This window comes from Ensifer adhaerens, from assembly GCF_028993555.1.
In the GTDB taxonomy this organism is placed as follows: domain Bacteria; phylum Pseudomonadota; class Alphaproteobacteria; order Rhizobiales; family Rhizobiaceae; genus Ensifer; species Ensifer adhaerens_I.
In genome coordinates this window covers 2155961-2270718 of record NZ_CP118611.1, presented here as the reverse complement: position 1 = coordinate 2270718, position 114758 = coordinate 2155961, and the positions used below count along the sequence as shown (strand labels likewise).

The following is a 114758-nucleotide window of genomic DNA, read 5'->3' as shown; positions in this document are numbered from 1 at the left end:
CGGCGGAACCGCCGCAGCGATTGGAGATCCCATGAAAATCGTCATCATCGGCGGAACGGGCCTGATCGGCTCCAAGACGGTCGAACGCCTGCGCAAGCAGGGCCATGACGTGGTCGCCGCCTCTCCCAATACCGGCGTGAACACCATCACCGGCGAAGGGCTCGCCGAGGCACTTTCCGGTTGCGAGGTCGTTATCGACCTCGCCAACTCGCCCTCCTTCGAGGACAAGGCGGTGCTCGAGTTCTTCGAGGTCTCCGGCCGCAACCTGCTTGCGGCGGAAAAGGCTGCCGGCGTCGGACATCATATTGCTCTCTCGGTGGTCGGGACCGAACGACTGCAGGAAAGCGGTTACTTCCGCGGCAAGCTCGCGCAGGAAAAGCTGATCAAGGCCGGCGGCATTCCCTATACGATCGTGCATTCGACCCAGTTCATGGAGTTCCTGGGCGGCATCGCCCAGTCCGGGACTGTTGGTGACACCGTGCACCTCTCGCCGGCCTATGTGCAGCCGATTGCGTCCGATGACGTCGCCGACGCCATGGCCGTGGTCGCCCTTGCCGCTCCGGTCAACGGCACGATCGAGATTGCAGGTCCGGAGCGCTCGCGCCTCAGTGACCTCGTCGCCCGCTATCTCAAGGCCAGCGGTGACAATCGCAAGGTCGAACCCGATCGGGAGGCGCGCTACTTCGGCGCCCTCCTGGAGGATGGGTCGCTCGTCTCCGACAACAACCCGCGTCTCGGCCGGATCACGTTCGAGCAGTGGTTCGCCACGGCTCCTCGCAAGTGAACAGCGATGCACATGCATCGCCCAGCTCTCGAAAGGATTACAGCAATGATCAAGCCCACACTGTCTGCGCTTGCGGTAGCAGCAACTCTGTTCGGTACGGCTGCAGCCGGCGAAACCTCCAAGGTCACGCTCGTCTACCAGCACGAACTGCCGAATGTTCCCGGCAAGAGCATCAAGGGCGTACTGGTGGAATACGGACCGGGCGGCTCCTCGGAAGCCCACACGCATCCAAGCACGGCGTTCATCTACGCAACGGTGCTCGAAGGCTCGATCCTCAGCCAGGTCAATGATGGTCCAGTGAAGGAATACAAGGCCGGCGAGAATTTCTCCGAGATGCCAGGCGACCGACACGGTGTCAGTGCGAACGGCAGCAAGACGAAACCTGCCAAGCTGCTGGCGGTCTTTGTCGTCGACACCGCCCAAAAGGAACTGACTTATCCCATGAAGTAGTTGCCGAGACAGGACCGGGTGCCTGCGCGCACCCGGTCCTGTTGCCAGGCCCACTGTTGGAGCCTGCGATGATCGCCGACCAGCTGCCGCTGCCCTTCGTTCTGGCCAATCTACTCGGGATCACGGGCATCGTGATCTCGTAGCAGGGTCGCGATCGTCCGGCAGAGAGGACACCCGCCCGTAACGAGATGATTGCACGCGTCCACGACCAAGGTCGGGACGATGGCCTTTCGCTTGCATTGCCGCCGCGGGCATACCTTGCACGCCGCCCACCGATGCAGAGGTCAGGCTCCGCTCATCCGGCGCGTTCTAGCACCCAGCCGACCGTACGCTTCATCAGGTCTGCGGGAATTTCCTTTGCCAGAATCTCGATCAGGTCGGACAAGCGGACGCTGCGCAGCTTTTCGCGCCAGGCCTCGTCGGCCTCCCACATGATCCGCGCCACCGCGCAGGGCGAGCTTTCGCAATAGCCCGGTGCGCGACAGGGATTGTTGGCCCTGATGTTGGTGCAGACGAAGGTCCTCGATTTGCCTTCGACCGCTTCGACGATATCGAGAAACGTCAGCTCGGCCGGCGCCTTTGCCAGCCGGTATCCGCCAGATGGACCGAGGGTCGTGTGGACGAGCCCTGCCTGCGAAAGGCTCTGCAGCGCCTTCGACAGATACTCCTTGGGAAGCCCATGGAACTCCGCCAGCGCCTTGGTTGAGAGGTACCGGCCTTCAGGCAGGCCGGCGAGTATGGCACAACAGTGCAACGCCCATTCGACTTGGCTTTTGAGGATCATGTCTTCGCCCGGCGGATGCCACTGTGCATCTATTAAGGATAAAAAATATCCCTATTTTTTCGCTGTGTAAACAGTGTCGAACCGCGCCGGCCGGTCTCGTCCTTATGTGCGGTTACCGACGACGCTGAAAATCAGGAGGCGTTCGGCGACCTTGGCGCAGAGCCACCCCTTGAGGATTTCAGCGAAAACAGCGCCGCTGCTGGCATGTCGCCGCCGGTAGTCCCGGCGGCGAACCGAGGTGCACCGGTTGTCTCTATCGACCACACGGCGTTTCGGCCGGCTGTTTTCGCCGCATAGAGCGCTGCATCGGCCGCCGAAATGAGCGCGTGTGAATCCTCATAGCCATCGATGAAAGCGACGCCGATGCTGACGGTCGCAGACAGCACGCCCTTGGCCGTGCCAAGCCGGCGCCCTTCGAGCGAGGCGCGGATAGTTTCGGCGATGGCGATCGCGCTTGGACGGTCCGCGTGCGGCAGGCAGGCAGAGAATTCCTCTCCGCCGATCCGTGCGACGAAAGCGCCAGCGGGCACAGCCCTGGAGACGATCTCGGCAAACTCGACCAGCACCTGGTCTCCGGCCGCATGCCCAAAGCGATCGTTGATGGCCTTGAAGTGGTCGATGTCGAGATAGAGCAGCGCCCCTGTCACCGAACCCGCGGCGAGATGGGCGTCAAGCCGCGTGAGGAATGCGCGACGGTTCGGAACGCCCGTCAACGCATCAGTTTCGGAGGCGAGCTTGTAGCGCTGTTGCGTCCGCTCCTTCACCAGGGCGAAGAAGGCGAAACCGCCGGCGAGGCTGTGAAGAAACAGCTCGAAGGTCAGGAACTGATACCAGAGCGGCTGTGCCGTTCCCGCCGCCGTATTGCCGGCGAGCGGCCATAGCACGATCAGCGGAATGCGGGCGAGGTAAAGCACGCCATGCGTGGCAAAAACGAAGGCGACGATGTAGGAACTCGGCAGCCTGCGGAAATTCTCCGATCGGAAGATCTCAAGCGCAATCAAGGCCGAGTAGGCGAAGATCAGGACCGAGTAGAGAACGATCCTGCTGGTGACGCTTTCGCGGACGAAATCCGAGAAGTAAGTCACAGCGATCCAGAGGATCGGGCCGAGGAGGGCAGAGACGATCTTCAGCGGCTGGTTGTCGAAGGCGCGCAGGCCGAGCCAGATCATCGCGAGGGCCAGCACCGCGAGCGCGTTGCCGAGCGAAATGGTGACGAAGTCGTAGCCGTCGCCGCGCAGCGTCAGCAGGACGAAGCCCATCGCGCCGACGGAAAAGGCCAAGGACCACAGAAGCAGTTCGAGACTCTTGCGCTCCTGCCGCCAGGCGAGGCCGAAGAAAACGGCGAAGATCACCAGCGTCGCGAACGAACTGAGCATGATCGTCGGAGTATGCAGGATGTCCACCGTCGTCTCCTGATGTTCGGGCGGACCTTGCCCGACAACCGTAAAGCTTTCGCAAATGGCTGCGCATCCCGAAGATGCGCCCGTACCGACCTATCCCTGTAACCAAGCAGCGGCCAAGGGGCAGGAAACGGGTTGAATTTGGAGCTCTCCGGCACGATTTTGATGGCAGGGACGCAGGGAGGCTGGACAGATGGGCCAGGCAGGACATCGCTATTTCATCTTCGAGACCGCGGCCGGGTTTTGCGGCATCGCCTGGAACGATGTTGGCATCACGCGCTTCCAACTGCCGACCCGCGCGGCTGAGGCAACCGAGCGGCTCTTGCTGAAGCGTCTGCCGTCTGCCGATCCTTGCCACGCGACGACCGAAATTCGCGAAGCGGTGCAAGCCGTCCAATGCTACTTCGATGGCAAGGAGGTTGATTTCACTGGATTTGCGGTCGATCTGGACGGGCAGGACGAGCTTTTCCGGCGCATCTATGCCGCGACCCGCCAGTTGCGCTGGGGGCAGACGACGACATATGGCGCGCTGGCAAAGGAACTGGGTGCAGGCCCGGAAGCCGCGCGCGACGTCGGCCAGGCGATGGCCAAGAACCCGGTGTCCCTGATCATCCCCTGTCACCGGGTACTTGCCGCCGGCGGCAAGATCGGTGGGTTCTCGGCGCCTGGCGGTTCCACCACCAAGACCCGCATGCTGGAACTGGAAGGTGTGCATCTGGGGCTACCGCCCGAACCCAAGCAACAGTCCTTCGGTTTCTAATCACATCGGCAAGCGCCAGGTTAACTGGGCACTCAAACCGCCTTCGCTGAGGCAATTGGTACGCTGAACGCGTGTGGTGTGGCGCTCCCGCCGACCGATGATTGCGTCTTGCCACCCTCTTTCCGAGAGGTTCTCAGGCTCGCTACTCAATATATGTTACAGCCTGCACTGGTGTTTTGAGAAATATATAGCTTTTTCAATAATATACTGATGCTGCCCGATCGGATTAATTCTGATTTTCTCATGACAGACTATCAGAACGGCAATATTTTAGGCGCCGCTAACTTGTTGCAAACGAATCCTGGGGGTGACGCATGTCCATCAGTTCAGGAACGCCGTGCCGCAAGGACCGTACGCCGACCGGGATCGTGATAGAACACCAGACGCTGGTGCGCAGCGTCATCGTTGCCGTTCTCGAATACGAACTCTCCGGTTGGAATTTTATCGATATGGTCTCGACCGACAGCCTGGACCAGGCACTCGGCTACGACGTGCGTTTAATCGTGCTGGACCTGAGCGCTCGAAACGACGGCGGGTGCATTTTGCATGCCGAGCTCGCGGAAATCCGCAAGCGCTTTCCGGACGTGCCGGTTGCCGTGCTCTCGGACACGGACGACAGGACGACCGCTGCCGATGTCCTCAAGCTTGGGGTTCGTGGCTTCTTCACGACCTCCTTGCGGATCGAGCTGGCGCTTGCCGGTCTGCGGCTGGTCCTTGCCGGTGGTGTCTTCTGTCCCGACCCGCTTGCCGCGCTCACCGATTGTGCCGCCGCCGCCCGTCATAGCGAAAGGGTGCAGATCAGCGCCTATCGAAGCGAGTTTGCGCTCGCCGACTTCACGCCGCGCGAAGCGGATGTGCTCGCAGAATTGCGCTGCGGCTCTTCGAACAAGGTGATCGCCGGAAAGCTCAATCTTTCCGACCATACGGTGAAAATGCATCTGCAGCACATCATGCGCAAATTGCAGGTGCAGAACCGCACCGAGGTCGTCGCCTTGCTTGCTGACCGGGGAACCGCGGGCAATGGTCAGGGCGCCGCCACCAACGGCAGCAGCGTCGTCAGCGTGATGTCTTTTCGAGCATCTCGCTGAGGGTGGCCGCCGTCAGCATGGCCTCGGCCAGCAGCCTCTTCAGCTTCTGATTTTCCACTTCCAGCGCCTTTACGCGCTCGGCATCGAAGTTGGGGCCCCTGCTTTGCAGTGATTGCCAGCGATAGAAAGTCGGCTGGCTGATGCCATGCCGATGGCAGACATCGGCGACGGTCGCACCGTACTGATGCTCCTTCAGAATCTCCAGGACTTCATCATCATTGAACTTGCGTTTGCCCATCGCGGCTTTCCTTCGGGGAACCGACTGGCACATGTGATCGCGAGGCCGGAAACCAGAGCCCAAATGGTGCGCCGACGGCGTTCCGCGTGGCATGCCTCAGTTCTCGCGAAATGCGGTGTTGAAACTGTCAATCAATGGGCGCAACGCGTAAAGCGCCACGCTGCTCGTACCGGTCTCTATCATGGCCCTCACGGGCATGCCCGGCACCATCTCCACGCCCGGCATCTGGCCCAGTCGCTCGTCGGTAACGCGGATCGTCGCCGCGTAGTAGGTGTGGCCGGTTAGCCGGTCGACCAGATGATCGGCGGACACATAGGCGACCGTGCCCTTCAACAGCGGAACCCGTCGCTGGTTGTAAGGAATGAGATGAACCTGAGCCTCGAGACCGGCATGGACCTGGGCGATGTCTTCCGGCTTCACCCGCGCTGCCACAACCAGTGCGCCGGCGTCCGGCACGAGTTCGGCCAGAGGTTCGCCGGCGCCGATGACGCCGCCTGTCGTATGGACACGCAGGTCCATGATCACCCCGTCGTCGGGCGCCCGGATCTCGGTTCTCGCCAATTGATCATCGATGGCGTTCAAACGCTCACGCAGTTGCGCCAGCTGGTTTTCTGTGTCCCGCAGCGTGAGCGCCACTTCGTTCAGACGGTCGCTGCGCAGCTTCACGATGTAGGACTGCGATTCGCTGATGACCTGGTGGGCGCGGGATATGCGTGCGGAGACTTCACCGATCTGACCGCGGATGTCTGCCTTTTCGCGTGCCAGGATGAGAGCCCGGCTCTTCCGTTCGAGACCCTTCTCGGTGAGCGCGGAAACCGTCTCGAGCTCCTGGCGTGAGATCGCGCTCCTCTCGATCAGCGACGCCTTCTGGGCGCTGAGCCCGGCAACTTCCTCCAGCACTTCCTTGATCTTCTGCTGCGTGATCACGATTTCGGACTGCATCACCTGGCGCCGTGCATCGAATATGTTCTGCTGGCCGTCGAGAATGTCATGAATTACGCGGTAGTTGCCGGCTTGCTCGACGAGATCCGCGGGAAAGGCGACGTGGCCCGCCCCTTCCTGTTCGGCGGTGAGCCGCGCCTGTCGTGCCTCGGCATCCCAGAGTTGCCCGCGCAGGCTGTCCCGTTCCGAACGCGGCTTCGTATCGTCGAGCTTGATCAGTACCTGGCCGGCGGACACGGCATCGCCGTTGCGCACGAGGATCCGCCTCACTATTCCGCCTTCGAGATGCTGGATCGTCTTGCGGTTCGCCTCGGTCTCGACGACGCCGGACGCAATCGCGGCGCTACTGAGCGGGGCGAGAACCGACCAGATCCCCAAACCAACGACGAAGACGCCGATCAGCAGGTTTCCGGTCCAGGCCACATGCCGCAGCCGCGACATCGGCGAGGCTTCGGCAAGGGTCACCGGAAAGCGGTTGGTGACCGACGTGGATGGCTGGGTGCCGGCCAAGCCCTTGGCGTCGCAGGCATAGCCTTCGATTTCAGGTCCGCGGCGGGCCGGGTCGGATTTGATGAGCTCCATCTTCCTCGCGCCTCCCTCCTCACGTGCCCGCTCGGGCCGGTGGCTGCAGATAGGTGTCGAAGACCCAGTCGCTGTCGCCGAAGGCTTCGATCGTGCCATTGCGCATGATCGCGATCTTGTTGGTCGCCGGCAGAATACCCATGCGGTGCGTGATGATGATGATCATCATCCCCATGGCCCGCATGCGGGCGATTGCTGCAAACAATCGGCGTTCGCCTTCATAATCCAGACTGGAGTTGGGATCGTCGAGCACGACGAGTGCGGGATTGCCATAAACGGCGCGCGCCAGGCCCACCTGTTGGCGTTGAGCCCGAAGCAGGGTCGCGCCGCCATCGCCGATATCCGTCTCGTAGCCCTGCGGCAGCTGCATGATCGCATCGTGCAGCCCGACAAGCTTTGCCGCTTCGATCACCTTGCCGACGTCGGTTCCTTCCAGCCGTCCGACGACGTCCTTCACCGCGCCACCGAAAAGCTCGATGTCCTGCGGGAGGTAACCGATATGATGCGTGCCGCCGCCGAGCCGAAGGGCGGAGATATCGACGCCACCGAGAAGGGCGCTGCCGACAGTCGTCGGCTGTATGCCCGCAACGATGCGGCCAAGCGTCGACTTTCCGGAACCGGATGGGCCGATCAGCGCAAGACAGTCGCCCGGCGCCAGCCGCAGGGTAACGGCATTCAGTATCTGACGGTTGCCCGAAGGAAGCATGTAGCCGACGTGGTCGAGCACCAGGCCGCCCGCTTCGGGCATCGGTATCGTGCGCGCGCTGTCCTGCGACGCGATCGAGATCAGCATCTTGTTGATGCGATTGAACGCGGCATAGGCGAAGGCAACGGCGCGCCAGGCGCCGATCGCGCCTTCGAGCGGCGCAAGTCCGCGACCAAGAAGCAGGCTGGAGACGAAGATGATGCCGGGGTTTCCGCTTTCCTCCAGGACGAGCCAGGCTGCGGACCCCATCATCAGGATCTGCGCCAGCATGCGCACGGATTTCGAGAGCCCGAGAATGGTCTCGGTGCGTCTCATCGCATCGTCTTGCGCTTGCCGTGCGGTCTCCGCGTCGCGATAGACGAGCTGGGCGGCGCCGTTCTGCATGTTCATCGCGCGGATGACCTGGATGTAGCGCAACGCCGTCGCGAAACGCATGTGGCTGCGGGAGAGCGCCAGGTTCGCATTCATCAACGGCTGCCGGGTCGAGAATTCCGTCACGATGGCGAGCAGCAGCAAGGCGAGCGCGGTGAATAGCCCGATGGTTCCGAGCAACGGATGGACCAGGAACAGCAGCAGAAGGAAGATCGGCGCCCACGGAATGTCGAAAAGCAGCGAGCTGGCCGGGGCGTCGAGGAACTGGCGCAGGATCGACAGGTCCCGATAGCAGTCGTTGGCGAGGCCCGTTTCCGCGCGGGCGCCGTACTCGAAGCATGCCGTCAGCACCACCGGCCGCAAGCGGTGATCGAGCCAACTGCCGATCCGCGACAACGCGGCGCGCCGGACGATATCCAGGATCGAGCCGACCAACACCGCCGCCGCGATGATGAGTGTCAGCATGAGCAGCGTGTCGGCGCTGCGGCTCGACAGGACGCGATCGTAAATCTGCAGCAGGTAGATGGAGGGAGCGAGCAGGAACAGGTTGTAGGCGCAGCTGTAGAGAAAGACCAGCAGGAACGCCCCCGTGCAGGCCTTGAGTGCCAGGACCAGGTGGGTTGGAGAATGCTGCGCCCCTGCCGGATTCGTCGTCATTATCGGATCTCGATCGGGTCGGCATGATCGATGCTGATGCGGTCGGCTTGGTTGTTTCAGGCTTCCTTCGCTCGGGCTCGATCCGTGGCCAAATGCAACTCAACAGTTGCGGAGCGTCTATTATGCGCCGCGACACAGGTGAAAGGAGGATCGCCGGCCAGGCCGGCGATCCTTGTCGAGCGACTCAGATACCGATGTCGCTGATGTTGCCGCCGAAGCTGTTGTCGAAATTGTCGAGAACAGTCGAGACCGCCGTGGTGGTGGTCGTCGTGGTGGTTTCCGCGACCGGGTTCGAATGAACCAGCGCGGCGGAAATATCGCCACCGAGGGCCGCATTGCCGCTGCCGCCAGCTCCGCCCATGCCCGCGATGATCGTCGCACCTTGGTCGGCGAGCAACGTTGTCGTCTGCGTACCAGTGGTGCTCGCGTCTACGCCTGCGGTGTTGCCGCCGCTCGTGCTGGTTTGATCGCCACTGGAGGTCGGATTGCCGCCGGCGCCGCCAGCACCGCTGTTGGTAAGCGAAGCAAGGACGGCAATCGGTACCTGGATGAGGCCGCCGCCGTCAGCGCTGCCGGTTCCCCAGGCCGCACCCTGACCGACGTCATCGCCGTTGTCGACAGTGGGGATTGACCCGATGACGGTCTGCGTCGGCGCTACGGTGACAGTGGGATTGAAGTTGATATCGCCGTTGTTGGTGCCGTCGCCACCGTTACCTGCATTCGCGTCGCCCGCAATGGGATTGGTCAGGTTAATCGTGTCTGATGTCGCGAAGGTAATAGGCATAGCGTCGCTCCTCTACTTGTTGCCCCGTAGTCTTGGACGGTTCGATGCCACAGCATACCGCCGCAGCGGGGGGTCAGCGCAAAGCTAATGGTGCGCGTGATCACCGGGGCGAACCAGCCGGACATTCGGAGACGTTCCTTTGGGTAGGGTCTGCCAGCGCGTCAGGCTTCGGCCGGCGGCAGGCGCTCCGGCGGAGCGCGGTTTCAATGGATTGTTGATCGTGGGTGATGGGTGCGCAACGTCACGTCTCCGCGGCGTCAGGGCATTTGCCGGGTTCGATCCGGAACGCTGCGGGTCAGCCGTGCAGGATGTCGTCGATCAGCGCGGCATTGGTCTCGGCGATGTTGCCTTCGCCGCCAGCTCCCCCGATGCCGCCGATCTGCAGCGTATGCTGGTCGACGAGCAGGTGGTTGAGTTGGTCCGCCTCGGCGGTGCCGCCTGCGGGCACGGCGATGTTGATCGGGTGGAAGTAGCCGATATTGACGTCGACGGCGCTGCCGTTCGAATAGCCGTCACCGCCGCCGCCGGCGACCCCGCTTCCGGTGAAGATCGTGTCCGAGGAGAGGTTGAAGCCGCCACCCTTGCCGCCGACGCCGGCGATCTGCACGCCGCCCTGGTCGAAGATCACGTTATTCGTCTGCGCGGCGTGGGCATCGCCGCCGGCGGCGCCGACAGCAATGTTGATCGGTGAGAACACGGCGACGTTGACGTCGACCATGCTGCCGATGAAGGTGCCGTCACCACCATGGCCCGCATAGGCATCGCCATTGAAAATGAACGTCGCGCCCTGCTGCTGGGCCGGCGCGGTATTGCCGGCAACGTTATGATCCCCGCCGGAGCCGCCAACACCGCCGATCTGGGTGGCACCCTGAAGGAAGGCGGCATTGTTTGTTTGTCCGGCCGTGGAGGTCGAGCCCGGACCCGCCGCGACAGCCAGGTTCAAAGGCGCAAACACCGCGGTGTCGGTGCTGACGAGGCCGCCGAAAAAGGTGCCATCGCCGCCACCGCCGGACACGCTGCCGCCGCCATGGCCACCGGCAACATTACCATTCCCGCCTTCACCGCCGATGCCCGCCATCTCGGTGACGTGCTGGTTCATCAGAGCGGTGTTGCCCTGGTGCGCATCGGCATCCGTATGCGAGCCGGCGATTGCGGTGTTCGATGGCATGAACATCGCCAGCGTGTTGCTGCCGATCGTACCCAGGCTTGTTCCATCCCCGCCGCTTCCGGCGGAATTCTGCGCCGGCGCTATGTCGAGTGGAAGCCACGTCGGGACCAGCGCGAGATGTCCGCCGGCAACCGTGCTCTGATTGGAGTTCGCGTTCGGTGCCTCTTCCGACAAAAGACGAGTTTCCGCCATCGCCATCACTCCCATGGGCTCGATCCCTCGCAGCACGATCATGCGACGTGTGCGAGCGCGCATCGCGAACTATTTTGAAGGCGGTTGCGGCAAAAGGTGAGCCTGCAATTCGGCTACGTCCGTTCGGGGAGGTCACTAGCCGATCGGCTATCGTGGCCGGGCCCCCCGAGTGTCAAGCAAGTCTCACTTCGAGAGTGTCGCGCGCATCTGGCGCGGCGACTGGCCGAAGGTCTTGGCGAATGTCCTGGAAAAATGCCCCGCGCTTTCGAAGCCGACTTCGAGGGCGATTTCGATGAGCGAGGCATCGGTCTGGGTAAGAAGGTGCTTGGCGCGCTCCAGCCGGAATTTCCTGTAGACGTGCGCGGGCGACATCTTCGCTTTTTCCATGAACAGGCGCTCGAGTTGCCTGCGCGACAGACCGACGGAGGCTGCCAGTTCAGGGATCGAGATCGTGTTCTCGGTATTCTGCTCCATGATGATCAGGGCAGCATTGAGACGAGGGTCGTTGCTCTCGATCGCGAGCGGCTTTCTCGGCTGGACATGAAGATGCGAGCGGGCCTTGTCGATCTGCAAAACCTCCAGCGCATTGCGCTCCGCCTCTCTGCTGATGTGGAGACGCACGATATGGGCCGCCATATCGGCGGCACTGCTGCCGCCTGCACAGGAGCCGCGCGTGCGGTCGAGGTTGAAGAGCCGGTCCGAGCGAACTTTCAGATCCGGGAAGCGTTCACGGAACGCCTGATAGTGGAGCCAACTGACACAGACGACGTGCCCCGCCATGAGCCCCGCTTCCGCCAGGATGAAGGTCCCGGTGCACAGGCCGATCAATGGCACTTTCTTTGCGGCTGCCTTCTTCAGGAAAGCGACCGTCTCGTCGTCGATCGGGTGTTCGTTCTTGAGAAGGCCGCCAACCATCACGATGTAGTCGAACTGGCCGGGATCGACGAGGTCCGAGGTCGGCGCTACCTGAACCCCGCAGCTGGATGCGATCAGATGGCGTGTATTGCCAAGCACCTGCCAATCGGCCCGCACGCGGCCCGATTTGTCGAGCTCGTCGCTTGCCAGCCGAAGCGTGTCGATGAAGAGAGCGAAGGCCGAGAGTGTGAACGATCGGGCGAGCACGAAGCCGATCTTGAGGCGATTGGCTGCAGCATCGTTTGATTTCGTGTTCATCGTCATTGCGAACCCACTTCAAGTTCGACATGCCAACTGGTTGGCGCATCCAGGTCAAGGCCGCAGCCGAGGCACCTGGCTGGCGAGGGCAACATCGCAAGAGCACCGACAAAGAAACCGCAAGCCTCGCGTCTCACCGACCGTGATCCCGATCCGTATCCTATCCGAAATCTGCGTGCCAGGGGATCATAATCATCCACGAAGACCAGGCGGGGCCTGATGCGCCCCACCTTTGAGAGCTCGTGCCGGCTGTTGCTCATTTCGGGATGAAACGGATCTGCTGCGCGAAACGTGAAGCATGATGGCTGCCAGTGGCCGAGAAGTGCCATTATTTGTAATTAAAATTCAAAAAATCTTGACATTTCAATAGAAAGAATAGTTATAAAGATAACAACAAATATTCTGGATCTTTTAGATGCTCGCCATTGTCGCTGATGACCTGACCGGCGCACTGGATGCTGCGGCCCCGTTTGCTGCGAGGGGTCTCTATGTTGAAGTCGCGTTAGCGATCGAAGCAATTGATGATGCTCTGAGGGTGGGCCCCGACGTGCTCTCGATCAACCTCGGCTCGCGCGAACTGAGCGCCGAAAGTGCCAGGCAGCGTTCCGCCGCCGCTCTCGCCGCGCTGCCTTCCGGTTCGCGGATCTTCAAGAAGGTCGACTCGCGTCTGAAGGGCAACATTGTCGCCGAACTCGATGTGATGTCCTTTCATTCTGCGCTGGTAGCGCCGGCCATTCCGGCCTTTGGCCGGGTGGTGACGTCCGGCCGTGTTCAAGGCTTTGGAGTAGACACGCCCATTCCCGTTGGCGAGAGGCTCGGTCGTCATGCGGCAAAAGCCTTGATCCCGGATGCATCCACCGAAGCTGAGATGCGCGCCGTGCTCGAGGATGCGGAACGGAACGGCACGGATCTGCTGATCGGCGCGCGGGGCCTTGCCGAAGCGCTCGCCGGTCGCATGTGTGCGGGAGCGCAGGCGCGGGCCGCCGCGGTGTCCGCCGGCCCGGCCTTGTTCGTCATCGGGTCCCGCGATCCGATTACCCTTGCCCAGATCGACGTCCTTCGCAGTGCCCTCGCTCTATGTTATTTGCCGGCGCCGAATGGGCGGCTTGTGGGGGCAGCCGACGCTGGCGGCGCGATTACCCTCGTTCAGGCGGTGCCGGGCGAAGGAGAGGTGACGCCGGAGGCGGTTTCCGAGGCGCTTGCCGACGGCGTTTGTCCGAGCCTTGTCGAAGCGGCAGGAACACTGCTTCTGTCCGGTGGAGCAACCGCAGAGGCGGTCTTGAAGAGAATGGCCATTCGGCGTTTTCGGCTGCTTGGCGAATGCTTGCCGGGCCTGGGCTTGGCTGAGGTCGATGGACGTTGCATCATCGCGAAGTCCGGCGGATTCGGCGCGCCGGGCACGCTTAAGGAAATCGCGGAGGCTGTCCTCCGCAAGATGGGATGACGGATGGGACTGGAGAACGGAACAGCACGCAAGAGCCTCGGCGATCTCGTCTTTGAGCGCATGCACCGTGCGATCAAATCCGGCGCCTACAAGCCGGATGAGCGTTTGCCCACCGAGCACGACCTGGCAAGCGAGTTCGAGGTTTCCCGTCCCATCATCCGCGAAGCGCTGCGCCGGCTGCGCGAGCAGGGTTTCATCTATTCGCGTCGTGGCGCCGGTAGTTTCGTTCGTGCCGTCGGCATGCGTGAGCCGCTTGGCTTCGGGCAACTGGAAAACGTTGCTGATCTCCTGAACTGCTACGAGTTCCGTCTGACGGTCGAGCCGGCGGCGGCTGCTGCTGCGGCCGAACGGCACGACGCCGCCACCTTGGCCGCCATCCGCCAGGCACTGGAACTGATGCGCGACGCCACCAACCGGCAATCGCACCGGGAGGATGCGGACTTCCAGTTCCATCTCGCGATCGCGCGCGCCGCCCAGAACAGCTATTTCTTCACGGCGATGGAAGCGCTGAAGGACCACATCGCCGTCGGCATGCGGTTTCACGGCGCTTCGGTCAAGCGAGAGACCGCCGGGCTGACGCGTGTCTTTGCGGAGCACGAGGCGATCGCCGAGGCCATTGCCGCGCGTGAAAGCGCCAAGGCGAAACAACTCATGCAGGACCATCTCGCCGGATCCCGTGAGCGCCTGTTCCAGGCAACCAAGTAGTCACCTCAAATGCGAAAACCCCGGCAGGCGCCGGGGTTTTGATTTGCAGTGGTCGATGGATCAGAAGGCTGCCCGGTAAACGGCGAGCACATCCTCCACGCTCATGTCGATCGGGTTGTTGTCCATCAGCCGACGGTTGGCGTGGGCTTCGCTAGCGTAGAGCTGCAAGTCGTCGGCATTTGCGCCGTGGGCAGCGAGCGACATTTCGATGCCGAGATTGCGGCAGAAGCCGCGGGCAGCGTCCAGAAGTTCTCGCGTGGAAAGCCTTTCACCAAGACCCAAGGCCTCGGCAACTTCCGCGGTCTTGCTCGCAGCAACCGACTGGTTGAAGGCAAGCACATGCGGAAAGATGATGGCGTTTGCCAGGCCATGGGGCAGGCGAAGCCGCGTGCCGAGCGGATAGGCGATGGCATGGCCAGCGGCCGTGTTGACCGGGCCAAGGCAGATGCCGCCGTAATAGGAGGCAAGCATCATCCCTTCGCGGGCTTCGGTATCGGTACCATCCTTGACGGCGCGTGCGAGATACTTGCCGACGAGCCTGAAGCCCATGCGGGCGAAGCCGTCGATCATCGGATGGGCGCGGCGATTGGTGAAGGCTTCCACGCAATGGGCCATGGCGTCGACGCCCGTGGCCGCGGTGACCGCCGACGGCACCGAATAGGTGAGTTCCGGATCGAGAACGGCGAAGTCCGCAATCATGTGCGGGCTTTCGACCGCGATCTTGTTGCCCTTGGCCGGATCGGTGATCAGCGAACGGATACCAGCCTCCGAGCCGGTGCCGGCGGTCGTGGCGATCTGGGCAAGGCGCGTGTTGCGGCCCAGAACCCGGTTTGGTCCGGCGACATCGGCAAGCGTCTGCTCCGAGTCCCACAGCACGGCAACCAGCTTGGCGACGTCGAGGACCGACCCGCCGCCAAGGCCGACGATGAGGTCCGGCTTGCTTTGACGCGCGGCGTCGAGCGCGGCGTCGAGGGTATCGACATCGGGCTCCCCCGGGATGGCGTCAAACACCGTGACGCGGCCGGACAGCTTCAGGCGATCGACGAAGCCTGCGGTAATCGGCGTTGCGATGACGAGGGTCGAGGTCGCGTCTGCCGCCCAGGCGCCGACGTCCGCGATCGTTCCGGCGCCGACGGTGAGGCGCCGCGGCTGATGAAGGGTAATCGGAGCGATGGTCATCGGGTCATCCTCGCTTGGCGTCGCCCGCCACGAGCTTGCGGGCATAGGCGATGGCGGAATTCATGTTGCCGTGGTTGGCGATGCCCTTGCCGGCAATGTCGAAGGCCGTGCCGTGATCGACCGAGGTGCGGTCGATCGGCAAGTCCACCGAGACGTTCACGGCGGTGTCGAAGGCGACGAGCTTCACCGGGATGTGCCCCTGGTCGTGATACTGCGCGACCACGAGATCGAAGGCGCCGGAATAGGCGCGGTGGAACACGGTGTCGGCAGAGATCGGGCCATAGGCATCGATGCCTTCCGCCTGCGCGGCCTTGACGGCAGGCGCGATCTGGTCGTCATCCTCGGTGCCGAAGAGACCGTTCTCGCCGCAATGGGGATTGATGCCGGCGACCGCGATTTTGGGTGCTGCGTAGCCGATGCGTTTCAGGTGGGCGTCACCGGCACGAATGGTGGCGAGAACCCGCTCGGTCGTCGATCGCCGGATCGCTTCCTGCAGCGCCACATGCGTCGAAACGTGGATGACCTTGAGTCGCTCGGAGGCAAGCAGCATATAGGCTGCCTTCGAGCCCGTGAGGCTGCGCAGCATCCCAGTGTGCCCGTCATAGTGATGACCGGCAAGGTTGAGGGCTTCCTTGTTGATCGGCGCGGTCACGATGCAGCCGATGACGCCGGCCTCGGCGTCGCGTACCGCCTTTTCGATGAAGCGGAAGGCAGCGTCGCCGGCGACCGGGCTCAACTGTCCCCAGGGAAGCGGTGCGCCTTCGATCGGCAGGTCGACGACATGCGCCGTGAGATCAATCTCGAGACCGAGGGCCGCACGGGCCGCTTCGAGCGTGGCGAGATTGCCGTAGATCCGGATGGTGTCGCGCTCTTGCTGCGCCATGTCGGCGAGGGCGCGCACCGAAATCTCGGGGCCGACACCGCACGGGTCGCCCATGGTTATGCCGATGATGTTGCTCATGAAGGTCTCCGTTGGTCGGCGTGGTCCCAGCCAGGGGCCAGGCGAACATATTTGATGGCGCGCCGGTGGTAGGTGTAGGCGAGGTGCATGGCGCCGTCCGGCCCTTCAAGCAGCCAGGGATAGGACATCTCCCTGTTGCGGCCGTCGGTCGAGTCGTTGGAAAGGCACGTGCCGGGACCGTCTTCGATCAGCAGCCGGACGGGAAAGGTCTTGCCGCCATCCTCGGAAAGGCAGAGTGCGACCGGTGCGCGACGAACGCCCCAGATCGGAACGCAGCCGCCCGCAGGGTCTGCGTCGGGCCGGCTGTCGTCCTCGCCGAGCTCGTCATAGAGCGAGGCGCGCCGCTCGGCCGTGTCGGCCGCGCTGACCGGATTGCAGATCATCGCGATCCGACCGTCGGCAAGGCGCAGGGCGGCGATCGAGGAGTTGTTGTTCGGCACGTCGCTTGCCGCCGGCGTTGACCAGGTTCGGCCCTCATCGAGGCTCTCGGTCCTATAGACCCAGTCGGCCTGCCGTCGGCGAAAGAGGGCGGCAAGGCGGCCGTCACCGAGCGACACCGGCGACATGTGCACGCAGCCAATGGACTGAGCCAATTCTTCCAATTGCCATGTCACGCCGTGGTCGAGCGAGATGCCGACGGCTGCCGTATCGTGGCTTCCGTTCCACTTCTGGCCAGGGCGCTGAACGCAGCGGAAGATCGGCAACAGCCATGCGCCATCGCCGCGGACCACGAGCGGCGCGCGGATGAAACAGCCGCGGGGGAGTTCGAGATAGCGGCCCTCGGTCGTTGTCAGCGCCAGCGGGTCGGATGCATCGCGGCGGACTTCGGCCATCCGGATCCGGCACTCATCCTGATTGCCAGAGGGCTGGGAGGTGTGGAAGAGCCACAGCCTGCCGTCGGGCGCGGTGAAGAGCACCGGGTTCTGCTCCGAATGCGCGGCGTCGAAACTCAGGCGCTGCGGTGGACCCCATTGTGTCGCGTCCTTCGGCAGGACGGAAGCAAAGATCGAGATATCCGACTTGCCCTCGAGCGTGCCGCCGAACCAGGCACAGGCCAGTGCGCCATCTGAAAGCAGATGCAGGAAGGCAGCATGGTTCTGGATCATCGGCGAAGGCAAAAGCGCTTCCATACGCCCGGGTGAGGCGGTTTGAAGCAGGCCATTCATGCCGTGGGCGATTTCTTCAGGGTCCATGAGCTCCTCCTGTGTGCTTCGAAAATCGCAAAATTTTCAAAGTTGTCAAGTTTGATAAAGTTACAAAATAGCGCCAGTCTTTTCGATGTAACAATTAAAATACTGATTTTACATCATTATTTGTTATGTAGAAGTCATGTTGAATTTTACATCACGAATTAATTTGACAAACTTGAGTGAAAGGTGGATGGTCTGAGCAAGCCGGCGAGAGGATGCCGGGAGGAGGGTCTCATGCCGGAAGCCAGCCCCCATAGGGCTAAGATGGCAGTCATGTTTGCGGTTGGTGCCGCGATCCTGGCGGCAGTCGACGCGGTGATCGTGCGCGCACTGAACGGTGCCGTGCATCCCTTCGTCATAGGCTTCTTCCGCGCCTTCTTCGGTGCGGTCATCCTTTTGCCCTTCGTTGTCCTGCGTCCGTCCGTGCTCCGGTCCAGCCACCCTTTGCGTCAACACGCGGTCCGTGCCGGATTCAAATTGCTCGCCATGGTCGCATTCTTCGCCGCTTTCAGCTGGGGTCCGCTTGCCGACGTGACGGCCATCGCCTTCACGTCGCCGATCTTCCTGTTGCTGGGCGCCGCGCTGGCGTTGGGCGAAAAGCCCGGCCCGGCGATGATCGGCGCGGCGGCGCTTGGCTTCGCAGGTGCAATGCTGATTATCGGCCCCTCCGGAACCGGCTTCAGTGCTGCCATCCTTCTTGCGCTTACGGGCGCTGTGCTCCAGTCGACCATTCAACTGATCCTGAAGTCGATGTCGAAGGGCGACTCGACCTCGACGCTTGTCGTCTGGAACCTTCTGTTGACCGTTCCGATCGCGCTTCTCTTCGCCCTGCCGTTCTGGACCATGCCCGGGGCAAGGGAGATGACGCTTCTGGCGCTGCAAGGCGTCGTCGGAACCGCCTGCATGGGGATGATGACTCATGCCTTTTCGCTGGCGCCCGCCACGATTGTCGCGCCGGTGGATTTCCTGCGCCTGCCGCTCGTGGCTCTCGGCGGCTTCGCGCTGTTTGGTGAACACATTGCCCTCACCACCCTTTGCGGCGGCGGGCTCATCGGTTTTGCGGCGCTGATCGCCGCGCGATCCGGAAAAGCAACATCCGGCTGAACGAATTTCACTAGGGAGGAAATGCCGTGAAGAAACTATTTGTCTTGAGTGCACTCATGCTGAGTTCTGCCCTGTCGCCCGCTCTTGCCGGATCAGGCCCGATCAAGATCGTGCTTGCGGAAGAAGCTGACCTGCTCGAGCCGTGCATGGCCACGCGCTCGAACATCGGCCGCGTCATCATGCAGAACGTCAGCGAAACACTGACCGAGCTCGATGTTCGTGACAAAAAGGGCGTCATGCCGCGGCTTGCCGAGAAATGGGAACAGAATGAGGACGGCAGCTGGCGCTTTCATCTGCGCCAGGGTGTCAAGTTCTCCGATGGCACGACTTTCGACGCCAAGGATGTCAAGCACAGCTTCGATCGCATCATGAGCGACAAGAACACCTGCGAGTCGCGCCGCTATTTCGGCGGCATCACGGTGACCCCCACCGTAGTCGACGACTACACGATCGACTTCAGCGCCGATCCGATCCAGCCGATCCTGCCGCTTCTGATGTCTCTCGTCACGATCGTGCCCGAGGAAACGCCGCTTGAGTTCATCCGCGAGCCCGTCGGCACCGGTCCCTACAAGCTCACCAACTGGACGCCGGGGCAGCAGATCGTGCTGACGAGCCGCGACGACTATTGGGGCACGAAGCCCGAGGTCACGGAAGCCACTTATCTCTTCCGCGCCGATCCTTCGGTGCGCGCGGCCATGGTACAGACCGGCGAAGCCGACCTTTCGCCGTCGATCTCGCAGCTGGACGCCACCAATCCGGCAACGGATTTCTCCTATCTCGACAGCGAGACCGTCTATCTGCGCATCGACCACAATATCGAGCCGCTGAACGATGTCCGCGTTCGCCGGGCATTGAACATTGCGATCGATCGCCAGGCGTTCCTCGGCACGCTGGTTCCCGATAGTGCGCTGCTCGCCACCGCGATTGTGCCGCCGCCGACACTTGGCTGGAACCCGAACGTGAAGGTCTTCCCCTATGACCCGGAAGGCGCGAAGAAGCTGCTAGAGGAAGCCAAGGCGGATGGCGTGAAGGTCGAGACGCCGATCACCATCATCGCCCGTTCGGCAAACTTCCCGAACGTAACCGAAATCATGGAAGCCATTCAGGCGCAGCTTCAGGAAGTCGGCTTCAAGGTCGAGCTGAAGTTCGTCGAGGTCGCCGAGCACGAGCAGTACTACTCGAAGCCCTTCAAGGAAGGCCGTGGTCCGCAGATCGTCGCTGCCATGCACGACAATTCCAAGGGCGATCCGTCGTTCTCGATGTTCTTCAAGTATGCGACCGACGGCACGCAGTCCGGCTTTTCCGACCCCAAGGTCGATGACCTGATCAAGCGGGCATCTGCTGCCGTGGGCGAGGAACGTGCCAAGCTCTGGTCCGAACTGATCGCCTATCTGCACGACGATGTCGTCGCCGACGTCCTGCTCTTCCACATGGTCGGCTTCTCGCGTGTTTCCGAGCGGCTTGATTTCAAGCCGACAATGGCGACCAACGGGACGCTGCAGCTCTCGGAGATCAAGATCAAGTAATCTGCCCTGGCGAACGACAGGTTCGCCAGTCACAACAGCAATCAAGGCGGTGGGATGATCCTGCCGCCGGATTCCTTCGAGGGCGCCATGCTGAAATTCGTTCGAAAACGCGCCGTGGCCAGTCTGATCTCGCTCGTCGGGCTGCTCGTCATGGTCTTCTTCCTGTCGCGGTTGACGGGTGATCCGGCCGCCTTGTTCCTGCCGGTCGAAGCCTCCGCGGAGATGAAGGCGCAGTTCCGCGAACTGCACGGCTTGAACGATCCCATGCTGGTGCAGTTCGTCCGTTACGTCGGCGACGTCGTGACTGGCGATTTTGGCGAATCCCTGCGCAAGGCGCGTCCTGCCCTGGATGTCGTGCTGGAAGCATTCACCTGGACGCTCTGGCTTGCCGTCATCACCATGACGCTCGTTGCCGGTGCTGCGATCGTCGTCGGCTCGCTTGCAGCGTTCCGCGCCGGCGGCTTCTTCGACCGGCTATCCTCGCTGATCTCGCTGGTCGGCGCCTCCGTTCCCGATTTCTGGATCGCCATCGTCGCGATCGTCGTCTTTTCGGTAAACCTTGCCTGGTTGCCGACGTCGGGCACGGGGTCTCTGCTTCATTGGATCCTGCCGATCTCGGTCCTGTTCATCCGGCCCTTCGGCATCATCGTCCAGGTGGTGCGCGGTTCGATGATCGGGGCATTGTCCTCGGCCTATGTGAAGACGGCGCGCGCCAAGGGCGTCAAATCCGGACCGATCATCTTCGTGCATGCACTGCGCAACGCCATGCTGCCGGTCATCACCGTCATTGGCGATCAGGCGGCGAGCCTTCTGAACGGCGCGGTGATCGTCGAAACCATCTTCGGGTTTCCAGGCGTCGGCAAGCTGATGATCGATTCCATCCTGCAGCGCGATTTCAACGTCGTACTTGCCGCCATCCTCGTCACGGCGCTGGCGATCTTCCTCATGAACCTGCTGATCGACCTGGCCTATGCGCTGCTCGATCCGCGCATCCGGTATTGAGGGGGCGACCATGACCTTGCAGACCGCCGATACCGTCCTCGCCGATGAACCCCGCTTCGCGACACGCATGTTCCGCATGCTGCTTGCAGACAAGTTCGCACTTTGCGCTGCGATCTTCCTGATTTTCGTACTGATCCTCGCGATCGTCGGGCCGAGCTGGCTCGGCGACCTCGCGACCAAGCAGAACCTCAGGGGGCGCAACGCCGCGCCTTTCGACTGGGAGCGCGGATGGGTCTGGTGGATGGGGGCGGACGCGCTCGGCCGGCCGCTGCTTGCCCGTATCATCGTTGCCACCCAGAACACGCTGATGGTCGCCGCGGGTGCCGTCGCGCTCTCGGCGACGATCGGCACCTTCCTCGGCCTTGTCGCCGGCTTCTCGTCGCCGCGGGTCAATCAGGTCATCATGCGGCTCGCGGACGTCATCATGTCCTTCCCGTCGCTGCTGATCGCCGTCATCGTGCTTTATATTCTCGGCTCGTCGATCCTCAACCTGATGCTGGTGCTGGCGATCACGCGCATCCCGGTCTATCTCAGGACGACGCGCGCAGAAGTGCTGGAAATCCGCGAGCGCATGTTCGTGCAGGCAGCGCGCGTGATGGGCGCATCGAAGAAGCGTATCCTCTTCCGCCACATCCTGCCGGTGGTGCTGCCGACGCTGACAACGCTTGCCACACTGGATTTCGCCTATGTGATGCTGGCCGAAAGCGCGCTTTCCTTCCTCGGTATCGGCATCCAGCCGCCCGAGATCACCTGGGGCCTGATGATCTCTCAGGGACGCCAGTACCTCACCAACGCATGGTGGCTTTCCTTCTGGCCCGGCCTTGCGATCATCCTCACCACCATGTCGCTGAACCTCTTGTCGAACTGGCTGCGCATCGCGCTCGATCCGGTGCAGCGCTGGCGCCTCGAAATGAAAGGTCGCAAGAATGGCTGACCATCTTCTGGAAGTCCGCGACCTTTCGGTCGAGTTCCACACCGCTGTCGGCGTCGTGAAGGCAGTCCGTAACATCTCCTACCATCTCGACCGGGGCGAGACGCTGGCGATCCTCGGCGAGAGCGGGTCCGGCAAGTCGGTCTCCTCCTCGGCGATCATGAACCTGATCGACATGCCGCCGGGACGCATCAGTTCGGGAGAGATCCTGCTCGACGGCGTCGACCTGCTGACGATGCCGGCGCATGAAAGACGCAAGGTCAACGGGCGCCGTATCGCCATGATCTTCCAGGATCCACTCAGCCACCTCAACCCGGTCTATACCGTCGGATGGCAGATCCGCGAGGCGCTCACCACCCACGGGACCGATGCCGCAAAGGCCGCCTCGGAGGCGTTGCGACTTCTGACGCGGGTCGGCATCCCCGACCCGGAGCGTTCGCTGGACAAGTATCCGCACGAATTCTCGGGCGGCCAGCGTCAGCGCGTCATGATCGCCATGGCGCTGGCGCTCCGCCCGGACCTCTTGATTGCCGATGAGCCGACGACGGCGCTCGACGTCACCGTTCAGGCCGAAGTGCTGGCACTGCTCGAGGAATTGCAGCACGAGACCGGCATGGCCGTACTCATCATCACGCACGACCTCGGCGTCGTCGCCGAGATCGCCGACCGCGTCGTGGTGATGGAGAAAGGCGTTCTGGTCGAGGCCGGCACGGTGCGCGAAGTCTATAAGAACCCGCAGCATCCCTATACCAAGAAGCTCATTGCCGCCGCCCCGGGCAAGGGCGAAATGCACGCGCCCGCGGGTCGCGCCGCGCCTGTCCTCTCGGTCCGCGACGTGCGCAAGCGTTATGGCGCCTTCGAGGCCCTGAAGGGTCTGTCCTTCGATCTCATGCCCGGCGAGACCATGGCCGTCGTCGGCGAGAGCGGCTCGGGCAAGTCGACACTGGCGCGCATCCTGCTGCGCCTCGACGAACCGGACGGCGGCAGCGCCCTCTGGAAGGGCCGCGACCTCTTCACCATGTCGCCCGCCGAACTCTACAAGCTGCGCCGCGACCTGCAGATGGTGTTCCAGGATCCGACGCAGTCGCTCAATCCGCGCATGACGGTCTATCAGCTGATTTCCGAGGCCTGGGTCATCCATCCGGATATCCTGCCCAAGGCGAGATGGCGCGAGCGCGTGGCTGAGCTTCTGGTGCAGGTCGGTCTCGGTCCGGAGCACATGGGCCGCTACCCGCATCAGTTCTCCGGCGGCCAGCGCCAGCGAATCGCGATCGCCCGCGCACTTGCGCTCGAACCGCAGCTCATCATCTGTGACGAGGCGGTCTCGGCGCTTGACGTCTCGGTCCAGGCCCAGGTGATCGCGCTGCTCGACAGGCTGCGCAAGGAAATGGGCATCGCCTTCATCTTCATCGCCCATGACCTGCCGGTCGTGCGCGATTTTGCCGACCACGTCATGGTCATGCAGAAAGGCAACATCGTGGAGCTTGGAACGGTGCGCGACGTGTTCGAGACGCCGCAGCAAGACTACACGCGTGCACTGCTCGCCGCTGGCCTCGACCCGGATCCCGACGTCCAGGCCGCGCATCGTGCCGCCCGCTTGCAGCGCGCCTCCTGAGACGCAGCTTACTCAAAGGAACATGGAATGACCAAGCAAGCCTATGTCGCCCTCGTGACGTGCTTCAACGAGGACGAGACCATCAACTACCAGGCGACGCGCGCCCAGGTCCGCCGCCAGGTCGCGGCCGGCAACAACATCATGTGCGCCGGAACCAATGGCGACTTCTCCGCGCTCACGTTTGAGGAGAAGGTGCGCCTCACCGAGGAAGTCGTCGACGAGGTCGGCGGTCGCGTCAAGGTGATCGTCAATGCCGGCATGCCGGCAACCTTCGAGACGGTGAAGCTCGCCCGCGAATTCGACCGCATCGGCGTCGACGGGATCGCCGTCATCACGCCTTTCTTCATCGCCTGCACGCAGGATGGCCTTGTCCGCCATTTCTCGACCGTCGCCGATGCCGTGAAGACGCCCGTCTACCTCTACGACATTCCGGCCCGCACGCAGAACCATATTGAGCCCGACACCGCGCGGACGCTCGCCGGCCACGGCAACATCGCCGGGATCAAGGATTCCGGCGGTGCAAAGGAGACGCTGGAAGCCTATCTGCAAGTTGCCAAGGAGGTCGCCGGTTTCGAGGTCTATTCCGGCCCCGACCATCTCGTACTCTGGGCGCTGCAGAACGGTGCGGCCGGCTGCATTTCGGGCCTCGGCAACGCCATGCCGCATGTGCTTGCGGGCATCCTGAAGGCTTTCAATGCGGGTGAGATCGGCGAGGCCGAAAAGCAGCAGGCGATTTTCGCCGCTTTTCGCACCGACCTCTACGCGCTGGGTTTCGCTCCGGCCATGGTCAAGCGCGCGCTCTTCCTGCAGGACGCCTCCGTCGGCGCCAGCCGCCAGCCGGCGCTGCTTCCGAACGGAGAGCAGGACGAGCAGATCGCGACAATCCTTCGGAAATACGAACTTCTGGCATGATGCCTCTCGGCGGGCCTAACGGTCGCCGGATCGATGAAGCGAAGGCGCTCTACGTGCGGATCACTGCAGAAGCTGGTTGAACAGCTTTCCCAAGGTGCCGCTTTCCTCGGCAGGCTGCTCCGCCTCGGCGGCCGGTTGCTGGCCGGGCTGCGGCCCCTCCGGCGCCGGTTGTTCGGTGGTAACGTCGGGTGTCACGACTTGCTCCTCAGCCGGGGGCGCGGGCGGCGTTTCGCTGCCCTCGGTCGCGTTGCCGCCGATGATCTCTTCGATCGAGAGCTGATCTCCTCCCTCTTTGGGAGGCTCGCCGATGGCGCCGCCAATGATGTCGCGGATCGTTCCCGCCTTCCCGCCGCCGGAGAGAAGCTCGTCGAGTTTCAATTTTCCAGTCGGCAATCCCAGCTTCTTCAAAGCCGAGAGCGCGGCGTCCGGGTTCTTCAGCAGGCCTGAGAGATCGGGATAGATGCGCGGGGCTGCAAAGGAACCCTCGATTATCACAGGCACGCCGATGCCTTCGGTGGCGATATCGGCGCCTTGTCCCTCCAGTGAGGCGACGACGCGCGGATCCAGGCGGAAGTTCAGCTGGTCGTCCGGAAGGTTTGCCGCACCGCTGCCGCTCATACGCACCAAAGGGCCGATGAGCTTGATATCGTCGGTGCGTGCGACGCCGTTCTCGATGGCAAAGGATGCCCCGAGCTCGGTAAAGCCGGTCGCCTTGTTTTCGTTCTGCTTGAAGCCCGACGACATCAGGCCGACGAGGTTGTTGTAGACATCGGCGACGTCGATGCCGCGGATCGCGCCGTCGGAAAAGCGTACGTTCGCCGACCCCTCGAGCGCGCGCTTGAGCGCTCCAGTCGTGGTGCCCGCGCCCGTGATGTCGAACTGGGCCTGCAATGCGCCTTCGAGATGCTTGAAATTTGCAAGGTCGATCAGAAGCGGGGCGGCCGAGGCCCCGGCGATCGAGGCTTTCAGGGCGATCGACGCCTCTTCTCCCGTGCCATCAGCGCTAAGGTTCGCGGCCATCCGACCGCCGTAGAAAGGGCTTTCGGGAAGGTCGAGCCGGGCCACCCCCTCGGAGATGACTAAGGTCGTTGCCACCGGTCCGGCAAAGACGCGGCCGTAGCCGAGCTTCTCCGCATCGACCTTGATGGATGCATCGATCGTGCGAAGCGACGACAGATCCAGCGGTGAGTCTGGAGCAGGGCTAGTTGCTTTGCCCTTCGTTTGCGGCGATGCGGGACGTGCGCCGGCAAGCCGCGCCAGGTCCAGTTCGGCGAAATGGAGCGCACTGGATATCTTGAGCGGCGTGCCCAGCTCCACGGAACCGTTGCCGGTTCCTTCGACACCATTGACCGACAACGTGGCCTTTTGAAACGCAACGCCGGAGGCGCTTGCGTTGGCGTCGCCCTTGAAGGCGAATTGCGCGATGCTGTCGCCACCGCCCTGGCCGATCCAGGCAAGAAGCCCACGCAGATCAGCTGAAGCGAAGTTCACCTTGCCGGAATAGCTGCCCGCAAGCGCCGCCTTGCCGTCAAGGGAGAGTGTCGCTTCCGGCATGCGCAGGTCAAGCTTCAGCGGCAATTCACCCGGAACAGAGCCCGATAGCAGGTCTCGGACCGGCAGCCGCAAATCGGCATCGACCGCTTTTCCGCGCCAGACCAGGTTGCCGGCAAGGAGCACAGGCTTGGTAAGATCGTCGATCTTGACCGCCAGCTTCTTGATCTTCACCTCGCTCATCGATGGGTCGGTGACGCCGGGTGCTACGAAGGTGGCGTCACGCAGGCTCGCATTGCCGCTCACGTTGACGGTCTTGCGGAATGCATCTCCGCCGAGACCGCGGAACGCAAACCCGGTATCCATCGCAAGCGTTCCGGACAGTGAAACCGTCTGGCCGGCAAGGCTTGCGAGCTTGGAGACGTCGAGCCCCTTGCTCGCGACACGGCCCTTGAACGTCGGCTCGCTTTTGCGGACGTCGGCGGTGATGTCGGCCGAAATGCCGCCGGCGTCCATGCTGAGATGCTCGAGCCGGGTCGTCAGCAGCCCATCCTTCAGCGTTGCCGTCAATGCCACATCGGAGGCGGAAACATCGTTGACCGTAATGGCGCCCACAGTGACGCTGACATCGGCATCGAAGCCGGCGAGTGCCTGCAGGCCCACCGATGCCAACTGTTTTTCAGATTGCCCTGCCGGTTGCGACGACCCCGCGGCGCCGCTTTCGACAAACCGGCTGAAATCCAGCTGATCGGCGCTGAGGTCGGCCAGAAACCGCGGCCGCTCACCGGGTACAAACAGCGCGTCGAGATTGAGCTCCTCTTCTCCGACAAGCAGCTTGCCGCCACGGATCTGATAGCTGCCGTTGCTGTTGAGCGCCACTTGTCCGCTGGCCTTGAGCGCGGTCAGACCCGGCGCAAGCAGGGGGTCGGCTTCCACCGAGAGGCTGAGGTCGGCCGGCTTGCGTTCAAGGAGAGGACGAAGCGGGGAGACGGAGAGAGAGAGCTGGTAACGCTGGTCTTCAAGCCGGGCACCGGCCGAAAGCGAAAGCTCGCCGTCGATGTCAGGGGCCTGGAGTGTCAGGTCGAGATCGCTGGCGACCTCATCCGTCCCGGCGGCGTTCTCCTGTCTCAGCGTGCCCTCGGTGATCGAAATCGTATCGATGGCGCTTCGTTCGAGGAAGGCGACCAGGGCCGCGAGCGGGTCGTTCTGCTTGGCCTCGGCGTTGCCGCCGCTGCCGTCTTCCGCTGACGATGCGTTTTCCGATTTCTGCCGCATCACCACGACCGGCCGGGTGAGCTTGACCTCCTTGACGTGCAGGCGATCCGACCAAAGCGAGGAGAGCGTCACGGAGCCCGCGACTTCGCCGATCTCGGCCGTCACGCCATCGCTTTGCGCATCGAGCGAGACGTCCTCGGCGACCACGGCCAAATGGGGGATGACGGAGAGCCGGACCGGACCCTTGAGCGCGATCGAACTGCCCGTCGCGCTCGAGAGCTGGCGGCTGAGCTCGGCGCGCATCCAGTCGCTGGAAACGAAGCTCGGCAGGACAATGAGAGAGACGACTGCGAGAACGCCGAGCGCCAGCAGGCCGAGAAAGAAACGCCGCATGTGTCTCTCCGTTGCGATAGCGATTGATTCGGTATCGTTTTCCACGGAGGCGTGTTTTGCAACTCTCGCGGTGTGCTCACCCGGAAGCAGCGGGACTTCCTACGGCCGCCGCAACGTCTGCGGTCGATGCGCCTTCCGTTGTCACCACGTATGTTCGCGGCCGATGGACGAGCGTGACCAGCACGAAGGACAGGATCATCAGCAGGTACCAGGCGCCGAGCTTCTGGAGCGATACTGGGATCCACCCGTCATGCTGCGAGGGATAGATCCAGGCGCGCGACCAGGTGCCGATATTCTCGGCAAACCAGATGAACAGGGCGACCAGCAGAAATCCGAAAAGCAACGGCATGCGGTGCCGAAACCGGAAGACGCGATAGTGTACCGTCGTGCGCAGAAACAGGGCCGCCGTGATCGCAAACAGCGCGTAGCGCAGGTCGATGATGAAATGGTGCGTAAAGAAATTGGCATAGATCGCCAAGGCGAGCAGCATCGTCGCCCAAAGCGGCGGATAGCCGGTGTAGCGCATGTCGAGGATTCGGGTCACGCGGGCGAGATAGGAGCCGACGGCGGCATACATGAAGCCCGAGAACAGCGGGACGCCGCCGATGCGGAAGATGCTTGGCTCCGGGTAGATCCAGGATCCGACCGACGTCTTGAAGATCTCCATCACCGTGCCGACGATGTGGAAGATCAGGATGACCTTGGCTTCGGCAATCGTCTCAAGCTTGAAGACGAGCAGAGAGATCTGGATGGCAAGTGCTGCGAGAAAAAGAAAATCATAGCGGGCAAGGCCCAAGTGCTCCGGCCAGAACAACTTCGTCGCGAGGATGAGGGCAAGCATGGCACCGCCGAAGAGGCAGGCGAAGGCCTGCTTGATGCCGAACACCAGGAATTCCGTCAGGCCGCCGAGAAGGCCGGTCGCCGGAAGCCGATCGAGCAGGCGATGCGCCGCGGCGTCGATGCGCGCTTCGCGGCTCGTGAAACGCCCATCGTCCGCCATTCGAGCCATCCGTCCGCCTCCGCTTCACCGTCAGTGACGCGATGCCGGGACAATACGGTTGAATTAAGGATGGACGACAACTGCCGGGCGGGAAAACCCGCCTCCGTCTCACTTTGTGACACGGGGACGTTCTAGTGTTTCAGGTAACCCTTGCGGGGTAGTCGCGCCTCACCGTGGGAAGGAGTAGCGCTCGACGATCGACCAGATCTCCCTGTTGACCTCCTGGAGCTGCTCGATGACTTCATTGATCCGGGAGATCTCTGCATCGTTGATCTGCTCGATCTTGCCATACTTAATAGTGTCTTTGCTGTCGAAGATCGCCATCAGCTGGGTGCTGGCCTGATCCCCGTTCTCGTCGAAGGAATAGATGCAGTGACTGTATTTGTTTCGAAGCTTCGCTTGCCGGGCCAGCTGCTGGGTCAGCGCGAGGATTTCCTGCCGCTGGTTCAGTGGTGTCTTGTTTACTTTGGCCAATCGCTCGACCAGCTCGATGCGAGCCCGCGTCGTGTTCAGCGTCAGGAAGATGACGATCGCAGTTTCCTTGTCCACGCGCGCAAGACCGGCGATCAGATAGATGAGCAGGCTTTCCGTGTTGGTCCAGGTGTAGTTGAGCTGTCCGATAAGGAGAAGGATGTCGTGAAATCTCGCCATGGGGACCTGCCGAGCTTGCTGTTACCATTCTGTTCCAGAATAGCGCATTCCCGCCATCAGTAAATTCTCTCAATACAGCTATGCAGCGCACGCATTCGGTGCCGGTTCGGCCACGCACTAGGAATCCGTTTAAAAGCTGTTTCTAATAGATAATACATTGGGCGGAGAGGCGGAAAAGTCGGCGCTACCCCGGCAAGGCTAGCCCGAAGTGGCAGCTTACAACGCATGTCTGTTTGCGACAGACTTGCCTCCGCAATCGGCGAGCAGAACGTGTTCAGGCCTTAAAGGGCTAGTACTGCAGCGAATGGGAGAATGCCCTTTTTAGAACCTGAATCCGCTGCTCTCCGCCAAGTGGAGGGAGAGGCAGCCCAATATTAAAGTGATTGCATATTAGAGCATATAGGCGCGAAGCGCCTCGGAGGATTCAACTTTCATCAAATCCAACCGCAGCCCGCCTATGGCCCAAATCCGCGTAAGAGAAGAATGCGGTTCGGCTATGGCGGCCTCAACTTGAGGTGATCGTTATGAGCAAGGACAAGAATATTCTATTCCCATGGGACCCGAGCCAGGATCAAAGCCAAGACCAGGATCAGGGTCAGGGCCAGGGTCAAGGGCAGGCGGAGTTGCAGGCTCAGCTTGAGCTTCAGGGCCAGGGCCAAGGACAAGGCCAGGGTCAGGGCCAGGGACAAGATCAGGGCCAGGGACAAGGACAGGATCAGGGCCAAGGTCAGGGCCAAGATCAGTCTCAGACAAGTGAATCGTTCAACCACAACGGTAACGGCAACCTGAACGGTAACGGCAACGGCAACCTGAACGGTAACGGCAACCTGAACGGTAACGGCAACTTCAATGGCAATGGCAACCTGAATGCCAACGGCAACCTGAACGCCAACTTCAACGAGAGCAAGACCAATGTCGACGTCGACAGCAAGACCCACGTCGACGTTAAGGTCGATCTCGACCTAGACGGCTACAAGCCGTCTGATGACGACTTCAACGACATCGATCACTCCAAGATCGACGGCATGGCGAGCACGAGCTTCAAGGACATCTTGAATGAGTCGCTCAACGGCAACAACAACGTTGCCAACGTCTTCAGCCAGAACGCCATCATGTCGGATGATGACAAGGCCGAAAACATTCACAACAGCGGAACGCTGAACCAGAACGGCAGCGCCTGGGGCGGTATCGCCAAGTCGGGTGACGGCATTCAATCCGGAGCAGACGGTGGCGAGGGCGGAAGCAAGGCCTATGCCAACGGTGGTGACGGCGGAGACGGCGGTCACACGGTCGGCGGCTTTGCGGCTGGCGGCAAGGGTGAGGGCGGTGATTCCGACAATGACGGCGACGCAACCGGCGGGCATGGCCTTGGCGGTATCGCAGCCAGCGTTGGCGTCGGCGCTGATGGCACCAGCGGTGATGCCAATGGCGGTGCAGCTTCCGGTGGTGCCGGTGGCGCCGGTGCTGCTGGTCTCGGCGTTGGCCTGGGCCTGGGTGTTGGCCTCGGTGTCGGCGCAGCAGGCGGCGGCGATGGTGGCGACAGCACGGCAGGGGCCGGCGGCCAGTCCGGCAACGTCCAAAGCGGCAACGGTGACGGCGGCGACGGCGGTGACGCTGGTGACGGCGGCGATGCTGGCGGCTTTATCTTGCCGATCCTGAACTTCGCCGGTGACGGCGGCGACGGCGGTGCTGGCGGCGACGGCAACAGTGTTGCGCTCGGCAAGACCGGCAGCGCTGACGGTGGCGAATCGGGCGATGCCGGCGATGGCGGCAATGCTCTCGGCGCGGGCTTCGGGGCCGGTGGCGGCTACGGCGCAGGCGTTGGCTACGGTGGCGACGGCGGTGCCGGCGGCGGTGCCAGCGCAAATGGCGGAGCCACGGGCGATGCCTATGGCGGCGACGGGACCGGTGGCGCGGCGACCGGTGGTCATGGCCTCGGCGGTCTTGCTCTCACGGGCTCGTGGGCCAGTGGCGGTGAGGGCGGTGCTGCCTACGGCGGCGACGCCTGGGGCGGCGACGGTGGTGCCGGCGGCAACGGCGGTTTCGCGACCAATGGCGATGGTGGTGCAGGCGGAAATGCCGGCACTTGGGGCTCCTACAATGGTGGCGACTCTGTGGTCGAGGGGCTTTCCCAGGCGACGGCAGATGCCACGATCGACACCAACGCCTTCAACCAGCAGATCGTGCTCGGCGCGAACCTGCAAGGCAATACGATCGACATGACGGTCGTCGGTGGCGACTACCATGCCGACGTGATCGGTCACGACGACAACAGCTGATTGTGAGATGACGCGGCCGGTTCGACGGTTCGCAATCGGCTTCGAACAGGGCTGCGCGGGTTACCGCGCAGCCCGTCATGACCCGATACGCTAAGGGCACTACCGGCTACTAAAAGGAGGCCCTGACCATGTACTCCGCCAAAATCTCCGAAACCATCGCCCATTTCATCGGTCTCTTCCAACTCTCGACCGAAGACGCCCGCATGCGCGAGGCGCACGAGAAATTCGATCCGGCACGCGACGTTCACAAGGACCTAAAGGTTATCGAGACCGCGCCCGTCAAGGTGCAGGCTCCCTACGATCTCGACGACTTCAATCCCGACGTTCCCTACCGCCCGCTTGACATGGACATCTATGGGCCTGTTCCGAGTGGCTATGCAGGCTTGCCTCTCCCGGAGTACCCGCTCACGGAAGGCGTGATGGGCGGCAACGGCCCCGAAGGTGGGATACAGGCATGGTCCTCCAAGGCGTCCTATGCCGGCACCACGCACGTCATCAATCCCCCGGGATCGGTGGTGGTCTACAGCCAACAGACCGTCGAACTCTCGGACAATGATTTCGTCGATATGGGTGGGCATGGATTGAAATCCGGCCTGCATATCGACGACAGCGCGACGATGGCCCAACTCATCGACGCCGCGCAGCAGGTCTCACCGCTCGGCCCCGTGGACGTTGCCGGTTCCGGCGCCACGATCGCCAGCCTGGTTACGACGACCGCCGCGACGCTTGACGCCTATTCTTCTGACGACACGGGACAAGTGAACGGGCTGGCCGCCAGCCAATTCGTCGCCAAGGGTGACACGCTTGAAGGCATCTATGTGAACGGCGAGCTCGTTGATAAGGCGCCGGTTCTCAAGGATCATCTGCCGAACCCAGACGAGTCGTCGAACACATCGGATGAGCCTGAACTGACGAATAGCCCGAAGGAAGCCAGCGGTGCTGTCGCGCATGGCGAGGGTGCTGTTCCGATTGCAGCTTCGGTTGAACTGGATGCCGGCAGCAACACGCTGGTCAACGAGGTCGTCATTACAAGCAACTGGCTGCAAGCGAACGTGCTTGCGGTTGCCGGCGACCACGTCCAGCTCAACGCCATCATCCAGACCAACGTCTACTCCGACAACGATGCCGTGGGTGCGGCACTCACCGGCGGGGACCTGGCGGCGCAAAAGGTGACCGAGGCGTTCAATATCGCGTCGTTCAAGCATGTCGAGTCGACGCAGACCGCCCAAAACGAGACGAATGTCTTTCCCAAGGCTTGGGCCATCACCGAAATCAAGGGCGACCTGATGATGGTGAATTGGCACCAGCAATTTACCTTCATGTCTGACAACGACACGGCTATCCTGGCAGCTTCCGGTTCCAAACTCTCGATCATCGCCGGCGACAACACGGCCGCCAACCAGCTCTCGCTGTTGGAATTGGGGTATCGCTTCGACCTTATCTTCGTGGGCGGAAACGTCTTTGACGCCAACATCATCCAGCAGACCAACATCCTGCTCGACAACGATTTCATCGGGGCCGTTGGCGGCTTCCAGATGAGCGGCCATGGGTCTGTAACGACGGGCGGCAACCTGCTTTGGAACTATGCCAGCATCGTTGAAGCCGGGGGCGCCGGTCCGGTGAATCCGATGCCTGAAAGCTACCTGTCGGCCCTGCAGGATCTGTCCGAAGGCAAGAATCCGTCGTCGAAGGACTTCATGCACGACGCCGCCTTTGCCGGATTGTTGGGTCTGAGAGTCCTTTATATTTCCGGCGATTTGCTCAGTCTCAACTACATCCAGCAGACCAATATTCTGGGCGACAATGACCAGGTGACACTGGCCATGAACGCGCTGACGGAACGTCCGGATGCGGACTGGACCATCTCGACGGGCAAGAATGCCCTGATGAACTACGCCGGCATCGTCGACGTGGATACCGGCAAGACCATCTATGCCGGTGGCGGGATCTATTCCGACGAAGTGCTCGTGCAGGCCGAACTGATCAAGAACGAGCCTTTCCTTGGAGGCCAGGATCCAAATGCGCTGGCGAGCGAGGCGGTCGTGTTCCTTGGCGATGGCATGCTGAGCCCGGATACCGGCCATCAGACACAGGACCATGCATCGCCGAATCCGGCCATGCACACGATAGACACGGCTAGCGTCGATCCCATGCACAGCATGGTCGCCTGAACGGAGCGCGGGAGGACACCATGACCGACCGCACCGATCCGTCGCGGCAAGACGTTACCGAAGTTGGAAATGCGCCTTCTACGGATGCCGATGAAACGCCACGGCAGGCCGGATGGTCGGATGCGCAGGCCGCTCAGCAGCGGTTCATTCGCAGACTTGACCGTCAGGAAGACATTCTGGACCGGGCTGTTAAGGAGATCGACGGGGTGGCAGATCAACTACGCAGAGCGGTGGCCAACGGTGCCAGCGAAATCGAGAATTCGGCAAACCCCGGCGCGGCATCCGCTCCAAGCCCCAGCCCGAAGGCTGCAAGCCCGACACCTGCGACCGACACAACCCCACCGCCGGCGAACATCGCGTCCCGGCCAATCAACCCCGTGCCGACGACGACAAACGCCGCGCCTCCGGCAGCCAGTGCCACACAGACGGAACACGTCGTACAGCGCGCGTGGCCCCCGAGAATCGAGAGCCCGGCCAAGGTGGAATCGCTCTCGGCGTTGCGCGATCGGATGTCGGCGGAACAGCGGTCAGCACAGGAGCAGCGCAAGTCCGAACCCCGTGTCGAGAAGCCGGTTATCTGGCCGACGGCCGAAATGAAAGACAGGAGTTCCCCGCCGGGAATGGTGGTGATCGATGGTGATCGGGGGCCGATCAAGGCGGAGCCGCGACCATCCGGCAAGGACGGTGGTTCGTCGAATGGCAATGGCGGTGGTGGTGGCGGCGGTGGTGGCGGACCGAACGTCTTTCACAAACGCCTGGGAGCAGTGGATTTCACCGCGAGCCTCAAGGCCGGCCTCAAGGCGATCAGACAGAACCTGATGATCGTGATGGTATTCACGATCGCCACCAACGTGCTCGTGCTCGCGATCCCGGTCTATCTGTTCCAGATTTCGGACCGGGTGCTGACCAGCCGCTCGATCGACACGCTGGTGATGCTGACGGCCCTGATCGTCGGCGCGGTGGTGTTGCAGACGATTTTCGATGGCATCCGTCGCATGATCCTGATGCGCACGGCGGTGGAGGTTGCAGCCCAGCTTGGCGCGCCGATCCTCAGCGCCGCGGCCCGAGCGGCCCTTCACAGCAACGGGCGTGAATATCAGACGCTCGGCGACCTGCAGCAGCTTCGCGCCTTCCTGGTATCGGGAACGCTGCTTTCCTTTCTCGATGCGCCGATCGCGCCGTTCTTCGTGCTCGCGGTATTCCTCATCCATCCCCATCTCGGCGCGATCGTGATTACGTCGGCTTTCCTTCTGCTGATCGTGACGCTCCTGAACCAGCGGGCGACCGCCGGGGGCTTCGGGGAGGCGACCAACTACCAGACCAAGGCGAACCTTCATCTCGATTCGATGTCGCGCAATTCACAAATCATCAACGCGCTGGCGATGATCCCTGAAGCTGTCCACATCTGGGGCAAGGACATGGCCGGCTCGCTCAAGGCCCAGGTCCTGGCGCAGGACCGCAACATCGCCTTTGCCTCGCTCTCCAAGGCGGTGCGGCTGCTTACCCAGGTGACGATGCTTGGCTGGGGCGCGAATCTGGCACTGCATGGCCACCTGACCGGCGGCATGGTGATCTCGGCTTCCATCATCGCCGGCCGTGCGCTTGGCCCGATCGAAGCGGCAATCGAAGGCTGGCACCAGGTGATACAGGCGCGTGCCGCCTATGGCCGCATCTCCGCGCTGCTGCATACATCGCCGCTCAATTTCGAACGGTTGAAGCTGCCGCGTCCCGAAGGACGGCTCGATGTCGAGCGCCTGCTCTTCGTCCCGCAGGGCACCAAACGCGTCGTGCTCAACGGCATCACCTTCTCGCTCGAGCCGGGCGACTCGCTTGCCGTGATCGGCAGTTCCGGCGCCGGCAAGACGACGCTCGGAAAGATGCTGGTCGGCTCGATCCTGCCGACATCAGGCAATGTCCGCCTCGACCTCATGGACCTGAGGAACTGGGACCAGCGTCAGTTCGGCGAGAGCATCGGCTACCTGCCGCAGGACGTGCAGCTTTTCCCGGGCACAATCAAGGCCAACATCGCCCGCATGCGGGAGGACGCCACGGATGCGGAGATTTATGCCGCTGCCAAGCTCGCCGACGTTCATGACATGATCGCCATGCTGCCGCACGGGTATGAGACGGTCGTCGCAGCCGATGGTTCGCCCCTGTCTGGCGGCCAGAAGCAGCGGGTCGCGCTTGCCCGTGCCTTCTTCGGCAATCCGCGCATGGTGGTGCTCGACGAGCCGAACTCAAATCTGGATACATCAGGTGAAACGGCGCTGACCCGTGCGCTGACCCATGCAAAGCGTGAGAAGATCACGGTCATCACCATCACGCAGCGTCCTGCGCTTCTCAACAGCGTCGACAAGGTCCTGCTGCTGGTGAACGGCACGGTGGCCCTCTTCGGCCATCGACAGGATGTTCTCAAGGCACTCGCTTCGCGCGGGGTGAACACCGAAGGCAACCCGCTCGACCAACCTCAGCTTCCGTAGGCGACCATGGCAGACGCAGCCAAAGCACAGGACTTGACATGGTACGCGGAGGTTCCGCGCTCCATCTGGCAACACACGCTGATCGGCTTCGTGCTGATCGGCGTCACATTCGGCGGCTTTGGTGCCTGGGCCGTCACCGCACCGTTGGCGGCGGCCATCATCGCCCAGGGAAGCTTCGTCGCAACCGGCCAGAACAAGGTGATCCAGCATTTCGAAGGCGGGATCATCAAGGAAATTCTGGTCAGCGAGGGCGACCACGTCACCATCGACCAGCCGTTGGTGCGACTGGACGAGACAGCGGCGCAGGCAAACGAGCGCCAGTTCTTTCTGCGGCGGGCACGACTTGAGGCGATTGTCGCTCGACTGAGTGCACAGGCCCACGGTCTCAAGGAAATCACTTTGCCGGAGGCGATCACGCAGCATCTGAAGGATGACCCTGAGATCCGCCCGATCGTGCAAAGCCAGCAGCTCAATTTCCAGACCTGGAGAAGCAAGCTTGATAGCGATATCGGCCTGTTGAAACGCAACATCGAGAGCCTGGAATTCCGGTCCGAAGGCTTTCAGGAGCAGTTGAAGGCAGTTCGCGAGCAGCGCGCCCTTCTCGACGAGGAATATGCCGGCAAGAAAGTGCTCTTGGCGAAAGACCTGATCCGCAAGACGGAGATCAAGACCATCCAGCGGGCGATCGCCGATGCCGAGGGTCAGATCGGCCGGCTCATGTCCGAAGTCTCCGAAACCGGTGCACAGATCCTGAAGCAGGAGCAACAGGTGAACCAGACGGAAGAGAGCTACAAAGAGGCGGCGCTCGACGAGTTGCAGAAGGCTGAAGCCGAACTGGATACAGTGCGCGAGCAATTGCGCGGTGCTACCAACGTGTTGCGTCGCGCCACGATCAACGCGCCGGTAACTGGCACGGTTATCAGGATGCACTACCACACATCAGGCGGCGTCATCGAAAGCGGCAAGCCGATCATGGAAATCCTGCCGGCCGATGTGCCTCTCATCATCGAAGCGCAGGTTCTGCGCACCGAGATCGACAATATCAAGGTCGGTGAGAAGGCAACCGTGCGACTGACGGCGCTCAACCAGCGCACGACGCCGGTTCTCAACGGCCAGGTCTTCTATCTGTCTGCCGACGCTTTGCCCGTCCAGACGCAGGACGGTACGCGTGAGGTCTACCTGGCCCGTGTGAGCCTGCCCGCAAGTGAACTCGCAAGGGTCCATAACTTTGCCGTGACGCCGGGCATGCCCGCCGAAATCCTTATCCAGACGGCCGAGCGGACCTTCTTCGACTATCTCACGAAGCCGATCCGCGACAGCATGGCCCGCGCCTTCATGGAGAACTGATTGAGGCCTTCGATGCCTGTTCTAAGGCCGACCCTTTCGCCGATCGGCATCTGCTGCATGTTTCCTTCGATCGCTCTGGTGAGGGACAAAAACATGCAGCAATTCAGAGGCTACAGCCCAGCGTGTCTGATAAGGCGCGCGGCGCTGCAAGGAGGAAGAAGGCGATATCCGTTTCTTCCCGCAAGTGTTCAATTTGCGGCGAAGCAATAGAAGAGGCCCTCGCCGCCCGTACCCTTGAAGGCTTCGATGGTGCAGCCTCCCCGCGTCGTGTGTGACGAATTCCAGGATTTGGCCTCAGCGGAATCGTTCAGGCCCGTGCGGTCGCTGTGACCGACGATCGCCGCGCCGTCGGCGCCGCCCATCGTCCAGTTGCCGCAGGTATCCGGCGCCGCAGTACCGTCGGCCTTAGAGCCGGTCAGGATATCATGACGGTTGGGTGTGTCGCCACGCCCGTTGATGACCTCGCCTTTCTCATTGAGCGCGGTCTGTTTGGTCAGATTGTTCTTGTCACCATGGAGGGAGGCGACGTCGTCTGCGATCTTCTCGCCCTTGGCGTTGTACCATGGCCCCTTGCCGATCCGGTCCTTGGCATTTTCGCTGTCGGTGGACAGATAGGCTTTCCATGTCTTGCCGGTAGACCCTGTAGCCTTTGCCAAGGTGTCGCAATAGGCGTCAGCGCCCGCGAGCCCGCCAAGATCTCCGCCCTTTCCGGGATTAACGCTGGTGACGAAGAAACTCATGCTGGTGTCCTGAGCATGGGCCGCTCCGGTGAAGGCCAGGACGAATGCGAGAGCTGCAAATCCGCTTCTCATTGATCTCTCTCCCATCAGGTTTCGGGGAAGCCTAATGGCTGCGTCTGGCTGAGTAAAATCGAAATGGCGTGATGAACGAGGGGAACCGTCCGTCGGAGACGCGAGGCCTGGGCATCGTGTCGCGCGCGGGACGCATGGCTGGCTTGCGAAATCCCATCTACGATTTCGGCGGGATCGCTGTATATTCAAATCATCGAAGCGATGCACCTCCTCCCGCAGAGCTTCGACCGGCGAACGACCTTACTCCTCCTCCCAAAGGTCGTTTGCGAGATCAGCGCCACTCCTCCTCCCAAGGTTGCTGATCGGCTTTCCAAGAGCCTGCCGCTCCTCCCGCGGCGGGCTCTTTTGTTTTCGCCCGACCGGAAGGCCAGCTACCGCACGTGCCCTGCGGAACAAAGTGCCGACTAGACAGTTGAAGCCGAAGGAGGGTCCAATGTCCATCCGGCACTTGAAGTCCAACGTGGCGCCGAAATCACCGCGGTGGGCGTTCCACCATAGAGCGGGACGTCTGCGCCGGGCGGAAAGTGACGGTGCACGCAGCCGACCCGAGGCAGATGGACGGGGCGCCCACATCGTCGACGCGGGCGACGGCGGCCTGGTCGCGCCGGACCTGGCGGCCACCGCTGTCCCCGATCTGAGCCGCCAGCCGCCTCCACGCGACTATAGCCGTCCGGCGACGAAGATCGGCAAGCTGCTTTCCACTCGCGATATGCGCGATGACGAAGGCGTCGGCGGGCCGGTTTGGACGGCCGTGCTCGGCGACAATACCAGCGAGGCAGTCCGACAGTTCATGGGACTGGTGCTCGCGTTCATCTTCCTGTCCGCGGTCATTTTCTGGCTCCTTGCGTAGGGCGCTGAGACGAGCGGGTGTGACTGGAAATCACCCGATCTCGGCGACGCCAATGTGGTTGACGACTGAAGGCCGAACCCTAGATTACCGGCGACATCCCGCCTCTTCCAACGCCAGCGAGCGCATCATGCACTACAGAACCTTCGGCCGCAGCGGCCTTCGCGTTTCCGAAATCGGTTATGGTGCCTGGGGCATCGGCAAGAGTCATTGGCGGGGAGCGAGCGACGACGAGTCCGCCCGCGCCCTCAATCGCGCCGTCGATCTCGGTCTCAACTTCATCGATACGGCGCTTGGCTACGGCCAGGGCCACAGCGAGAAGCTGATCGGGGCTTTGCTGCGCGAGCGGTCGGAAACGATCCATGTCGCCACCAAGATCCCGCCGAAGAACATGCAATGGCCAGCCCAAGCCGGCACGCCGGCCGAGCAGACCTTTCCGGCCGATCATGTGATTGCCTGTACCGAGACGAGCCTGCGCAATCTCGGCGTCGAGACGATCGACGTGCAGCAGTTCCATGTCTGGTCGGATGAGTGGGTCGGCCGTGGCGACTGGCTGGAGGCGGTCGAGCGACTGAAGCGCGACGGCAAGATCCGGTTTTTCGGCGTCTCGATCAATGACTACGAACCCGACAACGCGCTGAGGTTGATCGAGACCGGAGTGGTCGACAGCGTGCAGGTGATCTACAACATCTTCGAACAGGCGCCAGAGGAAAAGCTCTTGCCCGCCTGCCTGAAGCACAATGTCGGCGTCATCGTCCGCGTGGCGCTGGACGAAGGCGGGCTGACCGGCCAGATCCGTGCCGATACCGTCTTCCCCGAAGGGGACTTTCGCGAGACTTATTTCCGCGGCGAGCGCAAGCGCGAGGTCGAGGAGCGCACGCAGAAGATCGTCGAAGACCTGGAGATCAAACCCGATGCGCTTGCCGAAACGGCGCTGCGCTTCGTGCTTAGCCACCCGGCCGTATCGACCGTCATTCCCGGCATGCGCTCGGTTCGCAACGTCGAGCGCAACTGCGCCATCGGCGACGGCCTTGGCTTGCCGGATGCTCAACGGGCGAAGCTGAGCGCTCACCGCTGGCGCCGCAACTTCTACCGCGATTGAGTTGCCCGGCTATCAACTCACCCCCAGAGATCATTGCCGCCAGGCGATGGCTCTTTCGGTGCCCCGCGCGTCCGGATGTGCTATCCATATGGATGCAGGAGCCTGGGGGCGCCGATGGAACAAAAGCTCTCGGTCATCATGGCCGCGGACGTGGCGGGCTATAGCCGGCTGATGGAGCTCGATGAGAAGGGCACGCTTGCGGCCCTCATGGCTCATCGACAGGAGCTTTGGGACGTCGAGGTCGCCGCGCATCACGGGCGCATCGTCAAGCTCATCGGCGACGGTATGCTGGTGGAGTTCCGCGCCGTGGAAGACGCAATTCTCTGCGCGGTCGAGATCCAGCGGGGAATGCGGAACAGAAACGCAGGCATACGTCCGGATCGCCGGATGGAATTTCGCATCGGGATCAATATCGGCGACATCCTGGTTGAAGACGGCGACGTCTATGGCGACGGCGTCAATGTGGCGGCGCGCATCGAGAGCCTCGCCAAACCGGGTGGGGTATCGGTCTCCTCCTCGGTTCACGACACCTTGGGCGGTCGCCTGGGCATCCGCTTCGAAGATAGGGGCGAGCAGGTATTGAAGAACATCGGCCGCCCCGTCCACGTCTACAATGTCTTCATCGACGACGCCGGGTCCGGGCTCGGCGCGCTCATGGCGCCACCGTCACAAGAGGTGCGAGAAAACCCTCCGGTCAAGTCGGGCCGAACGCTCCTCCATGTGTCGCGCTTCGAAAATCTGAGCGGCAATCCCGACCAGGAATATTTCGCTGCCGGCATAACGCAGGATGTCGTCGCAGCATTGTCGCGTTTCTCCGGGTTGAACGTGATTGTTCGGGTGCCGCACGTCGAACCGCAACACCACGCACCAGCCGCCTACTACACGCTTGAAGGCAGCGTCAGGCGCGTTGCCGATCGTGTCAGGGTCAATGCCAACCTGACGAACGCCACTGGCGAACACATCTGGGCGGAGAAATACGACTTCGACCTCATCGACATGTTTGACGTCCAGGACGAGTTGTCCCGCTCCATTCCGGCGGCGTTGAATGTCAAGATCGAAGAAGCCGAACGATACAGGGTTCTCGCCGAGCCGCTCAAAGGGTCGAGCGCCTACGATTTCTATCTGCGTGGTCGACACGTTGAAAAGAGCCTGAAACCGGATGACGTCAGGTTGGCGAAGGAGATGTTCCTGGCAGCGATTGACGCTGATCCGGCTTACGCGCGCGGCTATCTCGGGCTGGCCTGGCTGGAGATACGAAAGCTGAAGTGGAACGAGCGCGTTGATATGGAAACCACGCTCGCCAATGCCTTCGCCTGGGCAAACAAGGCGCTGGAGCGCAGCCCCCGCGACGCCGACGTGCACTGGGCGCTCGGCGTCGTGCATCTGTGGAGGCGAGAGGCGGAGCGGGCAATCGGTTGCTACGAGCGTGGCCGCGAACTGGCGCCCAACAATTGCGATCTGCTTGCGGAGTATTGCGATGCCCTGGGCTACCTCGGTCTGCTTCAGGACGCGATCAGGATCGGAGAGCTGGCCTTGCGGCTGAACCCCAGTCGCCCCGACTGGTATTTCTGGAACGTCGCTGCCGCGAAATATCTCTCGGGCCAATACGCAGAGGCGTTGGCGCTCCTGGAAAAGATGGCCGATCTTGGTTCGGCCTATCGACTGCTCGCCGCGACCTACGCGCAACTCGGTCGCCTGGAGGAAGCACGTCGTGCCGCCGACGAGCTCCTGAAGCTCAATCCGGAATTCTCGATCGAACGATACGGTTCTCGCGCACCCTATCGGGATGAGGCCTTGCTTGCGCGTTATGTTGAAGGCCTGCGGCTTGCGGGGTTGCCGGAATGAGGCGTGGCGGCGCCGCGGCAGTCGTGCTCGGTTGGAGGAAAGGCAATGTCGGAAACGGTCAACGTCCGTTACATGGTCGACGACGTGCAGGCGGCGGTCGCCTGGTACACGACCCATCTCGGTTTTTCTGTTCTGTCGAGTTTCGCGCCGGCCTTCGCGGATGTTCAGCGCGGAGCGCTGCGGCTGCTGCTCAGCGGGCCGACGAGCTCGGCCGGCAGGCCGATGCCGGATGGCGAGAAGCCCGGGCCTGGCGGTTGGAACCGCATCCATCTGATTGTCGATGATCTCAACGCCGAAGTGGAGCGGCTGCGCCGCGCTGGCGTCACCTTTCGCAACGATATCGTTACGGGTCCCGGAGGGGCGCAGATCCTGTTGATCGACCCCTCCGGAAATGTCGTCGAACTGTTTCAGCCGGCGCGCCGATAGCCATCACGCCCTGAACACGTTCGTCGGTGCTGCTCGTGCCGCTTAAATGCGAGAGGCGGCGCAGGTTTCAGCCGGCGCTGGTGTCGATCACCTCGAAGTCGTGCGTGATCGTCGCGGTCTTGGCGAGCATGGCCGAGGCCGAGCAGTATTTTTCGATCGAAAGCGAAACGGCGCGCTCGACCTTGTTGACCGCGAGCCCGCGGCCTTTGACGATGAAGTGCATATGGATGCGGGTGAAGACGCGCGGTTCCGTCTCGGCGCGGTCCGCATCGAGTTCCACGACGCAATCCTCGACCGGCTCGCGGCCCTTTTCCAGGATGTGCACGACATCATAGGCCGAGCAACCGCCGGTGCCGATCAGCACCAGTTCCATCGGGCTCGGACCCGGCGTGCGCCCTTCCTCCCCGAAGGCGGTTCCCAATACGACCTTGTGGCCGCTTCCGGACTCTCCGACGAAGGTCCGGTCTTCCACCCATTTAACACGTGCTTTCATGTGTATCGTCCTGTTGCAGCAATGTCCGGATCATGGTCCTGCACGGCCGATGATCTCCAGTTCACATAGCGTCTCGAAGGATTTTCGCAAATGGCCCGCTTCCGCTAAAATGGAAAGCCTGCGCGACACCGTGCGTGGCCGGAAACAGGCAAGGATAATCGGATGGGTGAGACGACAGGAAGTTCTCCTGACAGGTCCGGTGCGGTGGTGCATCCGCCGATCGCCTGGGCGCTGGCGGTAGGCGGCGGCCTAGTGCTCGATCGGCTCTATCCACTGCCGTTCGTGCCCGACGCGGTACCCGGCACCGTCGTCGGGGGCATCGTTTTTCTCGCCGGTCTGGCATTGCTGATCTGGTCGGCGATGACCTTCGGTCGCGCTGGAACCGAGATCCAGATCGACCGGCCGACCACCACGATCGTCGAAGCGGGTCCCTACCGCTTCACGCGCAACCCCATCTATACCGGCATGTTCCTCGGCCTGATCGGCTTTTCCATCGTCTTCGACAGCCTGTGGCTGCTGATCCTGATAGTGCCTTTCTACCTCGTCATCCGCTACGGCGTGGTGGCGCGCGAGGAGGCCTATCTCGAGCGCAAGTTCGGTGACGTCTATCGGGCCTACAAGACGCGCGTCAGGCGGTGGCTCTAGCGGCGTAGACCAGGGGCGGAGCGCATGAGACCACCCGGAGGGCTTCGGCCAGCCGCTCGATGTCGCGCGGCAGCAGTCCGGCGATGTTGATGCGACCGTTCGCCGTTCCGTAGACGCCGAAGTCCTCGCGAAGACGGCTCATCTGGCGTTGGTCCAGCGGCAGCAGCGAGAACATGCCTTTTTGCCGGCGCAGCGCCTGGAATTTCTCCGGAGCGCTGCACCTGACGAGCGCTTCGGCGAGGCCGTGGCGGATTTCGGCGACGCGCCGGCGGCTGGTCTCAAGCTCGGAAAGCCACATCTCGGGGCTTTCGAAGAGGTGCGCAGCAATCGCGGCACCGTGCTCCGGCGGCATGGAGTAGTTGGCTCGGGTGATCCGTTCCAGCGTGGCGCGAATGTTGGCGAGCATGTCCCGGTCGGGCGCAATTACCATCGCCGCGCCGGTGCGTTCGCAATAGAGGCCCATGTTCTTGGAGCAGCTTGCCGCGACAAGCACCGTATCGATTTGCCCAGCGAAATGGCGCAGGCCCGCGGCATCCGCTTCGGTCCCGTCACCGAAACCCTGATAGGCCATGTCGATCAGCGGTATCAGCCCCTTGTCCTTGCAAAGCATGGCAAGCCGGCGCCACTGCTCGGGCGCCGGATCGATGCCGGTCGGATTGTGGCAGCAGCCGTGGAGGAGAACCACGTCACCCGCGCGGGCTTCGCGCAAATCCGCGACGACGGCGTCGAGATCGAGGCCAGCCTCGTTCTCCTGCCAGCGGAACGTCCGCACATTGAGGCCGGCAGCGGTCATGATCGGGCGGTGGTTCACATAGCCGGGATTGGTGTTCCAGATCGTTGCCTGCGGAGAGGCGAACGCGATGAAATCGGCAAGGATCCGGAGTGCCCCGGTGCCGCCAACCGTCTGGATCGTGCACTGACGGTCGAGCGCCTCTGCGCCTTCGCCGAGGAGAAGTCTGGACATACCGTCGTTGAATGCCAGGTTCCCGGACAGCGCCCTGTAGGACTTGGACACGGCGGCGGAAGCGAGATTCGCTTCCGCTTCCTGCACCGCCTGCATCACCGGTGTTTGACCTGAAGCATCGCGATAGACGCCGACGACGAGGTCGATCTTGTCGGCGCGACGATCCTGGCGGAATGCGTTGATGAGCGCCCACAACGGATCGGGTTCGGCGACTGGCAGAGCAGCGAGCATTTGGTTTTGTCCCTGAATTAGTGGCGGTTTGCCAGGATTACGCCCGTGGTGATGACGAGAATGCCGATGGCGGTTGCCACGGCGAGCGCCTCGCCAAGGATCGGAATGGCCATCAGGCTTGCGAGTGCCGGCGCCAGAGAGCCGATCGTCGCGCTCCTGGCTGCGCCGAGCCGCGAGATCGCGAAGGCATAGCCGACGGTCGAGACGAGGCCGACGCCGAGACCCTGGACCAGAATGAAGGGCAGGGCCTGATGCCAGGAAAATTGCCCGATATGGGTGGTGACCGCGCCGGTCAGGAGCAGGGGCGCAAGGATCACGAGCGAGCCGATGGAGAGCAGCAGGCCGTTGCTGATCGCATCCACTCCGGTGCGGCGCAGGCCGATCGTATAGGCGCCCCAGATGAGACTCGCGATCAAAAGCAGGCCGACGCCGCGGAGAGTCCCAGTCGTTACCGCATGCTGCTGCCCGGCGACGATGCCGATGACGCCGGCGAGGATCAGGGCGAGCGGTAGCCAGCGCTTTCTCGGCACGCCCTTTCGCTCAAGCAGGAAAGCGAGCAGGGCAACGGACAGCGGCGTCGTGCCCGCAACGAGTGCGCCAACATAGGCCGCGGAGGTTGCTTTGGCACCTTCCGAGACGATGAAGAAGAATGGCACGCCGCCGAGCAGGACGAAGGCTGCATCCCGTGGCTTGATCCTGCGAAGCGCGGAGAGCCGCTGGGGTATCGCCGGCAGCAAGGCGACGATCGGGACTGCGAAGCGAATGAGGGCGACGTCGGCGGTCGCGAGCGGTGAGGCTCCGATCGCCCGCATGGTCAACGCGAAACCCGCCCAGACCAGCACGACGATCGAGAGCACAATGTAGCCGACCGTCGTCGGTGCCAGCCACCCACTCCTCGATTGCTGGAAATCTGACGTCACGTCTGTCATGTGGTGCCTCATTGCTTCGATGGCTCACATGATATGCTTCTCGGGCAGCCGGTTTCTTGCTAATTCACTCGCCAGTTGCATGGAGTTTGGCAGAATCTGCCAGCGAGGAGGAATAAATGGACGAAAAGGACATGCAGATCATCTGGGCGCTGCAGAAGGATGGCCGTCTTTCCAATCAGGACCTTTCCGAGAAGGTCGCGCTATCGCCGTCTCCGTGCCTCAGGCGGCTGCGCCTGCTCGAGGAGGCCAAGGTCATCAAGGGCTATACGGCGATCGTCGACGAGGAGGCCTATGGCCTGCCGATCACGGCTTTCGTGCGCATCCGACTCGAGCGCCATTCCGAGGCTTCCGTCGCCGCCTTCGAACGCAAGGTGAGAACGATCGACAGCATCCAGGATTGCTATGTCATGACCGGCGAAGCGGACTATCTGCTGCGCGTTCTGGTGACGAGCCTCAAGGACTATGAGCAGTTCGTCCGCACCCAGCTCCACAACATCGAGGGCATAGCGGCGATCGACACGAGTTTCGCCTACGGAACGGTCAAGCGTGCGACCGTCTTTCCGCGTCTGTGAGGTGCGTGAATGCCCCGCATCGTCACGCCGCCCAACGTCGGAAGATCAGGCTGGCATTGACGCCACCGAAACCGAAGCCGTTGGAGATGGCATAGTCGAGCGGCATCTTTCGTGCCGCGCCGCAGACGATGTCGATGCCGTCTGCAGCCGGATCCGGCGTCTCGAGATTGAGTGTCGGCGGCACCATCTGGTCGCGCAGCGCAAGCACGGTAAAGATCGCCTCCAAACCGCCTGCTGCACCCAGCAAATGCCCGGTCGCGGATTTCGTGGCGCTGACGGCAATGTCGCCTTTGCGGCCGAAGACGGATTTGATCGCCTCGATTTCCCCCCTGTCGCCGACGGGCGTCGAGGTGGCATGGGCATTGAGGTGACGAATATCGCCTGGCCGAATGCCGGCCTGCGCGATGGCGATTTCCATCGCCCGCCGGGCGCCTGCACCGTCCTCCGGACCTGAGGTGATGTGGTGGGCATCGGCCGTCGTGCCATAGCCGACGAGTTCGGCGATCGGTGTGGCGCCGCGCGCCAATGCGTGCTCGAGCGTCTCGATCACGACGATGCCCGCGCCTTCGCCCATCACGAAACCGTCACGATCGACATCGAAGGGCCGTGAAGCGCGGTCGGGTGTCTCGTTGAAACTGGTCGACAGGGTGCGGGCGGCGGCGAAACCACCGAGGCTGATGGTGTTGATGCACGCTTCCGCCCCGCCGCAGATCGCAATATCCGCCTCATGCGCCCGGATCAGCCGGGCAGCATCGCCGATCGCCTGGACGCCCGCGGCGCAGGCGGTCACCGGCGCACCAATCGGCCCCTTGAAACCGTGGCGGATCGAAACCTGACCGGCGGCGAGGTTTACGAGAAACGATGGCACCGTGAAGGGCGAGAGCCGCCGTACCCCGCGCTGATCGACCGTGCGGACCGCCTCCGAGATCGCCGGGAAGCCGCCGATGCCGGATGCGATCACCGTGGCGGTGCGCTGCTGTTCGGTCGCGGTTGCGGGCCTCCAGCCTGATTGTTCGATTGCCTCTTCCGCAGCCGCCAGCGCCAACAGGATGAAGCGGTCCATCTTGCGCTGGTCCTTCGGCGGGATGATCCGATCGGGATCGAAGCCAGCCTCTGTGTCGTCGGCAGGCGTAGGCACCGTCCCGGCGACCTTGCTGCCCAGGTCAGCGACGACTTCCTCCGGCAGACGACGAAGCCCCGAGTTGCCGGCAAGAAGCCGCGACCAGCTCGCCTCTACGCCCGCTGCCAAGGGGCTGATCGCCCCCATTCCTGTTACGACGATGCGACGCATCGGTTCTCCTGACCTGGGTTGTGCAAAGCGAACGGAAAACCATTCGCGTTGTTGCGAAATCGCTTCGGATTGCGGGCCGCGACGGGCGGCCAGCAGCCGGATGTCCTTTTGATGTTCAGTGCTCTCAGCGCGGGCGCTCGATGGCAATGGCGGTGGCCTCACCGCCGCCGATGCAAAGGGCCGCCACACCCCTCGAAAGGCCCCGCCGTGCCAGGGCGTGGAGCAGGGTGACGATCAACCGCGCGCCGGTCGCGCCGATCGGATGGCCGAGCGCGCAGGCGCCGCCATTGACGTTCAGCCGGTCGTTGGCGATGCCAAGATCCTTGGCAGCTGCCATCGCCACCACGGCGAAGGCTTCGTTGATTTCGAAGAGATCGACGTCATCGACGCTCCAGCCGGTCTTTTCCAGGAGCTTGCGGATCGCAGGAATGGGTGCTGTCGTGTACCAGGCCGGTTCCTGGCTGTGCGTCGCATGGGCCTTGATTTCGGCGAGGATCGGCATGCCTTCGCGCTCGGCGATCGAACGGCGGGTCAGGACGAGCGCGGCTGCTCCATCGGCATTGGCCGACGCGCTGGCGGCCGTGATCGTGCCATTGGCGCGAAAGGCGGGCTTCAGATTCGGGATCTTTTCGGGCGACACCTTCTGCGGATGCTCGTCGGCATCGATGACCTTGTCTCCGCCCTTGGCCGCGACGGTGATCGGTGCGATCTCGTCGGCAAAAGCTCCGGTTTCGATCGCCGTGCGGGCGCGTGTCAGCGTCTCCACCGCATAGGCATCCTGGTTGGCGCGGGTGAACCCATAGGCTTCGGCCGCAGCCTCGCCGAAATCGCCCATCGGCCGACCGGGCTCATAGGCATCTTCCAAGCCGTCGAGCATCATATGGTCGAGGATCCGATCATGCCCGGCGCGATAGCCGGCCCGCGCGTTGGCAAGCAGATAGGGCGCGTTCGACATCGACTCCATGCCGCCGGCGACGACGACATTCGCCGATCCGGCTAGAAGGAGATCATGCGCCAGCATGGTCGCCTTCATGCCGGAACCGCAGACCTTGTTGATCGTGGTGGCGCCGACGGCATCCGGCAGACCGGCGCCGCGGGCGGCCTGCCGGGCCGGTGCCTGTCCCTGGCCAGCGGGAAGCACGCAGCCCATCAGCACCTCGTCCGGGCGATCGGGCGAGAGGCGGGCCCTTTCCAGAGCTGCGCGAATGACATGGGCGCCGAGAGCGCTCGCCCGCACCGGCGCCAGATCTCCAAGGAAGCGGCCAAGCGGGGTGCGAACGGCAGATACGATTACGATCGGATCCGATGGATTGGACATGCGAAATCCCTTCCTCAGGAGGAAAATTGTCGGAGGTTTCTTGCGGGCAGTGCCTGCTCTCTAGTGCGGCGCCGGCGATTCTGACTCATCGGCGAGCAAACTTTCAGCCGCCGCTTGCAGGAACCGGTTTGAGAGTTGCTCGTCGTCGACCGCGCGCGAAAGCACCAGCGCCCCGACCATCGTCGAGAGTGCGGCGATAGACCGGTCGCGCGTATTGCCGCCCGGGTCGGCTGGGACCAGTTCGTCGAGAAGGTCGAGATGCCTGTTTATGCCGGCCTCGAATGCCTGGCGGAGAGCGGGGCTGCGGCGGGAGGCCTCCGGCGCGAGAGCGGCAAGCGCGCATCCAATGCTTGTTTCCTGACGATGCTGTCTGGAAAGGTAGAAGTGAACGAGGGCACGAAACGGCTTCCGGGCCGCTTTGCCCACCACCCCGGACCAATTCGCCATGCCCTTTTCGAGCGCTTTGGCGGAGGCCTCGACGATGAGATCGTCCTTGGATTCGAACTGCTTGTAGAAGCCGCCCTGCGTCAGGCCGGCGCCCTTCATCAATTCGTTCAGGCCGATGCCGTCGAAACCTCGCTCCCGGAAAAGGCGGCTTGAGACGTCTATGACCGTTCGGCGGTTTTCTTCGGCCTGTATGCGGCTCACTCTCATGCTCTGCTCCTGCCCGATCCAGGTGTAATATATGGCGGTCACCATCTAACTGTCAATGTTAGATGGTGACTGCCATCTTATTCGGGAGGAATATGACCTTGCAGGGGTGGCCAAATCAGGCGCTCAGGCGCACGCCGCTCATCTCTTCGCTGACGGCCCAAAGCCGTTCGGCGGCATCCCGGTCGACGGCATAGGCCTCTACGCCGGAGACGCGGGCGGATGTGGTGTGGCGTGCGATCGACCAGGGTGTATCCGGGGGAAGCAGCGGCGCAATATCACTGTCCAGGCAGAAGACCCCGCCCTTGCCGTCGAGCTGCGGGCTGGTCGCGCACCAGACCTGAGTGGCCGCGCCCTGTGCTGGACTCTTCAGGTCGCGCGACGGGTCGAGGATCGGTTCGCCCTTGTCGTCCAGCACCCCGTGCGCTTCAAGGGCCCCGGCCGGGAGATGTCGGGCGAGGCCGGTCGCGACGATGCCGCCCGGATGCAGCGAAAAGGCCCTGATGCCGTCGCCCTTGCCGCGCGCGTCGAGCGCCGTTGCAAAGAGCACGTTCGCTGTCTTCGACTGGCCATAGGCCAGCCATGGATCGTAGGCGCGGCGCTCGAAATTGATGTCGTCGAACACCACGGGCGAAAAGCGGTGCCCGGCCGAAGACACGGAAATGACGCGGGCGTCCTGTGCCCGCTTCAGCGCCGGCCACAGCCGCGCGACCAGCCGGAAATGGCCGAGATGGTTGGTGGAGAATTGCATCTCGTTGCCAAAGGCGTCGCGCTTCAACTCTTCGACGGCCATGATGCCGGCGTTGTTGACGAGGATATGGAGCGGCAGTCCGCAGGCAAGAAAATCCACAGCGAAAGCATCGATCGAAGCCGGATCGACAAGGTCCATCGGCCGGACTTCGACGCCGGTGGCGACTTCGGCGATGGTCTTGCGGGCGCGCTCGACATCGCGGGCAGGCACGATCACCTTGGCGCCGGCTTCCGCAAAGGTTCGGACGGTTTCAAGCCCCAGGCCGGAATAGCCGCCGGTGACGATGGCGATCTTGTCCGTAAGGTCGATGCCGCCAATGACATCCGATGTGGTCGAGGCGGCGGTGAAGCCGGAGTTGATGGGCTGTTGTGGAGTGGACATGGTGCGTCTCCAGTTGATGCCCCCTCGAGATATTCATCGACCGGCGAATTATGAATGCTTGAAAGTCCATAGTTCTTTCGCCATAGTTCAGAAATGGACCAAGATCCGCTTTCCTCCATCCTATCGCTGATCGAAGCCCGCGCCGTTTATGCCGGCGGCTTCAGCGCCGGCGGCGTCTGGGCAATCCGTTTTCCGCCGCCGGAGAAGATCAAGTTTTTTGCCGTTGCCCACGGTTCCTGCCTCGTCACGGTTGACGGGTTGCCGTGTCCATTCCAGCTCGGCTCCGGCGATGTTCTGCTCCTCTCGGCACCGGTACCGTTCACCGTCGGCAGTGCAGCAGGGGTGCCGCCGGTCGACGCGCGCGAGGCCTTTGCCAGCGGTAACCGGATGGCAGGGGTTGGTGAAGGAGCCGATTTTCAGCTGCTGGGAGGTCATATCGATCTGGGGTCGGCAAGCAGCCGCCTGCTTGTCGACAATCTGCCGCCCGCCATCCATCTGCGCAGCGATGATAGAGGGGCAGGCCAGCTGCAGTGGCTCGTCCGCGAACTCGTGCACGAGTGCACGAACGCTACACCCGGTGCGGATGCCGCCGCCATGGGCCTCGCCCACCTGATATTTCTGCAAATCCTCAGGGGCTATCTGTCACGGGAGCGTGGTGCCGACATCGGCTGGCTGCGCGCCGCCTGCGATCCGAAGCTGGCGCCGGCGCTTTCACTGATGCATGGCGACCCGACGCGCAATTGGCATCTGCCGGAACTGGCGCGTGCCGCGGCAATGTCGCGCACGGCCTTTGCCACCTACTTCAAGGCGGTCGCGGGCATTGCTCCGCTCAGTTATCTCGCTGAATGGCGCATGCGGCTGGCGGAGCGAAGGCTGCAGGAGGATGGCCAGTCGGTGGCGATGGTCGCGCAATCCGTCGGCTACGCCTCCGAAGCCGCTTTCAGCACTGCGTTCAAGCGCATCATGGGCCGCTCTCCGAGGCAGCGCGCAAGCGCAGGTCGGACGACCCAGGCGGATCAGCTTGTGACGGCCATACCCTGACCCTGGCGGGGAGCAGTTAGGCGTCCGGCAGAGTGAAAACGGCGCAAGGAGCTGCGATCCCGCGCAGCGCATGGTCGCCGAGCGGCAGGAGCGGCGTCGTCGTGGCATTGGCAACGGCGCCCGAGATCAACACGGACCGGCCAAGCGGCCGACACAGGCCTTCGAGGCGGCTGACGAGGTTCACTGCCGGACCGATGGCGGTAAAATCGAGCCGGTCGGCGGCGCCGATATTGCCCCAGAGAATATCGCCGAGGTGGAGCGCTACGCCGAACGAGAGCTGTGGCAGACCCTCGGCTCGCCGTGTCGCATCGAGATGCGCCATCCCGGCGCGAGCGGCCGTTACCGCGCGCAAAGCCGCATCGCAGGCCTCGGTCGGCGACCCGCTCACCGGAAAGATTGCCAGGACGCCGTCACCGATGAATTTCAGCACCTCGCCGCCGAAGGCGTGGATCGCACCGGCCACTCGATCGAACCATGCATCGAGTGCCGCGATCACCAAAGCTGGTTCCGTCGTTTCGGATAGAACCGTGAAACTGCGGAGATCGGCGTAAAACAATGCTGCGCGTATGGTCTCCCCGGTTCCGCGGGTGAGGGCGCCTGCCCGGACGCGGGCAGCACTCCGACGGCCGAGATAGGCTTCGAGCAGGGCAGCGAGTGCCGCCCGCTCTGCAAGTGCGGCCAGGGGCGCGGCGGCAAAACGCGCGACCTGACCAAGCTGTTCCGCCTCATCGGAGCCGAAAGGACGGGTTCCGGCCCAGCCGAGCGCCGCTCGCTCCATTCCCGAACCGCCCGATTGTTCCAGCACCGGCCCCAGACTGGCCAGCCAGTCATATCCTGCCCGATCGGAGGCAGCGCCCGCAAAGCCCAGACTCTCGATCACCACTTCGGTCTCGGCCCGCCATAGCCAGGTGCGGCGGGCGAGGATCGGATGCGGCACGGCCAGGGTGAGTGCGCCGCCGGCAAGCGGCAAGCCGTCGGCGACGAGCAGACGTCCAAGCTCGGACAGGAGCCGGTCCGGCTCAAGCGAGGCGCTCGCTTCATCCACGAGCCAGGCGAGGGGTGCGGACAAATCCATGGCGAAGAGGATAGAGCCGGGGCTCGTTGCGGCAAGGGTCTGGCCTGTATGGTGGCGCCAAAGGGCACGCGGGTCTAAGATCGCGGCAGCCCGGGTTCCGTGCGTCATCTCTCCGGATCCGGCGGGCAGGCCAAACAGCAAAGGGAAGACCGATGCAGGAAGCCCTCGTCGTCCGCCGCGAAACGCATGTTCAGGCGCCTCCGGCCGCCGTCTTCGCCCTTTTGACCGATCCGGAAAAGATCCTCCGCTGGATGGGGACGGAGGCCGACACGAAGGCAGAACCGGGTGGCCTCTATCTCGTCAACGTGACCGGAGCGCGTTTCGCCCGCGGGTCCTTCCGCGAAGTGGTGCCGGTGCATCGGCTCGCCTACAGCTTTGGCTGGGAGGGCAGTGACATCGTTCCGCCGGGCTCCAGCCTGATCGAAATCGACCTGATCGAACAGCCGGATGGAACGCTGCTGCGTCTCACCCAGACGGGATTGCCCAATTCCGAACAATGCGCCGGCCATGCGGAAGGCTGGGCGCATTATCTGGAGCGGCTGCAACAGGTTGCCTCCGGCCGTGATCCGGGCCCGGATCCCTGGCTCGGTCGAGACGGCCGCAGCAGCTGACGACCTCTCCCGATTGCTCAGATCGGCAGTAGGGCGTCCGGTTTGACGTCGCCCACCGAGGCGTAGGTGTGCGTCTCTCTGACACCGGGAAGCGGCAATATCACCCGTTCGAGAAAGTCCTGAAACAGCGACATGTCGGCAATCCGTGCCTTCACCAGGTAGTCGAAGCCGCCGATCACCATGTGGCATTCAAGGACTTCCGGCGCCTTTGCGACCGCCTCGGAGAACCGCTCGAAAATATGCGGTGCCGTGTGATCGAGGCGCACCTGGATGAAGACGACGGTGCCACGACCGATCTTCTTCGGATCGAGGATTGCTCGCACCGCCTTCACGTAGCCCTCGCGGAAAAGGCGCTTGACGCGCTGGCTGGTGCCGGTCGGCGAGAGGCCGACACGGTCTGCCAGTTCCAGCGTAGTGCGCCGGCCGTCTTCCTGAAGCAACCTCAGCAAGGTTCGGTCGATCGTGTCGAGGCCCGCGATTTCAGTCTTCACGCTAAATGATCCTCAGAAAAGTGAATCTCACTCGAATTCTCTCCAATCAATATATTCAGGCACGCTGGATCGAACAATAGCATGTGCTTGTCGCAGGCGAAGAATGAGAGGTGATCGCGATGGCTGCAAGCGCGTTTGGTATGGCGTTCGAAGACAGTGCCAGCCGCCGTCGGCTCGCTATCCTGGCGGGAATGGCGGTCGTCGCGATCACTACGGTTCAGTTTGTCGCCGCAAGGTTCAGTCTGCGCGAGCATCTGACAGCGGCCGACATCGTCAGCCTGCGGTTCTCCGGCGCCGCCCTTGCTTTCCTGCCGGTGTTCTGGAGAAACGGCGTACCAAGGCTGAAGCAGCTCGGCTGGCGGAAGGCCGCTGTGCTGGCGCTGTTGACGGGATTGCCTTACCCGATGATCATCAATCAGGGGCTGGCGCTGGCGCCTGCGGCCCATGCCGCCGCGCTCTCTCCCGCCGTGATCGTCTTTTTCTCGTTCCTGCTCTCGCGCATCGTCTTCAAGGACAAGGTCTCCGGCGTGCGCCTCGCCGGGATCGCCACGGTCATTGCCGGCCTTCTGCTGTTCGTCATCCAGTCGGGCGTTGGTGACGGCGAGACCTTGCACGGCGACCTGTTGTTCGCCGTATCGGGGGTCATGTTCGCGACCTATGCGCTGCTGGTACGGCTATGGTCCGTCGACGCCGTGACGGCGACGATCGCGGTCGTCTTCTTCTCCTGCCCGCCGTTGCCCTTGCTGCACATCCTGGCGCCGAGCGGGTTTGCAGCCGCCTCTTTCGCCGAGATTGCCACGCAATTCGTCATCCAGGGTTTTCTCGCCGGAGCGCTCGCGAGCGTTCTCTACACCTATGTCATTCGCCAATTGGGTCCGCAGCCTGCGTCGCTGTTCATGCCGTGCGTTCCGGTCACGACGGCCGCGGCAGGCATCGTCGTTCTCGGCGAGGTCCCGACGCCGCTTCAGGTGGTTGCCATCGCCGTCATAACGTTCGGCATGATCTTCCCGATCCTGAAGCGGTCGTAGCTCCGGGGGCGTTTGGCTATTTCTGCGCCTGCTCGGCGGGCATCGGTTTCACCGGGGCGCCGGGGAAGATCTTCTGCAGGTTTCCCGCGATCACCTGATCGCCTTCCGAAACGCCTGACGTCAGGCCGATGAGGTCACCGCTTGTCGGGCCGAGGGTGACTAGCCGCTGTTCGACGGTTTCGCCCTTGCCGACGACATAGATGTATTTGCCGAGCTGGCTCGAGCCGAGTGCTGTTTCAGGCACCATCAGCACGTTCGGTTCGTCACGCACTTTCAGCCGCACACGGACATATTGGCCGGGCAACAGGGTCAGGTCGGTATTGTCGATCGTCACGCGCGCGACGACCGTTCCAGTATTGCCCTCGACCGTATTGTTGATGAAGCTGAGATCACCGCGGTAGTGCGGCTCCTTGTCGCCGGGAAGAAGCACTTCCGCTTCCACCTTGCCCTTTGCCCGCGCCTTCTGGATGTCGGCGAGTTCCGTTTCACTCGGATTGAACGAAACATAGATCGGTGACAGCTGCACGAGGTTGTTGAGGGGCGTACCTGCGGTGTTGCTGACGAGCGTTCCCTCGGGGGCCTGGTTGCGGCCAAGCCGGCCGGCGAAGGGCGCGCGGATTTCGGTGTAGTCGACGTTGATCTCGGCGGTGCGCACCGCGGCCCGTGACATGGCAAGGGCGGCTTCGGCCTGATGCACGGCGCTCTGGCGCTGATCGAAACTGTCCTTGTCCAGGTACCCTGTGGTCGCGAGTTCGTTGCCGCGGTTAAGATTGGAGCGAAGATAGGCGAGTGACGCCTCGTCCCGCTCGACCTGGGCCTTCGCCTGATCGAGCGCTGCCCGATAGTCGCGCGCGTCGATCCGATAGAGCAGATCGCCCGCCTTCACGTCCGATCCGTCGGGAACCGTCTGTGACTCGATGTAGCCGGTGATCTTGGCGCGAAGCGTCACGTTGCGGATCGCTTCGGTGCGGGCAGAATAGTCGAGGTAGATCGGGATCGTCTTCTTGACGACAGATGCGACGGGAACGGGCATGGCCTGCTGCGGCGGGCCAACCGCCGCGCCGGCATCGCCGCCTTTCAGCTCAAAGCCGCCGTTCTTGTAGTGATAGGCCGCGGCGAGGGCGGCAATTGCGACCGCTGCGGCAAGGACCAGTTTCGAACCACGCATGTCAGGCTCCAATTCCTATTCCGCCGCCTCCGGCTCGTGACGCTGGCCGATCGGCTTCGAGGATGAACGCTCGCGCCATTGCTCGATGACCGCGTAGAAGACCGGGACGAAAATCAGTGTGAGAATGGTCGCCGCCAGCATGCCGCCGAAGACGGTGGTGCCGATCGACTGTCGGCTGGCAGCACCCGCGCCTCTGGCATACATCAGCGGTAGCACGCCGAGGATGAAGGCAAATGCCGTCATCAGGATCGGTCGAAGGCGCAGCCGCGCCGCTTCCGCCGCGGCCGCGACCACGTCGAGGCCCTCCTCGCGCCGTCGCTTTGCGAACTCGACGATAAGGATGGCGTTCTTGGCGGCAAGTCCGACCAGCATCACGAAACCGATCTGCGAATAGACATCGATCTGCATACCGCGCAGCCACAGCGCCGATAGCGCACCCAAAAGCGCGAGCGGCACCGACAGCAGCACCATGAACGGCATCGACCAGCTTTCATACTGGGCTGCCAGGATCAGGAAGCAGAAGACGAGGGCGAGCGCAAAGACGAGTGCTGCGATCGAGCCTGCCCGGATCTCCTGATAGGTAATGCCGGTCCACTCGAATGTGTAGTCGCGCGGCAGTGTCGTGCGGGCGACGCGCTCCATCGCCGCAACGGCCTGGCTCGAGCTGAAGCCGGGCGCTGCCGCGCCGTTCACCAGCGCCGATGGGTAGTTGTTGTAGTGGGTGATGGTCTCGGGACCGACCGTCGGCTTGAAGGTCCCGAGCGTATTGAGCGGAACCATTTCGCCTTCGGTGTTGCGCACATAGAGGCGCGAGAGATCGGTGGCGGCCGCCCGCGCGCTCTGGTCGGCCTGCAGGGTCACACGGAAGGTGCGGCCGAAGATGTTGAAGTCGTTGACGTAGAGCGAGCCGAAATAGATCTGCAGCGTGCTGAAGATATCGGGCAGGCTCAAGCCCAGCAGCTTCGCCTTGTCACGGTCGAGGTCATAGTCGAATTGCGGGCTTGATGTGCTGAAGGTGGTGAAGAGCTGGTAGGGATTGATCTCCGGCTGCTTGCGCGCCTCGGCAATCAGCGCCTGCGTCGCGTCGTTCAGCGCCTGAGCGCTGCGCCCGGCGAGATCCTCCACCTGGAATTCGAAGCCACCGGTCGCGCCAAGTCCCTGGATCGAGGGCGGGTCGAAGGCGAGCACCAGCGCGTCCGGGATCTGCAGCAGCTGTGGTGTCACGGCCTCGCGCAACGCCGAAGCACCCTGTTCGGGCGGACGCTCGTCCCATGGTTTCAGCACGGCGAACTGCACGGCGGAATTGGACTGGGCGGCGAAGGACAGGAAGTTGAAGCCGACGACGGAGCCGACGAAATCGACGCCGGCGGTGCCGCGCAGGATCTCCTCGGACCGCCGTGCGACGGATTCTGTTCTTTCAAGCGAGGCGCCGTCGGGCAGTTGGATGACGACGAAGAAATAGCCCTGGTCTTCGACTGGCAGGAAGGTCGAGGGGATGCGCTGCCACAGCGCGTAAGTCGATCCGACGGCGATGAGGAAGAGCGCAAACAGCGCCCAACGCCAGCGCACCAGGCCGGCAACGCTGCGCGCATAGCCATGCGACAGCGCATGAAAGCCGGTGTTGAACCAGTGGAAGAGGGCAAAGCGCGGCTCGCCGCGGTAGCGCAGAAAGGCGGCGCTGAGTGCGGGACTGAGGGTCAACGAATTGAAGGCGGAGAAGGCGACGGAGATCGCGACCGTCAGCGCGAACTGGTTGTAGAGACTGCCGGCGACACCCGGGATGAAGGCAACGGGGATGAAGACCGCAAGCAGCACGGCGGTCGTCGCGATGATCGGGCCGGTCACCTCCTGCATGGCCTTTTTGGTGGCAGCAAGCGGCGGCAGGCCGGCCTCCAGCTGCCGCTCGACGTTTTCGACGACGACGATCGCATCGTCGACGACGAGGCCGATGGCGAGCACCATGCCGAGCAGGCTCAGCATGTTGAGCGAGAAGCCGAAAAGGTACATCACGACCAATGTTGCAATCAGCGACACCGGAATGGCGATGGTCGGGATGATGGTGGTGCGCAGGTTCTGCAGGAAGATGAAGACGACGAAAACGACGAGGGCGAGCGCCTCGAGCAGCGTGAAGACCACATCCTTCATCGCCGCCGAGACGAACCGCGTGGTGTCGTAGAACATGTGATAGGCGATGCCGGCGGGGAAGCGCTCAGACAGTTCGTCCATCTTCGCCTGCACGCGGCTTTGCAGGTCGAGCGCGTTGGAGCCCGGCGCCTGGAAGACGGCAAGCACCACGCTCTCCTTGCCGTTGAAGGTGACCGACGACGAATAGAGCAGCGCTCCTAGCTCGATGCGCGCGACGTCGCGCAGCCTGGTCGTCGCGCCCGTCGTCTGGTCGGCCCGAAGCACGATGTCGCCGAACTGCGACGGGTCGCTCAAGCGCCCGAGCGCGTTGATCTGCATCTCGAAGGGCGTGCCTGCCGGTGCCGGTGACTGCCCGATCTTGCCGCCGGCAACCTGGATGTTCTGCTCGGCGATGACATTCTGCACGTCGACGGCGGTAATTCCGAGGTTGGCCATGCGGTCGGGATCGAGCCAGACGCGCATCGAATAGCGGCGCTCGCCGAAGAGCTGGACGTCACCGACACCCGGCAGACGCTTCAAGGGGTCGAGGATCTGCAGGTAGGCGTAGTTGCTGACGGAGGCGAAATCGACCGAATTGTCCGGCGAATCCAGGCTGACGAGCACGGTGAAATTGGGGATCTGCTTGGCGATGGTGACGCCGGTCTGGTTGACGAGTGCCGGCAGCGAGGAGGCGGCCTGCGACACGCGGTTCTGGACATCGAGCGCGGCCACATCGATCGGGTAGCCGACTTCGAAAGAGATGATGATGCGGGACGAGCCGTCGTTCGAACTCGTCGAGGTCATGTAGAGCATGCCGGGCACGCCGTTGATCTGCTGTTCGAGCGGCGTCGTCACCGTGTCGGCCACAACCTGGGCGCTGGCGCCGGGATAGTTGGCGGCAACGACGATCTGCGGCGGTGTCACGTCGGGAAACTGCGAGATCGGCAGCAGGAAGTAGCAGATGCCGCCCGCAAGCGTCATGATGATCGCGATGGCCGAGGCGAAGATGGGTCGGTGGATGAAGAAGTCGATCATGGCAGGATCGATCCTTGTGAGGTGTCGCCATCGTGGCGGGCGGCATGGCGGAGCATTTCGAAATCAAGCATGCGCACGCCCGCCGCGCGGACCTTCCGGTCAACGACGTTGTCCTCAGCCTTCAGCCCATCCAGCATGCGCATCGTCAGGCTCCAGCACGAAATCATGATGGGCCGGATCGACCCAAATCACGAGCGTTATCGAATATTAAAAAGTCTCTGCGGTGTGCGCTCTGGCTAAAAGACGCCCGACGACCGCGTCCACCGACACTGCGCTAGAAATTTTTCTGCGGTTACCGCCGTACCCGGAACGGCCTTCGCGGCAAGCGGCTACTCCTCGATGTGCCACGTTGGCGAAAATGTTACTGGTCGGTAACATCGTCGCATGTTATCGACCAATGACAGGGCGTCAAGGGGCAAGATTTTCCACGCCGACCACGCCGGGCCAGTGCGATGACAACGGATACCCGCAAGCCATCACGTCGTTCGCCGCGCGATCGCATCGTCGAGGCTGCGCGTGATCTCTTCCGCCGGCATGGCATTCGCGGGACCGGCGTCGATGCAATCGCCGACGCCGCCGACAGCAACAAGATGACGCTCTACCGTCACTTCAGTTCGAAAGACGAGTTGATCGTCGAGTGCCTTCGCCATGCAGGTATGGAGATGGATGGCTTCTGGCGCGAACTGGAAGACGCGCACCCCGGCGACGGATTGGGACAGCTCAGGGCCTGGGTCCGGCGGATTGCCGATCATCTCGGCGACGACAATTGCCAATGTGAAATGATGAGCGCCGCCGTCCAGCTCACCGACGAGGATCATCCCGGGCGCTCGGTGATCCGCATGTTCAAGGACGCGCAACGCGACCGCGTGGTGGAGCTCTGTCGCAGGGCCGGCGTCGCCGATGCGGAACTGCTCTGTGACACGCTGCTGCTGTTGATCGAGGGCGCGCGCGCCGCTCAGCAAAGCAGCGGCGCGGAGGGGCCGAGCGCGCGCCTGGCGGAGATCGCCGACGAGGCGATCCTGTCCTTTGTCAGCCGTCGCGCCAAGTAGCGAGGGCGCTGGCCTGGCGTTCAGCGGGCCAGTCGGGGTGATGGCTGTCGATCACAAACGCATGGGTATGCCTGCGGCGGTTGCCGACGCGCGTGGCACCTGCGAGATGGAGAAGACTTTGCTGAGTTCAGTATCGAGCCGCGGCGAGCCGATGCAGGAGGCCGCGCCGGCCACGTTCCATCACCACGCCGTGGTTCCAGCGGAATACGGGTTTCAGAATGAACGACAGCCTGATCATCCAGGGTTTGGTGATCTTGACGATCCAGTCATAGCGCACCCGGCAGCGGGGGCCGTCGTTCTGTAAAGTCCAACGGCCGATGCCCTCCAACTCACCGGAAGCTTTGCCTTCGATCAGCGATAGCGTCTCAACTCTCACCGTCTCCATGTCAAAGGCCAGTTCGTAGGGCAAGGCCGTCACCCATTCCAGGCGGCGAACCGCACCGACGCCGTGGTCGTCGCCATCGCGCAGCAGGGAAACCCGCTTGACCGATGGCCACCACTCCGGCCAGGCCTCAGGCGTACTCAGCTCCCGCCACACGACCTCAACCGGGGCATCGATGGTCCATTCGGTGACGAGATGAAATTCGGTGAGAGACATTGCCAGTCCTCGACATAGCCGCAGCACGCAGCACGCCCGCAAAGCATCGGCCTGTCTACGTGTGGTTCGGCCAGACACTCGATACGTCCCGATAGAGGATCCACTTCTCGGCTAGCATGTGCAAGCTCTGCTTGATCGGCGGACGGGGGATTGCAGCCGCTGCCGACAGGCGTCGCGCAGGCGGCACCGCTTGACTTCGCGGTGGCTGTGCGCCTTTGCCGAGCGGGCATATGCGGGCCATTGTGGCCCGCATATTCTTCTTCTGAAGTGTTAGGCTGCGCGCGCCGCAGCGGCGAGCGGCTCGAGGTCGTCGACGATCTTGTCGCCGTTGTAGACGGTCTCGTCGAGAATGCCTTCACGCTTGGAGACGATGGTCGGCACCAGCGCCTGGCCGGCGACGTTGACCGCCGTGCGGCCCATGTCGAGGATCGGGTCGATGGCGAGCAGCAGGCCGACGCCTTCGAGCGGCAGGCCGAGCGTCGACAGCGTCAGCGTCAGCATGACGGTTGCGCCGGTGAGGCCGGCCGTGGCGGCGGAGCCGAGCACCGAGACGAAGACGATCAGCACATATTCCTGGATGCCGAGCGGCAGGCCGAAGAACTGGGCGATGAAGATCGCCGAGATTGCCGGATAGATCGCGGCGCAGCCATCCATCTTGGTGGTCGCGCCGAGCGGCACTGCGAAGGCGGCATACTCGCGCGGCACGCCGAGGCTTTTTTCAGTGACTGTCTCGGTGACGGGCAGGGTGCCGACCGAGGAGCGCGAGACGAAGGCAAGCTGGATCGCTGGCCAGGCGCCGGCAAAGAAGCGCGAGGGCTTCAGGCCGTGGCCGACGAGCAGCGCCGGATAGACAACAAAGAGCACGATCGCGAGACCGATATAGACGGCAGCGGCGTACCAGCCGAGCTGCGCCAGCGTTTCCCAGCCATATTGGGCGACGGCGCGGCCGAGCAGGCCGATCGTGCCGATCGGCGTCAGGCGGATGACCCACCAGAGGATCTTGCGGACGACCGCAAGCAGCGACTGGTTGAAGGCGAGGAACGGCTTGGCGGCGTCACCGACCTTCAGCGCGGCGGCCCCGACGGCGATGGAGACGACGAGGATCTGCAGGACGTTGAAATTGAGCGAGGTATTGGCGCCCGTATCGGTGACCTTGGTGCTGGCTTCGAGGCCGAGCACGTTCGCAGGTACCAGGCCCTTCAGGAAATCGAGCCACGAGCCGGAATAGGACGGGGCCTTGGCGGCTTCCTGCGAAACGGCAGAGCCGACGCCCGGCTGAAGGATCAGGCCGAGCGCGATGCCGATGACGACGGCGATCAACGAGGTGATGGCGAACCAGAGCAGGGTCTGCCAGACGAGTTTCGCGGCATTCTGCAGCGTCGCCAGGTTGGCGATCGAGGCGACGATGGCGGTGAAGACGAGCGGCGGCACGAGGGCGCGCAGAAGCTGGACGAAGATCGAGCCGATCGTCTGGAGGGTGACCGTCAGCCAGTTGGGGTTGCCGCTGGCATCGACGCCCATGTTGCGGGCGATGAGGCCGAGCAGCAGGCCGATGATCATCGCTGCGAGCACTTGAAAGCCGAAGGAGGCGTAAATCGGTTTTGGGGGAGATTTGGTGGTTGCTTGGGACACGTCTTGCACTCTCGATTGATGGCGGCAGCCGAAGCATTTGGGCAACGGCCGCCGCAGGTGCCCAAAAATTAGTCGAGTGTCCGCTGGAAGATAAGAAACTCTTTGGCGCTTCAACCACCCAGAGTGGAATAATTTTCGCGAACCAAACTCTGGCTGCCGCGAAGTCGGCGACGGTCGAACAACGAACGCTGAGTTCATCGGCCCTTGCGCGATGAGTTGTGGGCGCTTTCGCGTCTCGCTCGACGCGGCTCAGGGGCAAGCGTGCGCCGCGCTTCGGCTCTCTCTGAAGTGCTCACGCCCGTTCCGGCAGCCTGAGGGACAGCAAGCCCGCCACGCCGGGTTGGCGGCAATGACCTCGCATTTCGCCCCAACACCGAAAATCATTTCACCTCGGCCCGGCGCGAGCGCAATCCTCTTTCTCTATAAAAGATATAGATAATGTAACTTGTCTCCATGGCGACTGCGGTCCGTTTCTCTTCCCGAGGCAACCGACAGCCACGTCACCCAGGAACGCGTGCGCCCACAAGCGCGAGAAGAGAGAGGATTGAGATGACACGCAAGATCCGGCTTGGAGCATTTCTTCCCGGCGGCGGGCAACATGTCGCCGCCTGGCGCCATCCCGACCAGCCAGCTGATGGTGCCACCAGTTTCGAGTTTCACAAGCAGCTGGCGCTGACGGCGGAACGCGGTCTGTTCGACGCCTACTTTCTGGCAGACGGGTTGGCGATCGGCTTCGGCGGGGCGCGCGAGGGCGGCAACGCCCGTGTCGCGGGCTTCGAGCCGGTGACGTTGTTTTCAGCGCTTGCGCCGCTGACCACGCATCTCGGCTTCATCGCCACCTCGTCGACGACCTATGAAGAGCCATATACGACGGCGCGCAAGTTCGCCTCGCTCGATCTCATTTCCGGTGGTCGCGCCGGATGGAACGTGGTGACGACAACCGGCGACCCGACGGCGCAGAACTTCAATCGCGAAACGCAGCTTCCGCATGCCGAGCGCTATCGGCGCGCCGCCGAGCATGTCGACGTGGTCAAGAAACTCTGGGACAGCTTTGAGGACGACGCGTTCATCCGCGACAAGGAAACGGGCGTCTTCTTCGACCCGGCGAAGCTGCACGATACCGACCATCGCGGCGAACATTTCAAGGTGCGCGGTCCGCTCAACATCTCGCGCTCTGCCCAGGGCCATCCTGTCATCGTCCAGGCGGGCCAGTCCGACGACGGCCGCGGTCTGGCGGCAGCAACGGCGGAGGTGATCTTCACCGCCCACCAACACATCGAGACGGCCCAGGAATTCTACCGCGACATCAAGGCCCGTGCGCGGGGCCTCGGCCGCAACCCGGACCATATTCTGGTGATGCCGGGTGTCTCCCCCTTCGTCGGCAGGACGGAGGCCGAGGCGCGCGAGAAATACGATCGCCTGACCTCGCTCATCGTCGAGGAGGATGGCATCGGCCTGCTCAACGGCCTGACCGGCGGCACGCTCGATCTCCATGGCTACGATCTCGATGGGCCGCTGCCGCCGGCACCGCCGACCGAGGGCATGAAGAGCCGGCAGGCGCTGATCCGCCAGATCGCCGACGAAAACAACTTCAGCATTCGCCAGCTCTATCAGTGGATTGCCTCGGCACGTGGCCACTACACGATCGTCGGTTCGGCGGAACAAATCGCCGACACCCTGCAGGCTTGGTTCGAAAACGAAGCCGCAGATGGCTTCAACATCCTGCCGCCGTGGTTCCCGACCGCGCTCGACGACTTTGTCGAACTGGTCATCCCGGAACTGCAGCGTCGCGGCCTGTTCCGCACCGCCTATGAGGGCAGGACGCTCCGGGAAAATCTCGGCCTGCCCGTGCCCGTCAACCGCTGGGCTGCCGCGCGAACGGCCGTTCAGGTAGCAGAGTGAGGCGCGATCATGTCCTACGAACACGTCAACACATCGCTTGCCGCGAGCTTCGGGCTTGGCCGCGCTGAGAGTCACGTCCCCGCTGCAATCCCGGCCATCGCCTCCCGCTGGCGCGCCCTGCTTGGCTCGATCGTCGCACGCTATGGCGTCGTGCTCGGTTTTCTCGCCATCTGGCAGCTATCCAGCACGCTCGGCTGGGTCAATCCGGCGGTCTTTCCCCCTCTCGATGTGATCCTGTCGGCGCTCTGGGGTGGTCTTGCCAGCGGCGCGTTGCTGGACGATATCGCCATCAGCCTGCAGCGATCGGGCATCGCCTTTGCCGCCGCTGTCGTGGTCGGCATCCCGCTCGGGCTGTTCATGGGGCAGGTCCGTCTCGTCGAGCAGGCGCTCGACCCCATCCTGCAGCTCTTCCGCCAGACCTCAGCCCTGGCGCTCTATCCGGTTTTCATCCTGCTGCTCGGTCTCGGCGAGACGTCCAAGGTCTTCGTGATCTTCTGGGCCACGTTGTTTCCGATCCTGCTTTCCACCATCGGCGGTGTCAAAGAGGTCGACAGGAAGCTGATCGAGATGGCCCGAACCTACGGCGCCGGGCCGCTCGCCGTGTTCCGCCGCGTGGTGCTGCCTGCCTCGGTGCCGGCGATCTTCGTCGGTCTGCGGCTCTCGGCCACCACAGCGCTTTTGCTGTTGATCGCTGCCGAGATGATCGGCGCGAACAAGGGCATCGGCTTCCAGGTCATGAACGCCCAATACAACTTCCAGATCCCGCTGATGTTTGCTGCGATCCTGTTGCTCGCGCTGCTCGGGCTCGCCGCCAACGCGCTTCTCGTTCTGCTCCAGCGCAACCTTTGCCGTTGGTCGCAGCCCAACGCCTGATCGTCACCTCCCATTCTCTTCTTCGAAAGGATAACGCGATGACTTTCCACCCCCGCAATCTTCTTCTGTCCGCCGCAATCACCCTCGGCCTAGCCGCACCGGCGGCGGCCGCTGACGAAGTGAAGCTGCGCTACCTTGCGAGCCAGGGCGGCCTGTCTGCTCATGAACTCGCCCAGGAGCTCGGCTATTTCGATGGAACCGGGATCACGATCGAGAACGTCGGCTACGCGACAGGCGGCCCGGCTTCGCTGATTGCGCTCGCCTCGGGTGACGTCGAGATCGGCAGCGCCGCGACATCCGCCGTGCTGAACTCGATCATCAGCGGCAATGAGTTCGTTGCTGCCTATCCGTCGAACGGCATCAATGACGAGGTGCAGTCGATCTTCTACGTGCTGGAAGACAGTCCGATCAAGAGCATCAAGGACATTGCCGGCAAGAGCATTGCCGTCAACACGCTCGGCGCCCATCTCGACTACACGATCCGCGAAGCCCTGCATTCGGTCGGCCTGCCGACAGACGCCGCCAACCAGGTCGTGGTGCCCGGTCCGCAGCTTGAGCAGGTGCTGCGCTCCGGCCAGGTGGATGTCTCCGCTTTCGGCTATTGGCAGACGACCTTCGAGGGTGCCGCGCGCAAGAACGGCGGCCTGCGTGCGATCTTCGACGACACCGACGTGCTGGGGGAAACTGCCGGTGGCTTCGTGGTGCTGCGCCGGGATTTCGTCAAGGCGCATCCCGAGGCTGCGAAGACCTTCGTCCTGCAGTCGGCCCGCGCGCTCGATTACGCGCGTGAGCATCCCGAGGAAACCAAGGAAATCCTGGCCAAGGCATTGCAGGCCCGCGGAGAAAATCCGGAGATCGCCCAGTATTTCCGTGGTTACGGGGTGCGCGCAGGCGGCCTGCCCGTCGAGCGTGACCTTCAGTTCTGGATCGACGTTCTGGTGCGTGAAGGCAAGCTCAAGGAAGGCCAGCTGACGCCGAAAGACGTTCTCTTTTCCGTCGACGGCCCGTCGGTCAGCAACTGAGGATCGGCCATGAGCGTTGCCCAGAACCTTCGTCGCGGAGAGGTGGCGATCCGCCACCTCTCCAAGTCCTACCGCCTGAACGGCACGCCGTTACCGGTCCTCAGGGATATCAACCTCAACATCCGGTCCGGCGAAACACTTGCCATTGTCGGTGCCAGTGGCTCGGGCAAGACAACCCTGCTTCGGGTGCTGGCGGGGCTTGAGGATCCGGATGCCGGCGAGGTACTGATCGACGGCAAGCTGACGAGAGGCGTCGGCACCGACCGTGCAGTGATCTTCCAGGAGCCGCGGCTCCTGCCCTGGCTGACGGTGCTCGACAATGTCGGCTTCGGGCTGGAAACGCAGGGGCTCTCCCGCGGCGAGGCCAGGGACCGGGCAAGACGCTATGTCCAGCTCGTCGGCCTGCAGCAGTTCGAAAGCGCCTATCCCCGGCAGCTCTCCGGCGGCATGGCCCAGCGCGTCGGCATTGCCCGCGCGCTCGCGGTCCAGCCCGAAATCCTGCTGCTCGACGAGCCGCTCGGCGCGCTCGACGCGATGACCAAGATCAGCATGCAGCAGGAATTGGCGCGGATCTGGCGGGATGAGGACGTAACGACCGTTCTTGTCACCCACGATCTCGAAGAAGCGATCTATCTCGCCGACCGTATCCTGATCCTGCCGCGCGAGAAGGGTGGCGAACCAAGGCTGATCGAGATCGATCTGCCGCGACCACGCGATCGCAGCGCGCCGGAATTTGTCCGGCACCGCGAAGAACTGCTCAACCTCTTCGGTCTGCATTGAGGCTGCGGCGGAACGGTTGCAGCGATCAGGCGTTATCTCCCGGGCAGTATCTGACAGGAAGCGCAGCCTGCTGGGCCTCCCGCGCGGGGCCGGATGCCGAGCCGAGACAGGAGCAACGCCATGAGAATTTCCAGAAGGATGTCACTCGCCGCAGTCGTCTTTGCCCTTGGTGGGGCAACTGGTCCGGTGCTCGCCAACGGTTTTTACACGGGTATCGACCCGCACAATCCGCCGGGCACACAGAACAGGGTGATGTCGACGGGTCCGTACTACGTCGAGCCTGCGCCCGGGCCTGTCTATATCGAGCCGGTGCCAGGCGCGGTTTATGTCGATCCGATGCCGACAGGCAGCATCTATATGGATCCGGCGCCGGGCTACGTCTATCGGCCGCCGGCCCGCACCTTGGGCGACGCCCGCCAGCGCTACACGGGTGAGTATCAGAGCGGCGGAGAGGGCGACTACTATCTCGGCGTCGCGCATCCGCCACAGGTTCCCTGAATCCGCCGAGGCGATAACCCGTTGACGCGATGCCGGCGACAGTGTCTGGAGCTGACGCGTGAGATTGCGACGTCACGCGTCTCTCGGCCGACGCGGCTCGGGAACGGGGCGGCCTATTCGGGCAGCCCAAGCAGGCGGTAGCCTTCCACGAAGTGCTTCAACATCTCCCGGTCCCGGAACGGTTGCGAGGCAGCCCATTGGGCGATGGTGAAGTTCGGATTGTTCATCAGGAACAATTGCGCTTCGGTTCGCGCCTCGTCCAGGCGACCAAGCCTCGCCAGACTGGCTGCGAGTAGCCGGCGCGATGTTGCCCGATAGGTTGCCGGATTGCGCAAGGTCTGGACCGCCGCCTCGTAGTCGCGGATGCCGTATTGTGCCTGCCCAAGCATCCAGTAGTACCAGCCCGGCGGATGCGGGTTGAGCCGGAGCGCCTTGTGAACGTGATCGATCGCCTGTGCCGGTCGGCCACAAAGAACGATCAGGTCGGAGCGCATGGCCCAGGCGTCAGCGTGGTTCGGGTCGAGGGTCAGGGCCAGGTCGAACTCGGCGTCGGATTCCTCCCAGCGGCACTCGTGCCCGAGAATGATGCCCAGGACCCAGCGGTTGCCGGCATCGTTGGGGTCGAGCGCTACCGCCTTCTGCGCTTCGCTGACGGCGCGTTGCCGATAGGGAACGATCGGCTGGTCCCAGAATTCCCAGCTTAGCCAGAGGTTCAGCGCCAGGAGGCGATGCGCCTCGGCATAATCCGGATCGAGCGCGAGCGCCCGCTCGAGAAGAAAGATCGCCTCTCTGGCGGCCCCCGCGGTCTGCAGACCGAGCGTGCGCGCCCGGATGCAATAGTCGTAGGCTTGCAGGTTCGATGGGCGGTTGCGGGCCGGCGCGTCGGTCAGCCGCCCGACCAGAGCCTCGACGATCCTGCTTGTCACCTCGTCCTGTACGGCGAACATATCCTCCAGGCCGCGGTCAAACCTTTCCGCCCACAGGTGATCGCCCTGCAAGGCGTCGATCAGTTGAGCGTTGATGCGAACACGCCCGGCCGCCCGTCGCGCACTGCCTTCGAGCACGTGGCGAACGCCGAGTTCGCGCGCGATGCGGCGCACATCCTCATGCCGGCCCTTGTACGCGAAAACCGAATTGCTGGCGATGACGAACAGTCCGCCGGCCCTGGAGAGGTCGGTGATCAGGTCTTCGGTCAAGCCGTCGACGAAGACCTCCTGCTCCGGCTCGTTGCTCATATTGGTGAAGGGAAGGACGGCGATGGAGGGTTTGACAGGCAGCGGCAGGGAGGCCTTGACGCCGCTGCCCTGGCTCAAGGTCGCCGTGCTGATGCGATAGAGAGATACCGGCTCGGCTATGTTCTTGATCGCTTGGGGGCCAAGCGCGTCGAAATCGCAAAAGAGGCGCCGCCGCACCTGGTCGTATATGTTGCCCGAGACATAGATTTCGCCGGGGCCAGCCATGGTCTGAAGCCGTGCGGCGACAATGACGCCGTCGCCGTAGAGATCACCGCTTTCGACGACGACGTCGCCGAGATTGATGCCGACGCGCAGAAGAATTCGACGGTCGTCGGCAAGGCCCTGATTGGCTGCTGTCATGCCCTTCTGGATGTCGATCGCACAGGTGACCGCATTCACGGCACTGCCAAACTCCACCAGCACGCCATCGCCCATCGTCTTGACGATGCGGCCGTTGTGCTCGCGGACAAGGGGATCGAGGATCTGCTTGCGGCGCTCTTTCAACGCCGCAAGTGTTCCGCCTTCGTCCAGTTCGACGAGGCGGCTGTAACCGACGACATCGGCGGCCACGATAGCGGCGAGACGCCGTTGAGCGCGTTCTTCAGCCATAGCGCGCGCTTCCGCAAAATGGGGTGCACGGAATTGTAGGACGTCCGCCGGAAATGTCTATGAGGGAATGCTTATGGTCCCGGTCGACGGCAGCGGGAGCGCCAATCCAGTCACAATCCTGCGTGTTTCCGCCGAGGTGGGCCGCCTGCCTTAGCGCCAACCAAGCGCCGGCGCGACGTGCTTCAGGATCGCCTCGATCACATGGGCGTTGTAGTCGACGCCGAGCTGGTTCGGCACGGTCAAGAGCAGCGTGTCGGCTTCCGCTATCGCCTCGTCCCTGGCCAATTGGTCTATGAGAACATGCGGCTCGGCGGCGTAGCTGCGGCCGAAGATAGCCCGGGTCTTGTCGTCGATGAAACCAATCTTGTCCTCGTGCTGATTGCCGCCTCCGAAGTATATGCGGTCCCGTTCGTCCACCAGCGCGAAGATGCTGCGGCTGACGGAGACGCGTGGCTCGCGCGCATGACCAGCCGCCTTCCATGCTTCCCGGTAGGCCCGGATCTGGTCGGCTTGCTGGACATGGAACGGAAGGCCGGTCTCGTCGTCCTTTAATGTCGAGCTTTGCAAGTTCATGCCGAGTTTGGCGGCCCAGACGGCAGTGGCGTTCGAACTGGCGCCCCACCAGATGCGTTCTCTGAGACCATCGGAGTGCGGCTCGACGCGCAGCAGGCCGGGGGGATTGGGGAACATCGGCCGCGGGTTGGGTGCAGCGAAACCTTCGCCACGCAGGACATCGAGCAGAACCTCGGCGTGCCGCCTTGCCATGTCGCTGTCGGTCTCGCCCTCCGGCGGCTGGTAACCGAAATGGCGCCAGCCATCGATCACCTGTTCCGGCGAACCGCGGCTGATGCCGAGCTGCAGGCGCCCACCGGCGATGATGTCGGCAGAGCCGGCGTCCTCGGCCATGTAGAGCGGGTTTTCGTAGCGCATGTCGATGACGGCTGTGCCGATCTCGATCCGGCTTGTCTTGGCGCCGACCGCCGCGAGCAGCGGGAACGGCGAGGCGAGCTGGCGCGCGAAATGATGGACGCGGAAATAGGCGCCGTCCGCTCCCAGTTCCTCAGCCGCAACGGCGAGATCGATTGACTGCAGCAATGCGTCGGCCGCCGATCGCGTCTGCGATTGGGGCGAAGGTGTCCAGTGTCCGAAGGAAAGAAATCCGATCTTCTTCATGGTTATGGCCGCCTGTCGAATGAAACCGACCGCTTCATGCCACGATTCCGGTTTTGGATACAGACGGCCACCGGTGACTTCGCCGCGGCGCGTCGATGACCTCGCGCCGCCTTTGTGGATTTGGCCCCTGTACCCCGGTTTTACCGGACTTGAATGCGTGCCTTCATGTTCGGATGAAAACGGCAATAGTAGTCGAAGACGCCGGTCTTGGTGACGGTGAGGATCGCTGTCTTTTTGGGCGGGATCACGACGTCGAACTCACCCTTGTCCGTTGCCGTGTGCGCCATGACGTCCTTGTTCTGCCATTCGATCACGTCGCCGACGGCCGCGCTGATCTCGGCCGGCGAAAAGACGAGCTTTTCGATCGTGACCCGGATGGTTTCGGCCTGCGCCGGCGGTCCGGCCAGCATCAGGGCCAGACCGCAAAGAGCACCAAGGCTCGGTTTCGGGATCATGGTGAAGCCTACTTCATCATGGCTGCGACATGCTCGGCATGTTGCTGATGACCCTGAAACAGCTTGAGACCGGTCTGAAGCAGATCCTTGAGTTCGGCATTCTTGGCGGACGGGATCAGCAGGGTTTCGAGCGCGCCGTTGACCTGCTTGTGATAGGCAACCTCGTTGGCAACATAGGCCGTGTCGAAATCGGTGCCGCTCAGTTTCGCCAGCTTTTCGCGCTCTTCCTTTGCGGCCTTCGTCAGCGCGCGGCTGGTGTTGTTGTCTTCGGGTTTCACCTTGAGCTTCTTGACGAGATCGAGCGCCTGTTTGTTCACCGCTTCGTGGTCGCGCAGCATGTCGTTGGCAAAGGCGAGCACATCCTTGTCCTTGGATATCTCAAGGGCCTGCTTGGCCGCCTCGATATCGATGACGCCGGCGGTGTAGGCGATATGGGCGATCTGCGGATCGTCGATCTTGTTCCCTGCCGCAAGGCTGGCGCCACTGATGAGGCAGGCGAGGGCGAAGGTTGAAGTCAGGCGGGCATACATCGGGAACTCCTCTCCGGCGGAGCGTTGCCGCCGGTCCTTGTGGATGACACCCATTGGATGCGGGCCGGCGGCGAAGGTTCCCGAAAATCTCACCTCACGAGCCCGAGCCGGCTCATGACGGCGGCCGTCAGCCGTTCGCAGCGGCGACCGGCAAAGGGAAAGGCGTTCATCAGTACGGGTCCGATCTTGCGATCGATATGTGCGCGCAGGAGTTGGCGGGCGCGGTGTAGGCGGGTCCTGACCGTCTCCGGCTTTATGCCAAGCAGGGCGGCGGTTTCCTCGACGCTCATCGCCTCTATGACGCGGGCGGTGAAGACCAGGCGAAACGCTTCCGGTAGCGCATCCGTTGCCTCTTCCACGAGACGTAGGATTTGCCGCTGGGCGAGGGCCCGTTCCGGATCATCCGAACCTGCCGCGTTGGGAAACGGCACGATGTCGGCGCTCGCGGGCTCGGTTGCCAGTGGAACCTCCCGCCGGGTGGAGGACTTGCGCAGACGCCCGAGCGCCTCATTGAGCACCACGCGATGAAGCCACGTGGCGAGGCTTGCGTCACCGCGGAACGTCTCCAGGTGTTCGAAGGCGCGGAGATAGGCCTCCTGCACGACGTCTTCGGCGATGCTGTCGTTGCGCACCACGGCGCGCGCGATGCGGAAGAGCCGCTGATTGTGCCGGCGCATGATGGTGCGGAACGCTTCGGGATCATTGGCAAGCGCGCCCTGGACGAGATCGTGGTCGGTCAAGTGATCGGGCTCGGGCGCGATCCGTGTTGTTTGCAAGAGAACATCCTTCATCATCCACCTCCAAGTCACCGTTAGATGCGGATCCAGCAAAATCGTTCCCGATTGGTCGACGGAAAGGATATCGCTTGCAGAGGGTGACGGATATTGAAAACGAGCGCCCGCTGTTCTCGGCACGCGCCGCGCGAAGTTACGCCGGCTGAAGAGAGCGATTTCGGGCGCTTTTGCCAGCGAAAGTTGGGGGAGTCGTAACGTTTCGCGCGCCGGTACGTGCCAACGATATTTTTTTTATTGGCAAGGGAACTGTGGTTCCCGCTGGCGAGTTGGTGGAGTGGCGATCTCCGTGTGGAGGGGCGCACACCGCGGTCGCATCTTCGGACCAGGAGAGACGACTATGAAGCATCAATCGATTGAACAATTGCAAGCGCTCGCCGAAGTCCGTCCCGCTCCCGTCATGACGAGAACGGAACGGCTCCAACGTTGGGCCGAACTCTTGGAAAGCAATCCCGATCGCCGGCTGGGTACGCTTTCCGGTACCGAGCGGGCGACAGCTGCCGTTCGGCAATCCATGCAAGTCAACGGTTCCCCGATGACCGTCGCGTTCGAGGACCCGCAATTGCGGCTCGCTGGCCTTGCCGATGACAGTTACGGGGAAGCAAAACGGTTCTTCGAAATATCGGACCATCAGTTGCACGACATCGTCTGCGACTGCAATTTCGGCAGTTCGGTCCGTGCCGCCTATGCTGCCCGGCGGGTACGTTCAGCCATCGGCCTGTGGCCGCGACTGAAGGCGCTGTTTGGCTGAACCGGACCGGCCTCGCATCAGGGAAGCCAGGGCGCCAGCCGGAAGCTTCCCTCACACCCTGCTTTCCTCTCCCGCGGCGACGAGAGTTCGCCACGGGCCGGAGAAGCGTGGCGCGCCTGCTGACGGCAACGACACCTGTTCGGGCGAGAATTCGGGCGGAGGGTGATCACCCTTGGGGCGGCTTGATGCAAACCTAGCCCGAGGGAGTATATCGCTGCCTTCCCTCCTTGCAGCATCATCCATCCAACGCCGGTGCCGCGCGGCTCGCCGGGGGCTGGAGGGATGCAGTCGCGAGAGGAGGACTACATGACATTGGCAGCAGTAACCCGGGCGCTGAGCGCGACCTCGGTCCTGGCGATCATGGTTTGCGCAGGGCAGCCGGCATGGGCGGCGGCCGATCTGATCGTGCTCAACGGGGATGTGCGCACGGTCGATCAAGGCAAGGCCAAGGCTCAGGCCTTCGCCGTCGAGAACGGCAAATTCACCGCGATCGGCAGCAATGACGAGATCAAGACGCTGGCCGATGCCGACACCAGGGTGATCGACGCAGGCGGCAAGACCGTCACGCCGGGCTTCATCGACGGCCATACGCATCTTACATCCGGCATGGACATGGTGACCGGTGTGGACCTCTCCTACATTCCGGACAAGAAAACCTGGCTTGAAAAGATCAAGGAAGCCGATGCGCGGCTGCCCAAGGGCGTCTGGCTGATGGGCGGCGGCTGGGACTACACGCTCGGCGAAGGCAAGCTGCCGACCAAGGAGGATCTCGACGCCGTGGTGCCGGATCGCGTCGTCATCCTGCGCGACATCGACTTCCATTCCTACTGGGTCAATTCCAAGGCGCTCGAAGTGGGCGGCGTGACCGCGACGTCCAAGGTCGAGGAGGGCGGCGAGGTCGTGCTCAACGACAAGGGCGAGCCGAGCGGCATTCTGCTCGAGAGCGCTGGCAATCTCGTCGAGAAACATCGGCCGGCGGTTGCCGATGCGGAGCGCCGCGAAGCCCTGTTGCAGACGATGAAGTTCGCCAACAGCCTCGGCATCACCGGCGTCAACGACATGTCCGATCTTGCCGCGGTGCACGACTATGCCGCGATCCTTGCCGAGAAGAAATTGCCGCTGCGCGTCTGGTACGGCTTCTTCGAGGGCGACCCGAAGAAGATCGCCGACGCCGTCAAGGACCGCGAAGAGGTCGACAAGGTTGCCGCCGACTCCGGCGAGCAGGAGAAGAAGGGGCCGCTCTTGAAGCTCGGCTACACCAAGTCGGTGATCGACGGCGTGCTTTCGACCCGCACGGCCTACATGCATGAGGACTATTCCGACCAGCATGGATGGAAAGGCAAGCCCTTCGAGACGATGGAGCAGCTGGCAGCCGCGATCAAGGCGTCCAACGAGAACGGATTCCCGACGGCGGTGCACGCGATCGGCGACGGCGGCGTCAGCCTCGTGCTCGATGCCTTTGCGGAAGCCTCCGCGCCGCTGCCTCAGCCCAACCGCATCGAGCATATCGAGGTGGTCGAGACCAGGGACATCCAGCGCTTCAAGGAACTCGGTGTCGTCGCCTCGATGCAGCCGAACCATGCGACCGGCACGATCGGTAAATACATCACCGAACGCATCGGCACGGACCGTGAGCCGCGCGCCTATGTCTGGCATTCCATGCTCGATGCCGGCGTGCCGCTGGTCTTCGGTTCGGACTGGCCGACGTCGCCGCTCAGCCCGCTCACCCAGATCAACGATGCCGTCTTCCGCGAGAGCCCGTTCGGCCTCGGCGATGGTCCTTGGCATCCGGAGCAGGCCGTCAGCTTCGATCAGGCGCTGCACGGTCTCACCCAGGCCGGCGCGGACATGACGCCCTGGGGTGACCAGATCGGATCGATCAGCGTCGGCAAATGGGCGGATTTCGTTGTCATCGACGGCACGCTGCCGGATCCCCTCGACCGTTCGATCCGCGAGCGCAAGGTCGAGGCGACCTATCTCGCCGGAAACGAGGTCTATCGCCAGCCCTGAAGCAGGGGCCGGAAATACACTGATATTGGCGATCGCCTTGGTGTGCCCGCGATCGCCAATGGACACCGGCTGCCGCCGGTCTCTCTGTAACCTGGATCTTTCTCGGCCGGTGCCTGTGGTGCCGGCCGATTTGGCATGTCGGCCTTGCCTGCGGCGCGCCGGGAAGATCTGCCGTCTCTGGCTCGCTCACCCTTGCTGATCCGATAACAGGGTTTCCTGAAAACGAGTTTTGGGGGCCTTTCAGCGTCGCTTCCTAGGTTTCTCAGGACGCTGTGAAGTTTGGCTGTTTTGCATCATCTATATGATTTTAAATGATAAAAAATCTGGCCGATTGGCTTCTGTTCGGCTCTGAATCAAGAATCAGAACTCGCAAATATAATTCCTGTTGCGTGATCTGAGATCACACTATACGCTCCGAAAAAATGTCGAAGACGGGAGCATTGCGGCATCGTCATGCTGCGACGAGCGATCGACTTCGTCGGGAGGAATTATGAAAAATACAACCAAATCCGATCGTTGTGCGGTCGACATCCGCGCCGTGCGCAAGGCCTACGGGGCGGGGGAGAACGGCTTCGTTGCGCTCGACAGCGCGAGCGTCTCGGTGCAGGAAAACGAGTTCTTCACGCTGCTCGGTCCGTCCGGCTGCGGCAAGACGACGTTGCTCCGCATGATTGCCGGTTTCGATTATCCGACGAACGGCGAAATCCTGCTCAACGGTGCAGACATAACCAGCCTGCCGCCATTCAAGCGGCCCGTGAACACCGTCTTTCAGAACTACGCGCTGTTTCCGCACATGACGGTCGCCGAGAACGTCGCCTTCGGCCTTGAAGCGCTCGGCAAGCCGCGCGCCGACGTGAAGGCGCGGGTGGCGGAAATGCTGCGGCTGGTGCAACTGGAGCATCTGGCCGGGCGCCGCACAAGCCAGATGTCGGGTGGTCAGCAGCAGCGTGTCGCGCTGGCAAGGGCGCTGGCGCCGCAGCCAAAGGTGCTGCTGCTCGACGAGCCCTTGTCGGCGCTGGACTACAAGCTGCGCAAGGAGATGCAGTCCGAGCTGAAGCGACTGCAATACGAAACTGGCATCACCTTCATCTTCGTCACCCACGACCAGGAAGAGGCGCTGACGATGTCCGACCGGATCGCCGTGATGTCGGCGGGCCGTATCCTACAGATCGGCACGCCGCGCGAGATCTACAACCGGCCGGCGGACCGCTTCGTGGCAAGTTTCATCGGCGAGACGAACTTCCTGACGGGGGCCGTCCAAGGTGTTGCAAATGGTAAGGCAAAGGTTACGTTGAAGTCCGGTCAATCGGTCGTCGCCAACATCGCGCCTGATGCGCCTGCATCCGGCGATGTGACCTTCATCGTCCGGCCCGAGCACGCCAGCGTCGTCGCGGGCTCTGCCCATCTTGCGGGACTGGTGGAGAAGATCGTCTATTTCGGCACCGATACACATCTCCATCTGCGCCTGAGTGGCGGGGAAGCCTTTACGGTACGGCAGCAGAACGGTTCCGTTTCGGGTAGCGCTGTCGAGGTGGGGCAATCGGTGGCCGTGGCGATTGCCGAGGGCGCGGCACAGGTCGTGAGGGCTTGAGATCCATGGCACCCGCAAACGACCTCACCACGAAACTCGAAATGGCCGATACGCACCGGCGCTGGCTGCTCGCAACACCGGCACTGCTGACGATCCTTGTCGCGGCCATCGGCCCGCTCTTCATCGTGCTCGCCTATTCGTTCCTGGCGCCGGGCGAGTACGGCGATGTCAAATGGCAGTTCTCGCTCGATGCCTGGACCGGCGTGTTCTTCGAACGCGACATTTTCGACGACACGCTGTCGCTCGCGAGCGCCCATATCGAGATTTTCTGGCGCTCGGTGAAGCTCGCCTTGATCACGACGGTGGCAACGCTCTTCTTCGGCTTTCCGACCGCCTATTTCATGGCGACGCGCAACGAGCAAAGCCGCGAACTCTGGCAGTTCCTGATCACCATTCCGTTCTGGACGAACCTTCTGATCCGGACGCTCGCGATCCTGCAGATCATCCGCAATGAAGGCATCCTGAACACGGTCCTGATCAAGCTCGGCCTGATCCAGGAACCCATCCAGATCCTCTTCACCGACACGGCGATCCTGATCGGCATGGTTTATGTCTATCTGCCGCTGATGGTGCTGCCGATCTATGCCAGCCTCGAGCGGCTCGATTTCCGTCTGGTCGAAGCCGGCTACGATCTCTACGCCACACGCTGGCGCGTGCTGCGGAAGATCATACTGCCGCTTGCCAAGCCGGGCGTGATCGCCGGCTCGATCCTCGTCTTCATACCGGCCATCGGCGCCTTCGTTTCCCCGAGTGTTCTCGGAGGTGGCAAGAACATGATGTTCTCCAACCTGATCGAACTGCAGTTCGGCCAGGGGCGGAACTGGCCCCTCGGCTCGGCACTCTCGATCACCGTGATGATCATCGTGATGGCGGCGCTGCTCATCTATGTGCGCAACAATACAGCGAAGGATGAGGGTCATGCGTAAGGGCTTTTCCGTCCGCCATCAGCCGGGCTTCACGGCAATTGCAATCGCCTGCTTTGCGCTCCTCTACCTGCCGGTCATCACGTTGGTGGTCTACGCCTTCAACAGTGCGCCTTCGGTGGCGGCATGGAGTGGCTTCTCGCTGCACTGGTTTGAGGTCGCCCTGACGAACGGTGACGTCATCGACGCGTCGGTCCGCTCATTCCAGATTGCGAGCGTCGCGGCGAGCCTCGCCACCGTCTTCGCCACCATGGCGGCGCTGGCGACGACGCGGACGCGACGCTACCGGGGGCAGACCTTCATCTATGCCTTCATCAACCAGCCGCTGATGGTCCCGGAAATCGTCACCGCGGTCGCCCTGCTCATCATCGTTGCGCAATTGAAGGCCGTTACCGGTTATTCCGGGCTCGGATACCTGATCGCCGCACACACCGCATTCTGTATCCCCTTCGCCTATCTGCCGATCCGCGCCCGGCTCGAGAACATGGATCTGAGCCTCGAGCGGGCGGCCGCCGATCTCTATGCCAAGCCGCTCTACACCTTCCGGCGCGTGACGCTGCCTCTGCTCTGGCCGGGTATCCTCGGCGCCTTCATGCTCGCCTTCGTGCTTTCGCTCGATGACGTCGTCATCACCGAATTCGTGAAGTCCGGCGGCCAGGACACGCTGCCCACCTACATGCTCGGCCAGATCCGCCGCGGCATCACGCCTGAAATGAATGCGATTTCGACGGCCTTCCTGCTGCTGTCGGTCGTCATCGTCACGCTGTTTTTCGTCGTCAGCCGAAAACGCACCTGATCAAAATGGGAGGAACCAAATGTTACGTGCAAACCGCATGACCCTTCTGCTTGCCGCACTCCTCGCCTCAACGGGCATTGCGCATGCCGAAGGCGAACTGAACGTCTACAACTGGGGCAACTACACGAGCCCGGAGATGATCAAGAAGTTCGAGCAGAAATTCGACGTCAAGGTCACCGTCACCGACTACGATTCCAGCGACACCGCGCTTGCCAAGGCAAGGCAGGGCGGCTCCGGCTATGACGTCGTCGTCGTCAACCAGGTCTATGTGCCGATCTGGGTGAAGGAAGGGCTGCTGATGGAGCTCGATCCGGGAGAGATGGAGAACTTCAAGAACGTTGCGCCCGAATGGGTGAATGCCGATTTCGATCCCGGTCGCAAGTTTACGGTTCCGTGGGCTGTCGGGACCACCGGTGTCGTCGTCAACGGTGACGCCTACAAGGGAGATGCCGACAGTTGGAGCATCGTCTTCAATCCACCGGAGGAACTGAAGGGCAAGGTCAATGTCGTGCCGGAGCTGAACGACGTGATGGCTGCCGCCATCCAGTATGTCGGCGGCGAACAGTGCACGGCCGACAAGGTGGTGCTGAAGAAGGTGCGCGACCTGCTCGTCGATGCCAAGGCCGACTGGATCGCCATGGAGTACAACACCATCGAGAAAATGGCGGCCGGCGACTTCAAGGCCACGCTCGCCTGGAACGGCGCCGGTTTCCGCGCGCGGATGAAGAACCCGGCGATCAGCTTCCATTACCCCAAGGAAGGCTACGGTGTCTGGAGCGACAACGCGGCGGTGCTGAAGGACGCCAAGAACGTCGACAACGCCAAGCTGTTCATCAACTTCGTCATGGATCCTGAGAACGCCGCCATGAACTCGGCTTTCCATGGTTATGCCAACGGCATCGCCGGTTCCGAAAAGTTCATGCCCGACACCATGAAGAACGCGCCGGAAATCGTGATCCCGTCCGAGAGCCGTGAAGGTGGGCAGTTGCAGCGGCTCTGCTCGCCGGAAGCGCAGGATCTCTACAAGCGGATCTGGACCGACCTTCGCAAATAGGCGCGGTTCAGCCTCTGATTTCGGTGCCGGCGGCCTGTCGCCGGCACTCCTCGCCAGCGCCGACATCGTCCCCGCCTGACCGCTCGTCTGGTGGCGATGCCCTGCGCTGTGCCGATCCATTCAAGAAAGGAAGTACCCATGACCGGCAAGACCGCGTTCAGCGAAAGATACGGCTTCCGCCGTGAACAGGTAACGCTCGCCAATTGGCGCACGGCTCCCTTCAGCCGCTGGGCGTTTCAGAACGTCGGTGAACTGGTGCCGAGCGCCCCGGTTGTGGCGCCCACTGCCGCCCCCGTTGAAGAGCCTCGTGATCTGTCGGGGTTGCTTTCGCAGACGGTGTCGCTGCCAAGCGGCGAGGCCAGGATCGGCGACTTTCTTGCCGGCTCCTATGCGGACGCACTGACGATCATGAAGGGCGGCAAGTTCATCGGCGACTGGGTGGCGCCGACCATGAACTTCGGAGAGAAGCACATCGCTTTCTCGATCAGCAAGTCGATGGTCGCGATCGTTGCCGGCATCCTTGAGGACGAGGGCCTGCTGGACCCGAACGCCCCCGTTATCGACTACCTTCCGGAAACGGCCGGCTCGGCCTATGCGGATGCGACCGTCCGGCATGTGCTGGACATGACGGTCAGTCTCGATATCGAGGAAGCCTATCTCGATCCGGACAGCGCTTTCGGCCGCTACCGGCGCGCCATGCTCTGGAATCCCGGCGGCGGCGACGAGGGTCTGTTCGACTTCCTCTGCACGCTGAAGCGGCTGCCGACGCCGCATGGAGAGGTCTTCCGCTATCGCTCGCCCAACACCGACCTGCTCGGCGTCCTGCTTGAACGCGTGTCCGGCAGGCGCATCGCCGATCTGATGCGGGCGAAGCTTTGGGCGCCGCTCGGCACCACCGGTGAAATCGCGATCACGGTCGATCGCGAGGGAATCAGTCGCGCTTCGGCTGGCATATCCCTGACACCGCGCGATCTCGCACGCATCGGCGAGATGATGCGCAACGGCGGTACGGCAAATGGCCGCCGGGTCGTCTCGGCAAGCTGGGTGAACGACACGCTCACCAATGGCAGCCATGAGGCCTGGCAACGCAGCGATTTCGCGCCGCTGTTCCCGAAGGGCCGCTATCGCAACAAATGGTACCAGACCGGCGAGGGCAGCTTCTGCGGTATCGGCATCCACGGCCAGTGGCTTTTCGTCGATCCGAAGCACGAGCTGGTCGTGGTCCGAATGTCGTGCCAGCCGGATCCGGTGATGGAAGCGCTCGACTACGACAACATCGCCTTGATGAAGGCCCTGGCGAAGCTGGTGTGACAGATACCCGCCGATCCAGGAAGCCCTTGCGCTGATGTCGCGGAATCTCCTACCAAAGCAAACTCTCATTTTTTCGGCTGCAGCCGCGATGCAGCTCCAGGTTTCGAGCATGGCGACGAAGAAGACACCAAAAATTACCAGCATCGAAACGCCGGTCCCGATGTACGAACAGGTCTATCAACAGATCGTGCAGGCGCTGATGGCCGGGCATTTCGAACCGGGCCAGAAGCTCACCTATCGCAAGGTTGCCGAGCAGTTCGGAACGAGCCCGATGCCGGTGCGCACCGCCTTTCAGCGGCTACAGGCCTTGAAGGGCCTCGAACTTCTGCCGAATGGCAGCGTCGAGGTGCCGCTCTTGACCGTAAAATCCTTCATCAGCCTGACGGAGGCGCGCATCGCCATCGAAGGCACGGCAACGGAACTGGCGGCAAGCCGCCTCAACGGCAACAACCTGCGCACCGTGCGCCACCACTGCAACCAGCGCACGGCGGCAGCGAAGGCCGGAGACATCGATCGCTATCTGCAGGCCAACTTCGACTTCAAGTTCTCGATCTACCGCCACTGCGGCAACGAGCACCTGATCTACATCATCGAAATGCTCTGGCTTCAGGCGGGACCGTTCCTGCGCAAGCTCGTCGAAGGAACGCCCTTTACTGCGACCGAGGTGCTGGACGTCGACTTTCACGACAAGATCGTTGCGGCCCTCGAAGCGAAAGACCCGCAGCGGGCCCGGGAGGCCGTCGCCCACGACATCCGGGATGCGGCGGACTACATGCTCAAATACGCGAAGTTCCTTTCGGACGAAGATGTGCAGTCGGCCACATGAACGGCCGCGTTTCGTCCACGCTTGCGCTAGCTTGGTGCATGAAAATGCATAATAATCGTGCTTCACTTGGGTTTTTATCAAGGTAAGCGCGGGAGCTCGCATGGCATTGGACTCGTTGGATGTGAGGTTGCTGCGCATCTACATCACGATCGTGGAGGCCGGCGGTTTTGCGGCCGCGCAGGGAGAACTCAATCTCTCGCTGTCGACAATATCCAACCACATCTCTGCGCTGGAGAGCAGGCTGGGTCTCACCCTTTGCCAGCGCGGCCGTTCCGGCTTTCGCCTTACGGAAGAAGGGCGCGCCGTCTACGAGGAAGCCAAGCGTCTCTTCGGCTCGATCGACCAGTTCGACATCCGCATGAAGGGGCTGCAGCACCAGTTGAACGGTACGCTCTCGATCGGGCTCATCGACAACACGCTGTCCGATCCGTCGTCGCGCCTTAATCGCGTCTTTGCCCGGATGACGGACGAGGCGCCGGAGGTGGCGCTTTCGATCGTCACGCGGCCGCCGCACGAACTCTTGCGCGATGTGATAACGGGCGATCTCCACATCGCGATCGCGAGCTTTCCGCGTACGACGCTGGGCCTCGAATATATCGACCTCTACGAAGAGACGCAGCGCTTCTACTGCGGCGCCGAGCATCCGCTGTTTTTCCGGGATGACAGCGAGATCGAGGTCGACGACATTCGCTCCTACAATCTGATCGGCCGCTCCTATTGGAACGCCCGCGACCTCAAGGTCTTCTCGATCGCCAATCCGCGCGCGACGGTCAGCGACATGGAAGCGGAGGCGCGGCTGATCCTTTCTGGTCGCTACCTCGGCTACCTGCCCGACCATTTCGCCAGCCGTTATGTGAGCGAAGGCTCGCTGCGGCCGATCCGTCCGGATCTCTTCAGCTACAAGGCGCCGTTCCAAGCGGCCTTCGACAAGACGCGTGCGAAGTCTGGCCTGATCCCGTTTTTCGTGAAGTTGCTCGTGAGCGAGTTTGGCGTTTCGCAGGCCGGGAAGGGTGCGCCGCGTTTGCGCGCCGGCCGGTAGGACCTTCGTTCTCGATCGGCGCCAGCCTGCAAAAGGCAAAGGCAGAGCCGAGATCCCGGCTCTGCCTTTGTCAAACGATCAGGCGCCAATTGGCGAGAACTGTCAGCTTAGCGGGAAACCCATCGCCGAGACCATTTTCAGCCAGGGCTTGCGCCAGCCGCCGGATTTGTCCGCGGTGTCGAGCGCATACATGGTGACCTGCGCGCCGAGCCAGCGGAACGGCTCCGGCGGAATGGCATTCGGCAGGCTGGTGGCGAAGTCCAACCGGCTCTCCGGTGTCTTCGAACCATCGAGAATATCGAGCGCGATGCGCGCACCGAAGCGCGAGGCCGAGACGCCGAAGCCCGAATAGCCGCCGGCATAGACGACCTTCTCGCCGTAGTAGCGCTGGAAATGCACCGCCATGCGGGTGCTGAGATCGATCGGACCGCTCCAGGCGTGGCTGAAGCGCAGGCCTTCGAGCTGCGGGAAGGTATCGAAGAAGGCGGATGCCAGGGGCTCGTAGGTTTCGAGTTCCTTGTCGACCGAGGGGAATGGATCGCCGGCGAAAGCGTAGGCAAGACGGCCGCCGAAGATGATGCGGTTGTCCTTGGTGAGCCGCATGTAGTTCATCTGCGTGCGGGTGTCGTAGACGCCCTGGCGATGGCTCCAGCCGATCGAGGCCATGCGCTCTGCCGACAGGGGCTCCGTCGCCAGAACCCGGTCGCGAACGGCGACGACCCGGTGCTTGATCTTTTTGTGCCCGGAGGCAAAGGCGTTGGTCGCAAGAAGAACCTTCGGTGCGGTGACGCTCCCCGACGGCGTCGCGGCCTTCATCCGGTCGCCGAGATCTTCGAGACCTGTCAGTTCGGTGTTTTCGAAGATCTGGACGCCGAGGGCGAGCGCGACCCGCTTCAGCCCGAAGGCGAGCAGCGCCGGATGCACCGTGCCGCAGATGTGCTTCGACCAGACGCCGGCCTTGTAGCGCGGCGAATTGATCTCGGCGCGAACCGCGCTCTGGTCGAGGAAGGAAGCCTGGTGGCCATATTTCAGGTGGAGTTCGTGCTCCTCGTGCAGCGCCTCGAGATGGGCGTCGTCGACGGCGACGGTCAGTTCCCCGCCCCACTCGGCGTGGCAGTCGATTGCGTGCTCCTCGAGCGTCTCGAGGAAGCCGTGCATGTTCTCCTGGCCAAGCTTCTCGAGTGCAGCGATGTCCTTGGGGAAGATGCGCGCGGCGTTTGAAAGCCCGTGCATGACCGAAGTCGAAACGACGCCGCCCGGCCGGCCCGAGGCGCCGTTGGCGACCGAGCCCTTCTCGATCAGAACGACGTCGATTTCGGGCTGGCGCTGCTTCGCCTGGATGGCACCCCACAACCCGGTAAAGCCGCCACCGACGACGATGAGGTCAGCCTTCAGATGGCGCGTCAGTCGCTCTCGTGGCTCGGGCGCGTCGGGCCGATCGAGCCAGAAGGGCGTCATCTTCGCATCTGCAAGGGCTTTGCTTGTTACCTGGGTCATGGGGGCGCTCACATCACTTCGCGGCGGGTGCGGTATAGAGTACGTAGACCTTGCGCATCGTTTCGAGCACTTCGAAACGCACCTCGACGCCGGCCGGCAGGACGTAGCTTTCTCCGGCCTCGAAGGTCTCGACGGAGCCGTCGGGATTGGTGATTGCGACCTTGCCCGAGAGGATGACACTGTATTCGTTGCCATCGGGGTAGGAGAGCATTTCCGCGTAGGGCGTCGACTGCCAGGTGCCGATCACGACGGCCTTGTCGTGGCTTTCGAAGTGAACGTCGCCGAGCTCGTCCGCAAAGCCGGTAAGGATCGCCTCCGGCGGGACGACGCTGCATTTTTCAAGCTCGCGCAGGCCGACACCATTGCGCCCGAGTTTGATGACCTTCGACATGTTCACTCCAGTTCAGAAAGACGAGCAGCAAGTACATCGGCCGCCCATCAGGGTTTCGTTGCTTCAAATTCGTGCAAGGCGGTATAGTGCTTGAGATCAATGGCTGTTCTCGACAGTCACATGTCGCTTTGCGTGCCGCCGATCCACTATGCGGCTTACACCATTTTTCTAGGCGCCCGGGCCAATGTCCGGAATACGCCTTAGGGCTAGGTTTGGAGGATTGGCGTCGAGGTTCAGAGGTGGCGTCAGCCCTTGCGGAGCCGGGGTTTCTCTGCCGATGTCGTTGTTTGGGCTGCTCAAACGTTAGTTTTGGATTTCTCGTAGTGAAAATCCGTTACTTGCGACGAATTAAACCTTCGCCTAATCTGCGCGTGGAGGAGAACAACATGAACGACGATACGATCATCAAAGTTTGCGCGGCGACGCAGCGGGTGCCCGGTGTCGGTGATCTGGCGCTATCCCTCATGGAGGGGGTCGGCCGTTCGGATTTCCAGGATCGGCTGGCACAGTCGCTCAAGCGGCACATCGCCATCGATGCCGGCCTGATGCTCTTGTACCGCCGAAATGCGGCGCCGAAGATCCTGTTCAACGACTGGCGTACGGACAAGGGTTTGTCCGATATTCGGGCCTATCTGCAGGGGCCGTACCGGCTCGATCCGTTCTACAGGCTGGCGCTCGACAATGGCGACGACGGACTTTATCGCCTGAGGCAGATCGATCCGTCCTTCGACCGGTCGCAATATTATCGCGACTACTACAGGCATTCGGGCCTGCACGACGAATTCAACGTCTTCATCAGCATCGATGGCGACACGAAGATCGCGATCTCGCTGGCACGGCGCCACTCGCACGCAGCCTTCAGCGGGGAAGACCAGGATTTCCTGCGGAGCGCTGCACCGCTGCTCAGCATGGCCGTGCTGCGGCACTATCGCGACCTCCGGCCCGAAAGCCTTGGCGATGACGGCTCGCCGCTGCAAAGCGCGTTGGCGCAGGCGATCCGGAACTTTGGCCGCAGCCTGCTCACCGATCGCGAATGCCAGGTCGCGCAGATGATTTTGCGCGGCTACTCGGTCAAGGGGGCGGCGGAAAAGCTCGGGATCTCACCGGCAACCGTCAAGCTGCATCGGCGCAACCTCTACGCCAAACTCGACATCTCCTCGCAGACCGCGCTTTTCTCGCTGTTCATCGATGCGGTGTCGTCGGCGAGCAATGCCTTCGAAGATCCGCTGGCCACATATCTGTTGCCGGGCGGCGCGCTTCTGCCGCACTGATTTCGTTCCTTACAACCCAATTCCAGGAAAGCGGGTTCACGCTTTCCTGGAATTGCTTCAAGCCGCAGCACTCACCCGTTGCTCCGAGCGCCGCGAGACCAGTTGAGCGGCCACCAGTCCCAACACCACGATGCCGAGGATGATCGTCGAGATCGCGTTGATCTCCGGCGTCACCCCGAACTTGATCTGCGAATAGATCTTCATCGGCAGGGTCGAGGCGCCTGGTCCCGTCGTGAAGCTCGAGATGACCAGATCGTCCAGCGACAGGGTGAAGGACAGCAGCCAGGCGGAAACGATCGCCGGGATCATATTCGGTAAGGCAACGCTGACGAATGCCTTGGCCGGCGGGCAGCCGAGATCGCGCGCCGCTTCTTCCAGCGACGGGTCGAGCTCGACCAGCCGCGATTGCAGCACGACGGTCGCAAAGCAGAGCGTGAAGGTCGTGTGTGCCAGCGTGATGGTCAGCGGCCCGCGATCGATCCCGAGTGTCACGAACATCAGCAGCATCGACACCGCCATCACCACTTCCGGCATGACCATCGGCGCAAGCAGCATGCCGTTCAAAAGCGCCCGGCCGCGGAACCGACGCAGCCGCACCATGACGACAGCTGCGAGGGTCCCGAGAATGGTCGCAGCCGTCGCCGAGATCGCGGCAACCAGGAAGCTGACCTTCGCGCCTTCGATGATCGACGGATTGTTGAGGACGGTCGCATACCACTGCGTCGAGAAGCCGCCCCAGACCGTCACCAGCTTCGAACCGTTGAAGCTGTAGATCACGAGCACGACGATCGGCAGATAGAGGAAGGCAAGCCCGAACAGGATCGAGAGCCGATTGAACCAGCTTGGTTTCGTCATGGCTAGCTCCTCAGGTTTTTTCGCGCGACTGGCGCGATTGGAAGTAGACGATCGGCACAACCAGCAACGCCAGGAGCACAATCGTGACGGCGGCGGCCATCGGCCAGTCGCGATTGTTGAAGAATTCGAGCCAGATGGCGCGGCCGATCATCTGCGTATCGGCGCCACCGAGCAGATCCGGGATCACGAATTCGCCGACGACCGGGATGAAGACCAACGCACAGCCGGCCAGGACGCCGGGCAGGCTCAACGGGAAGGTGACCCGCCAGAAGGCGGAGATGCGGGAGCAGCCAAGGTCGCGCGCCGCCTCGATCAGGGTACGGTCGGCACTGCTCAAGTTCGAGTAGATCGGCAGCACCATGAAGGGCAGGTAGGTGTAAATGATGCCGATATAGATGGCGGTCTCGGTATTGAGAATGCGCAGCGGCTCGCTGATCAGGCCAATCTTCAGGAGCAGCGCGTTCAGAAGACCGTCGTTCCGCAGAATGCTCATCCAGGAATAGACGCGGATCAGCATGGAACTCCAGAACGGCACGATCACCAGGAAGACCAGCAGCGACCGCGATGACGGCGAGCAGGAGGCAATGCCATAGGCGAGAGGGTAGGCGATGAAGAGCGTGGCGGCGGTCGAAATCGCCGCGATCTTCAGGCTCGTCAGATAGGCGAGCAGATAGGTGTCGTCGGTGAGAACATAGAGGAAGTTCTCGAAGTTGAGCCGCAGATTGAGGATCGATCCGTCCCAGGCCGTCAGCGGTTCGAAGGGCGGCATGCCGAGCCGCACGGTTGAAAGGCTGATGCCGGCAACGAGCGCAAAGGGCGCCAGGAACAGGACCAGAAGCCAGGCATAGGGTATGGCGATCAGAAGACGCTTGCCCCAGTTCGTCTTTGTGGACGGTGTCGCTGCCATGAGCATGGGGATCTCCTACTCGGCCAAGAGCCGGCTGGCCTGCGGCGACCAGCTTGCGAAGACACGGTCGCCGACGCCGAGATCACTTTCGGTGCCGAGATTGACCCGTCGTGCGTCGAGCGTCGCCCCCGATTTCAGTCGCACCCGGTAGTGCCGCTCGACGCCGGTATAGGTGAGTTGCTCCACGGTGCCTTCGAGGCCGTTGCCCGATGTCGCGAGTTCCACCCGTTCCGGGCGAACCGAGACCCAGAACGGCCGGTCGAGCGCCACCCGGTCGGTGAAAGCGGCGCGGACGCCGCCGCCGGCCTCATCGCTGTCGATCCGGAGTTCTTCGCCATTGCGCTCCGCCCGTGCGCCGGCGAACACATTGGTCTCTCCGAGGAACTTTGCGACATAACGCGAACGCGGCGTCTCATAGACCTCCGAAGGCGTGCCGACCTGCAGCACCTGGCCCTGCTTCATGATGGCGATGCGGGTGGAAACGGTCATCGCCTCATGCTGGTCGTGGGTGACGATGATGAAGGTGAGGCCGAGCTCCCGTTGCAGGCGGACGAGTTCGAGCTGCGTTTCGGTGCGCAGGTTCTTGTCGAGTGCGCCGAGCGGCTCGTCGAGCAGCAGCACCTTCGGCCGTTTGACCAGCGCACGGGCAAGCGCCACGCGCTGGCGCTGGCCGCCGGAAAGCTGCGCCGGCTTGCGATCAAGCAGGGCCGCCAGCTGCAGCTTCTCCGCCACCTCATCGATGCGCTTCTTGATCTCGCCCTTGTCGAGACCGTCCTGCTGCAATCCGAAGGCGATGTTCTTGCCAACAGTCAGATGCGGAAACAGCGCATAGGACTGAAACATCATGTTGGTCGGGCGTTTATGCGCCGGAACGTCGGTGACGTCGGCTCCCTCCAGCCTGATGGCGCCGGATGTCGGCGTTTCGAAGCCGGCGATCATGCGGAGCAGCGTCGACTTTCCGCAGCCCGAAGGCCCGAGAAGCGAGAAGAATTCGCCTTTCTCGATCCCGAGATTGATGTTGTTGACGGCAGTGACGACGCCATAGGACTTCGCCAGGTTCTCGATCGAAATATAGGATTGCACGGGGTCTGGTCCTGCTGTTGACGGTTCGCGTTTACTGCCCGGCTCTGAACGCCGACCAGACGCGGGTGCGTTCGCGCGTCTGGCGCGGTGGCAGCGACTTGTCGACGAAGAGCTTGGAACGCACCTCGGCAGGCGGGTAGATGTTCGGGTTGTCGCGGATACCGGCATCGACTTCGGCGGTCGCCGCGGCATTGGCATTGGCGTAGAAGACGTGGTTGCTGATGGTAGCGACGGTCTTCGGCTCGAGGATGTAATCGATGAAGGCGAGCGCCTGCTCCGGGTCCGGCGCATCGGCCGGGATCGCCATCGTGTCGAAGGAGATGATCGTGCCCTCCTTCGGGATCGAATAGTCGACCTTGACGCCGGTTTCGGCTTCTTGCGCGCGGGCCGCCGCGATGCCGGCATCGCCGCTCCACATCAGCGCCAGGCAGAGCTGACCGGACGCCATGTCGGCCACGAGCTGGCCGCTCTGCATGTGGCGGATATAGGGACGCAGCTTGAGCAGGAGTTCCTTGGCCTTGTCGAGGTCGTCCTGTTTGGTGGAGTAGGGATCAAGGCCGAGATAGTTGAGGGTGATCGGGATCACCTCGTTCGGCGCGTCGACGATGCCGATACCGCAATCCTGGAATTTTTCCGCGACTTCCGGCTTGAAGAACATGTCCAGGCTGTTCGTCGGCGCATTGGGAAGGCGCTCGCCGACGAGTTTGGCGTTATAGGCGACGCCCGTCGTCAGCCACATATAGGGCACCAGATATTTGTTCTCCGGGTCATGCTCGGCGACGAGCTTCAGCAGGTCCTTGTCGAGGTTGCCGTAATTCTTGAGAGCGGTGACATCGATCGGTTTCAGCGCGCCGGACTGGATCAGCCGTTCACCGACCGTGGCGCTCGGAAAGGCAACGTCGAAGCCGCTACCGCCAGCAAGCAGCCGGGTTTCGAGCACTTCGAGCGAATCGTAGAAGTCGACCCGTGTTTCGACACCGGTGCGCGTCTGGAAGTTCGAGATCGTGTCTTCGGCGAAGTAGTCGGAGAAATTGTAGATGAACAGCTTGTCCTGCGCCTGGGCGGTCGTTGAGACCGCGATAGCGGCGAGCGATGCCGCAAACATGGAGCGCAGTGCGGTGCGACGTAAGTTTTGCATGGTTCCTCCCAAGGACATCGTATTTTTGTTTTCGCCAAAGTGATCGGTGGGTCCTGCAAGGGCAACACTCCCTTTGGCTAGGTGCGGCCGGCGCGGCGCCGTCGTAAACGGCAAGCGACGCCTGCCTTCGCTGGGTCGACCATGTTGGTTTGATCGCGATCGAAGTAACATTCGATCAATGGGCATTTCTCGGCCTGCAGCGCCTGATAGGGTTCCGGCGAAATCAAAAGGGAGAGCTTCGATGGAAGAGAAATTCAACCAGCCGCTCGGCGGCAACGACATGCCCCGCTTCGGTGGCCCCGGCACGATGATGCGTCTTCCGGCGGCGACGTCGGCGGCAGGTCTCGATGCCTGCTTCGTCGGCATCCCCATGGATATCGGTGCGTCCAACCGCTCCGGCACGCGCTACGGGCCGCGCCAGATCCGCGCCGAATCCGTCATGATCCGCCCCTACAACATGGCAACGGGGGCTGCCCCCTTCGAAAGCCTGCAGGTCGCCGATATCGGCGACATCGCCATCAACACCTTCAACCTGCCGGCCAACATGGAGATCATCACCCGCAACATCGGTGAGATCCTCAAGCAGGATTGCATTCCGCTGACGCTCGGCGGCGATCATACGATCAGCTATCCGATCTTGAAGGCGATCGCCGAAAAGCACGGGCCGGTCGCCCTCATCCATGTCGATGCCCATGCGGATATCAACGACACGATGTTCGGCGAGAAGATCGCGCATGGCACGCCGTTCCGCCGCGCCTACGAGGACGGCTGCCTCAACCCGAACCTCGTCTTCCAGGTCGGTCTGCGCGGCACCGGCTACGCATCCGACGATTTCGACTGGTCGCGCGACAAGGGTTTCACCGTCGTCCCGGCCGAGGAATGCTGGCACAAGTCGCTGGTGCCGCTGATCGAAGGCATTCGCGCCAAGATCGGCAATCACAAGACCTATCTGACGTTCGATATCGACAGTCTCGACCCGGCCTATGCGCCGGGCACCGGCACGCCCGAGATCGGCGGACTGACCGTCATCCAGGCGATCGAAATCATCCGCGGCTGCCGCGGCCTCAACCTGGTCGGTGCCGATCTCGTCGAGGTGAGCCCGCCTTTCGATACGACAGGTACGACCGCGATTACCGCGGCGAACCTGCTTTACGAAATGCTCTGCGTGCTGCCGGGCGTGAAGTACAAGCGGTAGGTCGCCCAAGAGATTGGAAATCAATAGTCGGGGGAGGCCGCGAGCGGCCTCCTTCCCGATCCATCTTTTGCGAAGTTCTAGCTCTTTGCCGGACGCAAGCGGCTCCAGATCGGCGCGATCACATTGCCCATGATGACAATGGTTGCGGCGCCGACGACGATGGCAAGCAGCGCCTGGAGCGCCGAGGTCGTGAACCAGCCGACGACGCCAGGGGCGACCGTCAGTGTGTGGGCAACGCTTTCGGAGACGTCGTGGATGAAATGTTCCGGCCCGGCCTGGCCCAATTGTGCCATGCCATGCACAAGGATGCTGCCGCCGACCCAGAGCATGGCCGCGGTGCCGATCGCTGCAAGAACTTTCAGGAATGCAGGCATGCCGAGAACGAGGCCGCGGCCGACAACGCGCAAGGCGGACAGCGGGTTCCTCGCCAGAGCGACCCCGGCATCGTCGGCTTTGACGATGAGCGCCACGACGCCATAGACCGCAAGCGTGATCAGGATGCCGACGCCGGCGAGCACTGTGCCCTGCATGTAAATGTCGGCATCCGCGACCGCCGACAGGGTCAGCGCCATGATCTCGGCCGACAGAATGAAGTCGGTGCGGATGGCGCCGGCAACCTTCTCGTTTTCAAGCGCCGCCGGATCGCTCTTCTCACCCAGAACCGCTTCCTCGTGCGCGTGCGCCGCGTGCGGAAAGACTGCGCCGTAAAGCTTCTCGGCACCCTCGTAGCAGAGATAGATGCCGCCGAGCATCAGCAGCGGCGTGATCGCCCAGGGTGCGAAATAGCCGAGCAGCAGCGCGCCCGGCAGAAGGAAAAGCAACTTGTTCTTCAGCGAACCGAGCGCGATCCGTGCGATGATCGGCAGTTCCCGTTCAGGCGTCAGCCCCACCACATAACGCGGGGTCACCGCGGCGTCGTCGATCACGACGCCGGCCGCCTTGGCGCTGGCCTTCGCGGTTTGGGCCGCCACGTCGTCCAGCGAAGCGGCCGCCAACTTGGCGATAGCTGCGATGTCGTCGAGGAGGGCGATGAGACCTGTGGCCATAAGTTGCTAACCCCTTGAGAAGAATCCGAGAAACGCGGCTCCAGAAGCGCCAGTAACCACCATAGCGTGTCGAGTCAACGACAGGCGGGCGACATTGAAAGGTCGTCGGCCGCGCGCGGCGAGCTCGATCTTGGTTATCAAATCGTGAACGTGCGAGCGGATTCTTTCGTTGACGGGTGTCCCATTTCGATTTACGACTGAAGAAATACAAAATTCGTCAGTCGTAAATCGAAAGGCAAGCAATGCCGGCAAGCAACGATATCGTCGTGGATCAGACGCGCCAGGACAACATCACGCGGATCCTTGACGCCGCGGAGCGGCTGTTTCGGCATTTCGGCTACAGCAAGACCAACGTCGCCGATATCGCCAAGGAACTCGGCATGTCGCCGGCAAATATCTACCGGTTCTTCGCCTCGAAAACGGAGATCCACCAGGCGCTGTGCGGCCGCATGCTCGCGGCCAGCTACCAGATGGCTCAGGAGATCTGTGCCTTGCCCCTGAGTGCCACCGAGCGGCTGCGCCGCTACATTCACGCGCAGCATCAGATGACTGTCGAGCTCATGCTCGACGACACGAAGGTGCATGAGATGGTGGTCGTTGCCATCGAACGCGAATGGCACGTCATCGACAAGCATATCGACAGGATCGATGCGCTGCTCGCCGACGTCATTCGCGAGGGGATTGCCGCCGGCGAGTTCCCGGAACAGGACGCCGATGCGGCGTCGCGCTGTTTCGGTGCAGCGACCGTCACGCTCTGTCATCCGCAAATGGTTGCCCAGTGTCTCAGCAAGACAAACCGCGCGGCACCGGAAGAGCTGGTCGAGTTCGCGATCAAGGGACTGAAGGTTTAGCCGGGCTGCTTCCGGCGCCAATGCGGCGTCGATCTATTTTCAGGAGTGCAACTATGTTTATGCCGATTGAATTTCGCCGCCGTATTTCATTCATTGCCACCATTGCGCTGATTTCGACCCTCTCGGCGGCGCTTGCCGCCTGCTCGGAAGAAAAGTCCGAAGCCGTTGGCGTCGTGCGCCCGGTCAAGGTCGTCGAGATCGCCCAGGCCGACAATGTACGCCAGCTCAGCTATTCCGGCGCCGTTCGGGCACGGACGGAGATGAACCTCGGCTTCCGCGTCAGCGGCAAGATTGTCGAGCGCATCGTCAATGTCGGTGACCGCGTCAAGGTTGGCGATCTTCTCGCCCGCATCGACCCCACCGACTACGAGCTTGCCGTGCGCAGCGCATCCGCCAATCTGGAAGCGGCCGAGCGTCAGGTCGAAACGGTCGAGCTCGTGCGCGACCGCGCCAAGCAGCTGCTTGCCAGGAAATTCGCCTCGCAGGCCCAGTTCGACCAGGCGGTGCTCAGCTACAACCAGGCAGTGGCCACGCGCGATGCTGCGAAGTCTGCACTGTCGCAGGCGAAGAACCAGGTCGTCTATACGAGCCTCGCTGCTGACCGGCCGGGCATCGTGACCTCGATCAACGCCGACGTTGGCCAGGTCGTCGGTTCCGGCACGCCCGTCGCCACCGTCGCAGTCGAAGGCGAAAAGGAAGTCCAGGTCGCGGTCCCCGAAACGGAAATCAGCAATTTCAGGGCTGGACTGCCGGTGAAGGTCGGGATCTGGTCCGACGCGGCTCTGTCGCTGGACGGCACGGTGCGCGAAGTCGCCGGCAGCGCCGACCAGCAATCGCGCACCTTCTCGGTACGCGTCAGCTTGCCAAACGACTCGCGGGTCCTGCTCGGCATGACTGCGACCGTCGAGGCATCGGCAGGCAATGGTGTGTCGTTTGTCTCCGTGCCCTTGAGTGCGCTGGCGGAGAAGGATGGCTATCCGATCGTCTGGGTCGTCGACCGCGGTACGGAAACCGTCCGCAGCCGTCCCGTCACGCTTGCAGACTTCACCAGCGATGGTGTGCGGATCACCGAAGGCCTCAATGTCGGCGATCTCGTGGTTGCCGCCGGAACGCAGTTCATGACGGACGATCTCAAGGTGACGATCTCCAACGATACGACGCACCAGGCTGCTGCCGCAGCCGAAACCGTTGTGCGCTGACGTCACCAGAATAGCGGAACCGAGCCGATGACGACCTCCTCTTCCGAAGAAAAGCGGCCCTTCAACCTTTCGCGCTGGGCGATCGCGCATCCGAGCATGGCGCGGTTCCTGTTCGGCCTCATCATTCTCGCCGGTGCCTTCGGCCTGATGCGCATGGGGCAGAAGGAAGATCCGGACTTCACCTTCCGCGTCATGGTCGTACAGGCCTTCTGGCCCGGCGCCTCGATCGAGGAGATGCAGGACCAGGTCGTCAACAAGATCGAGCGCAAGTTGCAGGAAACGCCACACCTCGATTTCGTGCGCTCCTATACCCGCGCCGGCAGTGCGATCATCACGCTGCAGGTCGAAGGAGACACCAATGCAGAGCAGGTGGCGGATGCCTTCTATCAGGTCCGCAAGAAGGTCGGCGACATCTCCAGCGAGTTGCCGGAGGGCTTGCTCGGGCCGTACTTCAACGACGAGTTCGGCGACACCTTCATCACCCTCAATTCGCTGAGTGGCGAGGGCTTCAGCTATCCCGAGCTGAAGAAATTCGCGATCCAGGCGCGCGACATGCTCCTGACGACGCCGGGCGTCGAAAAGGCTGTCATCATCGGTGACCAGCCGCAGAAGATCTTTATCGACGTTTCCTCCAAGGTCCTCGCCGAACGCGGGCTGACGCTGAGCGATCTGCGCAGCACCATTGCGGGCCAGAACAATATCGATCCCGCGGGTTCCGTCGACACCGGCTCGCGCTCGGTGCGCATCTCGGTCGAAGGCGGCCTGGACAAGGTCGAGGACCTGAAGAACCTCCGGCTTCGTGCCGGCGGCCAGGTCACCCGCCTCGGCGATATCGCGACCGTGAGCTCGGGGCTCGAAGATCCCTATTCACGCAAGTTCCGCTTCAACGGCCAGGACAGCGTGCAGATCGGCGTCGTCATGGCCAAGGGCTTCAAGGTGACGGATGTCGGCAAGGCGGTGGAGGAGACCTATCGGCGCTTCGAGGCGTCCTTGCCCTATGGTGTCAATGTCGACCAGGTGTCCAACCAGCCAGAGGTGGTCAAGGAAGCGGTCGGCGAGTTCATGAAGGCGCTCGGTGAGGCCTTGGCGATCGTGCTCGTCGTGTCGTTCCTGTCGATCGGCTGGCGCTCGGGCCTGGTGATCGCGATCACCATTCCGCTGGTGTTGGCCGCCACCTTCGCCATCATGTACGAGCTTGGCATCGATCTGCAGCGCATCTCGCTCGGTGCCCTGATCATCGCGCTCGGCCTTCTGGTCGACGACGCCATGATCGTCGTCGAGATGATGGAACGGAAGCTGGAAGAGGGGCTCGTCAAGGTCGAGGCGGCGAGCTTCGCCTATACCTCCACCGCCTTCCCGATGCTGACCGGCACGCTGATCACCACCGCGGGCTTCATTCCTGTCGGCTTTGCGGCCTCGACCGCCGGCGAATATGTGCGCTCGCTGTTCTATGTGGTCGGCATCGCCCTCGTGGTCTCGTGGTTCGTCGCGGTCTATTTCACCCCCTGGCTCGGCAATATGCTCTTGAAGCAGCGCAGCCATGCCGGCAGCCATCATGACGTCTTCGACACGCGCTTCTATAGTCATCTGCGTTCGACTGTGGCCTGGGCCGTGCGCCATCGCGTCATCGTTCTCTCGACGACGCTTGTCCTCTTCCTTGTCAGCCTCTGGGCCTTCCAGTTCATCCCGAAGAACTTCTTCCCGCAATCGTCGCGGCCGGAAATTCTCGTCGATCTCTGGCTGCCTGAAGGCACGAGCATCAAGGAGGTCGAAAGGCAGGCCAAGGCACTCGAAGCCCGCATGATGGACGACGAGGACAAGCGCTTCATCGCCACCTATATCGGCGAAGGTGCACCCCGCTTCTTCCTGCCGCTCGACCAGCAGCTGCGCAATCCGAACTTTGCCCAGCTTCTTGTCATGGCCAAGGACGAACCGGCGCGCGAACGGCTGATTGCAAAGATGCGCGCGATCCTCGCGAGCGACTTCCCGTCGATCCGCGCCAAGGTCGACCGCCTGTTCCTGGGGCCGCCCACCGGTTGGCCCGTACAGATGCGCGTCATGGGACCGGACCGCGAAGAGGTCAGGCGTATCGCCGACCGGGTGAAGGCCAAGTTCCACGAGAACCCGTTGTTGGGTGCGGTTCACGACGACTGGCTGGAGCCTGTCCCGGGAATGAAACTGGTGATCGACCAGGATCGCGCCCGTGCCCTCGGTGTGACCTCGCAGCGCATCCGTCAGATACTGCAGGCAAGCGTGACCGGCGCACCGCTCGACAACTTCCGCGATGGCGAGGAGACCGTGGCGATCGTTGCGCGCGAGCCGTCGGACAGCCGCAAGCTGCTGAGCTCCGTCGATTCCATCTATATCCCGACCGACTTCGGCGGCTTTGTCCCGCTGTCACAGGTTGCCAAGGTGGTGCCGGTGCTCGAACAAGGCATCGAATGGCGGCGCGACCGCCTGCCGACGATAACCGTGCGCGGAACCCTGCCGGATGGCGTGCAGCCAAACGATGTGGCGATGAAGATGTTTGGAGAGATGCAGACGCTGCGTGACAGCCTGCCTGCCGGCTACAGCATCAGCATTCAGGGCGGGGCCGAGGATTCAGCCGAAAGCCAGGCTTCGATCGCCGCCAAGGCACCGATCATGCTCGGCGTCATCGTCGTTCTGCTGATGATCCAGCTTCAGCATTTCGGCAAGGCGATGCTGGTGCTTGCCACCGGTCCGCTCGGCATCATCGGTGCCGCGGCCGCGCTTCTGATCAGTGGCGCGCCCTTCGGTTTCGTCGCGATCCTCGGCGTCATCGCGCTGCTCGGCATCATCATGCGCAATTCGATCATCCTCGTCGACCAGATCGACCAGGACATCGCCGCCGGCATGGACCGGGCCGAGGCGATCATCGGATCAGCCGTGCGACGCTTCCGCCCGATCACGCTGACGGCGCTGACGGCGGTGCTGGCGCTGATCCCGATCTCGCGCGGCGTCTTCTGGGGACCGCTCGCCTACGCCATGATGGGCGGCATCCTGGTCGCGACGGTGTTGACCATTCTGGTGCTGCCCGCCGGCTACGCACTCTTCTTCGGGCGTGAGCCCAAGAAGAGCACGACCGAGCCGGACAAGGCGGAAGAGGTCGATGCGGATGCCGAAGTCGAGGAGCCGCTCGCTTATCCGCCGGCCGTGGCGGCGGAGTAACGCCACGGCCTTCAAAGCGAATTCGGGCTAGAACCGCTTGGGGTCAGGTCGTGACATACATGGCCTGGCCCTGAGCCAGATATTGGAACAGCTCATAGCTCATCCAGATGTAGCCGTGGCGTCCGTTCCACTCGCAACCCCACTCCTCTCCGAAGCTGTTTTGGATAAGGATCGCCTGCTGCTCGTCGTCGTAGCCGATGATCAGCATGCAATGGCCGACATTGGGGACCTTGTTGAGGGGGCCGGTCATCGGGCCGGGGCCTTCGTATTTCATGAAGCCATCGTTGAGCGAGGTGCCGTAGCAGAGCGCGCCGCCCGCAGCGATGATTGCCTTGATCGCGTCGAGATCACTGGTTTCGACGATCGCCCAGTCCTGGATCTGGAAGCTGGCGTCGGCTGCCGCGTCGGGATTGTAGCTCGACCAGAGCTCGGGGCAGTTCGGATAATAGGGGGCGTTCTGCCAGTTCGGCGTTCCGCTTTGCTTGAGCAGATTGAGATAGGATGCAAGCCGGGATCCTGCGCAGCCCTTTTGGCCGTAGCTCTTCATGACCTCGATATAGATATGGGCCGGGCTTGCCTGCAGTGCCGTGTTCGATGGGGACTGGCTCGCCGCTGCGGCCGCCGTGTAGGTGGCGAGCCCATAGGTGGAAGCCCAGGCGGCACAGCTCCCGGGGCTGCCGACGTGGCGTGGCGTCCCTTGCGCCTTCGGGGGCGGGAGGTATTGCGGGTCGACGGTCGCCGCGGTCGGCAGCGCCGCGGGCACCCGTGGCCGGACAAGCGGGCCATCCTCTGTGGTGGTGGGGTCATAGCCGAGATCGAGAATTGCTTCATGCACGGACATGTAGGCCTCCTGTCGGCAGCTTCGGCTGCGTAGGTTGAAGGGATGATGTCACTGGGCAGGTTCCGGCAGTCCGCCGGTATTTCGAGGCGTGCTCAGGCTGACCACGTTCTGACAGGGGATCGCAGTTCGCCGCTGTTTCGAATTGATACACGCAATAGTAGAGTCTATCATATTTATGCACGTAGAATATCCTGAGTTTAGAAGGGTAAGCGCAGAACAGGCGTTGGCGAAATGATCATTTCATTGTTGACATTAATTAGAACGTGTATTCCATTATACTGAACGGATCATCGTTCCTGGGGAGTTTCCGAATGAGGAATTTGTTGTTTGCCGCCATGTCGGTCCTGCTGGCCGGCACGGCTCATGCCGAGAATATCGGCATCACCATCGCGCGTTCCGACAGCGCATTCCTGACCATCCTGCGCCAGGGGATGGAGGATCGTGCTGCCAAGCTGGATGGTGTTTCTGTTCAGGTCGAAGATGCCCAGAACGATCCCAGCAAGCAGATGGACCAGGTGCAGAACTTCATTTCCTCCGGCGTCGATGCGATCGTCGTGGTTGCCGTCGACGGCGACAGCACGCCGGCGCTGACGAAGATGGCGAGCGCTGCCGGGATCCCGATCGTCTACGCCAACCATCCGCCGGCCGATGTTGACAGCCTTCCCGAAACCGCCGCTTTCGTTGGCTCCAACGAAGTGGACTCTGGAACGCTGGAAACGAAGGAAGTCTGCCGTCTGCTCGGTGGCAAGGGGGCGGTCTATGTGCTGATGGGGCCACTCAACAATCATTCGTCGCTGACCCGCACGAAGGATATTCACGACGTGATCGCGACCGACGAATGCAAGGGCATGAGCGTGATCGAGGAGCAGAGCGCCAACTGGGATCGGCTCGAAGCCACCAACATCATGACCAACTGGCTTTCGACCGGACGGCAATTCGATGCCGTCATCGCCAACAATGACGAGATGGCGATCGGCGCGATCCAGGCGATGAAGGCGGCGGGCACGGACATGTCGAAGGTCGTGGTCGGCGGCGTCGACGCCACGCCCGACGGCCTCGCCGCCATGGCCGCCGGCGACCTCGATGTCACCGTCTTCCAGAACGCAATCGCGCAGGGTGCAACGGCGATGGACGCAGCCGTCGCTCTGGCGCGTGAGGAGAAGACGGAGCGCCAGATCTGGGTTCCGTTCGAACTGGTGACGCCCGAAAACATGAAGGACTATGCAAAGGCGAACCAATAGCCGGGGCGCTAGTCTTCACAATCCTGGATTGCCATGATCGATTGACGATTATGGTAGACCCGAGTTTCAACTGATACAGAAGCCGGCAGGCCGCCATCTCCGGCCTGCCGAAGCCTCTCGTGTCCGAATAGATGTCCTCTGATCACTCCGCGCAGCGCTCTTCCCAGCCGATTGCCGATCTCCAGATCGCGACCGCTGCCTTTGTGGCCGGCGCCGGATGGCTGTTTTCAATCCACGCGCTTGCCGAGTTGCCGCCGCTCCTCTTCCTCGGCAGCCGTTTTGTCATCGCCGGACTGCTGATCGGTCTGATGGCCAAGTTCACGACCTTCGCGGATATCGCAAAGGCGGTGCGATTGCTGCTCCCCGGTGCATTTGCCTTTGCAGTCGCGATGATGGCCTGGATCTTCGGCCTGAAACACACGACCAATCCCGGTGTTGCGGCTTTCATTTCCTCGACCGGCAACCTGCTGGTGCCGGTTTTCGGCTTGCTCCTTTTCGGCTGGCCGGTCGGGAAAAGGCTTTGGATCTCAATCGCGGTTGCGCTTGCGGGAATGGCTCTTCTGTTTCTTGGGCCCGGCGCACGCGTCGAGGCCGCCCATATCTATTTCGCTGTCTCGGCGTTGCTCTGGGCGGCGAGCATTGCGCTCGTCAAGCGCAACTCCATGGAGGTCGGCGCAGTGGCTGCGGCCGCCATCCAACTGGTGGTCTCGGGTGTGGTCATCCTGGCGGTTTCATTGCTTGCAGAAGACATGCCGACTGCAGTTCCCTCGGTAGAGGTCTGGGGTTGGTATCTGGCAAGCATCCTGATCTCGACCTGCCTGCGTTTCGTTCTCCAGTTTCGCGGGCAGCAGATGATCTCTGCGGCAAGGGCGTCGGTCATCATGTGCTGCGAACCGGTCTGGGTGCTGCTCTTCACGCTGGCATTTCTCGGGACGCCGCTGAGCCTTTCGCAGATCCTGGGCTGCGCAGTCATTTTGCTCGCCATGGTCTGCCAGGTGACGTTGCCGTCAAAATCGCCCGCCTGAAGCTTCTCTTCCACTGTAGCGCCCACCCGCTTGCGCTGCCATGGTCGTCCCGGCCGTTCCGGGTCACCATGGCGACCATTTGCGTCCAGGGCCGGCGATCGTTCGCAATTGGTTAACTGAATGGCAAAAAGCACCAATTTCTAAGGGTTGTCCGTTGCGCGTTTGCGCCCAATCTTCTTCGGCAGCCGGGGCGATGGACCGAATCGGGAATGCGCTCTGGCGCTTGTCGCGCCCGGCAAGGTAGTGAGCGAGAAGGATTTGAATGCTCCTGAACCATCGCATCACCCGCATCACCGTCGGCATCCTGCTTCTGACGCTTGCCGTCGTCGTGCTTCTGCCCGGATTGACCGGCTTTACCAGCCTCGACGGCACAGTGAATGCACGCTTTGCGCCCATCAACGCCCCGATCGACGGCGAAATCGGACAGGCGCCGCCGCGGATCGGAACGCCGGTTTCCGAAAACGAGACACTTCTGACGATCCGCAATGATCGGGTCAATCGGGCCATCCTTGCCTCGCTGCAGGCGGAAGGAAAGACTGCGGCCGATCGGGTGACCGCACTTGAGCGGGAACGGGACGAACTCGTGGCGTTGCGCAACCAGCTCGCCGATCGGCTTGAGAGTTTCAAGAATGCCACCATTGCCAGTCTGGAACGCGAAATTCGCATCCTGCAGAAGCGGGTCGAAGTGTCACGCGCGCAGGACGTCGTTGCGAGGGTAGATCTGGACAGGCGGCAAGAGCTGGAATCCAAGGGGATCTTCACGCGCAAGATGGTCGAGGCGGCAGCGGCCGCAGGCGCTGCCACGGGCGGCGAGGTCGAGATCAGCAACCTGTCGCTCGAACTGCTCGAACAACGGCTGACGGCGCTGCGTCAGGGCATATTCATCGTCGGCGATGGTCAAAACGACGTACCCTATTCGCGCCAGCGTCAGGACGAGGTGATCGTTCGCATAAACGATATCAACACCCGGATTGTCGAGAACAGCACGCGCGCCGACCAGATTGAACGACAACTGGTCGAGGAGGAGAAGCGTGTTCGCAGTCTCGAACTGGCAGAAATCACCTCGCCCTTCAGCGGCGTGGTCTGGACGCGGAACGTCGTCAACGGCTCCAATGTCATCTTGAACAACGAGCTGTTGCGTATCCTCGATTGCCGCGAACTATTCGTCGACATTCTCGTGCCCGAAGTCGATTACGACGAGATCTATCCGGGCCGCGAAGCGGAGGTTCGGCTCCTCGGCCGGAGCGAAGTCTTCAAAGGGAAAGTGCAGGCCGTCAAAGGCTCGTCCGCCGTCGTCGAGAAGGACAATCTCGCTGCCAAGGAGCCGGAGGCCGAGGAGCGCGATGCCAGGATCCGCGTTCAACTTGTCCCATCGGCACTCAACACCGATTTCGGCAATTTTTGCCAGGTGGGACGGACCGCGCAGGTACGCATCTCCCGGCACAATCTGCAACTGACGCAGTGGATCAAGGGACTGTGGTTCAACCTCTTCTAGCGCTCGCGCCCACATTGCTGGTAATCGCCTTCTTCCTGCTTGGGCCATCGAACTGGTCGCGGCATCAAAGCTGGGCGCGCACCATCACCTGTGCGGTCGTTGGCGCGGTCGCATTGCGCTATATGGTCTGGCGTCTCTTCGAGACCGTCCTTCCCTATCCAACCGATGGCGCGAACGTATGGTGGGTTTGGATCGTCTTCGTCATCGAGCTCCTTGCTTTCACCGAGGTCGTTCTTTTCCTCATTCTGATGAGCCGATACGTTGACCGCAGTTCCGAAGCGGACCGACTGGGCAAGACGTTTTTCGCGCGCGCGCCACAGGATCTGCCCACGGTCGATGTGTTCGTTCCGACCTACAATGAACCGCTCGATGTGCTCGAGCGTACGATCGTCGGGGCCTTGGCGCTCGACTATCCGAAGGACAAGTTCAAGGTCTATGTCCTCGACGACGGCCGGCGTGATTGGCTGAAGACCTTCTGCGCGGAGCGGGGCGCAATTCACGTGACGCGAATGGACAATGCGCACGCGAAAGCGGGGAATATGAACAATGGGCTGCGCGCAAGCTCGGGCGACTTCATTGCCATCTTCGACGCAGACTTTGTGCCCTATCGCCATTTTCTCAAGCGCACCTTGCCGTTCTTCTCGGACGAGGAGATCGGGATCGTCCAGACCCCGCAGCACTTCTTCAATGTCGATCCGGTCCAATCGAACCTCGGCCTGGAGAACATCTGGCCGGACGAACAGCGCCTCTTCTTCGACGAGATCGCACCGAGCCGCGACGTCTGGGATGTCAGCTTCTGCTGCGGTTCGTGCTCGATCGCTCGTCGCGAAGCCGTGGATGCGGTCGGCGGCTTTCCGACGGAGTCGATCACCGAAGACCTGTTGACGACGCTGTCGATGCTGAACAAGGGCTACAAGACCCGGTATTTGAACGAACGTCTGTCGATGGGATTGGCGGCCGAGAACCTCACCGGCTATTTCGTCCAGCGAGAACGCTGGTGCCAGGGTGGCATCCAGACGCTCTATCTCCACAACGGCCCGCTGCGCGGACCGGGTTTGTCGCTGTTCCAGCGGATCATGTTTCTGCCCATGTCCTGGCTGGTGCAGTACGTCGTAAGGCTGATCGTGTTGATCGTGCCGATCGCCTATCTCTGGTTCGGCGCCTTGCCGCTGCACTTCACGGGCGTTGCCGACTATGTCTCAAATCAGCTTCCGGTGTTGGCGGCATATTTCCTTTTGATGCTCTGGATTACGCCGACGCGATATCTCCCCGTCGTCTCCAGCGCAGTCGGGACCTTTGCGACGTTCCGAATGCTGCCGACGGTTCTATCCAGCCTCGTGCGGCCCTTCGGCAAGCCGTTCAAGGTAACCCCGAAAGGCACCGGCAACGAGGCAAACAGCTTCGACGCCTACACCTTTACCTGGATTGCCGGTTTCATCGCCGTCACTGCGCTCGGACTTTTGATCAACCTCGTGCCGGAAACAGCGCGGGTCCAGGGATCGTTCTCGGCGATCGGAGCCGTCTGGTCGGGGATCAACATCGTCGTTCTCGTCATCGCGTCTCTCATCTGTTTCGAGAAGCCGCGTCGCCTTTTCCAAGCCTTCAAGCTCGACGAGCCCGCCAAAGTCGACGGGACTCCGGGGCGTGTGGTCAGCCTCTCGCTCGACAAAGCGGTGGTCGCCGTTCCGACGGAAGTACGCTTCCAGTCCGCGCAGGTGACCCTCAGGCTCGACGGTTTCGAGCCTCTGCAGGCAGATCTCAGGCAGGTGACGCAGCGGCGCGGGGACATATCGCGTGCCGGCGACGAGCGGCGCTTCTACCTTCACCTTTACTACGATCTCAGCGGCAAGGAGCGCGACCGGATGATCGTCAAGCTCTATACCGGGCGTTACTCCCAGGACATCCCCGACATCGACAAGATCGCTGTTTCGGTGAACCTACTGCTGCGTGCCTTCGGGCGCACGCGCACTGTCTCCTAGCGGATCCCAGATTTCGCCAATGCTCAAGCCATCAAGTATGGCGAAGGCATCGCCACCAGCCGGGACCTTCCGAGTCCGCCATCAGTTCGCTCTGGCGGGTGGTGATTCTCCCTCTGATGACCCAGCCCGGGTGCTTCTGCGACCAATATCAGCCGCCTTGACACCTCGCTGAAAGCGACTTTTTCGGAAGTGGTATTCAACTTCGAAATACCACTTATTAGCTTTTCTTCAGACTTTCGACTGGGCGGCCAGACGCCGATTGACAGCGCCGCTTTTGCGGACTTATCGTTAAGTCAAATTACTTGACTTAATAGTTCGATCAACGAAACCTGAGGGGGAATTCGTCATGACGGCAGTCGAGGAAATGCGGCTTTTGGGTACCGTTCCTAAGGCCGGGAGGAGGAGGGTGACGGCGGCGCGATGGCGCCTTGGACCGGTCGCCGCAGCGCTGATGATGGTCGCAGCCGCCGAGGCTCGGGCTGAATCCGTTCTCACCATGCACATCGAGGAACAGACGAGCTGGGTACAGAATTTCAACCCGTTCGACCTCGGCGGCCGACGCCAGAGCACCATGGATTTCGTCTATGAGCCGCTGGTGATCTTCAACGACTATGACGGCGGCAAGCCGGTCTGGCGGCTGGCGACGGCCTACAAATTCGCTGACGATCTGAAGTCGATCACCTACACGCTGCGCGACGGCGTGAAATGGTCCGACGGCCAGCCGCTGACCTCGGCGGACATGAAGTTCACGCTGGAGATGATGCTCAAGAACCCGGCCGTCGACACGGTTGGCGTTGGCGAAACCGTTGCCTCCGTCGAAACACCTTCTCCGACGGAAGTGAAGATCAATCTCAAGGACGTCGATACACATTTCCCGGAATCGCTTGCCGATTTTCCCGTCGTACCCGAACACATCTGGAAGGATGTGAAGGATCCGCTCGCCTTCAAGAACGAGACCCCCGTCGGCTCCGGTCCGATGACCGAAATCCGCCGCTTCACGCCGCAGGTCTACGAACAGTGCCGCAATCCCAATTACTGGGATGCCGCCTCATTGAAGGTCGATTGCCTGAAGCTGCCGCAGATCTCGGGCAACGACCAGATGCTGGCGCTCCTTCCGGAAGGCTCGATCGACTGGTTCGGTTCGTTCCTTCCGCAGATCGACAAGACCTATGTCGGTCTCGACGCCGAGCATAACGGCTACTGGCAGCCGCCGGCCGAAACCGTGTCGTTCCAGATGAACCTCAAATCGTCGAATGCCGGCAACGCCGAAGCCTTCAACGACATGACCTTCCGCCGTGCCTTCAGCCTGGCGATGGATCGCACTTCGATGGTCGATATTGCCGGCTTCGGCTATCCGGTCGTCAATACCCATGCGAGCGGCCTGCCGCCGCGCTTCGACAGCTGGCGTAACAAGGCAGCCGAGGGCGCGCAGGACGAGTGGATGGCCTATAACATCGACAAGGCCAACAAGCTGCTCGACGATGCCGGCTACAAGAAGGACGGCGACGGTTTCCGCACCACGCCGAGCGGCAAGCCGATCGCCTTTCCGATCATCGTTCCGAACGGCTGGACCGACTGGATCGATGCCGTGCAGATCGCAGCTGAAGGCCTGCGCAAGATCGGCGTCAATGCGTCCGTCGCCACGCCGGAATACGAGCAGTGGCAGAAGCAGATCCTCGACGGCACGTTCGAGGCGGTGATGAACTCGCGCGCTGACGGCCCGACACCGTTCCGCGGTTATTTCCAGTCGCTTTCGACCGCGTTTGCCGGCCGCATCACCAGCGCGCCGTCCCGATACTCCAATCCCGAGCTCGACAAGGTCTTCGACGACTATCGCCGCGCAACCACGGACGAGGAGCGCAAGACGCTGTTCGATCAGGTGCAGGTGATCGTCGCCGACAACCTGCCCGTCGTGCCGGTGTTCAACGGGCCGACCTGGTACCAGTTCTCGACCAAGCGCTTTACCGGCTGGGTTACCAAGGACGAGCCGGTCATGAATCCCGAGGATCACGACAACAACCGGATGCGGCTGGTGCACCTGCTGCGTCTGAAGCCCGTGCAATAAGCGACAGCGGGACTCAACGATGCGTCTTTCCCGTCGACGGCTTGCCGTCTATTGCGTGGCGTTCCTTTTCGCGATCGTCATGAACTTCGCGGTTCCCCGGATGATGCCGGGCAGCCCCGTCGACAGCATGATCGCCCAACTCGGACCGCGGGCAACGCCCGCGGCCATCGAGGCGATCAAGGCGCGCTTCGGCGCCATCGAGCAGCCGATCTGGCAGCAGTTCGTCGACTATGTCGTCGGCCTCGCCCATTTCGACCTCGGTGTTTCGGTCAAGTACTATCCTCAGACAGTCGTCGAGGTTCTCGGCCGCTCGGCCGGATGGACGGCGTTTCTCGTCTTCACCGCCATCGTCTTTTCGCTCTGCGTCGGCGTGCTTCTGGGCGCCGTTGCCGCCTGGCGACGCGGCGGTCGTTTCGACAGCTTCGTCTCGCCATTCTCGGTTGTGCTGATTGCCGTGCCGCCTGTCATCATCGCGCTTGCGACGCTGTTCACCTTCGGCGTAACGCTCCGGCTGCTGCCGGTCGGTTATGCCTATGATCCGAGCCTTGATCCCGGGCTCGATTTCACCTTCTTCGGCAGCGTCTTCCTGCACGCGATCATGCCGGTGCTGACGCTCTCGCCCTATCTCATCGGTGAATTCCAGACGACGATGCGCTCCAGCATGATTTCCGTGCTCGGCGAGGATTACGTCACCATGGGCCGGGCCAAGGGCCTGTCCGAAACGGCGGTGATGTTCGGCTATGCGGCGCGCAACGCGATGCTGCCGGTGCTGACCAATCTTGCGCTGATGCTGGGCGCCGTCTTTGGCGGCTCGATCGTCACCGAGATCGTCTTCAACTATCCCGGCCTCGGCCTGACACTCTACACGGCCAGCGTCGCCCGCGATTATCCGGTCATCCAGGGGCAGCTCCTGTTGATGACGATCGCGACGCTCGGGGCCAATCTCTTGGTCGATATCATCTACGGCGTCGTCGATCCACGCATCCGGGAGGGCAGGGCATGAATGCGGGTGTCTCCTTGTTCTGGCGGCAGAAGAAAGCCGTCGCCGGTCTGATCATCATTCTCACGCTTTGCCTGATGGCGCTGTTCGCGCCGATCCTGGCGCCGGGCGACCCAAGCGAACGCGTCGGTCGTTCGCATCAGCCGCCGACGGTCGAGCATTATTTCGGCACGACCAAGATGGGGCGTGACGTCTTCTCGCAATTCGTCTGGGGTGCGCGGCCGTCGCTTGCCGTCGGCTTCGCCACTGGCCTTGCGATCACCACGCTCGGCACGATCGTCGGCCTCGTCGCCGGCTATTTCGGCGGCCGCACCGACGCAACGCTCGATCTCGCCACCAACGCCGTGCTCGTCATTCCCAACATTCCCTTGCTCATCTTGCTCGCCTCCTTTGCCGGCACCGTCGGGCCATGGGCGATCATGGCGATCATCGCGCTCACCTCCTGGCCGTGGGGCGCGCGCATGACGCGATCGCAGACCATGGCGCTCAGGCAGCGCGAATTCGTCGTGGCGGCACGCATGGTCGGCGAGCCGCACTGGCGGGTGATCTTCGTGGAAATCCTGCCCAATCTGGTGCCGCTGATCGGCATCAATGTCGTCGGCAGCATCATCTATGCGATCGTCGCCCAGACGACGCTCGAATATCTCGGTTTCGGCGATCCGCTCCGGGTGACATGGGGGACCATGCTCTACAACGCCCAGAACTCCTCGGCGATCATCGTCGGCGCCTGGTGGGACATTGCCGTCCCGGCCGCAGGCATTGCCCTTGTCGGCCTCGGTCTCGCGCTCATCAACTTCACCTTCGACGAGATCGCCAATCCGCAGCTTCGCTCGGGCCCGGCGCTCAGCCGCTGGCTCCGTCTGACGCGGTTGCGTCGCCGCGAACTGGAGGCTGCCCGATGAGCGACGCGCTGCTTCAGATCCGCAACCTGAATGTCGACTATCTGCTCGACGAGGGGGCATTTCGCGCCGTCAACGACGTCTCGTTCGACGTTCGTCGCGGCGAACTCTTCGGGCTTGCCGGCGAGTCCGGCTGCGGCAAGAGCACGATCGCCTATGCGATCACCCGCCTGTCGAAGGCGCCGGCCTGGGTTGCCGGCGGAGAAATCCTGCTCGATGGACAGGACCTTCTCAAGATGCCGGAATCCGCCTTGCAGAATGTCCGCTGGCGGCGGATCGGCATGGTCTTCCAGAGCGCCATGAACTCGCTCAACCCGCTGATGCGGGTCGAGGCGCAGTTCTTCGACGTGCTGCACAAGCACACCGGCGCGACGCGGCCGCAGGCACGGGCGCGGGCGGAGGAGATGTTCCGGCTCGTCGGCATTCCGGCGGGTCGCCTCGATGATTATCCGCACCAGTTCAGCGGCGGCATGCGACAGCGGATCGTCATCGCGATCTGCCTGGCGCTGAAGCCGGAACTCATCATCATGGACGAGCCGACCACGGCGCTCGACGTGGTGGTGCAGCGGGAAATTCTGGAACAGCTTGTCGACCTGCAGCGCAGCCTCGGCTTCTCCGTGCTGTTCATCACCCATGACCTGCATCTGATGGCGCAGCTCTGCCACCGGATCGGTGTTATGTTGAAGGGGCAACTGGTCGAGGTCGGCGATACGCAACAGATCAGCCGTGCGCCGATCCACGACTACACGCGCAAACTCTGGGGCGCGATCCCGCAGCTGCCGCGTTCCGTCCGCAGCCTGGGGGTCGTCGAATGAACGTGATGCCGGTGTCGAGCACAATCGTTGACCAACAGGACGCGATCGTCCGCCTGAAGGATATCAGGCGCAGCTTCGGTGCAGTCGAGGCACTCAGGGGGATTTCGTTGTCGCTGAAGCCCGGGCGCGCGCTCGCGCTCGTCGGTGAATCCGGCTGCGGCAAGACAACCTGCGCCCGCATTGTCGCGCGGCTTGATGGGCCGAGCGCCGGAACGATGCAATTTCGCGGCGCCGACGTGACCGAGGCGGGGGACCGCGCCGCCGAGAAGGCGCGCCGCCGCGCCATCCAGATGGTTTTTCAGGACCCGTTCGCGTCGCTCAATCCGGTGTTCTCGATCTACCATCACCTCGCGCGGCCGTTGCTTTTGCACGGCCATGCAAAGAACGCCGGCGAAGCGAGGGCCGCGGTTGCGCGTCTGCTTGCCGATGTCGGCCTCGATCCGAATGTGACGGCACGAAAATTTCCGCACGAGCTTTCCGGCGGTCAGCGCCAGCGCGTCAACATCGCCCGGGCGCTCGCTGTCGCGCCGGATGTGCTGGTCGCCGACGAGCCGACGTCGATGCTCGATGTTTCGATCCGCCTCGATATCCTGGAGCTTCTCGCGCGCATCAAGCGCGAACGGAACCTCGCCATGCTCTACATCACCCATGATATCGCCACCGCTGCGCACATCGCCGAAGAGGTGGTGGTGATGTTTGCCGGCCAGATGGTCGAGTGGGGCGAGACCAATGCCGTCATCGGCACACCCCGCCATCCCTATACCCAACTTCTGCTTTCGGCCGTTCCTGACCCGGATCGCCCGTTCGTGCCGGGGCAGAGCGCCCGCTTCCTTGCCCATGCCGAAGAGGTGCGGCGCCTCAGCCGGCCGGCGTCGTATGCGGTGGAGGAGGTGGCCGAAAACCATTTCGTCCGCGCCCTTGGCCAAGCTCCTGCGTGAGCTATGTGAACCGAGGTCAAGCCCCCGAGAACTCCGCCGGCCTTCGGCCGGCTGCAAAGACCAACATTCATGGAGCCGTTTGATGACGTTTGCCGCTAAATCTGAATTCCTGCTGGAAACCCTCTGGGTGCCCGTCGGCACAACCGACAGTTCCGTCTATGCACTGACCTTGACCAACAACTCGGATCGAGTGCTCAAGGGTTTTCGCCTCGGCGTTTCCGGCCCGGCTCGTATCAACCCGGCTGCCGAGATCGAGGGGGGCAAGCTGCTGGTCCGCCTCTCCAACTATGCCGAGTTCGCACCGCCGGAAAGTCTCGAAGTGCAGCCGGGCGCCAGCTGGACGCTGAAGGCGCACGGCATGAGCTATGAGCCGCGCCACTGGACCGATGGCGCCAACGCTGCCTTTCTGGTGCTCTCCGACGGCACGATGGCGCCGGTGGCGGTGCTTGCCTCACGGGCCCATGGCGACAACGCCGAGCTGAAGCGTGGCGCCGCCGTCTATCCGGTACCGAAGGTGGCGCCGGTGCCGGTCTCGATCGTGCCGTGGCCGCAGGCGGTTTCCGTTTCCGGCCAGCTGGTGGCGCCTCCGGGTCTCGATCTGAAGCCCGAAGGCGAGACGGCCCAGCGCGCTGCAAAGGCGTTTGCCGATCTCACCGCAAGCCTGTTCCCGGTCGAGGGTGTCGTCCGCCCGGCGTCGGAAGGCGGCTTTCCAGTTGAGCTGTCGAAAGCAACGGATCTTGGGCCGGAAGCCTATAGCGTTCGCTTCTCTCCCGCCGGCGTCTCCGTTTCCGGCAGCACCGAGACCGGCCTTCTCTATGGCCTGATCACGCTCGGGCAGATCCTGCGCGGCGCGCGGCTGCATCCGGGCACCTTCGTGTTTCCGACCGGCGGCGAGATCAAGGACGAGCCGGCGCTTGCCTGGCGCGGCACCCATCTCGACGTAGCCCGGCAATTCTACGGCACCGCCGAGGTCGAGCGCTTCCTGCAGCTGATGGCGTGGAACAAGCTCAACCGCTTCCACTGGCACCTGACCGACGACGAGGCCTGGCGCGTCGAGATCGACGCCTATCCTGCGCTCACCGAAATCGGCGCCTGGCGCGGTCACGGCCGCAAGATCCCGCCGCTGCTCGGTTCGGGCCCGCAACCGACCGGCGGTTACTACACCAAGGCGGCGATCCGTCAGATCGTGGCGCTCGCCGCAAGCCTCGGCATCGAGGTGATGCCCGAAATCGACATTCCCGGCCATTCCTTTGCGATGCTGCAGGCGATCCCGGAACTGCGCGACCCTGAGGAGCAGGGGAGCTATTTTTCGGTGCAGGGCTTCCCGGACAATTGCCTCAACCCGGCACGCGAAGAGACCTATCGCGTGCTGGAGATCATCTTCGACGAACTGATCGAGCTGTTCCCGATGCGGACCATTCATGTCGGCGCCGACGAAGTGCCGCTCGGTGCCTGGTCGGGCTCGCCTCAAGCGCTCGCACGGCTTCGTGCGCTCGCCGGCGGCGAAGTTGCCGAAACGCATGCCAAGCGCTTGAACGTCGTCACCAACACCCACGGCGCCGATGAGATCGACGGATCGGGTGCTGCGGTACTGCAGGGCGAATTCCTGGCACGCGTGCAGGCGTTCCTCGCCAGCCGCGATTGCGTCACCGGCGGCTGGCAGGAGGCCGCGCATGGCAATGTCATCGACAAGAAAAAGTCGCTGCTTTTCGGCTGGCGAACCGTCGAGGCTTCGGCAGCACTTGCCGAGGAAGGCTACGACATCGTCGTCTGCCCCGGCCAGGTCTACTATCTCGACATGGCCAACAGCCCGGCCTGGTCGGAGCCTGGCGCCAGTTGGGCCGGCTGGTCGGATCCGGAAAGGCTATACACTTTCGATCCGGTGGAGGGCTGGACCGACGCGCAGAAAAAGCACCTGCTCGGCGTGCAATGCTGCATCTGGTCCGAGCCGATGACCGACCGCGCCGTCTTCGATCGCCTCGTCTTCCCACGGCTTTCGGCACTGGCCGAAACCGGCTGGACCCGACCGGAGCGAAAGTCCTTCAAACGCTTTGAGGCGCTCGTCGGGCTGATGCCCGTCCTCTACGGCTTCTATGCCACCGAATAGGTACGAGTGAGTTTCCAGTTTTTCGTCTGGGCTTGGCCAGACGATGGATTGGATCGGTGAGCGGCGGCGCAAGCCGCCGTTTGTCGTTCCAATATAGCCGCTCGCGGGCTCGCTGGATTTTCGTGCTTGTACGCTGGAGCGCGGCACGCAAAAGTGCGCATCGATCCCGCGACGACGCCCGCGGAGAAGTGAGTACAGGTTACTGAGGCCAAGATATTGATGCGAAGACTTCCTGGATTGTCGGCGATGAAAGTCTTCGAAGTGGTCGGGCAGACGCGCAGCTTCACGCGCGCCGCCGAGCGCCTCAACCTGACGCAGAGCGCCGTCAGCAGGCAGGTCCGCAACCTCGAGGACGAGCTTGGCGAGGACCTGCTGATCCGCCGCCACCATCATCTGGAACTGACGCCCGCGGGCGCCGAGTTGCTGGCGACGATCCAAGAGGCGTTTCACAGCATCGAAGTGTCGTTGCGCAGCATCACCGAGAAGAGCAACCAGAACCGGCTGCGCATCAACGTGCCGCCGACCTTTGCCAAGCGCTGGCTGCTGCCACGCCTTGCCCGGTTGCGCGAGGCCCTGCCGGATGTGGACATCAGCATCAGCACCGAGGCTTCCGATACGCTTGCCGAGCGCGGGCTTCTCGACTGCGCCATCCGCTTCGGCGATGGCGAATGGCCGATGCTCGATGCGAGCATTCTGATGACGGAGCGGCATGTCGTCGTCTGCGCGCCTTCGCTTCTGGAGGGAGCGAAAGTCGACGGCCCGTCCGATCTTCAGCGTTTCGCCTTCCTGCATGTGCTCGCCTCGCCCGATCGGCGCTACCTCACCTGGCGTCATTGGCTGGACGCGGCCGGCTTCCAGGATGTCGATACCCGCGGTGGGCTGGAATTCGACCTGCTCGATCTTGCGATCGAGGCGGCCTGCGCTGGGCTCGGTGTCACCGTTGCCGACCGCTCCATGGTCCGCAACCAGCTGCAATCCGGTCAATTGGTGCAGCTCTTCGACGTCGAAGTCGAAGGCCACGAATCCTACTGGTTCGTGACGCGGCCGCAGTCCGGCGGCGACCGCAAGGTGGAAGCGTTCCGCGCCTGGCTGTTGGCGGAAGTGGCTGCCGATCGGGCCGACTGAGCAAGCATTCTTTTTTGGAATGCTCTCACCGAAAATTACTCGCTTGTGCGGTTCTCTGCATCGTCGCATCACTTTCATGACGGTTCCGGTCGTGGGAGAGAGGTCGGGTCGTCGCTCGTGAAGCTCTCTCCCGGCCAGTCCGCCTCCCGCGCCGCCATCGGCGCACGGATCGCGGCAAACCATTCCGAGATGCCATGAGCCCCTATCGCAACTTCTCCGGCGGCCTTTTCATTGAAAGCGCGTCCGCGGCTGTGATCGACGTGCGCAACCCGGCGACCGGTCAAGTCTTCACGTCTGTGCCGGCGGCAACGGACGAGGAGGCGATAGCGGCGGTCGATGCCGCGGTGAAGGCGCAGCGCGCGTGGGCAGCACTGCCGGCCATCCAGCGCGGTGATGCCTTGCGCCGGCTGGCGACGGTGCTGGAAAGCCGGGCGGAACGCATCGGCGCAGCCCTTGCGCTGGAATCGGGCAAGAGCCTTGCCGACGCGACCGCCGAAGTGATCTACGGCGCCGAGCTGATGCGCTACCACGCCGAATGGGCCCGCCGCATCGAGGGTGAAGTCATCGAGAGCGATAATCCGGGCGAAACCCTGCTCCTCAAGCGCACGCCGATCGGCGTCGCCGCCTGCCTCATCCCGTTCAATTATCCGATCTACACGCTCGTGCGGAAGATCGCCCCGGCGCTGATATCAGGAAACGCCGTCGTCGTGCGGCCGAGCAACAACACGCCGACCTCCGCCTTTGCCGTGGCCGAAGCCATCGTCGAGGCGGGCCTGCCCGAGGGCCTCGTCAACATCCTGACGATGTCGCACGATGTTGCAAAGACGCTCTGCACCCATCCGGGTGTCGGCATGATCACACTGACGGGCAGTGTTTCGGCTGGCCGGATCGTGCTCGAATACTGCAAGGAAAACATCGCCAAGCCGTCGCTCGAACTGGGCGGCAAGACGCCTGTGATCGTCGAGCCGGATGCGGATCTCGGCGCGGTGGCGAAGATGATCATTACCGCCAAGACCACCCATTGCGGCCAGGTCTGCACCAGCGCCGAACGGCTCTACGTTCATGAAAACGTCCACGACCGGCTGCTTGCCAAGCTGCGCGAAGGTTTTGCCGCCCGCACATTCGGCAATCGCGCCGAGGATGCTGGTCGTATGGGTCCGCTTGCCAATGCCGCGGCACAGAAGCGCGTGCATGAAATGGTCGAGCAGGCGAGGGCGGAGGGTGGAACGATCGAGACGGGCGGTTATCTGCCTGATGGCGATGGCTACTTCTATCCGCCGACGCTGATTTCCGGCTGTACCCAAGAGATGGAGATCGTGCGCGAGGAAGTCTTCGGTCCGGTGCTCGCCGTCCTCCGTTATTCCGCCTTCGAGGAAGCGCTGGCGAAGGCCAGCGATCATCAGTTCGGCCTGAGCTCGGTGCTCTTTACCGAAAACTATCGCACCGTCATGCGCGCCAGCGACGCAATCGAAGCCGGCGAACTCTACGTCAACCGCTTCCCGGCCGATCCCTACCAGGGCTTTCATGCCGGCTGGAAACGCTCGGGGCTCGGCGGTGATGACGGCAAGCATGGCATGCTGGAATTCACCCAGACGCGCCTCGTCGTCCTGAAACACTGATCACTTTGAATTCGAGCAATCCCGGCGGAAAC

At 62.6% G+C, this 114758-nt stretch carries 99 protein-coding genes; 57 read left to right on the top strand and 42 right to left on the bottom strand.

Annotated elements, in window-relative coordinates; translation table 11 throughout:
* Positions 1 to 31: 31 nt before the first annotated feature.
* Both PWG15_RS30395 and PWG15_RS30390 read left to right on the top strand, forming a co-directional pair.
* Positions 32 to 784, top strand: a complete 753-nt coding sequence (locus PWG15_RS30395) for an SDR family oxidoreductase (protein WP_275025273.1) — start codon at positions 32 to 34, stop codon at positions 782 to 784.
* Positions 785 to 829: 45 nt separating this feature from the next.
* A complete protein-coding gene (locus tag PWG15_RS30390; protein ID WP_275025272.1) occupies positions 830 to 1234 on the top strand; it encodes a cupin domain-containing protein in 405 nt (134 codons plus the stop codon).
* Between the two features lie 295 nt (positions 1235 to 1529).
* Here the strand turns inward: PWG15_RS30390 and PWG15_RS30385 are convergent, their stop codons facing one another.
* Both PWG15_RS30385 and PWG15_RS30380 read right to left on the bottom strand, forming a co-directional pair.
* Complete coding sequence (locus PWG15_RS30385; protein WP_275025271.1) at positions 1530 to 2018, bottom strand: RrF2 family transcriptional regulator; 489 nt, start codon at positions 2016 to 2018, stop codon at positions 1530 to 1532.
* 131 nt (positions 2019 to 2149) lie between these two features.
* Entirely contained in the window at positions 2150 to 3421 is a 1272-nt protein-coding gene (locus PWG15_RS30380) for a GGDEF domain-containing protein (protein ID WP_275025270.1), read from the bottom strand.
* A gap of 190 nt (positions 3422 to 3611) precedes the next feature.
* Between PWG15_RS30380 and PWG15_RS30375 the strand changes: the two genes are divergently transcribed.
* Complete coding sequence (locus tag PWG15_RS30375) at positions 3612 to 4178, top strand: methylated-DNA--[protein]-cysteine S-methyltransferase (RefSeq protein WP_275025269.1); 567 nt, start codon at positions 3612 to 3614, stop codon at positions 4176 to 4178.
* 314 nt (positions 4179 to 4492) lie between these two features.
* The gene (locus PWG15_RS30370; protein WP_275025268.1) at positions 4493 to 5266 is read left to right on the top strand and encodes a response regulator transcription factor; all 774 of its coding nucleotides are present in this window, start codon (positions 4493 to 4495) and stop codon (positions 5264 to 5266) included.
* Here the strand turns inward: PWG15_RS30370 and PWG15_RS30365 are convergent.
* The 6 genes from PWG15_RS30365 to PWG15_RS30340 all read right to left on the bottom strand — a co-directional run bounded on the left by PWG15_RS30365 (position 5235) and on the right by PWG15_RS30340 (position 12080).
* Entirely contained in the window at positions 5235 to 5504 is a 270-nt protein-coding gene (locus tag PWG15_RS30365; protein WP_275025267.1) for a transposase, read from the bottom strand. The genes PWG15_RS30370 and PWG15_RS30365 overlap by 32 nt on opposite strands.
* 96 nt (positions 5505 to 5600) lie before the next feature.
* The gene (locus tag PWG15_RS30360) at positions 5601 to 7028 is read right to left on the bottom strand and encodes an HlyD family type I secretion periplasmic adaptor subunit (RefSeq protein ID WP_275025266.1); all 1428 of its coding nucleotides are present in this window, start codon (positions 7026 to 7028) and stop codon (positions 5601 to 5603) included.
* A gap of 19 nt (positions 7029 to 7047) precedes the next feature.
* Positions 7048 to 8763 (bottom strand): type I secretion system permease/ATPase, encoded by a 1716-nt coding sequence (locus PWG15_RS30355; protein ID WP_275025265.1) that lies wholly within the window; start codon positions 8761 to 8763, stop codon positions 7048 to 7050.
* A 184-nt stretch (positions 8764 to 8947) separates the two neighbouring features.
* Positions 8948 to 9547, bottom strand: a complete 600-nt coding sequence (locus PWG15_RS30350) for a PE-PGRS family protein (protein WP_275025264.1) — start codon at positions 9545 to 9547, stop codon at positions 8948 to 8950.
* Between the two features lie 295 nt (positions 9548 to 9842).
* On the bottom strand, positions 9843 to 10907 hold the full coding sequence (locus PWG15_RS30345) for a hypothetical protein (protein WP_275025263.1): 1065 nt from the start codon (positions 10905 to 10907) through the stop codon (positions 9843 to 9845).
* Positions 10908 to 11090: 183 nt separating this feature from the next.
* Positions 11091 to 12080, bottom strand: a complete 990-nt coding sequence (locus tag PWG15_RS30340) for a GlxA family transcriptional regulator (RefSeq protein ID WP_425536835.1) — start codon at positions 12078 to 12080, stop codon at positions 11091 to 11093.
* 415 nt (positions 12081 to 12495) lie between these two features.
* On the opposite strand from PWG15_RS30340, the gene PWG15_RS30335 reads away from it, so the two are divergent.
* A complete protein-coding gene (locus tag PWG15_RS30335; protein WP_275025261.1) occupies positions 12496 to 13524 on the top strand; it encodes a four-carbon acid sugar kinase family protein in 1029 nt (342 codons plus the stop codon).
* 3 nt (positions 13525 to 13527) lie between these two features.
* Positions 13528 to 14229, top strand: coding sequence for a FadR/GntR family transcriptional regulator (locus PWG15_RS30330; RefSeq protein WP_275025260.1), 702 nt, complete (start codon positions 13528 to 13530; stop codon positions 14227 to 14229).
* Positions 14230 to 14289: 60 nt separating this feature from the next.
* On the opposite strand, the gene PWG15_RS30325 is transcribed toward PWG15_RS30330, so the two are convergent.
* Genes PWG15_RS30325 through PWG15_RS30315 form a run of 3 tightly spaced genes read right to left on the bottom strand, consistent with a single transcriptional unit; the run spans position 14290 to position 17562 of the window.
* Positions 14290 to 15408 (bottom strand): iron-containing alcohol dehydrogenase, encoded by a 1119-nt coding sequence (locus PWG15_RS30325; protein WP_275025259.1) that lies wholly within the window; start codon positions 15406 to 15408, stop codon positions 14290 to 14292.
* 4 nt (positions 15409 to 15412) lie between these two features.
* The gene (pdxA, locus tag PWG15_RS30320; RefSeq protein ID WP_275025258.1) at positions 15413 to 16369 is read right to left on the bottom strand and encodes a 4-hydroxythreonine-4-phosphate dehydrogenase PdxA; all 957 of its coding nucleotides are present in this window, start codon (positions 16367 to 16369) and stop codon (positions 15413 to 15415) included.
* Positions 16366 to 17562, bottom strand: coding sequence for a sialidase family protein (locus PWG15_RS30315; protein ID WP_275025257.1), 1197 nt, complete (start codon positions 17560 to 17562; stop codon positions 16366 to 16368). The genes pdxA and PWG15_RS30315 overlap by 4 nt, the downstream gene beginning before the upstream one ends.
* A gap of 231 nt (positions 17563 to 17793) precedes the next feature.
* Here PWG15_RS30315 and PWG15_RS30310 point away from each other — a divergent pair, with 231 nt between their 5' ends.
* The 6 genes from PWG15_RS30310 (at position 17794) to PWG15_RS30285 (ending at position 24649) form a co-directional block, all read left to right on the top strand.
* Positions 17794 to 18663 (top strand): DMT family transporter, encoded by an 870-nt coding sequence (locus PWG15_RS30310; protein WP_275025256.1) that lies wholly within the window; start codon positions 17794 to 17796, stop codon positions 18661 to 18663.
* 56 nt (positions 18664 to 18719) lie between these two features.
* On the top strand, positions 18720 to 20189 hold the full coding sequence (locus tag PWG15_RS30305) for an ABC transporter substrate-binding protein (protein ID WP_425536834.1): 1470 nt from the start codon (positions 18720 to 18722) through the stop codon (positions 20187 to 20189).
* Positions 20190 to 20276: 87 nt separating this feature from the next.
* A complete protein-coding gene (locus PWG15_RS30300; protein WP_275025252.1) occupies positions 20277 to 21191 on the top strand; it encodes an ABC transporter permease in 915 nt (304 codons plus the stop codon).
* Between the two features lie 10 nt (positions 21192 to 21201).
* The gene (locus PWG15_RS30295) at positions 21202 to 22125 is read left to right on the top strand and encodes an ABC transporter permease (RefSeq protein WP_275025250.1); all 924 of its coding nucleotides are present in this window, start codon (positions 21202 to 21204) and stop codon (positions 22123 to 22125) included.
* A complete protein-coding gene (locus tag PWG15_RS30290) occupies positions 22118 to 23737 on the top strand; it encodes an ABC transporter ATP-binding protein (protein WP_275025249.1) in 1620 nt (539 codons plus the stop codon). The genes PWG15_RS30295 and PWG15_RS30290 overlap by 8 nt, the downstream gene beginning before the upstream one ends.
* Positions 23738 to 23764: 27 nt before the next feature.
* Positions 23765 to 24649, top strand: coding sequence for a dihydrodipicolinate synthase family protein (locus PWG15_RS30285; RefSeq protein WP_275025248.1), 885 nt, complete (start codon positions 23765 to 23767; stop codon positions 24647 to 24649).
* A gap of 60 nt (positions 24650 to 24709) precedes the next feature.
* Here the strand turns inward: PWG15_RS30285 and PWG15_RS30280 are convergent, their stop codons facing one another.
* From PWG15_RS30280 to PWG15_RS30270, 3 genes are all read right to left on the bottom strand, one after another.
* Complete coding sequence (locus PWG15_RS30280) at positions 24710 to 27748, bottom strand: AsmA family protein (protein WP_275025246.1); 3039 nt, start codon at positions 27746 to 27748, stop codon at positions 24710 to 24712.
* Positions 27749 to 27824: 76 nt separating this feature from the next.
* The gene (locus PWG15_RS30275; protein WP_275027267.1) at positions 27825 to 28748 is read right to left on the bottom strand and encodes a DUF817 domain-containing protein; all 924 of its coding nucleotides are present in this window, start codon (positions 28746 to 28748) and stop codon (positions 27825 to 27827) included.
* 168 nt (positions 28749 to 28916) lie between these two features.
* Positions 28917 to 29399, bottom strand: a complete 483-nt coding sequence (locus PWG15_RS30270; protein ID WP_275025245.1) for a hypothetical protein — start codon at positions 29397 to 29399, stop codon at positions 28917 to 28919.
* 524 nt (positions 29400 to 29923) lie between these two features.
* Between PWG15_RS30270 and PWG15_RS30265 the strand changes: the two genes are divergently transcribed.
* The 4 genes from PWG15_RS30265 (at position 29924) to PWG15_RS30250 (ending at position 37676) form a co-directional block, all read left to right on the top strand.
* Positions 29924 to 31678, top strand: coding sequence for a hypothetical protein (locus PWG15_RS30265; protein ID WP_275025244.1), 1755 nt, complete (start codon positions 29924 to 29926; stop codon positions 31676 to 31678).
* A gap of 128 nt (positions 31679 to 31806) precedes the next feature.
* Positions 31807 to 33849, top strand: coding sequence for a type I secretion protein (locus PWG15_RS30260; RefSeq protein ID WP_275025243.1), 2043 nt, complete (start codon positions 31807 to 31809; stop codon positions 33847 to 33849).
* A gap of 20 nt (positions 33850 to 33869) precedes the next feature.
* Positions 33870 to 36329, top strand: a complete 2460-nt coding sequence (locus tag PWG15_RS30255) for a type I secretion system permease/ATPase (RefSeq protein ID WP_275025242.1) — start codon at positions 33870 to 33872, stop codon at positions 36327 to 36329.
* A 6-nt stretch (positions 36330 to 36335) separates the two neighbouring features.
* The gene (locus PWG15_RS30250) at positions 36336 to 37676 is read left to right on the top strand and encodes an HlyD family type I secretion periplasmic adaptor subunit (RefSeq protein WP_275025241.1); all 1341 of its coding nucleotides are present in this window, start codon (positions 36336 to 36338) and stop codon (positions 37674 to 37676) included.
* Between the two features lie 188 nt (positions 37677 to 37864).
* Here PWG15_RS30250 and PWG15_RS30245 read toward each other — a convergent pair whose 3' ends face one another.
* Positions 37865 to 38488, bottom strand: coding sequence for a hypothetical protein (locus PWG15_RS30245; protein ID WP_275025240.1), 624 nt, complete (start codon positions 38486 to 38488; stop codon positions 37865 to 37867).
* 433 nt (positions 38489 to 38921) lie between these two features.
* Here PWG15_RS30245 and PWG15_RS30240 point away from each other — a divergent pair, with 433 nt between their 5' ends.
* From PWG15_RS30240 to PWG15_RS30225, 4 genes are all read left to right on the top strand, one after another.
* Positions 38922 to 39338 carry a hypothetical protein gene (locus tag PWG15_RS30240; RefSeq protein ID WP_275025239.1) on the top strand — a complete coding sequence of 139 codons (417 nt, stop codon included), beginning with the start codon at positions 38922 to 38924 and terminating at the stop codon, positions 39336 to 39338.
* A 127-nt stretch (positions 39339 to 39465) separates the two neighbouring features.
* Positions 39466 to 40437: an aldo/keto reductase gene (locus tag PWG15_RS30235; RefSeq protein WP_275025238.1), complete on the top strand. Its 972-nt coding sequence runs from the start codon at positions 39466 to 39468 to the stop codon at positions 40435 to 40437.
* Between the two features lie 114 nt (positions 40438 to 40551).
* Positions 40552 to 42282 (top strand): adenylate/guanylate cyclase domain-containing protein, encoded by a 1731-nt coding sequence (locus PWG15_RS30230; RefSeq protein ID WP_275025236.1) that lies wholly within the window; start codon positions 40552 to 40554, stop codon positions 42280 to 42282.
* A gap of 45 nt (positions 42283 to 42327) precedes the next feature.
* The gene (locus PWG15_RS30225; protein ID WP_275025235.1) at positions 42328 to 42708 is read left to right on the top strand and encodes a VOC family protein; all 381 of its coding nucleotides are present in this window, start codon (positions 42328 to 42330) and stop codon (positions 42706 to 42708) included.
* Positions 42709 to 42775: 67 nt separating this feature from the next.
* Here PWG15_RS30225 and PWG15_RS30220 read toward each other — a convergent pair whose 3' ends face one another.
* Positions 42776 to 43201 (bottom strand): OsmC family protein, encoded by a 426-nt coding sequence (locus tag PWG15_RS30220; RefSeq protein ID WP_275025234.1) that lies wholly within the window; start codon positions 43199 to 43201, stop codon positions 42776 to 42778.
* Between the two features lie 162 nt (positions 43202 to 43363).
* On the opposite strand from PWG15_RS30220, the gene PWG15_RS30215 reads away from it, so the two are divergent.
* Positions 43364 to 43846: a methyltransferase family protein gene (locus tag PWG15_RS30215; protein ID WP_275025233.1), complete on the top strand. Its 483-nt coding sequence runs from the start codon at positions 43364 to 43366 to the stop codon at positions 43844 to 43846.
* Here the strand turns inward: PWG15_RS30215 and PWG15_RS30210 are convergent.
* Both PWG15_RS30210 and PWG15_RS30205 read right to left on the bottom strand, forming a co-directional pair.
* Entirely contained in the window at positions 43830 to 45041 is a 1212-nt protein-coding gene (locus tag PWG15_RS30210) for an amino acid aminotransferase (RefSeq protein WP_275025232.1), read from the bottom strand. The two genes, PWG15_RS30215 and PWG15_RS30210, sit on opposite strands and share 17 nt — an antisense overlap.
* 17 nt (positions 45042 to 45058) lie before the next feature.
* The gene (locus PWG15_RS30205; RefSeq protein ID WP_275025231.1) at positions 45059 to 45970 is read right to left on the bottom strand and encodes a DMT family transporter; all 912 of its coding nucleotides are present in this window, start codon (positions 45968 to 45970) and stop codon (positions 45059 to 45061) included.
* Between the two features lie 116 nt (positions 45971 to 46086).
* Between PWG15_RS30205 and PWG15_RS30200 the strand changes: the two genes are divergently transcribed.
* Complete coding sequence (locus tag PWG15_RS30200) at positions 46087 to 46542, top strand: Lrp/AsnC family transcriptional regulator (protein WP_275025230.1); 456 nt, start codon at positions 46087 to 46089, stop codon at positions 46540 to 46542.
* Between the two features lie 22 nt (positions 46543 to 46564).
* Here PWG15_RS30200 and fabF read toward each other — a convergent pair whose 3' ends face one another.
* The 4 genes from fabF to PWG15_RS30180 all read right to left on the bottom strand — a co-directional run bounded on the left by fabF (position 46565) and on the right by PWG15_RS30180 (position 50934).
* Positions 46565 to 47833 (bottom strand): beta-ketoacyl-ACP synthase II, encoded by a 1269-nt coding sequence (gene fabF, locus PWG15_RS30195; protein WP_275025228.1) that lies wholly within the window; start codon positions 47831 to 47833, stop codon positions 46565 to 46567.
* A gap of 124 nt (positions 47834 to 47957) precedes the next feature.
* Positions 47958 to 49151 (bottom strand): acetyl-CoA C-acyltransferase, encoded by a 1194-nt coding sequence (locus PWG15_RS30190; RefSeq protein WP_275025227.1) that lies wholly within the window; start codon positions 49149 to 49151, stop codon positions 47958 to 47960.
* Between the two features lie 60 nt (positions 49152 to 49211).
* Positions 49212 to 49805 carry a TetR/AcrR family transcriptional regulator gene (locus tag PWG15_RS30185; RefSeq protein ID WP_275025226.1) on the bottom strand — a complete coding sequence of 198 codons (594 nt, stop codon included), beginning with the start codon at positions 49803 to 49805 and terminating at the stop codon, positions 49212 to 49214.
* Positions 49806 to 49920: 115 nt separating this feature from the next.
* Entirely contained in the window at positions 49921 to 50934 is a 1014-nt protein-coding gene (locus PWG15_RS30180) for an SDR family NAD(P)-dependent oxidoreductase (protein WP_275025225.1), read from the bottom strand.
* Between the two features lie 93 nt (positions 50935 to 51027).
* Between PWG15_RS30180 and PWG15_RS30175 the strand changes: the two genes are divergently transcribed.
* On the top strand, positions 51028 to 51975 hold the full coding sequence (locus PWG15_RS30175; RefSeq protein ID WP_275025224.1) for an AraC family transcriptional regulator: 948 nt from the start codon (positions 51028 to 51030) through the stop codon (positions 51973 to 51975).
* A 16-nt stretch (positions 51976 to 51991) separates the two neighbouring features.
* Here the strand turns inward: PWG15_RS30175 and PWG15_RS30170 are convergent, their stop codons facing one another.
* Positions 51992 to 53050, bottom strand: a complete 1059-nt coding sequence (locus PWG15_RS30170) for an adenylate/guanylate cyclase domain-containing protein (RefSeq protein WP_275027266.1) — start codon at positions 53048 to 53050, stop codon at positions 51992 to 51994.
* 152 nt (positions 53051 to 53202) lie between these two features.
* Between PWG15_RS30170 and PWG15_RS30165 the strand changes: the two genes are divergently transcribed.
* Positions 53203 to 53661, top strand: a complete 459-nt coding sequence (locus tag PWG15_RS30165; protein ID WP_275025223.1) for an SRPBCC family protein — start codon at positions 53203 to 53205, stop codon at positions 53659 to 53661.
* A 17-nt stretch (positions 53662 to 53678) separates the two neighbouring features.
* Here the strand turns inward: PWG15_RS30165 and PWG15_RS30160 are convergent, their stop codons facing one another.
* Positions 53679 to 54152 carry an Lrp/AsnC family transcriptional regulator gene (locus PWG15_RS30160; RefSeq protein WP_425536787.1) on the bottom strand — a complete coding sequence of 158 codons (474 nt, stop codon included), beginning with the start codon at positions 54150 to 54152 and terminating at the stop codon, positions 53679 to 53681.
* Between the two features lie 119 nt (positions 54153 to 54271).
* Between PWG15_RS30160 and PWG15_RS30155 the strand changes: the two genes are divergently transcribed.
* A complete protein-coding gene (locus PWG15_RS30155; protein ID WP_275025222.1) occupies positions 54272 to 55180 on the top strand; it encodes a DMT family transporter in 909 nt (302 codons plus the stop codon).
* A 16-nt stretch (positions 55181 to 55196) separates the two neighbouring features.
* Here the strand turns inward: PWG15_RS30155 and PWG15_RS30150 are convergent, their stop codons facing one another.
* The 3 genes from PWG15_RS30150 to PWG15_RS30140 are packed head-to-tail and all read right to left on the bottom strand — an operon-like array spanning position 55197 to position 59650.
* Positions 55197 to 56348: an efflux RND transporter periplasmic adaptor subunit gene (locus PWG15_RS30150; RefSeq protein WP_275025221.1), complete on the bottom strand. Its 1152-nt coding sequence runs from the start codon at positions 56346 to 56348 to the stop codon at positions 55197 to 55199.
* A 15-nt stretch (positions 56349 to 56363) separates the two neighbouring features.
* A complete protein-coding gene (locus tag PWG15_RS30145) occupies positions 56364 to 59507 on the bottom strand; it encodes an efflux RND transporter permease subunit (protein ID WP_275025220.1) in 3144 nt (1047 codons plus the stop codon).
* Positions 59504 to 59650 (bottom strand): hypothetical protein, encoded by a 147-nt coding sequence (locus PWG15_RS30140; protein WP_275025219.1) that lies wholly within the window; start codon positions 59648 to 59650, stop codon positions 59504 to 59506. The genes PWG15_RS30145 and PWG15_RS30140 overlap by 4 nt, the downstream gene beginning before the upstream one ends.
* 309 nt (positions 59651 to 59959) lie before the next feature.
* On the opposite strand from PWG15_RS30140, the gene PWG15_RS30135 reads away from it, so the two are divergent.
* Positions 59960 to 60556, top strand: coding sequence for a TetR/AcrR family transcriptional regulator (locus PWG15_RS30135; protein WP_275025218.1), 597 nt, complete (start codon positions 59960 to 59962; stop codon positions 60554 to 60556).
* A gap of 127 nt (positions 60557 to 60683) precedes the next feature.
* On the opposite strand, the gene PWG15_RS30130 is transcribed toward PWG15_RS30135, so the two are convergent.
* The gene (locus PWG15_RS30130) at positions 60684 to 61154 is read right to left on the bottom strand and encodes an SRPBCC family protein (RefSeq protein WP_275025216.1); all 471 of its coding nucleotides are present in this window, start codon (positions 61152 to 61154) and stop codon (positions 60684 to 60686) included.
* Positions 61155 to 61424: 270 nt separating this feature from the next.
* Positions 61425 to 62786, bottom strand: a complete 1362-nt coding sequence (locus tag PWG15_RS30125; protein ID WP_275025214.1) for a dicarboxylate/amino acid:cation symporter — start codon at positions 62784 to 62786, stop codon at positions 61425 to 61427.
* A 549-nt stretch (positions 62787 to 63335) separates the two neighbouring features.
* Here PWG15_RS30125 and PWG15_RS30120 point away from each other — a divergent pair.
* From PWG15_RS30120 to PWG15_RS30100, 5 genes are all read left to right on the top strand, one after another.
* Positions 63336 to 64688, top strand: coding sequence for an LLM class flavin-dependent oxidoreductase (locus tag PWG15_RS30120; RefSeq protein ID WP_275025212.1), 1353 nt, complete (start codon positions 63336 to 63338; stop codon positions 64686 to 64688).
* A 9-nt stretch (positions 64689 to 64697) separates the two neighbouring features.
* A complete protein-coding gene (locus PWG15_RS30115) occupies positions 64698 to 65561 on the top strand; it encodes an ABC transporter permease (RefSeq protein ID WP_275025211.1) in 864 nt (287 codons plus the stop codon).
* A gap of 38 nt (positions 65562 to 65599) precedes the next feature.
* Positions 65600 to 66583, top strand: coding sequence for an ABC transporter substrate-binding protein (locus PWG15_RS30110; protein WP_275025210.1), 984 nt, complete (start codon positions 65600 to 65602; stop codon positions 66581 to 66583).
* Positions 66584 to 66592: 9 nt separating this feature from the next.
* Positions 66593 to 67363, top strand: a complete 771-nt coding sequence (locus PWG15_RS30105; protein ID WP_275025209.1) for an ABC transporter ATP-binding protein — start codon at positions 66593 to 66595, stop codon at positions 67361 to 67363.
* Positions 67364 to 67483: 120 nt separating this feature from the next.
* Positions 67484 to 67861: a hypothetical protein gene (locus PWG15_RS30100; protein ID WP_275025208.1), complete on the top strand. Its 378-nt coding sequence runs from the start codon at positions 67484 to 67486 to the stop codon at positions 67859 to 67861.
* Positions 67862 to 67974: 113 nt separating this feature from the next.
* On the opposite strand, the gene PWG15_RS30095 is transcribed toward PWG15_RS30100, so the two are convergent.
* The 5 genes from PWG15_RS30095 to PWG15_RS30075 form a co-directional block, all read right to left on the bottom strand.
* The gene (locus tag PWG15_RS30095) at positions 67975 to 69705 is read right to left on the bottom strand and encodes an adenylate/guanylate cyclase domain-containing protein (RefSeq protein ID WP_275025207.1); all 1731 of its coding nucleotides are present in this window, start codon (positions 69703 to 69705) and stop codon (positions 67975 to 67977) included.
* A 150-nt stretch (positions 69706 to 69855) separates the two neighbouring features.
* Positions 69856 to 70878: an LLM class flavin-dependent oxidoreductase gene (locus PWG15_RS30090; protein ID WP_275025206.1), complete on the bottom strand. Its 1023-nt coding sequence runs from the start codon at positions 70876 to 70878 to the stop codon at positions 69856 to 69858.
* A 140-nt stretch (positions 70879 to 71018) separates the two neighbouring features.
* Entirely contained in the window at positions 71019 to 71333 is a 315-nt protein-coding gene (locus PWG15_RS30085) for a cupredoxin domain-containing protein (RefSeq protein WP_275025204.1), read from the bottom strand.
* An 8-nt stretch (positions 71334 to 71341) separates the two neighbouring features.
* Positions 71342 to 71863 (bottom strand): DUF4142 domain-containing protein, encoded by a 522-nt coding sequence (locus PWG15_RS30080; RefSeq protein ID WP_275025202.1) that lies wholly within the window; start codon positions 71861 to 71863, stop codon positions 71342 to 71344.
* An 89-nt stretch (positions 71864 to 71952) separates the two neighbouring features.
* The gene (locus tag PWG15_RS30075) at positions 71953 to 72657 is read right to left on the bottom strand and encodes an RNA polymerase sigma factor (protein ID WP_425536786.1); all 705 of its coding nucleotides are present in this window, start codon (positions 72655 to 72657) and stop codon (positions 71953 to 71955) included.
* A gap of 337 nt (positions 72658 to 72994) precedes the next feature.
* Here PWG15_RS30075 and PWG15_RS30070 point away from each other — a divergent pair, with 337 nt between their 5' ends.
* The 9 genes from PWG15_RS30070 to PWG15_RS30030 all read left to right on the top strand — a co-directional run bounded on the left by PWG15_RS30070 (position 72995) and on the right by PWG15_RS30030 (position 82955).
* Entirely contained in the window at positions 72995 to 73405 is a 411-nt protein-coding gene (locus tag PWG15_RS30070) for a hypothetical protein (protein ID WP_275025199.1), read from the top strand.
* Between the two features lie 306 nt (positions 73406 to 73711).
* A complete protein-coding gene (locus PWG15_RS30065) occupies positions 73712 to 75415 on the top strand; it encodes an amidohydrolase (RefSeq protein WP_275025197.1) in 1704 nt (567 codons plus the stop codon).
* Positions 75416 to 75905: 490 nt separating this feature from the next.
* Positions 75906 to 77006, top strand: a complete 1101-nt coding sequence (locus PWG15_RS30060) for an ABC transporter ATP-binding protein (RefSeq protein ID WP_275025196.1) — start codon at positions 75906 to 75908, stop codon at positions 77004 to 77006.
* A 5-nt stretch (positions 77007 to 77011) separates the two neighbouring features.
* Positions 77012 to 77932, top strand: coding sequence for an ABC transporter permease (locus PWG15_RS30055; RefSeq protein WP_275025194.1), 921 nt, complete (start codon positions 77012 to 77014; stop codon positions 77930 to 77932).
* Positions 77925 to 78725 (top strand): ABC transporter permease, encoded by an 801-nt coding sequence (locus PWG15_RS30050; protein ID WP_275025193.1) that lies wholly within the window; start codon positions 77925 to 77927, stop codon positions 78723 to 78725. Before PWG15_RS30055 ends, PWG15_RS30050 begins: the two co-directional genes overlap by 8 nt.
* A gap of 19 nt (positions 78726 to 78744) precedes the next feature.
* Positions 78745 to 79779, top strand: a complete 1035-nt coding sequence (locus tag PWG15_RS30045; RefSeq protein WP_275025192.1) for an extracellular solute-binding protein — start codon at positions 78745 to 78747, stop codon at positions 79777 to 79779.
* A gap of 138 nt (positions 79780 to 79917) precedes the next feature.
* Entirely contained in the window at positions 79918 to 81090 is a 1173-nt protein-coding gene (locus PWG15_RS30040) for a serine hydrolase domain-containing protein (protein WP_275025191.1), read from the top strand.
* A 109-nt stretch (positions 81091 to 81199) separates the two neighbouring features.
* On the top strand, positions 81200 to 81916 hold the full coding sequence (locus PWG15_RS30035) for a GntR family transcriptional regulator (RefSeq protein WP_275025189.1): 717 nt from the start codon (positions 81200 to 81202) through the stop codon (positions 81914 to 81916).
* Between the two features lie 100 nt (positions 81917 to 82016).
* A complete protein-coding gene (locus PWG15_RS30030) occupies positions 82017 to 82955 on the top strand; it encodes a LysR family transcriptional regulator (protein ID WP_275025188.1) in 939 nt (312 codons plus the stop codon).
* Between the two features lie 102 nt (positions 82956 to 83057).
* On the opposite strand, the gene PWG15_RS30025 is transcribed toward PWG15_RS30030, so the two are convergent.
* Together PWG15_RS30025 and PWG15_RS30020 are read right to left on the bottom strand one after the other, a co-directional pair.
* The gene (locus PWG15_RS30025) at positions 83058 to 84452 is read right to left on the bottom strand and encodes an NAD(P)/FAD-dependent oxidoreductase (protein ID WP_275025187.1); all 1395 of its coding nucleotides are present in this window, start codon (positions 84450 to 84452) and stop codon (positions 83058 to 83060) included.
* A 13-nt stretch (positions 84453 to 84465) separates the two neighbouring features.
* A complete protein-coding gene (locus tag PWG15_RS30020) occupies positions 84466 to 84843 on the bottom strand; it encodes a cupin domain-containing protein (RefSeq protein ID WP_275025186.1) in 378 nt (125 codons plus the stop codon).
* A gap of 239 nt (positions 84844 to 85082) precedes the next feature.
* Between PWG15_RS30020 and PWG15_RS30015 the strand changes: the two genes are divergently transcribed.
* A complete protein-coding gene (locus PWG15_RS30015) occupies positions 85083 to 86114 on the top strand; it encodes a helix-turn-helix transcriptional regulator (protein WP_275025185.1) in 1032 nt (343 codons plus the stop codon).
* 57 nt (positions 86115 to 86171) lie between these two features.
* On the opposite strand, the gene PWG15_RS30010 is transcribed toward PWG15_RS30015, so the two are convergent.
* The 4 genes from PWG15_RS30010 to PWG15_RS29995 are packed head-to-tail and all read right to left on the bottom strand — an operon-like array spanning position 86172 to position 90097.
* Positions 86172 to 86969, bottom strand: coding sequence for an ABC transporter permease (locus tag PWG15_RS30010; protein ID WP_275025184.1), 798 nt, complete (start codon positions 86967 to 86969; stop codon positions 86172 to 86174).
* Positions 86970 to 86979: 10 nt separating this feature from the next.
* Positions 86980 to 87882 carry an ABC transporter permease subunit gene (locus PWG15_RS30005; RefSeq protein ID WP_275025183.1) on the bottom strand — a complete coding sequence of 301 codons (903 nt, stop codon included), beginning with the start codon at positions 87880 to 87882 and terminating at the stop codon, positions 86980 to 86982.
* Between the two features lie 9 nt (positions 87883 to 87891).
* Positions 87892 to 88959 (bottom strand): ABC transporter ATP-binding protein, encoded by a 1068-nt coding sequence (locus tag PWG15_RS30000; protein ID WP_275025182.1) that lies wholly within the window; start codon positions 88957 to 88959, stop codon positions 87892 to 87894.
* A 31-nt stretch (positions 88960 to 88990) separates the two neighbouring features.
* Positions 88991 to 90097: an extracellular solute-binding protein gene (locus PWG15_RS29995; protein WP_275025181.1), complete on the bottom strand. Its 1107-nt coding sequence runs from the start codon at positions 90095 to 90097 to the stop codon at positions 88991 to 88993.
* 241 nt (positions 90098 to 90338) lie between these two features.
* On the opposite strand from PWG15_RS29995, the gene speB reads away from it, so the two are divergent.
* A complete protein-coding gene (speB, locus tag PWG15_RS29990) occupies positions 90339 to 91292 on the top strand; it encodes an agmatinase (protein WP_275025179.1) in 954 nt (317 codons plus the stop codon).
* A gap of 77 nt (positions 91293 to 91369) precedes the next feature.
* Here the strand turns inward: speB and PWG15_RS29985 are convergent, their stop codons facing one another.
* Complete coding sequence (locus tag PWG15_RS29985) at positions 91370 to 92338, bottom strand: DUF808 domain-containing protein (RefSeq protein ID WP_275025177.1); 969 nt, start codon at positions 92336 to 92338, stop codon at positions 91370 to 91372.
* Between the two features lie 242 nt (positions 92339 to 92580).
* Here PWG15_RS29985 and PWG15_RS29980 point away from each other — a divergent pair, with 242 nt between their 5' ends.
* From PWG15_RS29980 to PWG15_RS29970, 3 genes are read left to right on the top strand one after another with little or no spacing between them, the layout of a single operon-like run.
* On the top strand, positions 92581 to 93189 hold the full coding sequence (locus tag PWG15_RS29980; RefSeq protein WP_275025175.1) for a TetR/AcrR family transcriptional regulator: 609 nt from the start codon (positions 92581 to 92583) through the stop codon (positions 93187 to 93189).
* 53 nt (positions 93190 to 93242) lie between these two features.
* Entirely contained in the window at positions 93243 to 94388 is a 1146-nt protein-coding gene (locus PWG15_RS29975; protein WP_425536785.1) for an efflux RND transporter periplasmic adaptor subunit, read from the top strand.
* Between the two features lie 27 nt (positions 94389 to 94415).
* The gene (locus tag PWG15_RS29970) at positions 94416 to 97577 is read left to right on the top strand and encodes an efflux RND transporter permease subunit (protein WP_275025174.1); all 3162 of its coding nucleotides are present in this window, start codon (positions 94416 to 94418) and stop codon (positions 97575 to 97577) included.
* Between the two features lie 43 nt (positions 97578 to 97620).
* Here the strand turns inward: PWG15_RS29970 and PWG15_RS29965 are convergent, their stop codons facing one another.
* Positions 97621 to 98418 (bottom strand): C1 family peptidase, encoded by a 798-nt coding sequence (locus PWG15_RS29965; protein ID WP_275025173.1) that lies wholly within the window; start codon positions 98416 to 98418, stop codon positions 97621 to 97623.
* A 311-nt stretch (positions 98419 to 98729) separates the two neighbouring features.
* Between PWG15_RS29965 and PWG15_RS29960 the strand changes: the two genes are divergently transcribed.
* The 12 genes from PWG15_RS29960 (at position 98730) to aldA (ending at position 114726) form a co-directional block, all read left to right on the top strand.
* A complete protein-coding gene (locus PWG15_RS29960) occupies positions 98730 to 99659 on the top strand; it encodes a sugar ABC transporter substrate-binding protein (protein WP_275025172.1) in 930 nt (309 codons plus the stop codon).
* 131 nt (positions 99660 to 99790) lie between these two features.
* Positions 99791 to 100684 carry a DMT family transporter gene (locus PWG15_RS29955; RefSeq protein WP_275025171.1) on the top strand — a complete coding sequence of 298 codons (894 nt, stop codon included), beginning with the start codon at positions 99791 to 99793 and terminating at the stop codon, positions 100682 to 100684.
* A gap of 262 nt (positions 100685 to 100946) precedes the next feature.
* The gene (locus PWG15_RS29950) at positions 100947 to 102179 is read left to right on the top strand and encodes an HlyD family secretion protein (protein ID WP_275025170.1); all 1233 of its coding nucleotides are present in this window, start codon (positions 100947 to 100949) and stop codon (positions 102177 to 102179) included.
* A complete protein-coding gene (locus tag PWG15_RS29945) occupies positions 102161 to 104158 on the top strand; it encodes a glycosyltransferase (RefSeq protein WP_275025169.1) in 1998 nt (665 codons plus the stop codon). Before PWG15_RS29950 ends, PWG15_RS29945 begins: the two co-directional genes overlap by 19 nt.
* A 451-nt stretch (positions 104159 to 104609) precedes the next feature.
* Positions 104610 to 106223 (top strand): ABC transporter substrate-binding protein, encoded by a 1614-nt coding sequence (locus tag PWG15_RS29940; RefSeq protein WP_275027263.1) that lies wholly within the window; start codon positions 104610 to 104612, stop codon positions 106221 to 106223.
* A 19-nt stretch (positions 106224 to 106242) separates the two neighbouring features.
* Entirely contained in the window at positions 106243 to 107226 is a 984-nt protein-coding gene (locus PWG15_RS29935; RefSeq protein WP_275025167.1) for an ABC transporter permease, read from the top strand.
* Entirely contained in the window at positions 107223 to 108125 is a 903-nt protein-coding gene (locus PWG15_RS29930; RefSeq protein ID WP_275025165.1) for an ABC transporter permease, read from the top strand. The genes PWG15_RS29935 and PWG15_RS29930 overlap by 4 nt, the downstream gene beginning before the upstream one ends.
* Positions 108122 to 108937: an ABC transporter ATP-binding protein gene (locus PWG15_RS29925; protein WP_275025164.1), complete on the top strand. Its 816-nt coding sequence runs from the start codon at positions 108122 to 108124 to the stop codon at positions 108935 to 108937. The genes PWG15_RS29930 and PWG15_RS29925 overlap by 4 nt, the downstream gene beginning before the upstream one ends.
* The gene (locus PWG15_RS29920) at positions 108934 to 109875 is read left to right on the top strand and encodes an ABC transporter ATP-binding protein (protein WP_275025163.1); all 942 of its coding nucleotides are present in this window, start codon (positions 108934 to 108936) and stop codon (positions 109873 to 109875) included. The genes PWG15_RS29925 and PWG15_RS29920 overlap by 4 nt, the downstream gene beginning before the upstream one ends.
* A gap of 82 nt (positions 109876 to 109957) precedes the next feature.
* Complete coding sequence (locus PWG15_RS29915) at positions 109958 to 111982, top strand: beta-N-acetylhexosaminidase (RefSeq protein WP_275025162.1); 2025 nt, start codon at positions 109958 to 109960, stop codon at positions 111980 to 111982.
* A gap of 246 nt (positions 111983 to 112228) precedes the next feature.
* Positions 112229 to 113107, top strand: a complete 879-nt coding sequence (locus PWG15_RS29910) for a LysR substrate-binding domain-containing protein (RefSeq protein WP_275025161.1) — start codon at positions 112229 to 112231, stop codon at positions 113105 to 113107.
* Between the two features lie 194 nt (positions 113108 to 113301).
* Positions 113302 to 114726, top strand: a complete 1425-nt coding sequence (gene aldA, locus PWG15_RS29905) for an aldehyde dehydrogenase (RefSeq protein ID WP_275025159.1) — start codon at positions 113302 to 113304, stop codon at positions 114724 to 114726.
* Positions 114727 to 114758 lie beyond the last annotated feature (32 nt).

Excerpts from the sequence above, each read along its gene's own strand:
- PWG15_RS30395 (WP_275025273.1), top strand. The coding sequence starts at position 32 with ATGAAAATCGTCATCATCGGCGGAACGGGCCTGATCGGCTCCAAGACG.
- PWG15_RS30390 (WP_275025272.1), top strand. The coding sequence starts at position 830 with ATGATCAAGCCCACACTGTCTGCGCTTGCGGTAGCAGCAACTCTGTTC.
- PWG15_RS30385 (WP_275025271.1), bottom strand. The coding sequence starts at position 2,018 with ATGATCCTCAAAAGCCAAGTCGAATGGGCGTTGCACTGTTGTGCCATA.
- PWG15_RS30375 (WP_275025269.1), top strand. The coding sequence starts at position 3,612 with ATGGGCCAGGCAGGACATCGCTATTTCATCTTCGAGACCGCGGCCGGG.
- PWG15_RS30370 (WP_275025268.1), top strand. The coding sequence starts at position 4,493 with ATGTCCATCAGTTCAGGAACGCCGTGCCGCAAGGACCGTACGCCGACC.
- PWG15_RS30365 (WP_275025267.1), bottom strand. The coding sequence starts at position 5,504 with ATGGGCAAACGCAAGTTCAATGATGATGAAGTCCTGGAGATTCTGAAG.
- PWG15_RS30360 (WP_275025266.1), bottom strand. The coding sequence starts at position 7,028 with ATGGAGCTCATCAAATCCGACCCGGCCCGCCGCGGACCTGAAATCGAA.
- PWG15_RS30355 (WP_275025265.1), bottom strand. The coding sequence starts at position 8,763 with ATGACGACGAATCCGGCAGGGGCGCAGCATTCTCCAACCCACCTGGTC.
- PWG15_RS30350 (WP_275025264.1), bottom strand. The coding sequence starts at position 9,547 with ATGCCTATTACCTTCGCGACATCAGACACGATTAACCTGACCAATCCC.
- PWG15_RS30345 (WP_275025263.1), bottom strand. The coding sequence starts at position 10,907 with ATGGCGGAAACTCGTCTTTTGTCGGAAGAGGCACCGAACGCGAACTCC.
- PWG15_RS30340 (WP_425536835.1), bottom strand. The coding sequence starts at position 12,080 with ATGAACACGAAATCAAACGATGCTGCAGCCAATCGCCTCAAGATCGGC.
- PWG15_RS30335 (WP_275025261.1), top strand. The coding sequence starts at position 12,496 with ATGCTCGCCATTGTCGCTGATGACCTGACCGGCGCACTGGATGCTGCG.
- PWG15_RS30330 (WP_275025260.1), top strand. The coding sequence starts at position 13,528 with ATGGGACTGGAGAACGGAACAGCACGCAAGAGCCTCGGCGATCTCGTC.
- PWG15_RS30325 (WP_275025259.1), bottom strand. The coding sequence starts at position 15,408 with ATGACCATCGCTCCGATTACCCTTCATCAGCCGCGGCGCCTCACCGTC.
- pdxA (WP_275025258.1), bottom strand. The coding sequence starts at position 16,369 with ATGAGCAACATCATCGGCATAACCATGGGCGACCCGTGCGGTGTCGGC.
- PWG15_RS30315 (WP_275025257.1), bottom strand. The coding sequence starts at position 17,562 with ATGGACCCTGAAGAAATCGCCCACGGCATGAATGGCCTGCTTCAAACC.
- PWG15_RS30310 (WP_275025256.1), top strand. The coding sequence starts at position 17,794 with ATGCCGGAAGCCAGCCCCCATAGGGCTAAGATGGCAGTCATGTTTGCG.
- PWG15_RS30305 (WP_425536834.1), top strand. The coding sequence starts at position 18,720 with ATGCTGAGTTCTGCCCTGTCGCCCGCTCTTGCCGGATCAGGCCCGATC.
- PWG15_RS30300 (WP_275025252.1), top strand. The coding sequence starts at position 20,277 with ATGCTGAAATTCGTTCGAAAACGCGCCGTGGCCAGTCTGATCTCGCTC.
- PWG15_RS30295 (WP_275025250.1), top strand. The coding sequence starts at position 21,202 with ATGACCTTGCAGACCGCCGATACCGTCCTCGCCGATGAACCCCGCTTC.
- PWG15_RS30290 (WP_275025249.1), top strand. The coding sequence starts at position 22,118 with ATGGCTGACCATCTTCTGGAAGTCCGCGACCTTTCGGTCGAGTTCCAC.
- PWG15_RS30285 (WP_275025248.1), top strand. The coding sequence starts at position 23,765 with ATGACCAAGCAAGCCTATGTCGCCCTCGTGACGTGCTTCAACGAGGAC.
- PWG15_RS30280 (WP_275025246.1), bottom strand. The coding sequence starts at position 27,748 with ATGCGGCGTTTCTTTCTCGGCCTGCTGGCGCTCGGCGTTCTCGCAGTC.
- PWG15_RS30275 (WP_275027267.1), bottom strand. The coding sequence starts at position 28,748 with ATGGCGGACGATGGGCGTTTCACGAGCCGCGAAGCGCGCATCGACGCC.
- PWG15_RS30270 (WP_275025245.1), bottom strand. The coding sequence starts at position 29,399 with ATGGCGAGATTTCACGACATCCTTCTCCTTATCGGACAGCTCAACTAC.
- PWG15_RS30265 (WP_275025244.1), top strand. The coding sequence starts at position 29,924 with ATGAGCAAGGACAAGAATATTCTATTCCCATGGGACCCGAGCCAGGAT.
- PWG15_RS30260 (WP_275025243.1), top strand. The coding sequence starts at position 31,807 with ATGTACTCCGCCAAAATCTCCGAAACCATCGCCCATTTCATCGGTCTC.
- PWG15_RS30255 (WP_275025242.1), top strand. The coding sequence starts at position 33,870 with ATGACCGACCGCACCGATCCGTCGCGGCAAGACGTTACCGAAGTTGGA.
- PWG15_RS30250 (WP_275025241.1), top strand. The coding sequence starts at position 36,336 with ATGGCAGACGCAGCCAAAGCACAGGACTTGACATGGTACGCGGAGGTT.
- PWG15_RS30245 (WP_275025240.1), bottom strand. The coding sequence starts at position 38,488 with ATGAGAAGCGGATTTGCAGCTCTCGCATTCGTCCTGGCCTTCACCGGA.
- PWG15_RS30240 (WP_275025239.1), top strand. The coding sequence starts at position 38,922 with ATGTCCATCCGGCACTTGAAGTCCAACGTGGCGCCGAAATCACCGCGG.
- PWG15_RS30235 (WP_275025238.1), top strand. The coding sequence starts at position 39,466 with ATGCACTACAGAACCTTCGGCCGCAGCGGCCTTCGCGTTTCCGAAATC.
- PWG15_RS30230 (WP_275025236.1), top strand. The coding sequence starts at position 40,552 with ATGGAACAAAAGCTCTCGGTCATCATGGCCGCGGACGTGGCGGGCTAT.
- PWG15_RS30225 (WP_275025235.1), top strand. The coding sequence starts at position 42,328 with ATGTCGGAAACGGTCAACGTCCGTTACATGGTCGACGACGTGCAGGCG.
- PWG15_RS30220 (WP_275025234.1), bottom strand. The coding sequence starts at position 43,201 with ATGAAAGCACGTGTTAAATGGGTGGAAGACCGGACCTTCGTCGGAGAG.
- PWG15_RS30215 (WP_275025233.1), top strand. The coding sequence starts at position 43,364 with ATGGGTGAGACGACAGGAAGTTCTCCTGACAGGTCCGGTGCGGTGGTG.
- PWG15_RS30210 (WP_275025232.1), bottom strand. The coding sequence starts at position 45,041 with ATGCTCGCTGCTCTGCCAGTCGCCGAACCCGATCCGTTGTGGGCGCTC.
- PWG15_RS30205 (WP_275025231.1), bottom strand. The coding sequence starts at position 45,970 with ATGACAGACGTGACGTCAGATTTCCAGCAATCGAGGAGTGGGTGGCTG.
- PWG15_RS30200 (WP_275025230.1), top strand. The coding sequence starts at position 46,087 with ATGGACGAAAAGGACATGCAGATCATCTGGGCGCTGCAGAAGGATGGC.
- fabF (WP_275025228.1), bottom strand. The coding sequence starts at position 47,833 with ATGCGTCGCATCGTCGTAACAGGAATGGGGGCGATCAGCCCCTTGGCA.
- PWG15_RS30190 (WP_275025227.1), bottom strand. The coding sequence starts at position 49,151 with ATGTCCAATCCATCGGATCCGATCGTAATCGTATCTGCCGTTCGCACC.
- PWG15_RS30185 (WP_275025226.1), bottom strand. The coding sequence starts at position 49,805 with ATGAGAGTGAGCCGCATACAGGCCGAAGAAAACCGCCGAACGGTCATA.
- PWG15_RS30180 (WP_275025225.1), bottom strand. The coding sequence starts at position 50,934 with ATGTCCACTCCACAACAGCCCATCAACTCCGGCTTCACCGCCGCCTCG.
- PWG15_RS30175 (WP_275025224.1), top strand. The coding sequence starts at position 51,028 with ATGGACCAAGATCCGCTTTCCTCCATCCTATCGCTGATCGAAGCCCGC.
- PWG15_RS30170 (WP_275027266.1), bottom strand. The coding sequence starts at position 53,050 with ATGGATTTGTCCGCACCCCTCGCCTGGCTCGTGGATGAAGCGAGCGCC.
- PWG15_RS30165 (WP_275025223.1), top strand. The coding sequence starts at position 53,203 with ATGCAGGAAGCCCTCGTCGTCCGCCGCGAAACGCATGTTCAGGCGCCT.
- PWG15_RS30155 (WP_275025222.1), top strand. The coding sequence starts at position 54,272 with ATGGCTGCAAGCGCGTTTGGTATGGCGTTCGAAGACAGTGCCAGCCGC.
- PWG15_RS30150 (WP_275025221.1), bottom strand. The coding sequence starts at position 56,348 with ATGCGTGGTTCGAAACTGGTCCTTGCCGCAGCGGTCGCAATTGCCGCC.
- PWG15_RS30145 (WP_275025220.1), bottom strand. The coding sequence starts at position 59,507 with ATGATCGACTTCTTCATCCACCGACCCATCTTCGCCTCGGCCATCGCG.
- PWG15_RS30140 (WP_275025219.1), bottom strand. The coding sequence starts at position 59,650 with ATGCGCATGCTGGATGGGCTGAAGGCTGAGGACAACGTCGTTGACCGG.
- PWG15_RS30135 (WP_275025218.1), top strand. The coding sequence starts at position 59,960 with ATGACAACGGATACCCGCAAGCCATCACGTCGTTCGCCGCGCGATCGC.
- PWG15_RS30130 (WP_275025216.1), bottom strand. The coding sequence starts at position 61,154 with ATGTCTCTCACCGAATTTCATCTCGTCACCGAATGGACCATCGATGCC.
- PWG15_RS30120 (WP_275025212.1), top strand. The coding sequence starts at position 63,336 with ATGACACGCAAGATCCGGCTTGGAGCATTTCTTCCCGGCGGCGGGCAA.
- PWG15_RS30115 (WP_275025211.1), top strand. The coding sequence starts at position 64,698 with ATGTCCTACGAACACGTCAACACATCGCTTGCCGCGAGCTTCGGGCTT.
- PWG15_RS30110 (WP_275025210.1), top strand. The coding sequence starts at position 65,600 with ATGACTTTCCACCCCCGCAATCTTCTTCTGTCCGCCGCAATCACCCTC.
- PWG15_RS30105 (WP_275025209.1), top strand. The coding sequence starts at position 66,593 with ATGAGCGTTGCCCAGAACCTTCGTCGCGGAGAGGTGGCGATCCGCCAC.
- PWG15_RS30100 (WP_275025208.1), top strand. The coding sequence starts at position 67,484 with ATGAGAATTTCCAGAAGGATGTCACTCGCCGCAGTCGTCTTTGCCCTT.
- PWG15_RS30095 (WP_275025207.1), bottom strand. The coding sequence starts at position 69,705 with ATGGCTGAAGAACGCGCTCAACGGCGTCTCGCCGCTATCGTGGCCGCC.
- PWG15_RS30090 (WP_275025206.1), bottom strand. The coding sequence starts at position 70,878 with ATGAAGAAGATCGGATTTCTTTCCTTCGGACACTGGACACCTTCGCCC.
- PWG15_RS30085 (WP_275025204.1), bottom strand. The coding sequence starts at position 71,333 with ATGATCCCGAAACCGAGCCTTGGTGCTCTTTGCGGTCTGGCCCTGATG.
- PWG15_RS30080 (WP_275025202.1), bottom strand. The coding sequence starts at position 71,863 with ATGTATGCCCGCCTGACTTCAACCTTCGCCCTCGCCTGCCTCATCAGT.
- PWG15_RS30075 (WP_425536786.1), bottom strand. The coding sequence starts at position 72,657 with ATGATGAAGGATGTTCTCTTGCAAACAACACGGATCGCGCCCGAGCCC.
- PWG15_RS30070 (WP_275025199.1), top strand. The coding sequence starts at position 72,995 with ATGAAGCATCAATCGATTGAACAATTGCAAGCGCTCGCCGAAGTCCGT.
- PWG15_RS30065 (WP_275025197.1), top strand. The coding sequence starts at position 73,712 with ATGACATTGGCAGCAGTAACCCGGGCGCTGAGCGCGACCTCGGTCCTG.
- PWG15_RS30060 (WP_275025196.1), top strand. The coding sequence starts at position 75,906 with ATGAAAAATACAACCAAATCCGATCGTTGTGCGGTCGACATCCGCGCC.
- PWG15_RS30055 (WP_275025194.1), top strand. The coding sequence starts at position 77,012 with ATGGCACCCGCAAACGACCTCACCACGAAACTCGAAATGGCCGATACG.
- PWG15_RS30050 (WP_275025193.1), top strand. The coding sequence starts at position 77,925 with ATGCGTAAGGGCTTTTCCGTCCGCCATCAGCCGGGCTTCACGGCAATT.
- PWG15_RS30045 (WP_275025192.1), top strand. The coding sequence starts at position 78,745 with ATGTTACGTGCAAACCGCATGACCCTTCTGCTTGCCGCACTCCTCGCC.
- PWG15_RS30040 (WP_275025191.1), top strand. The coding sequence starts at position 79,918 with ATGACCGGCAAGACCGCGTTCAGCGAAAGATACGGCTTCCGCCGTGAA.
- PWG15_RS30035 (WP_275025189.1), top strand. The coding sequence starts at position 81,200 with ATGGCGACGAAGAAGACACCAAAAATTACCAGCATCGAAACGCCGGTC.
- PWG15_RS30030 (WP_275025188.1), top strand. The coding sequence starts at position 82,017 with ATGGCATTGGACTCGTTGGATGTGAGGTTGCTGCGCATCTACATCACG.
- PWG15_RS30025 (WP_275025187.1), bottom strand. The coding sequence starts at position 84,452 with ATGACCCAGGTAACAAGCAAAGCCCTTGCAGATGCGAAGATGACGCCC.
- PWG15_RS30020 (WP_275025186.1), bottom strand. The coding sequence starts at position 84,843 with ATGTCGAAGGTCATCAAACTCGGGCGCAATGGTGTCGGCCTGCGCGAG.
- PWG15_RS30010 (WP_275025184.1), bottom strand. The coding sequence starts at position 86,969 with ATGACGAAACCAAGCTGGTTCAATCGGCTCTCGATCCTGTTCGGGCTT.
- PWG15_RS30005 (WP_275025183.1), bottom strand. The coding sequence starts at position 87,882 with ATGCTCATGGCAGCGACACCGTCCACAAAGACGAACTGGGGCAAGCGT.
- PWG15_RS29995 (WP_275025181.1), bottom strand. The coding sequence starts at position 90,097 with ATGCAAAACTTACGTCGCACCGCACTGCGCTCCATGTTTGCGGCATCG.
- speB (WP_275025179.1), top strand. The coding sequence starts at position 90,339 with ATGGAAGAGAAATTCAACCAGCCGCTCGGCGGCAACGACATGCCCCGC.
- PWG15_RS29985 (WP_275025177.1), bottom strand. The coding sequence starts at position 92,338 with ATGGCCACAGGTCTCATCGCCCTCCTCGACGACATCGCAGCTATCGCC.
- PWG15_RS29980 (WP_275025175.1), top strand. The coding sequence starts at position 92,581 with ATGCCGGCAAGCAACGATATCGTCGTGGATCAGACGCGCCAGGACAAC.
- PWG15_RS29975 (WP_425536785.1), top strand. The coding sequence starts at position 93,243 with ATGTTTATGCCGATTGAATTTCGCCGCCGTATTTCATTCATTGCCACC.
- PWG15_RS29970 (WP_275025174.1), top strand. The coding sequence starts at position 94,416 with ATGACGACCTCCTCTTCCGAAGAAAAGCGGCCCTTCAACCTTTCGCGC.
- PWG15_RS29965 (WP_275025173.1), bottom strand. The coding sequence starts at position 98,418 with ATGTCCGTGCATGAAGCAATTCTCGATCTCGGCTATGACCCCACCACC.
- PWG15_RS29960 (WP_275025172.1), top strand. The coding sequence starts at position 98,730 with ATGAGGAATTTGTTGTTTGCCGCCATGTCGGTCCTGCTGGCCGGCACG.
- PWG15_RS29955 (WP_275025171.1), top strand. The coding sequence starts at position 99,791 with ATGTCCTCTGATCACTCCGCGCAGCGCTCTTCCCAGCCGATTGCCGAT.
- PWG15_RS29950 (WP_275025170.1), top strand. The coding sequence starts at position 100,947 with ATGCTCCTGAACCATCGCATCACCCGCATCACCGTCGGCATCCTGCTT.
- PWG15_RS29940 (WP_275027263.1), top strand. The coding sequence starts at position 104,610 with ATGATGGTCGCAGCCGCCGAGGCTCGGGCTGAATCCGTTCTCACCATG.
- PWG15_RS29935 (WP_275025167.1), top strand. The coding sequence starts at position 106,243 with ATGCGTCTTTCCCGTCGACGGCTTGCCGTCTATTGCGTGGCGTTCCTT.
- PWG15_RS29930 (WP_275025165.1), top strand. The coding sequence starts at position 107,223 with ATGAATGCGGGTGTCTCCTTGTTCTGGCGGCAGAAGAAAGCCGTCGCC.
- PWG15_RS29925 (WP_275025164.1), top strand. The coding sequence starts at position 108,122 with ATGAGCGACGCGCTGCTTCAGATCCGCAACCTGAATGTCGACTATCTG.
- PWG15_RS29920 (WP_275025163.1), top strand. The coding sequence starts at position 108,934 with ATGAACGTGATGCCGGTGTCGAGCACAATCGTTGACCAACAGGACGCG.
- PWG15_RS29915 (WP_275025162.1), top strand. The coding sequence starts at position 109,958 with ATGACGTTTGCCGCTAAATCTGAATTCCTGCTGGAAACCCTCTGGGTG.
- PWG15_RS29910 (WP_275025161.1), top strand. The coding sequence starts at position 112,229 with ATGAAAGTCTTCGAAGTGGTCGGGCAGACGCGCAGCTTCACGCGCGCC.
- aldA (WP_275025159.1), top strand. The coding sequence starts at position 113,302 with ATGAGCCCCTATCGCAACTTCTCCGGCGGCCTTTTCATTGAAAGCGCG.